This is a genomic window from Stenotrophomonas sp. YJH_SMC_14-1 (assembly GCF_059372275.1).
In genome coordinates, this window is the sequence record NZ_JCAFVK010000001.1 from 220,450 (window position 1) to 330,643 (window position 110,194).

Annotated in this window: 109 protein-coding genes (2 of these 109 running past the window's edge); 45 read left to right on the forward strand and 64 right to left on the reverse strand. The window is 67.0% G+C overall.

Annotated elements, in window-relative coordinates:
• The 5 genes in view from purN to purM are tightly spaced (at most 41 nt apart) and all read right to left on the reverse strand, a layout consistent with a single transcriptional unit that may run on beyond the window.
• On the reverse strand, positions 1-213 hold the 5' portion of the coding sequence (purN, locus tag AC5P9P_RS01175; protein ID WP_049403274.1) for a phosphoribosylglycinamide formyltransferase. Its footprint begins 447 nt before the window's first position; the window shows 213 of its 660 coding nt (coding positions 1-213); its start codon is at positions 211-213; its stop codon lies beyond the left edge, outside the window.
• Positions 210-872: a DUF2238 domain-containing protein gene (locus AC5P9P_RS01180; RefSeq protein WP_049403273.1), complete on the reverse strand. Its 663-nt coding sequence runs from the start codon at positions 870-872 to the stop codon at positions 210-212. Before AC5P9P_RS01180 ends, purN begins: the two co-directional genes overlap by 4 nt.
• Before the next feature lie 41 nt (positions 873-913).
• The gene (locus AC5P9P_RS01185; RefSeq protein WP_033835547.1) at positions 914-1,336 is read right to left on the reverse strand and encodes a hypothetical protein; all 423 of its coding nucleotides are present in this window, start codon (positions 1,334-1,336) and stop codon (positions 914-916) included.
• Positions 1,333-1,821: a hypothetical protein gene (locus tag AC5P9P_RS01190; RefSeq protein ID WP_005408404.1), complete on the reverse strand. Its 489-nt coding sequence runs from the start codon at positions 1,819-1,821 to the stop codon at positions 1,333-1,335. Before AC5P9P_RS01190 ends, AC5P9P_RS01185 begins: the two co-directional genes overlap by 4 nt.
• 23 nt (positions 1,822-1,844) lie before the next feature.
• Positions 1,845-2,903: a phosphoribosylformylglycinamidine cyclo-ligase gene (gene purM, locus AC5P9P_RS01195; protein WP_005412508.1), complete on the reverse strand. Its 1,059-nt coding sequence runs from the start codon at positions 2,901-2,903 to the stop codon at positions 1,845-1,847.
• A 99-nt stretch (positions 2,904-3,002) separates the two neighbouring features.
• Here purM and AC5P9P_RS01200 point away from each other — a divergent pair, with 99 nt between their 5' ends.
• From AC5P9P_RS01200 to hda, 3 genes are read left to right on the forward strand one after another with little or no spacing between them, the layout of a single operon-like run.
• The gene (locus tag AC5P9P_RS01200) at positions 3,003-4,142 is read left to right on the forward strand and encodes a DUF2066 domain-containing protein (protein WP_049403272.1); all 1,140 of its coding nucleotides are present in this window, start codon (positions 3,003-3,005) and stop codon (positions 4,140-4,142) included.
• Positions 4,139-5,308 (forward strand): AI-2E family transporter, encoded by a 1,170-nt coding sequence (locus AC5P9P_RS01205; protein ID WP_005408407.1) that lies wholly within the window; start codon positions 4,139-4,141, stop codon positions 5,306-5,308. Before AC5P9P_RS01200 ends, AC5P9P_RS01205 begins: the two co-directional genes overlap by 4 nt.
• Complete coding sequence (gene hda, locus AC5P9P_RS01210; RefSeq protein ID WP_005408408.1) at positions 5,308-6,015, forward strand: DnaA regulatory inactivator Hda; 708 nt, start codon at positions 5,308-5,310, stop codon at positions 6,013-6,015. The genes AC5P9P_RS01205 and hda overlap by 1 nt, the downstream gene beginning before the upstream one ends.
• A 529-nt stretch (positions 6,016-6,544) precedes the next feature.
• Here the strand turns inward: hda and murU are convergent.
• From murU to AC5P9P_RS01230, 4 genes are all read right to left on the reverse strand, one after another.
• Positions 6,545-7,255, reverse strand: coding sequence for an N-acetylmuramate alpha-1-phosphate uridylyltransferase MurU (gene murU, locus AC5P9P_RS01215; RefSeq protein WP_033835551.1), 711 nt, complete (start codon positions 7,253-7,255; stop codon positions 6,545-6,547).
• Complete coding sequence (locus AC5P9P_RS01220; protein ID WP_033835552.1) at positions 7,252-8,277, reverse strand: aminoglycoside phosphotransferase family protein; 1,026 nt, start codon at positions 8,275-8,277, stop codon at positions 7,252-7,254. The genes murU and AC5P9P_RS01220 overlap by 4 nt, the downstream gene beginning before the upstream one ends.
• Before the next feature lie 64 nt (positions 8,278-8,341).
• A complete protein-coding gene (locus AC5P9P_RS01225; protein WP_005408411.1) occupies positions 8,342-8,611 on the reverse strand; it encodes a GlsB/YeaQ/YmgE family stress response membrane protein in 270 nt (89 codons plus the stop codon).
• A 68-nt stretch (positions 8,612-8,679) separates the two neighbouring features.
• Positions 8,680-10,173, reverse strand: coding sequence for a M20 family metallopeptidase (locus AC5P9P_RS01230; RefSeq protein WP_033835553.1), 1,494 nt, complete (start codon positions 10,171-10,173; stop codon positions 8,680-8,682).
• 199 nt (positions 10,174-10,372) lie between these two features.
• On the opposite strand from AC5P9P_RS01230, the gene AC5P9P_RS01235 reads away from it, so the two are divergent.
• From AC5P9P_RS01235 to AC5P9P_RS01250, 4 genes are all read left to right on the forward strand, one after another.
• Positions 10,373-10,699 (forward strand): ComEA family DNA-binding protein, encoded by a 327-nt coding sequence (locus tag AC5P9P_RS01235; RefSeq protein ID WP_024958219.1) that lies wholly within the window; start codon positions 10,373-10,375, stop codon positions 10,697-10,699.
• A 352-nt stretch (positions 10,700-11,051) separates the two neighbouring features.
• Positions 11,052-12,137, forward strand: a complete 1,086-nt coding sequence (locus AC5P9P_RS01240; RefSeq protein ID WP_033835554.1) for a L,D-transpeptidase — start codon at positions 11,052-11,054, stop codon at positions 12,135-12,137.
• Between the two features lie 17 nt (positions 12,138-12,154).
• Positions 12,155-12,880 (forward strand): murein L,D-transpeptidase catalytic domain family protein, encoded by a 726-nt coding sequence (locus AC5P9P_RS01245; RefSeq protein WP_005408415.1) that lies wholly within the window; start codon positions 12,155-12,157, stop codon positions 12,878-12,880.
• A gap of 34 nt (positions 12,881-12,914) precedes the next feature.
• Positions 12,915-13,523, forward strand: a complete 609-nt coding sequence (locus AC5P9P_RS01250) for a HutD/Ves family protein (protein ID WP_005412516.1) — start codon at positions 12,915-12,917, stop codon at positions 13,521-13,523.
• Between the two features lie 147 nt (positions 13,524-13,670).
• Here the strand turns inward: AC5P9P_RS01250 and AC5P9P_RS01255 are convergent, their stop codons facing one another.
• The 13 genes from AC5P9P_RS01255 to AC5P9P_RS01315 form a co-directional block, all read right to left on the reverse strand.
• Entirely contained in the window at positions 13,671-15,275 is a 1,605-nt protein-coding gene (locus tag AC5P9P_RS01255) for a sulfite reductase subunit alpha (RefSeq protein WP_049403271.1), read from the reverse strand.
• Positions 15,272-16,243, reverse strand: coding sequence for an FAD:protein FMN transferase (locus AC5P9P_RS01260; RefSeq protein ID WP_111188185.1), 972 nt, complete (start codon positions 16,241-16,243; stop codon positions 15,272-15,274). The genes AC5P9P_RS01255 and AC5P9P_RS01260 overlap by 4 nt, the downstream gene beginning before the upstream one ends.
• Before the next feature lie 53 nt (positions 16,244-16,296).
• The gene (locus AC5P9P_RS01265) at positions 16,297-17,100 is read right to left on the reverse strand and encodes a DUF4198 domain-containing protein (protein ID WP_049403270.1); all 804 of its coding nucleotides are present in this window, start codon (positions 17,098-17,100) and stop codon (positions 16,297-16,299) included.
• 122 nt (positions 17,101-17,222) lie between these two features.
• Entirely contained in the window at positions 17,223-17,741 is a 519-nt protein-coding gene (locus tag AC5P9P_RS01270; RefSeq protein WP_005408420.1) for a DUF2271 domain-containing protein, read from the reverse strand.
• 26 nt (positions 17,742-17,767) lie between these two features.
• Positions 17,768-18,406 (reverse strand): PepSY-associated TM helix domain-containing protein, encoded by a 639-nt coding sequence (locus AC5P9P_RS01275; RefSeq protein ID WP_005408421.1) that lies wholly within the window; start codon positions 18,404-18,406, stop codon positions 17,768-17,770.
• Positions 18,407-18,604: 198 nt separating this feature from the next.
• Positions 18,605-21,025: a TonB-dependent receptor domain-containing protein gene (locus AC5P9P_RS01280; protein ID WP_164133323.1), complete on the reverse strand. Its 2,421-nt coding sequence runs from the start codon at positions 21,023-21,025 to the stop codon at positions 18,605-18,607.
• A gap of 146 nt (positions 21,026-21,171) precedes the next feature.
• Entirely contained in the window at positions 21,172-21,570 is a 399-nt protein-coding gene (locus AC5P9P_RS01285; RefSeq protein ID WP_049403268.1) for a hypothetical protein, read from the reverse strand.
• 164 nt (positions 21,571-21,734) lie between these two features.
• A complete protein-coding gene (locus AC5P9P_RS01290) occupies positions 21,735-22,412 on the reverse strand; it encodes a Fe2+-dependent dioxygenase (protein WP_049403267.1) in 678 nt (225 codons plus the stop codon).
• A gap of 10 nt (positions 22,413-22,422) precedes the next feature.
• A complete protein-coding gene (locus AC5P9P_RS01295; protein ID WP_227415301.1) occupies positions 22,423-23,142 on the reverse strand; it encodes a tetratricopeptide repeat protein in 720 nt (239 codons plus the stop codon).
• Between the two features lie 68 nt (positions 23,143-23,210).
• Entirely contained in the window at positions 23,211-25,517 is a 2,307-nt protein-coding gene (locus tag AC5P9P_RS01300; RefSeq protein ID WP_005408426.1) for a TonB-dependent receptor, read from the reverse strand.
• 152 nt (positions 25,518-25,669) lie between these two features.
• Entirely contained in the window at positions 25,670-26,074 is a 405-nt protein-coding gene (locus AC5P9P_RS01305; RefSeq protein ID WP_005408427.1) for a hypothetical protein, read from the reverse strand.
• Positions 26,075-26,275: 201 nt separating this feature from the next.
• Positions 26,276-26,608, reverse strand: coding sequence for a non-heme iron oxygenase ferredoxin subunit (locus AC5P9P_RS01310; RefSeq protein ID WP_005412525.1), 333 nt, complete (start codon positions 26,606-26,608; stop codon positions 26,276-26,278).
• The gene (locus tag AC5P9P_RS01315; protein ID WP_033835564.1) at positions 26,605-27,144 is read right to left on the reverse strand and encodes a GNAT family N-acetyltransferase; all 540 of its coding nucleotides are present in this window, start codon (positions 27,142-27,144) and stop codon (positions 26,605-26,607) included. Before AC5P9P_RS01315 ends, AC5P9P_RS01310 begins: the two co-directional genes overlap by 4 nt.
• A gap of 229 nt (positions 27,145-27,373) precedes the next feature.
• Here AC5P9P_RS01315 and AC5P9P_RS01320 point away from each other — a divergent pair, with 229 nt between their 5' ends.
• Positions 27,374-28,087, forward strand: coding sequence for a transposase (locus AC5P9P_RS01320; RefSeq protein WP_049456627.1), 714 nt, complete (start codon positions 27,374-27,376; stop codon positions 28,085-28,087).
• Here AC5P9P_RS01320 and AC5P9P_RS01325 read toward each other — a convergent pair.
• From AC5P9P_RS01325 to AC5P9P_RS01350, 6 genes are read right to left on the reverse strand one after another with little or no spacing between them, the layout of a single operon-like run.
• Positions 28,018-29,274 carry a cysteine desulfurase gene (locus AC5P9P_RS01325; protein ID WP_033835565.1) on the reverse strand — a complete coding sequence of 419 codons (1,257 nt, stop codon included), beginning with the start codon at positions 29,272-29,274 and terminating at the stop codon, positions 28,018-28,020. The two genes, AC5P9P_RS01320 and AC5P9P_RS01325, sit on opposite strands and share 70 nt — an antisense overlap.
• Complete coding sequence (gene sufD, locus AC5P9P_RS01330) at positions 29,271-30,533, reverse strand: Fe-S cluster assembly protein SufD (RefSeq protein WP_033835566.1); 1,263 nt, start codon at positions 30,531-30,533, stop codon at positions 29,271-29,273. The genes AC5P9P_RS01325 and sufD overlap by 4 nt, the downstream gene beginning before the upstream one ends.
• Positions 30,533-31,297 carry a Fe-S cluster assembly ATPase SufC gene (sufC, locus tag AC5P9P_RS01335; protein ID WP_033835567.1) on the reverse strand — a complete coding sequence of 255 codons (765 nt, stop codon included), beginning with the start codon at positions 31,295-31,297 and terminating at the stop codon, positions 30,533-30,535. Before sufC ends, sufD begins: the two co-directional genes overlap by 1 nt.
• A gap of 2 nt (positions 31,298-31,299) precedes the next feature.
• Complete coding sequence (locus tag AC5P9P_RS01340) at positions 31,300-31,704, reverse strand: hypothetical protein (RefSeq protein WP_049430440.1); 405 nt, start codon at positions 31,702-31,704, stop codon at positions 31,300-31,302.
• The gene (gene sufB / locus AC5P9P_RS01345; RefSeq protein ID WP_005408435.1) at positions 31,701-33,176 is read right to left on the reverse strand and encodes a Fe-S cluster assembly protein SufB; all 1,476 of its coding nucleotides are present in this window, start codon (positions 33,174-33,176) and stop codon (positions 31,701-31,703) included. The genes AC5P9P_RS01340 and sufB overlap by 4 nt, the downstream gene beginning before the upstream one ends.
• Before the next feature lie 17 nt (positions 33,177-33,193).
• Entirely contained in the window at positions 33,194-33,649 is a 456-nt protein-coding gene (locus AC5P9P_RS01350) for an SUF system Fe-S cluster assembly regulator (RefSeq protein ID WP_005408436.1), read from the reverse strand.
• A gap of 208 nt (positions 33,650-33,857) precedes the next feature.
• Between AC5P9P_RS01350 and AC5P9P_RS01355 the strand changes: the two genes are divergently transcribed.
• Together AC5P9P_RS01355 and AC5P9P_RS01360 are read left to right on the forward strand one after the other, a co-directional pair.
• The gene (locus AC5P9P_RS01355) at positions 33,858-34,325 is read left to right on the forward strand and encodes an SET domain-containing protein (RefSeq protein WP_012479369.1); all 468 of its coding nucleotides are present in this window, start codon (positions 33,858-33,860) and stop codon (positions 34,323-34,325) included.
• Positions 34,326-34,487: 162 nt separating this feature from the next.
• Positions 34,488-35,030 (forward strand): type 1 glutamine amidotransferase domain-containing protein, encoded by a 543-nt coding sequence (locus AC5P9P_RS01360; RefSeq protein ID WP_033835569.1) that lies wholly within the window; start codon positions 34,488-34,490, stop codon positions 35,028-35,030.
• 38 nt (positions 35,031-35,068) lie between these two features.
• On the opposite strand, the gene AC5P9P_RS01365 is transcribed toward AC5P9P_RS01360, so the two are convergent.
• The 4 genes from AC5P9P_RS01365 to AC5P9P_RS01380 form a co-directional block, all read right to left on the reverse strand.
• Positions 35,069-35,665 carry a YceB family lipoprotein gene (locus AC5P9P_RS01365; protein WP_495232568.1) on the reverse strand — a complete coding sequence of 199 codons (597 nt, stop codon included), beginning with the start codon at positions 35,663-35,665 and terminating at the stop codon, positions 35,069-35,071.
• A gap of 82 nt (positions 35,666-35,747) precedes the next feature.
• The gene (locus AC5P9P_RS01370) at positions 35,748-36,278 is read right to left on the reverse strand and encodes a hypothetical protein (RefSeq protein WP_049403260.1); all 531 of its coding nucleotides are present in this window, start codon (positions 36,276-36,278) and stop codon (positions 35,748-35,750) included.
• Between the two features lie 51 nt (positions 36,279-36,329).
• Entirely contained in the window at positions 36,330-36,638 is a 309-nt protein-coding gene (locus AC5P9P_RS01375; protein WP_005408441.1) for a DUF3861 family protein, read from the reverse strand.
• A 295-nt stretch (positions 36,639-36,933) separates the two neighbouring features.
• Entirely contained in the window at positions 36,934-37,332 is a 399-nt protein-coding gene (locus AC5P9P_RS01380; RefSeq protein WP_005408442.1) for an HU family DNA-binding protein, read from the reverse strand.
• Positions 37,333-37,704: 372 nt separating this feature from the next.
• Here AC5P9P_RS01380 and AC5P9P_RS01385 point away from each other — a divergent pair, with 372 nt between their 5' ends.
• The gene (locus AC5P9P_RS01385) at positions 37,705-38,136 is read left to right on the forward strand and encodes an OsmC family protein (protein WP_005408443.1); all 432 of its coding nucleotides are present in this window, start codon (positions 37,705-37,707) and stop codon (positions 38,134-38,136) included.
• Between the two features lie 158 nt (positions 38,137-38,294).
• Here AC5P9P_RS01385 and AC5P9P_RS01390 read toward each other — a convergent pair whose 3' ends face one another.
• On the reverse strand, positions 38,295-39,173 hold the full coding sequence (locus tag AC5P9P_RS01390; protein ID WP_174842162.1) for a PhzF family phenazine biosynthesis protein: 879 nt from the start codon (positions 39,171-39,173) through the stop codon (positions 38,295-38,297).
• Positions 39,174-39,304: 131 nt separating this feature from the next.
• Positions 39,305-40,177, reverse strand: a complete 873-nt coding sequence (locus AC5P9P_RS01395; protein ID WP_111188181.1) for a PhzF family phenazine biosynthesis protein — start codon at positions 40,175-40,177, stop codon at positions 39,305-39,307.
• Positions 40,178-40,252: 75 nt separating this feature from the next.
• Between AC5P9P_RS01395 and AC5P9P_RS01400 the strand changes: the two genes are divergently transcribed.
• From AC5P9P_RS01400 to murD, 3 genes are all read left to right on the forward strand, one after another.
• Positions 40,253-42,847, forward strand: coding sequence for a bifunctional aspartate kinase/diaminopimelate decarboxylase (locus tag AC5P9P_RS01400; protein WP_174842163.1), 2,595 nt, complete (start codon positions 40,253-40,255; stop codon positions 42,845-42,847).
• 76 nt (positions 42,848-42,923) lie between these two features.
• On the forward strand, positions 42,924-44,276 hold the full coding sequence (gene murL, locus AC5P9P_RS01405; protein WP_174842164.1) for a UDP-N-acetyl-alpha-D-muramoyl-L-alanyl-L-glutamate epimerase: 1,353 nt from the start codon (positions 42,924-42,926) through the stop codon (positions 44,274-44,276).
• Positions 44,257-45,666, forward strand: coding sequence for a UDP-N-acetylmuramoyl-L-alanine--D-glutamate ligase (gene murD / locus AC5P9P_RS01410; RefSeq protein WP_049403256.1), 1,410 nt, complete (start codon positions 44,257-44,259; stop codon positions 45,664-45,666). Before murL ends, murD begins: the two co-directional genes overlap by 20 nt.
• An 88-nt stretch (positions 45,667-45,754) precedes the next feature.
• Here the strand turns inward: murD and AC5P9P_RS01415 are convergent, their stop codons facing one another.
• Complete coding sequence (locus AC5P9P_RS01415; protein ID WP_049403255.1) at positions 45,755-46,342, reverse strand: SMI1/KNR4 family protein; 588 nt, start codon at positions 46,340-46,342, stop codon at positions 45,755-45,757.
• A gap of 137 nt (positions 46,343-46,479) precedes the next feature.
• Between AC5P9P_RS01415 and AC5P9P_RS01420 the strand changes: the two genes are divergently transcribed.
• The gene (locus AC5P9P_RS01420) at positions 46,480-46,899 is read left to right on the forward strand and encodes an SMI1/KNR4 family protein (protein ID WP_049403254.1); all 420 of its coding nucleotides are present in this window, start codon (positions 46,480-46,482) and stop codon (positions 46,897-46,899) included.
• Between the two features lie 113 nt (positions 46,900-47,012).
• Positions 47,013-47,804: a dienelactone hydrolase family protein gene (locus AC5P9P_RS01425; RefSeq protein ID WP_049403253.1), complete on the forward strand. Its 792-nt coding sequence runs from the start codon at positions 47,013-47,015 to the stop codon at positions 47,802-47,804.
• A gap of 258 nt (positions 47,805-48,062) precedes the next feature.
• Here AC5P9P_RS01425 and AC5P9P_RS01430 read toward each other — a convergent pair whose 3' ends face one another.
• Positions 48,063-49,061 carry a polyprenyl synthetase family protein gene (locus AC5P9P_RS01430; protein WP_005408451.1) on the reverse strand — a complete coding sequence of 333 codons (999 nt, stop codon included), beginning with the start codon at positions 49,059-49,061 and terminating at the stop codon, positions 48,063-48,065.
• A gap of 214 nt (positions 49,062-49,275) precedes the next feature.
• On the opposite strand from AC5P9P_RS01430, the gene AC5P9P_RS01435 reads away from it, so the two are divergent.
• Positions 49,276-50,889, forward strand: a complete 1,614-nt coding sequence (locus AC5P9P_RS01435) for an alpha-glucosidase family protein (RefSeq protein ID WP_049403252.1) — start codon at positions 49,276-49,278, stop codon at positions 50,887-50,889.
• 208 nt (positions 50,890-51,097) lie between these two features.
• Here AC5P9P_RS01435 and AC5P9P_RS01440 read toward each other — a convergent pair whose 3' ends face one another.
• Both AC5P9P_RS01440 and AC5P9P_RS01445 read right to left on the reverse strand, forming a co-directional pair.
• A complete protein-coding gene (locus AC5P9P_RS01440) occupies positions 51,098-53,866 on the reverse strand; it encodes a TonB-dependent receptor (protein WP_049403333.1) in 2,769 nt (922 codons plus the stop codon).
• Between the two features lie 216 nt (positions 53,867-54,082).
• The gene (locus AC5P9P_RS01445; protein WP_049403251.1) at positions 54,083-56,134 is read right to left on the reverse strand and encodes a glycoside hydrolase family 97 protein; all 2,052 of its coding nucleotides are present in this window, start codon (positions 56,132-56,134) and stop codon (positions 54,083-54,085) included.
• A 237-nt stretch (positions 56,135-56,371) separates the two neighbouring features.
• Between AC5P9P_RS01445 and AC5P9P_RS01450 the strand changes: the two genes are divergently transcribed.
• The 5 genes from AC5P9P_RS01450 (at position 56,372) to AC5P9P_RS01470 (ending at position 62,751) form a co-directional block, all read left to right on the forward strand.
• Positions 56,372-58,570 carry a glucosidase family protein gene (locus AC5P9P_RS01450; RefSeq protein ID WP_049403250.1) on the forward strand — a complete coding sequence of 733 codons (2,199 nt, stop codon included), beginning with the start codon at positions 56,372-56,374 and terminating at the stop codon, positions 58,568-58,570.
• Positions 58,567-60,054 (forward strand): MFS transporter, encoded by a 1,488-nt coding sequence (locus AC5P9P_RS01455; RefSeq protein ID WP_005412548.1) that lies wholly within the window; start codon positions 58,567-58,569, stop codon positions 60,052-60,054. The genes AC5P9P_RS01450 and AC5P9P_RS01455 overlap by 4 nt, the downstream gene beginning before the upstream one ends.
• Positions 60,054-61,769, forward strand: coding sequence for an alpha-amylase family glycosyl hydrolase (locus AC5P9P_RS01460; protein WP_495232569.1), 1,716 nt, complete (start codon positions 60,054-60,056; stop codon positions 61,767-61,769). The genes AC5P9P_RS01455 and AC5P9P_RS01460 overlap by 1 nt, the downstream gene beginning before the upstream one ends.
• A gap of 120 nt (positions 61,770-61,889) precedes the next feature.
• Positions 61,890-62,276: an SseB family protein gene (locus AC5P9P_RS01465; RefSeq protein WP_024956961.1), complete on the forward strand. Its 387-nt coding sequence runs from the start codon at positions 61,890-61,892 to the stop codon at positions 62,274-62,276.
• Positions 62,277-62,418: 142 nt separating this feature from the next.
• The gene (locus tag AC5P9P_RS01470; RefSeq protein ID WP_111174208.1) at positions 62,419-62,751 is read left to right on the forward strand and encodes a hypothetical protein; all 333 of its coding nucleotides are present in this window, start codon (positions 62,419-62,421) and stop codon (positions 62,749-62,751) included.
• On the opposite strand, the gene AC5P9P_RS01475 is transcribed toward AC5P9P_RS01470, so the two are convergent.
• From AC5P9P_RS01475 to AC5P9P_RS01490, 4 genes are all read right to left on the reverse strand, one after another.
• Positions 62,741-63,142 carry a hypothetical protein gene (locus AC5P9P_RS01475; protein WP_288469118.1) on the reverse strand — a complete coding sequence of 134 codons (402 nt, stop codon included), beginning with the start codon at positions 63,140-63,142 and terminating at the stop codon, positions 62,741-62,743. The two genes, AC5P9P_RS01470 and AC5P9P_RS01475, sit on opposite strands and share 11 nt — an antisense overlap.
• A gap of 146 nt (positions 63,143-63,288) precedes the next feature.
• Complete coding sequence (locus tag AC5P9P_RS01480) at positions 63,289-66,873, reverse strand: ABC transporter permease/M1 family aminopeptidase (RefSeq protein WP_495232570.1); 3,585 nt, start codon at positions 66,871-66,873, stop codon at positions 63,289-63,291.
• Positions 66,874-66,885: 12 nt separating this feature from the next.
• Positions 66,886-67,788: an ABC transporter ATP-binding protein gene (locus AC5P9P_RS01485; RefSeq protein ID WP_262236098.1), complete on the reverse strand. Its 903-nt coding sequence runs from the start codon at positions 67,786-67,788 to the stop codon at positions 66,886-66,888.
• Between the two features lie 131 nt (positions 67,789-67,919).
• The gene (locus AC5P9P_RS01490) at positions 67,920-68,951 is read right to left on the reverse strand and encodes a LacI family DNA-binding transcriptional regulator (RefSeq protein WP_024956968.1); all 1,032 of its coding nucleotides are present in this window, start codon (positions 68,949-68,951) and stop codon (positions 67,920-67,922) included.
• A 292-nt stretch (positions 68,952-69,243) separates the two neighbouring features.
• Here AC5P9P_RS01490 and AC5P9P_RS01495 point away from each other — a divergent pair, with 292 nt between their 5' ends.
• From AC5P9P_RS01495 to AC5P9P_RS01515, 5 genes are all read left to right on the forward strand, one after another.
• Complete coding sequence (locus AC5P9P_RS01495; protein ID WP_024956969.1) at positions 69,244-69,825, forward strand: single-stranded DNA-binding protein; 582 nt, start codon at positions 69,244-69,246, stop codon at positions 69,823-69,825.
• A 202-nt stretch (positions 69,826-70,027) separates the two neighbouring features.
• Entirely contained in the window at positions 70,028-70,933 is a 906-nt protein-coding gene (locus AC5P9P_RS01500; RefSeq protein ID WP_164133328.1) for a hydroxypyruvate isomerase family protein, read from the forward strand.
• Between the two features lie 27 nt (positions 70,934-70,960).
• Complete coding sequence (locus AC5P9P_RS01505) at positions 70,961-72,646, forward strand: GMC oxidoreductase (protein ID WP_111173079.1); 1,686 nt, start codon at positions 70,961-70,963, stop codon at positions 72,644-72,646.
• Complete coding sequence (locus AC5P9P_RS01510; RefSeq protein WP_094002095.1) at positions 72,646-73,221, forward strand: gluconate 2-dehydrogenase subunit 3 family protein; 576 nt, start codon at positions 72,646-72,648, stop codon at positions 73,219-73,221. Before AC5P9P_RS01505 ends, AC5P9P_RS01510 begins: the two co-directional genes overlap by 1 nt.
• Positions 73,221-73,979: a 3-keto-disaccharide hydrolase gene (locus tag AC5P9P_RS01515; protein ID WP_111203052.1), complete on the forward strand. Its 759-nt coding sequence runs from the start codon at positions 73,221-73,223 to the stop codon at positions 73,977-73,979. The genes AC5P9P_RS01510 and AC5P9P_RS01515 overlap by 1 nt, the downstream gene beginning before the upstream one ends.
• Before the next feature lie 30 nt (positions 73,980-74,009).
• Here the strand turns inward: AC5P9P_RS01515 and AC5P9P_RS01520 are convergent, their stop codons facing one another.
• Genes AC5P9P_RS01520 through AC5P9P_RS01540 form a run of 5 tightly spaced genes read right to left on the reverse strand, consistent with a single transcriptional unit; the run spans position 74,010 to position 78,648 of the window.
• Positions 74,010-74,312 (reverse strand): c-type cytochrome, encoded by a 303-nt coding sequence (locus AC5P9P_RS01520; protein WP_495232571.1) that lies wholly within the window; start codon positions 74,310-74,312, stop codon positions 74,010-74,012.
• Between the two features lie 18 nt (positions 74,313-74,330).
• Complete coding sequence (locus tag AC5P9P_RS01525) at positions 74,331-75,194, reverse strand: sugar phosphate isomerase/epimerase family protein (protein ID WP_495232572.1); 864 nt, start codon at positions 75,192-75,194, stop codon at positions 74,331-74,333.
• A 19-nt stretch (positions 75,195-75,213) separates the two neighbouring features.
• The gene (locus AC5P9P_RS01530; protein WP_495232573.1) at positions 75,214-76,338 is read right to left on the reverse strand and encodes a Gfo/Idh/MocA family protein; all 1,125 of its coding nucleotides are present in this window, start codon (positions 76,336-76,338) and stop codon (positions 75,214-75,216) included.
• Between the two features lie 12 nt (positions 76,339-76,350).
• On the reverse strand, positions 76,351-77,568 hold the full coding sequence (locus tag AC5P9P_RS01535) for a nucleoside permease (RefSeq protein WP_495232574.1): 1,218 nt from the start codon (positions 77,566-77,568) through the stop codon (positions 76,351-76,353).
• 27 nt (positions 77,569-77,595) lie between these two features.
• Entirely contained in the window at positions 77,596-78,648 is a 1,053-nt protein-coding gene (locus tag AC5P9P_RS01540) for a sugar phosphate isomerase/epimerase family protein (protein WP_149500789.1), read from the reverse strand.
• 95 nt (positions 78,649-78,743) lie between these two features.
• Between AC5P9P_RS01540 and AC5P9P_RS01545 the strand changes: the two genes are divergently transcribed.
• The 4 genes from AC5P9P_RS01545 (at position 78,744) to AC5P9P_RS01560 (ending at position 83,989) form a co-directional block, all read left to right on the forward strand.
• Positions 78,744-79,751, forward strand: a complete 1,008-nt coding sequence (locus tag AC5P9P_RS01545; RefSeq protein WP_043034159.1) for a LacI family DNA-binding transcriptional regulator — start codon at positions 78,744-78,746, stop codon at positions 79,749-79,751.
• Positions 79,752-79,898: 147 nt separating this feature from the next.
• A complete protein-coding gene (locus AC5P9P_RS01550; RefSeq protein WP_111108441.1) occupies positions 79,899-80,951 on the forward strand; it encodes a sensor domain-containing diguanylate cyclase in 1,053 nt (350 codons plus the stop codon).
• A 107-nt stretch (positions 80,952-81,058) separates the two neighbouring features.
• On the forward strand, positions 81,059-82,084 hold the full coding sequence (locus AC5P9P_RS01555) for an AI-2E family transporter (protein ID WP_111108440.1): 1,026 nt from the start codon (positions 81,059-81,061) through the stop codon (positions 82,082-82,084).
• 162 nt (positions 82,085-82,246) lie between these two features.
• A complete protein-coding gene (locus tag AC5P9P_RS01560) occupies positions 82,247-83,989 on the forward strand; it encodes a GGDEF domain-containing protein (RefSeq protein ID WP_495232575.1) in 1,743 nt (580 codons plus the stop codon).
• A gap of 9 nt (positions 83,990-83,998) precedes the next feature.
• On the opposite strand, the gene AC5P9P_RS01565 is transcribed toward AC5P9P_RS01560, so the two are convergent.
• Positions 83,999-84,505, reverse strand: coding sequence for a PaaI family thioesterase (locus AC5P9P_RS01565; protein WP_024956981.1), 507 nt, complete (start codon positions 84,503-84,505; stop codon positions 83,999-84,001).
• Between the two features lie 35 nt (positions 84,506-84,540).
• Positions 84,541-84,975 carry a hypothetical protein gene (locus AC5P9P_RS01570; protein ID WP_033833318.1) on the reverse strand — a complete coding sequence of 145 codons (435 nt, stop codon included), beginning with the start codon at positions 84,973-84,975 and terminating at the stop codon, positions 84,541-84,543.
• A 284-nt stretch (positions 84,976-85,259) separates the two neighbouring features.
• Between AC5P9P_RS01570 and AC5P9P_RS01575 the strand changes: the two genes are divergently transcribed.
• Entirely contained in the window at positions 85,260-85,691 is a 432-nt protein-coding gene (locus AC5P9P_RS01575; RefSeq protein ID WP_495232576.1) for a pyridoxamine 5'-phosphate oxidase family protein, read from the forward strand.
• 38 nt (positions 85,692-85,729) lie between these two features.
• Here AC5P9P_RS01575 and AC5P9P_RS01580 read toward each other — a convergent pair whose 3' ends face one another.
• On the reverse strand, positions 85,730-87,124 hold the full coding sequence (locus tag AC5P9P_RS01580; RefSeq protein WP_049403234.1) for a DUF2867 domain-containing protein: 1,395 nt from the start codon (positions 87,122-87,124) through the stop codon (positions 85,730-85,732).
• A 24-nt stretch (positions 87,125-87,148) separates the two neighbouring features.
• Positions 87,149-87,460 (reverse strand): ArsR/SmtB family transcription factor, encoded by a 312-nt coding sequence (locus AC5P9P_RS01585; RefSeq protein WP_005408491.1) that lies wholly within the window; start codon positions 87,458-87,460, stop codon positions 87,149-87,151.
• Positions 87,461-87,589: 129 nt separating this feature from the next.
• Here AC5P9P_RS01585 and AC5P9P_RS01590 point away from each other — a divergent pair, with 129 nt between their 5' ends.
• The 5 genes from AC5P9P_RS01590 to AC5P9P_RS01610 all read left to right on the forward strand — a co-directional run bounded on the left by AC5P9P_RS01590 (position 87,590) and on the right by AC5P9P_RS01610 (position 91,901).
• Positions 87,590-88,171, forward strand: coding sequence for an NMCC_0638 family (lipo)protein (locus tag AC5P9P_RS01590; RefSeq protein ID WP_005412577.1), 582 nt, complete (start codon positions 87,590-87,592; stop codon positions 88,169-88,171).
• A 185-nt stretch (positions 88,172-88,356) separates the two neighbouring features.
• Complete coding sequence (locus AC5P9P_RS01595) at positions 88,357-88,824, forward strand: DUF2975 domain-containing protein (RefSeq protein ID WP_005412578.1); 468 nt, start codon at positions 88,357-88,359, stop codon at positions 88,822-88,824.
• Positions 88,824-89,048, forward strand: coding sequence for a helix-turn-helix domain-containing protein (locus AC5P9P_RS01600; RefSeq protein WP_005408494.1), 225 nt, complete (start codon positions 88,824-88,826; stop codon positions 89,046-89,048). The genes AC5P9P_RS01595 and AC5P9P_RS01600 overlap by 1 nt, the downstream gene beginning before the upstream one ends.
• A gap of 43 nt (positions 89,049-89,091) precedes the next feature.
• Positions 89,092-90,630 (forward strand): TerC family protein, encoded by a 1,539-nt coding sequence (locus AC5P9P_RS01605; protein ID WP_024956986.1) that lies wholly within the window; start codon positions 89,092-89,094, stop codon positions 90,628-90,630.
• 134 nt (positions 90,631-90,764) lie between these two features.
• Positions 90,765-91,901 (forward strand): metallophosphoesterase, encoded by a 1,137-nt coding sequence (locus tag AC5P9P_RS01610; RefSeq protein ID WP_049403233.1) that lies wholly within the window; start codon positions 90,765-90,767, stop codon positions 91,899-91,901.
• A gap of 55 nt (positions 91,902-91,956) precedes the next feature.
• On the opposite strand, the gene AC5P9P_RS01615 is transcribed toward AC5P9P_RS01610, so the two are convergent.
• From AC5P9P_RS01615 to AC5P9P_RS01635, 5 genes are all read right to left on the reverse strand, one after another.
• Positions 91,957-92,595, reverse strand: coding sequence for a ferric reductase-like transmembrane domain-containing protein (locus AC5P9P_RS01615; RefSeq protein ID WP_043034153.1), 639 nt, complete (start codon positions 92,593-92,595; stop codon positions 91,957-91,959).
• 114 nt (positions 92,596-92,709) lie between these two features.
• On the reverse strand, positions 92,710-93,444 hold the full coding sequence (locus AC5P9P_RS01620) for an HvfC family RiPP maturation protein (protein WP_111108437.1): 735 nt from the start codon (positions 93,442-93,444) through the stop codon (positions 92,710-92,712).
• Positions 93,437-94,282: an HvfB family MNIO-type RiPP peptide maturase gene (locus AC5P9P_RS01625; RefSeq protein ID WP_111108436.1), complete on the reverse strand. Its 846-nt coding sequence runs from the start codon at positions 94,280-94,282 to the stop codon at positions 93,437-93,439. The genes AC5P9P_RS01620 and AC5P9P_RS01625 overlap by 8 nt, the downstream gene beginning before the upstream one ends.
• Positions 94,283-94,338: 56 nt before the next feature.
• Entirely contained in the window at positions 94,339-94,815 is a 477-nt protein-coding gene (locus AC5P9P_RS01630; RefSeq protein ID WP_033833324.1) for an HvfA family oxazolone/thioamide-modified RiPP metallophore, read from the reverse strand.
• 95 nt (positions 94,816-94,910) lie between these two features.
• Positions 94,911-95,555: an HvfX family Cu-binding RiPP maturation protein gene (locus AC5P9P_RS01635; protein ID WP_033833325.1), complete on the reverse strand. Its 645-nt coding sequence runs from the start codon at positions 95,553-95,555 to the stop codon at positions 94,911-94,913.
• 341 nt (positions 95,556-95,896) lie between these two features.
• Between AC5P9P_RS01635 and AC5P9P_RS01640 the strand changes: the two genes are divergently transcribed.
• The 6 genes from AC5P9P_RS01640 (at position 95,897) to AC5P9P_RS01665 (ending at position 101,825) form a co-directional block, all read left to right on the forward strand.
• The gene (locus tag AC5P9P_RS01640; RefSeq protein WP_049453220.1) at positions 95,897-96,691 is read left to right on the forward strand and encodes an alpha/beta fold hydrolase; all 795 of its coding nucleotides are present in this window, start codon (positions 95,897-95,899) and stop codon (positions 96,689-96,691) included.
• A gap of 3 nt (positions 96,692-96,694) precedes the next feature.
• Positions 96,695-97,240, forward strand: coding sequence for a redoxin family protein (locus AC5P9P_RS01645; protein ID WP_111108435.1), 546 nt, complete (start codon positions 96,695-96,697; stop codon positions 97,238-97,240).
• A gap of 57 nt (positions 97,241-97,297) precedes the next feature.
• On the forward strand, positions 97,298-98,038 hold the full coding sequence (locus AC5P9P_RS01650; RefSeq protein WP_111173083.1) for a response regulator: 741 nt from the start codon (positions 97,298-97,300) through the stop codon (positions 98,036-98,038).
• Complete coding sequence (locus AC5P9P_RS01655; protein WP_495232577.1) at positions 98,035-99,348, forward strand: sensor histidine kinase; 1,314 nt, start codon at positions 98,035-98,037, stop codon at positions 99,346-99,348. The genes AC5P9P_RS01650 and AC5P9P_RS01655 overlap by 4 nt, the downstream gene beginning before the upstream one ends.
• A 125-nt stretch (positions 99,349-99,473) precedes the next feature.
• Positions 99,474-100,487, forward strand: coding sequence for a hypothetical protein (locus AC5P9P_RS01660; RefSeq protein ID WP_495232578.1), 1,014 nt, complete (start codon positions 99,474-99,476; stop codon positions 100,485-100,487).
• Between the two features lie 78 nt (positions 100,488-100,565).
• Complete coding sequence (locus AC5P9P_RS01665; protein ID WP_049430381.1) at positions 100,566-101,825, forward strand: MFS transporter; 1,260 nt, start codon at positions 100,566-100,568, stop codon at positions 101,823-101,825.
• A gap of 4 nt (positions 101,826-101,829) precedes the next feature.
• Here AC5P9P_RS01665 and AC5P9P_RS01670 read toward each other — a convergent pair whose 3' ends face one another.
• Positions 101,830-102,777: a nucleoside hydrolase gene (locus AC5P9P_RS01670; protein ID WP_049430380.1), complete on the reverse strand. Its 948-nt coding sequence runs from the start codon at positions 102,775-102,777 to the stop codon at positions 101,830-101,832.
• A 201-nt stretch (positions 102,778-102,978) separates the two neighbouring features.
• Between AC5P9P_RS01670 and AC5P9P_RS01675 the strand changes: the two genes are divergently transcribed.
• Both AC5P9P_RS01675 and AC5P9P_RS01680 read left to right on the forward strand, forming a co-directional pair.
• A complete protein-coding gene (locus tag AC5P9P_RS01675; RefSeq protein WP_239519624.1) occupies positions 102,979-103,515 on the forward strand; it encodes an SMI1/KNR4 family protein in 537 nt (178 codons plus the stop codon).
• Positions 103,516-103,958: 443 nt separating this feature from the next.
• Entirely contained in the window at positions 103,959-104,291 is a 333-nt protein-coding gene (locus AC5P9P_RS01680) for a hypothetical protein (protein WP_049430377.1), read from the forward strand.
• A 71-nt stretch (positions 104,292-104,362) separates the two neighbouring features.
• Here AC5P9P_RS01680 and AC5P9P_RS01685 read toward each other — a convergent pair whose 3' ends face one another.
• The 7 genes from AC5P9P_RS01685 to AC5P9P_RS01715 all read right to left on the reverse strand — a co-directional run.
• A complete protein-coding gene (locus AC5P9P_RS01685) occupies positions 104,363-105,082 on the reverse strand; it encodes a GntR family transcriptional regulator (protein ID WP_024957000.1) in 720 nt (239 codons plus the stop codon).
• A 105-nt stretch (positions 105,083-105,187) separates the two neighbouring features.
• A complete protein-coding gene (locus AC5P9P_RS01690) occupies positions 105,188-106,555 on the reverse strand; it encodes an SLC13 family permease (protein ID WP_049430375.1) in 1,368 nt (455 codons plus the stop codon).
• Between the two features lie 104 nt (positions 106,556-106,659).
• Positions 106,660-107,580: a malonate decarboxylase subunit epsilon gene (mdcH, locus tag AC5P9P_RS01695; RefSeq protein WP_033833334.1), complete on the reverse strand. Its 921-nt coding sequence runs from the start codon at positions 107,578-107,580 to the stop codon at positions 106,660-106,662.
• Positions 107,577-108,392 (reverse strand): triphosphoribosyl-dephospho-CoA synthase MdcB, encoded by an 816-nt coding sequence (mdcB, locus tag AC5P9P_RS01700; RefSeq protein WP_080240948.1) that lies wholly within the window; start codon positions 108,390-108,392, stop codon positions 107,577-107,579. Before mdcB ends, mdcH begins: the two co-directional genes overlap by 4 nt.
• Before the next feature lie 35 nt (positions 108,393-108,427).
• Entirely contained in the window at positions 108,428-109,069 is a 642-nt protein-coding gene (gene mdcG / locus AC5P9P_RS01705) for a malonate decarboxylase holo-[acyl-carrier-protein] synthase (RefSeq protein WP_033833336.1), read from the reverse strand.
• Positions 109,062-109,766 (reverse strand): biotin-independent malonate decarboxylase subunit gamma, encoded by a 705-nt coding sequence (gene mdcE, locus AC5P9P_RS01710; RefSeq protein WP_111188057.1) that lies wholly within the window; start codon positions 109,764-109,766, stop codon positions 109,062-109,064. The genes mdcG and mdcE overlap by 8 nt, the downstream gene beginning before the upstream one ends.
• A gap of 2 nt (positions 109,767-109,768) precedes the next feature.
• A protein-coding gene (locus AC5P9P_RS01715; RefSeq protein ID WP_495232579.1) for a biotin-independent malonate decarboxylase subunit beta crosses the window boundary here: on the reverse strand, positions 109,769-110,194 show its end. Its footprint extends 483 nt past the window's final position; only the last 426 of its 909 coding nucleotides appear in the window; its start codon lies beyond the right edge, outside the window; the stop codon is at positions 109,769-109,771.

Genomic DNA, 110,194 nt, shown 5'->3' on the forward strand with positions numbered 1-110,194 from the left:
CTGCTCGTAGCTGGCGCGGTCGCTGAATTCCTTCGGTGCATGCGCCCAGCGCAGGCCGGCATCGACACGCAGCAGGGCCTCTGCGGCGGGGCGGTCGGAGAACACGCCGACCAACTCGGCCGACAGGCGGCCGCTGCCGATCGCGTCGAGGATGGCCTGCAGGTTGCTGCCGCGGCCCGAGGCGAGCACGGCGATGCGGGTTGGGGCGGTCATTGCAGGGAACTCCGGCGGATCAGAGGCCAGGTCAGCAGGCTGCCGACGGTCGCCATCAGCATGTCGGCATGCGCATCCCACATGTCACCCTGCTGGCCGTTGTAGGCTTCGGCGGCATCCGGCGACAGCGCCAGCGCGATGGCCCATTCGAACCATTCGTAGACCAGGCTGGCACACATCACTGTCATCACCGCCAGGGTGAAGGCCTGGCCCAGGCGCAGCGCCGGCCACGCATGACGGGCCAGCTGCAGCAGTGCGGGGGTGAAGCAGACGCCGAACAGGAAGTGGATGAGGCGGTCGAAATGGTTGCGCTGCCAGCCGAAGGCCGCATTCGGCGACCAGCCGGTCAGCATCTGCGCCCAGGCGTCGTAGGGCACGTTGGAATACAGCCAGCGCGCCGCCACGCAGTGCAGGGCGATGAAGCCGCAGATGGCGATGAAGGCGCCGTTGCCCAGCCAGCCGCCGCGGCGGTCGACCCACAGCAGCGCGGCCAGACCGACCACGGTCAGCGTGCTGTGCAGGGCCTGCTCGGTGGGCCACAGCGGGTGGATCCAGCTGATCGCGAACACCGCCAGTACGGCGGCGAAAGCCCACTTCTTCGGGCCCGGGAAGCGGCGGGTGGTGGGCGAAGCAGACGTCGGGAGGGCAGGCGCGGACATGGGAAATCGATCAGATGAGGACGGGGCGTCTGCCGGCAGGTTCAGGCACTGAGGTGATCACCGCGGTCGAACAGCGCAGCCATCTCCGGCTTGGACAGGAACACCCAGGCATAGGCGGCCAACGCCATGCCCAGTGGTCCAGCCAGCACGCCCAGCCACGCCGCGCGCTGGCACCAGGCCAGCCCGGTGCGATGTGACAGCTGGCGCGCGGTGTGCAGCTGCACGAACCCCAGCACGGCGGCCAGCACGGCGATGGACGCATAGACCGTGGTCAGCATCCAGACATCCTCCAACCCGCGCGACTGGGCCACCCAGCCGCTGAGGCCGAGGAACGCCACTGCGGCGACCCAGTGGAAACCGGCCAGGGCGTAGAACAGCACTCTCAGTGTCTGCAGATGGCTGGTCAGCTGCAGCTGTGCCAGGGTCTGATGCGGCAGCGGCGGCGGATTGCCGGAGGCGGTCATGCGGTCGCGGCGGGAAGGTCGAAGGCGGCCTTGACCTGCGGGCGCAGCAGGGTGATCAGGCTGAACACCCCCAGCACCGTGCCGACCGGCGTGAACAGGCAGGCCAGGCCAGCCGCGATCAGGCACAGCAGATGGCGACGGCGGCGGGACAGGCAGCGGCCGGCATAGGCCACGAACGCGCCCAGCGTGATGCCACCGAACACGACGACGCAGCCGAGAACGGTGAACACCCAGCCCATCAGGCGCTGTTCCTCCAGCGAGGAGGGCTCGCCGCCGGACTTCATCGGCAGGCTGCCGGTCAACGCGGCGATGCCGATCACGATGTGCAGGATGAAGATCAGCGAGAACAGCACGATGAGGCCACCGACCACGTAGTGTGCGATGGCCAGCATGCGCAGGTGGTCGGCATCCTGCGCGCTGAACGGCGGTACCGTCGCCAGCGGCGGCGGCACGGGGGCGGGCGACAAAGGGGGCGTTGCGTCCATGCGGGGCTCCTGGGTTGCCGGCGTCAGCCGATGTGGACGCGTTCGGCGCCTTCGGCGGTGACCACCTGGCCGATGGTCCAGTGCTCCAGGCCCTGCGCCTTGACTGCATCGGAAACGGCAGCCACCTGGTCCGCTGCGACGATCAGCACGAAGCCGATGCCGCAGTTGAAGGTGCGCCACATCTCGCTGTCGGCCACCGCGCCTTCCTTCTGCAGCCACTGGAACACCGGCGGCAGGGTCCATGACGACGCCTGGATGTCCAGGCCGAGGCCGTCGGGCACTACGCGGATGATGTTCTCGGTCAGGCCGCCGCCGGTGATGTGGGCCATGCCATGGATGGCCTCGCCGTGCGACTTCAGCAGCGACAGGATCGGCTTCACATAGAGGCGGGTCGGTGCCATCAGCGCATCGACCAGCTTCACGCCGCCTTCCAGCTCCAGATCGGCCGGGCGACCGGCGCGGTCGTAGATGCGGCGCACCAGCGAGTAGCCGTTGGAGTGCGGGCCGGAGGAGGCGATGCCGATCAGCACGTCGCCGGCGGCCACGCTGGCGCCGTCCTTCAGCTCGCTCTTCTCCACCGCGGCGACCGTGAAGCCGGCCAGGTCGTATTCGCCGGGGGCGTACATGTCGGGCATTTCAGCGGTTTCGCCGCCGATCAGCGCACAGCCGGCCTCGGTGCAGCCGTTGGCGATGCCGCCCACGACCGCTGCGGCGGTGTCGATGTCCAGCTTGCCGGTGGCGAAGTAGTCCAGGAAGAACAGCGGTTCGGCGCCCTGCACCAGCACGTCGTTCACGCACATGGCGACCAGGTCGATGCCGATCGTATCGTGGCGGTTCAGCTGGTGGGCCAGCTTCAGCTTGGTGCCCACGCCGTCGGTACCCGACACCAGCACCGGCTCGCGGTACTTGTTGGACAGGTCGAACAGGGCACCGAAGCCACCCAGGCCGCCCATCACTTCCGGGCGGAAGCTGCGCTTGACCAGGGGCTTGATCCGCTCGACCAGCGCATTGCCGGCGTCGATGTCGACCCCCGCGTCACGGTAGGTGAGGGGGGAGGGGGCGGAAGACGGGGTGTTGGTCACGGGCGTCGGCGCTGGCAGGGGTTGAACGGGCGATTTTAACAGGCCGCATTGGCGCAAAGGCCGTATTCGGGCAACAATTCCCCCGGATACGTCGAGCCAATGGATGTCCTGATGCGCCGCAGCCTGATTCTGACCCTGCTCCTTGCGCTGAGCCTGCCGGTGGCCACGATGGCCCAGAGCGGCCTTCGCACCGAGGGTGATGTCGCCACCGCCAGTGGCGCGTACGAGGCCGAAGTGCCCGTCAACAGCCAAGCCGAGGCCGATCGCAACGGCGCCCTGGCCCGCGCCCTGAGCGTGGTACTGGGCAAGCTGTCCGGCGACCGCAGCGTGATGTCCCGCCCCGGCGTGGTGCAGGCGCTGCGCAACGCCAAGGACTACGTGGCCAGCTACGACTACAAGCAGGACCAGAGCGTGGGCGCCAGTGGCGCCCCCAGCTTCCGTACCCTGCTGGTGGCCCGCTTCCGCGAGGATGATGTCGACTCGCTGGTGTCGGCGCTGGGCCTGCCGCTGTGGCCGCAGCCGCGACCGAAGCCGGTGCTGTGGCTGGCCGTCGACGATGGCAGTGGCCCGCGCCTGGTCAGCGTGCAGCAGGCCAACGCCGCCCGGCCGTTGCTGAACCGCGCCATCGAGCGCGGCTACAAACTGGGCCTGCCCAGTGGTGGCGCCGCCGAACAGGCGCTGGCGGGTGCGATCTGGCGCCAGGACAGTGCCGCCGTGGCCCGTGCCTCCTCGCGCTACTCGCCGCCGATGCAGCTGATCGGCAAGTTGTACCGCGCCAATGGCGGCTGGCAGGCGGACTGGGTGTTCGTCGACAACGGCCGTGAACTGAACAAGTGGACCAGCAAGGACGCCAACGCCATGCGCGCGATGGCGGCCGGTGCCGACGGCGCCGCCGATGCGCTGGTCAAACGCTATGCCAAGGCCGGCGCCGCCGTCGGTCAGGCCGGGACCTACCGTGTGGTGGTCACCGGCATCAACAGCGCCGACGACTACCTGCGTCTGGCCGCTGGCCTGCGCGAGGTGCCGGTGGTGCGCAATGTCACCCCCCTGCATGCCTCCGCTGGCCAGCTGGAGCTGAACCTGGAGATGACCACCGGCCTGGCCGGCTTCAACCGCATGCTGGGCGACAACGGCGTGCTGGTGCCGAGCGCTCCGCTGCCGGCCCTGCCCGCTCCGATCGACGACACCACCGGTACTCCGGTGGCCGCCCCGGTCAGCAACGAGTACCGCCTGCGATGACTCTGACCCCGGAAGCGGAAATCGCGCAGTTCCTGCGCCGCCTGAAATACATCCTGTTCGCCGGCCTGATCGGCTGGGTGGTGTGGCTGCTGGCGCCGATCCTGACCCCGTTCGTGCTGGCGCTGGCGCTGGCCTGGCTGGGTGACCCGCTGGTGGACCGCATCGAGGCCACCGGCCGCTCGCGCATGACCGGCGTAGTGCTGGTGTTTGCGGCGATGGTGCTGGTGATCGTGGCGCTGCTGCTGGTGCTGGTACCGATGATCGAGCGCCAGATCACCACCCTGATCGCGGTTGCCCCGCAAGCACAGGCGTGGCTGATGGAGAAGGGGATTCCCTGGTTCGAGCAGAAGACCGGCCTGGAAGTGATGCAGTGGCTGGACCCGGACCGCCTGATCGAATGGGTGCGCAGCCACTGGCAGCAGGCCGGCGGCTTCGCCACCACGTTCATGGGCTACGTCTCGCGCTCCGGCTTCGCGATGGTGACCTGGGTGGTCAACATCCTGTTGCTGCCGATCCTGGCGTTCTACTTCCTGCGTGATTGGGACAAGCTGGTCGAGCGCGTGGCGTCGGTGATTCCGCGCAACCACATTGGCACCATCAGCGCGTTGGCGCGTGAGTCCAACGAGGTGCTGGGCGCGTTCATCCGCGGCCAGTTCCTGGTGATGCTGGCACTGGGCGTGATCTATGCCGGCGGCCTGTCGCTGGTCGGCCTCAAGCTGGGCCTGCTGATCGGCCTGATTGCCGGTCTGATCAGTTTCATCCCGTACCTGGGCGCGACCACCGGCGTGCTGATGGCGGTGATCGCCGCGCTGGTGCAGGCACAGGGCTTCGACCTGAAGCTGCTGATCCTGGTCGGCGTGGTGTTCACCGTGGGCCAGCTGCTGGAGAGCTACGTACTGACCCCACGCATCGTCGGTGACAAGATCGGCCTGCACCCGGTGGCGGTGATCTTCGCGGTGATGGCCGGCGGCCAGCTGTTCGGCTTCCTCGGCATGCTGCTCGCGCTGCCGGTGGCGGCGGTGACCAACGTGCTGCTGCGCTACGCGCACCAGCGTTACCGCCAGAGCGAGCTGTACGTGGGCGAGAAGCCGGCAATCGTGCTTGACGGCGTGGTCGATGCGCCCCATATCATCGTTCCGAACGAAAAAGGCCCCGACCTGAAGTGATGGGTGTGCCGCAACTGCCGCTGGCCCTGCATTACCCGCGGGACCAGCGCCTGGAGACCTTCATCGGCGCGCCGGATGGCGCGCTGGCGCAGCTGCGCGCGATCGCGGTGGGTGCCAGCCACGATTGGGTCTACCTGGAAGGTGCGGCGGGCACGGGCAAGACCCACCAGGCGCTGGCGATGTGTTCCAGCGCCGAGCAGGCAGGGCGCCTGCCGACCTATGTGCCGCTGGCCAGTGCGGCCGGCCGCGTGCGTGCGGCGCTGGATGGGCTGGAGGCGCGTGAGCTGGTGGCGCTGGACGGCCTGGACGAGGTTGCCGGCAACCGCGACGACGAGATCGCGCTGTTCGATTTCCACAACCGCGCGCGCGCTGCAGGCGTGACCGTGCTGTACACGGCGCAGAAGGCCCCGGAAGCGCTGGGCCTGGTGCTGCCGGACCTGCGTTCACGGCTGGGCCAGTGCGTGCGCGTGCTGCTGCAGCCGCTGGATGAGGAGGGGCGGGCAGCGGTGCTGCGCGAACGCGCGCTGCGACGCGGCCTGGCGATCGACGAGGCATCCATCGAGTGGCTGCTGTCGCATACCGGGCGCGAACTGGGTGGGTTGATCACGCTGCTGGACTGGCTGGACCGCGAGTCGCTGGCGGCGAAGCGGCGGATCACCGTGCCGTTCCTGCGCCAGGTGCTGGAAGAAGGCCGGCCCCGCTACTGAGGGTGGGTTTGTTTGCAGGGCTGCGCCCTGCACCCGCCGAATCAACGTCAACGTCAAAAGCTGGCCATCTCCGTGGGATGGCGGGGTGGGTCCGGTTGCGGGGGACGCTGCAAGTACGTCCCTGTAAGCTCGGTCGCCGCATCCATGCGGCTCACGCCCCCGCAACCGGACCCACCCCGTCTTCGACAGTTGGCCGCGATCTGCCGGGACTGCGTACTGCACTGCTGACTGCTGACTGCTGTTGGTGGGTGTCGACCTTGGTCGACACGTGTCTTGCTTGTGGTGGGTGACGACCGTTGCTCGTCACCAGAGCAAGCGCAGCGAAGCGACCCGCTTTTGCTTTTCTTTCTTTCTTCCGTGGCTGGACGCCCACGGAAACTGTCAGAGGCTGGTCGGGTGGGCCATGCAGGGGCGTTGGCGCCATGGATGGCGCCATCGAGCTTACAGGGACGTACTTGCAGCGTCCCCTGCATGGCCCACCCGCCCGGCCAAGCACGGCTTTTGATCTGAGCGACCAGCCACGAGGGGCTCAGCCGTTCGCCGCCAACTCAGCATCCAGCGCACGCAGGCGATCCACGGTGCCGACATCGGTCCAGCGCCCGCGATGGTGCTGCCCGGTCATCAACCCCTGCGCCATGAAATGCTTCTGCAGCGGCACCACCGAGAACTTCGGCGGCAGCCGCTCGCTGCCCGGCGCCTCGCCGATCACCGTGCGCCAGTCGGCCACGATCGAAGGACGGTACACGCCGATGCCGGCATAGGTCAGGCAGGGGCCTTCGCGATCGTGGTGCAGCACCCCCTGCGTATCGAGGCGGTAGTCACCGTGCGGGTGCTGAACCGGATTGTCGACCAGCACCAGGTGCGCCTGGCCCCGCGGCTCGCGCGGCAGCGTGGCGAAATCGAAATCGGTCCAGATGTCGCCGTTCACCACCAGGAACGGGGCATCGCCCAGCACCGGCAGGGCGTTGAGGATGCCACCGCCGGTCTCCAGCGGGGTCGCTCCTTCGTACAGGAAATGCAGTTGCAGGCCCCATTGGCTGCCATCGCCCAGCGTCGCCGGGAACTGTTCGGCCAGCCATGCGGTGTTGACCACCACCTCGCGCACGCCGAGTGCGGCCAGGCGTTCCAGGTGCCAGACGATCAACGGCTTGCCAGCCACTTCCAGCAGCGGCTTGGGCGTGTGCAGGGTCAGCGGGCGCATGCGCTCGCCGAGGCCGGCGGCAAAGACCAGCGCCTTCATCGGGCCACGCGCATCGGTGCACCCAGCCCGGCCAGCGCCGGCTTGATGCGCTCGTCCAGCAGCTGCTGCAGCGGTGCCAGTTCCCGATAGCGCGGCAGCACTTCATCCAGATAGGTGATGAAGCGCGGTGCGTCGTCGAGGTAATGGCCCTTGTTGTCGCGGTAACGCAGCCGGCAGAACAGGCCCAGGATCTTCACGTGGCGCTGGATGCCCATCCAGTCGGCATCGCGCAGGAAGGTGGCGCGGTCGGGCACCGGCAGGCCGGCGTCGCGGGCACGCTCGTGGTACTGCGCCAGCCACTCGTCCACACGCTCCAGCGGCCAGCTAAGGAACGCGTCCTTGAACAGGCTCATCGCGTCGTAGGCGATCGGGCCGCGCACCAGGTCCTGGAAATCCAGCACTGCGGGACCATTTTCGACCGGCATCAGATTGCGCGGCATGTAATCGCGGTGGGTCATCAGCTGGGCCTGGCCCAGCGCGTTGTCCATCAAGCGGCGGTGTACCAGCTGCAGCCCTTCGATCTCGCCACAGTCCAGCTCCAGGTTCAGGTGGCGCTGCAGGAACCATTCGTCGAACAGGCCGGCATCGCGCTGCAGCAGCGCCTCGCCAAACTGGCCGAAGTCGGCCGGCACCGGGATCGCCTGCAGGCGCAGCAGCTGTTCGATCGAACGGCCGAACCATTCATCGGCGTTGCGCTCGTCGAGGATCCTGGCCAGGGTCGGGCCGCCGAGATCTTCCAGCAGCAGGAAGCCGGCATCCAGATCCTGCGCCAGCAGCATGGGCACGCGCAGGCCGTTGTCGTGCAGCAGGCCGCGCATGCGCAGCCACGGCCTCGGATCTTCCAGCCCCGGCGGGGCATCCATCACGATGTGGCTGCCGCGCGTGCTGGTGGTGCGCCAGTAGCTGCGCATGCCGGCATCGACCGAGGCGCGTTCGACCACCGCGCTGGCATCATCGAGCTGGGTACGGGCCCACTGCAGGCGCTGCGCGCTGCGCTGGGGATCGGAGGCGGGTTCGGTCATGCAGGCATATCCGGGCGCGCCGGGCGCGCCAACGTCGGGAACAGGAAGGGAAGGAGGGACGGGGTCAGCGACGGCCGCTGAACAGGCGCAGCACGGCCAGCACGGCCACCGCACCCACTACCGCACCGAGGAAACCGGCCGGCTCACCGGGGGCGTACCAGCCCATGTACTGGCCGAACCAGCCGGCCACCAGGGCGCCAAGGATGCCCAGCACGATGGTCAGCAGGCAGCCCATGCGGTTGTTGCCGGGCATGAAGAAACGCCCGAGCAGGCCGACGAAGAAGCCGACCAGGATGATGTAGAGCCAGCTGCTGCTGCCGAACAGACCATTCATGCGCGCGATTTCCACCAAGGGTGGACGCAGCCTAGCAAGGCCAGGCTGCGTCCGTCACGGGTGCCGGATCAGCAGCAGCCGTGGTCGCCGTGGCGGGTGCCGCTGTCGGCAGCCACCGGCGAACCGCTGGTCTCGCCGCGCAGGCTGGCTGCGTAGTGCTCGCTGATCACCTTGGACACGCAGGCGGTGACCTTCTTGCCCATGGGGATGTGCAGGAACTCGTTCGGGCCGTGCGCATTGGAGTGCGGGCCGAGCACGCCGGTGATCATGAACTGGGCACCGGGGAACTTCTCGCCCAGCATGCCCATGAACGGGATCGAGCCGCCTTCGCCCATGTACATCGCCGGCTTGCCGAAGAAGGTTTGACTGGCGTCGTCGATGGCCTGGGTCAGCCACGGCGCCATCGCCGGGGCGTTCCAGCCGGTGGAGGCCTTTTCCAGGTCCAGGCTGACCTGCGCGCCATTCGGCGGGTCGCGCAGCAGCGCTTCCTTCAGCAGCTCGCCGCAGGTCTTGCCATCGGCCGTCGGCGGCAGGCGCAGCGACAGCTTCACCGAGGTCTGCGGGCGCAGCACGTTGCCGGCCGATTCCAGCGGCGGCATGCCGCCGACGCCGGTGACCGACAGCGCCGGGCGCCAGGTGCGGTTGAGCACCAGCTCGGTGAGGTCCTCGTTCATCGGGCGCAGGCCGTCGACCATCGGGAACTTCTCGAAGATCTCGGTATCCACCACTTCGGCGGCGCGCTTGGCCTGTTCCAGGCGCTCGGCCGGGATCTCGACGTTCATGCCGTCGATCAGGATGCGGCCGGTCTCCTGGTCCTCGATGCGCGAGAGGATCTGGCGCAGCAGGCGGAAGCTGGACGGGATCACGCCGGAGGCATCGCCGGAATGCACGCCTTCGTTGAGCACCTTCACGGTGAAATTGCCGCCGGTCAGGCCGCGCAGCGAGGTGGTGCACCACAACTGGTCGTAGTTGGCGCAGCCCGAATCCAGGCAGACCACCAGCGACGGCTTGCCGATGCGGTCGGCGAGGTGGTCGACGTAGGCTGGCAGGTCGTAGCTGCCCGACTCTTCACAGGCTTCGATCAGCACCACGCAGCGCGCGTGCGGCAGGCCTTGGGCCTGCAACGCCAGCACGGCGGCCAGCGAGCCGAAGATGGCGTAGCCGTCATCGGCGCCGCCGCGGCCATACAGCTTGTCGCCGCGCAGGACAGGGGTCCACGGGCCGAGGTCGTCGTCCCAGCCGGTCATTTCCGGCTGCTTGTCCAGGTGGCCGTAGAGCAGGATGGTGTCGTCGCCGGTCTCGGCGCCGGTGGCCGGAATTTCCAGGAAGATCAGCGGGGTACGGCCTTCCAGGCGCACCACTTCAACCTTCAGGCCGGGCAGCTGCTGGGCCCTAGCCCAGTTCTCCATCAGCGTGACCGCCTGTTCCATGTAGCCGTTCTGCACCCAATTGGCGTCGAACATCGGCGACTTGTTGGGAATGCGGATGTAGTCGACCAACTGCGGGACAATCTCGCTGTCCCACTTGTCATTGACGAATTGGCCGAGCTTGGCGCTGTCCATCTGAAACTCCGGTTGCATGGGCTGATGCGGCCATTCTACGCCTGTGCCGTGAGTAGGGTTTTTCCTACATCACGTCGGGTATTTGGCTGGCTTACGGAAATCCGGGAAACCGATAGGCTGTGTGCATGTGGTGACGGACACTGTTCCTGCCGACGGGATTGCCGGTCGGGGCGGCCAGAATCACAAGGAGATACACGTTGTGCCTTGGTTTGTCGTGTTGAGGGCACTGGTGCTGGTCATGGGGATCGCTGGGGCGCATGCCGCCGAACCGATCGACATCAACCGCGCCGATGCCCAGGCGCTGCAGCAGGGATTGACGATGGTCGGAGCCGCCAAGGCCGAGGCGATCGTCGAGCACCGGCGCAGACACGGCCCGTTTCATCGCGTCGAGGACCTGACGCAGGTGAAGGGGATAGGGAAAGCAATCGTCGAACGGAATCGACAGCGGATCACCGTAGGCAACAGGTTGTTGCCGGCGGATCCGGTACCCGGATCGGTACCGGTGCGAACCGTACCGAGGCGCTGACAGCAGGAATCGTCGGAACCGGCAGGAAGCTGGTTCAGCGGTCACGGACAGGATGGCCGTGACCACCGACCGCCGCAGGACGCGGCACCAATCACCAGGATGGTGGCATCACAGACCTGTGGAAGGGGCTGAGATACAAACAGGACAGACGCGGCCGCGTGCAGGATGCAACGCTACCCCCACAGCGCAGGATGCGAGGGGGCGGCAGCAGGCCGACAAGGACGTAACGATTGCCCGGTACGACACATGGCTGTGTCGCCGGGCAGTTTCATTTCCGGCGTCTGGTTTTGCCGCGGCCACCACGGGCCGATGGTGTACGGTGGCCGCACCGCATGGAAAGGACCCCCGCTGGATGCTCCCGCACCGCCCCACCACCCTGATGCTCGCCCTTGCACTGGCCCTGCCGCTGCTGGCCCATGCCGCTGCGCCGACAGCGGCTGCCAAGCCCACGGCTGCCGCAGCCAGCAGCGCTGAAGTGCGCGGGCCGACCGACCTCAAGCCGGGCGAATACCTCTGGCATCCGGAAATCTCGCCGACCGGCCCGATCGTGCTGGTGGTCAGCCTCGATGAGCAGCGCGCCTACGTCTACCGCAACGGAATTGCCATCGGCCTGACCACGATCAGCTCGGGCAAGGCCGGGCACGAGACGCCAACCGGCGTGTTTACCATCCTGCAGAAGGACAAGGACCACAGGTCCAACCTCTACAACAGCGCGCCGATGCCGTACATGCAGCGGCTGACCTGGGACGGCATCGCCCTGCATGGCGGCAGCCTGCCCGGGCATCCCGCCTCGCACGGCTGCGTGCGCCTGCCGCAGGCCTTCGCGCAGAAGCTGTTCAGCGAAACCCAGCGTGGCGATACCGTGGTCGTGGCCGATGCCAAGAGCTCACCGATGACCCTGGCCTATCCGTCGGTGCTGGCGCCGGTGAACGCGCGCGGCCAGCCGCTGCCGGAGGCCGAGGGCGGAGCCCCGGCACAGGCCTGGTGGGACGACAGCGCGGCGCCGGCCGGGCAGGTCGGCATCCTGGTCAGCCTGCACGACCAGCGCCTGTACGTGCTGCGCGATGGCGTGATGATCGGCGAGTCGCCGCTGAAGGCTGACGCCCTGCCGGCGTTCCAGGGCACCACGCTGTTCGTGATGGGGCAGGGTTACAGCGACACCCCCAGCCCGCTGGACGTGAACCAGCGCCTGCACCAGTGGACGGCCTACCCGTTGCTGGGCCAGGACCGTGCCCAGGCCACGCCGGACCTGCTGGCCACGCCCTCGCTGCCGATGGCGCTGCCGCCCGATTTCGCCCGCCAGCTGTACCAGGTGCTGGTGCCGGGCACGACCCTGCTGGTGACTTCGCTGCCGGCGGTCCGCCCAAGCCCGGCTGAATCCGGAATGCAGCCGGTCTTGGAATCCGAGCCGCCAGGGTCCACCCTCAAGGGCAACTGAGTGCCCTCGTTGTGCCCATGACTGCATCCCGCCTGTGCCGGCTGGCCGCGTTCGGCCTGCTGGCGACCTCGGCCAGCGCCCCGGCGCTGGCACAGACGCCCGCCCTTGCCACCAGCGCCGATGATCTGGCTGCCCTGCTGTCGCGCAGTGCGCCCAAGGCCGACCGCCACGTGTTGCAGCTGGCGGCGCACGCCATGCGCTGTGCGCTGCAGCGGCCGGAACTGGGCATCAATGGTGATCGCCTCAGCGTGATCGACTATTCGCGCCCGTCCACCGAGCCGCGCCTGTGGGTGTTCGACCTGGCCCACCAGCGCCTGCTGTTCGAGGAGTGGGTGGCGCATGGCCGCAACAGTGGCGAGAACCGCACCGAGCACTTCTCCAACCGCGATGGCAGTTTCATGTCCAGTCTCGGCGCGTTCACCGCGCAGGAGACCTACATGGGTGGCAATGGATATTCGCTGCGCCTGGCCGGGCTGGAACCGGGCTTCAACGACCGCGCGCGTGACCGAGCCATCGTCATCCATGGTGCGCCATACGTGAACCCGGCTGCCGCGCAGCTGCAGGGGCGGCTGGGCCGCAGCCTGGGTTGCCCGGCGGTGCGCCTGTCGGTGGCCAGGCCGCTGATCGATGCGTTGCGTGGCGGCACGATGGTGTTTGCTTACTACCCCGACCAGGATTGGCTGAAGCACTCGCAGCTGCTGGCCGGCGGGTGCGGTGGCCAGGGCACGCTCGCCACGCGGTGATGCACGACGGCGTGCGGCATGATGCAATGCGCCGATGAACATCGACTCCCTGCTGCACACTCCGAGCCAGGTGATCTCCAGCCTGGACTACCGCCGCGAACGTTGGCGCAACGGCCTGGGCTGGACCCGCGAGATCCTGCGCCTGCCCGCGCAGGGCGATGACTGGGCGCTGCGCCTGTCGGTGGCCGAAATCGAACAGGATGCCGCGTTCTCTGCCTTCCCCGGCGTGGAGCGCGAACTGGTGTTGCTGCAGGGCAATGGCGTGCGCCTGCGCTTCGACGATGGACGCGTGGCGGAAGTGCTGCCGCCACACGGACGAGTGCGCTTTGCGGGTGAGGAGACACTGCACGGGGAACTGGTCGATGGCACCACCCACGACTTCAACCTGATGTGGAAGCGCGAGCTGCTGCAGGCCGAACTGCTGCACCGGCCGCTGGTGGGCGCGATGTTCTTCTTCTGCGAACCGGGCGTGGCCTGGGCGCTGCATCTGCTGGCCGGTCAGGCGGAGTTTGGTGCCGACAGCGGGCTGCCGGCGTTGCAGGCGGGCGATACCGCATGGTTGGCGGCCGGCGAACGTCAGCGGCACGCATTGCAGGGCGGTGGCGAGTTGCTGGCGATACGGGTCAGTGCAGCAGCGGGATGATTCCTGGGCGCCGGTGGGCGCCATCCACGCATGGCGTGGATCTACAGCTGTGCGGTTGTCACCATGCCTGGGCACGCCGTCATGGTGCGGCTGTGGTTGGGGTCAGAGCCCTTTCCTGCGGAAAGGGATCCGACCCCGATGGTTCGTTCAATACACATCGCGCCGGTAACGACCGGCCAGCAACAGCGCTTCCTTGCCCGCAGTACCCAACACCTGCTCGATCACCGCATCCACCGCCGGGGCCATGCCCTGCAGGCTGCCGCAGACCAGGATCGTCGTGCCTTCATCCACCCACTGCCGCAGCGTTGCCGCTTCGGCCAGCAGCCGGTCCTGCACATAGCGATGCGCGCCGCCATCTCGGCTGAACACTGCATCCAACCGCGCCAGCGTGCCGTCGGCCAGCATCGCCTGCAGTTCTTCACCGAAGTGGAAGTCGTGCGCGGCGGTACGCTCACCGAACAGCAGCCAGGTGCGGCGCGCGCCACTCCGGGCACGTTCGTGCAGATGCGCGCGCAGGCCGGCGATGCCGGTGCCGTTGCCGATCAGCAGCAGCGGCACATCGGCGGGCACGCCATGGAAATTGTCGTTGCGGCGCAGACGCAGCTGCACCGGTTCGTCGATGGCCGCGTGGTCGCACAGCCAGCCACTGCCGATGCCCGGTGTTCCATCGGCGCGCAGTTGGCGGCGCAGCAGCAGCTCCACCGCACCGTCGGCCATCACCGAGGCGATCGAGTACTCGCGATGCGGCAGCGGCTGCAGGGTCGCCAGCAATGCAGGCAGATCACCCGGGGGAACCAATGAGGGCAGGTGCGAGCGCGCGACGCGTGCCAGCAACGTCTGTCCGTCATCCAGCACGATGTCCGCGTCAAAGCGTTGTGTGTCCAGCCAGGCACGCACGGTGTGCGATGCGTGCTGTGGGCCGATCTCGGCGATGTCACCGGCCTGCCATTGCGCCTCTGCATCGGCTGGGGGCTGCAGGCGCAACCAATACACGGGACCGCCGGGGCTGCCCGGGTTCAGATGCTCGCGTTGCAGCAGCGTCCACGGCTGGTACTCGGCCGGACTCCAGTCGGGCAGTTCGCTGGCGTTACCGCCGAGTTGTCCCAGCAGCTGTTGCCAATGACGCAGCGCTGCCGGATCGGCGTTGTCGACTTCGATTGCATCGAACAGTGGATGCGCGCCGTGCTGGCGCAGCCATTGGTCGAGCTGGTGACCGAATCCGCAGAAGTGGCCATAGCTGCGGTCGCCCAGTGCGAGCACGCCGTAGTGCAGATGCTGCAGCGAGGGCGGCGTGGCCATCACCCCGCGCAGGAAAGGCAGCGCGTGGTCGGGCGCATCACCTTCGCCGGTGGTGCTGGCGATGAACAGCGCGCGCTGGCTGCCGGCCAGCAACGCGGCGTCGACCTCATGCAGTCCGCGCACGCGCGCTGGCACGCCGGCACCGCGCAGGGCCTCGGCGCTGCGTTCGGCCAGTTCGCGGGCAAAGCCGGTCTGGCTGGACCAGGCCAGCAGGATGGGCGCGGTGTCTCCGCTTGCGGCATCGTCGCGCGGGCGCCCACGCCACCACAGCGCAACGCAGGCCAGCGCATACAGCGCCGTGGCGAGTACCGCGATCTGAGACTGCCGCGCCGGTGGCGCGCCCTGCCCCCAGGCTTCACCGAGGTGCAGGCGCAGCAGCGCCCAGCCGATCAGCGCCAGCAGAAGCAGGACCAGCGCGTTGCCGAGCCACGCGCGCGACGGCCGGGTACTCATGGGCTCTGCTCGTCGAGCAGGCGCTGGAAGGCGCTGCTGAGGAATTCCTGCGGGCCGTCCGCTGCGCGTTGCAGGTAGCGCGCAGCCAGCCCTTCGCGTTCGGCCAGCGCCATGCCCTGTTCGCGGCCCAGCACGGTCAGTGCGGTGGCCCAGGCATCGGCGTGCATGGCGTCGTCGGCCACCACGGTGACTGCCGCGGCAACCTGGCGCACCGGTCTGCCCGAACGCGGGTCCAGGCTGTGACTGTAGGCCTCGCCATCGACCTGGTACTGGTGCCAGCGATCGCCGGAGGTGGCCACCGCCTTGCCCTCCAGCGCCAGCACCCGCAGCGGGGTATTGGTGTGCGCATCTTCTTCCGGCGCGGACTCCACCAGCACGCGCCACGGCTGGCCGTCCGGTTTGCGGCCGTAGCCGGCCAGTTCGCCGCCGACTTCGACCAGCGCGGCAGTGATGCCCTGTGTGCGCAGCCACGCAGCGACATGGTCGACGCCAAAGCCCTTGGCGATCGCGGAGAGATCCAGTTCCAGCCCACCCGGTTGCAGCAGCGCATCGTCCTGCCACTGCAGGCGCTGCCAACCGCAGCGATCGCGCGTGGCCTGCAGGGTAGCGTCGTCGGGCTGGCGGCGTTCACCGGCATGTGCACCGAAGCCCCACAGGGCAACCAGCGGACCGACGGTGGGATCGAAGGCGCCGCCACTGGTGGACGCGATCGCCTGTGCGCAGGCCACAACGTGGCGGGTCTCGGCCGGCAGCACGCACCATTGGCCCGCGTCGGCGCGGTTGTAGCGGCTCAGGTCCGAACCGGGCTCCCAGGTACTCATCTGCGCGACCACTTCGTCCAGCCGCGCCTGGATGCCGGCGTGCAGCGGGTGCAGGTCGCGCTGGCGCGGCGCGACCAGCGACACGCTCCAGGTGGTGCCCATGGTGGTGCCGCCGAGGCGGGCGATGTCGAGCAGGGAATCGGTCATGGTGATGCGTTGTGGGTGCGATGCCGGGCTGCCCGGCATCGCGGTCCACGTCATTACTGCGGCAGCACTTCCAGCGTGGCGACGTAGCTCAGGCGGCGCTTGGCGGCCTGCTTCACCGACGTCTTGTTGTCCTCGGTGCCGGTTTCCAGCCAGTACATGCCGGCTTCCGGCCAGGTCACCTTGATCTCGCCCTTGGCATCGCTGGTGACCTTCAGCTCGTCCTGTGCGTTGCGGTAGCGGGTGGCACCACGCACGATCTCGAATTCCAGGCCGGCCGCCGGCTTGCCATCGACCAGCACGCGGAAGGTGGCTTCCTCGCCGGCGAACAGATCGTTCGGGTGGCCGACGGCGACCAGCTCGATGCCACGGTTGGTCGGCTTCAGCGCGGTATCGTTCGGCGCGCCGTTGGTGACGAAGGTCTCCACGCGGCCGACCGACTGGCTCACTTCCAGCTTCTTCGCGTCCTTCGGCAGTTCGCCGAAGGTGGCAACGCTGCCGCGCCAGCGCTTGCGCTCGCCGTTCTGCTCGTAGGTGGCGAACAGGCCATCGTTGACCGACGCGATGCGGTAGGTGCCCGGCTGCTTCAGTTCGATGTCGAACACGCTGCGGTACTTGCCGGTCGACGCGTTCTGCGGCTGCACGCTGCTGCCGTCCGGTGCGGTGATCACCAGCGATTCCAGGCGCAGCGGCACGTGGTTGAAGTAGAACAGGTCGTTGGAGACCGCACCGTCGACAGTGATCCACGGCGCGTTGCCGGCGATCACGGTCTGCGAGGGCAGCAGCCAGGCCTTGTGGGCCAGGGCGGAGAAGGGAAGGGCAGCGGCCAGGGCGGCGGCGAGGACGAGCGTGCGCTTCATGCGGAAGACTCCAGTTGGAAGGGGTCGGATCCCTTTCCATCGGAAAGGGCTCTGACCCCGGGGGATACGGCGATGGGGTCAGAGCCCTTCCTGCGGAAGGGATCCGACCCCGGCTCAGGCAGTTATGGTTTGACGGCGAGGGTGACCTGGCCCAGTTCGGTGGCGCCCTGCGCCTTGCCGTTCTGCGCGGCGGTGGCCGGCCAGGTGAAGGGGATCTTCAGCAGTTCGCGGCCGCCGACTTCGCGCACCGCTTCCACTACCAGGGTGTAGTTGCCCGGGGCCAGCTGCTTCAGTGCCGGCTGCCTGTCATTGAACGACAGTGCGTGCTTGCCGGCCGGGCGGGTCGGACCGGTCACGCCGTCCACCGGCACCTGCAGGGTGCGGCCGCTCTTGCGCCACCACTGGCGCAGGTCGGGCAGCCACTTGGTGCCGTGGCCTTCGCTGTTGCTGGTCTGCTGGTACCAGACCGAGAGGTTGGCCGCGACCTTCTGGTCGGCGCCTTCCAGCCACACGGCCACATACGGGCGGTGGTATTCGGCCACGTTGAGCTTGGGCACTTCGACGTTGATGTCGAGGGTGGTGGCATAGGCCGGCGAGGTGGCCAGCAGGCCGCTGAGGGCGATGGTCAGGGTGACGCGCATGGGGCGGCTCCGGAAACGGGGAAAAGTCAGTGGATCAGCAACAGGGCGATCAGCAGCGGGATCATCAGGCCGAGGCCGACCAGCGGCCAGGTCATGCGCCGCTGCCGCGCATGCAGGTGCAGCAGGAACAGGCCGGTGATGCAGAACACCAGGCAGGCCACGGCGAACAGGTCCAGGAACCAGCCCCACGCCGGGCCCGCGTTGCGGCCCTTGTGCAGGTCGTTGAGGTAGGACACCGCGCCGCGCGAGGTCGATTCGTATTCCACCGCGCCGGTCTCGCGATCGATGCTCAGCCAGGCGTCGCCGCCGGGGCGGGGCAGCGACAGGTAGATCTCTTCGGGCGACCACTCGGCCGGTCGCCCGCCGATGGCGATGCCCAGCTGCGTGTCCAGCCACTGCCGGGCAGGGCGCGGAATCGGTGCGTTGCCGTCTTCGCGCGTGCCGAGCTGTCCAAGCAGCGCGGCCGGCAGTTCCAGATGCTGGTTCTGCACCTCGGGCTTGGCCTCGATCTTCGCGGCATGGTTGAGGGTCAGGCCGGTCACCGCGAACAGCAGCATGCCGATCAGGCACACCGCCGAGCTGATCCAGTGCCACTGGTGCAGCGTCCGCAGCCAGAAGCCACGGTTCTGTTGCTGCTGCACGGTGGAAGAGGCAGGACGGCTCACGGCACGGTTCGAGGCGGACGAGGACTGCCCATTACATCATTGATGAGAATAGCTCGCAATTGCGTATCGTTCTGTATCCCGGGAGCAGGCATTGCGGGTTGCCGGCCAGCGGCCGGCACTACCGATCGGAGATCCAGGCCATGCGTGGATGAAGCGGTGCCGACCAAGGTCGGCACCCACCGGGGAAGGGCACGGCGATCAGAACTTCGCGTTCAACGAAATCCAGTAGCTGCGGCGCTGGTCCTTGGTCGCGTAGTCATCCACGCAACTGAACTCGCTGGGATTGAGCAGCAGGCACGACTGCGAAACGAAGTCCTTGTCGAACAGGTTGTTGACCCGTGCATTGACCGTCAGCCACGGCGTAGCCTTCCAGCTGCCCCCCAGGTGGAAGATCGTGTAGTCCTCGTAATAGCGCACGTGGCGGGTGCCGGCACTGTCGATGAGGGTGTCGCGATAGCGGTCGTAGCGGCTTTCGCCGATCAGCGACAGGCTGATCGCTTCGTTGATCTGCCAGTTGAGGCTGGCGTTGGCCATGTGCTTTGCCGGCGTGGTGCCTGAGATCGGGCGTCCCTTGTCGGGGCCGCTGGTCTGCTCGCTCCTGGTCCAGGTGTAGTTGCCGCGCAGCTGCAGGGTTTCGAGCAGGTCGACATGACCGGCCAGTTCGGCGCCGCGGGTCTCGGCCTTGTCGATGTTCACGCTCTGGGTGAAGGTGCTGTAGCCCAGTGCTGCCCAGCCTGGGCCGATGTCCACGCAGTAGCCGCTGGCGGCGCGCGCCACTTCGCAGTTCGGGAACGTTCCGCCGCTGGCGATCTTGTCTTCGAACATGTTGAAGAAGCCGGTGACGTTGAAGCCCCAGCGCTGGCCTTCGTAGTAGGCGGCCAGCTCGTAGTTGGTGCTGGTTTCAGGCTTGAGGTTCGGGGAACCGACCAGCGGCAGCACGCCCTGGCCACCAAAGCCGGTGATGCCCGGGAACAACTGGTCCGGTCGCGGGGTCTTGTAGCCGGTGCTGACGCCACCCTTGAAGGTCCACGCATCGCTGGCGTTCCACACCAGGTAGCCACGCGGACTGACGTGGCTGCCGAACACGTTGTGGTCGTCGTAGCGCAGGCCGAAGGTAGCGGTGAGGGTATCGGTCAGCGCCCAGTTGTCCTCGGCGAACAGCGCCCACATGCGGTGCTTCTGCCTGGTGTTGCTGCGATAACCGGCGCCATCCATGCCGAACACGCCGTCGATCATGTCGGTGTCGTTGTACTGGCCGCCGACGGTCAGCTTGTGCGCGCCGAAGTCGAGGTCGAGCATCGTGTCGAGCACGTAGCCTTCCAGTTCCATGGTGCGCAGCGGACGCGGCAGGAACGCCTGCAGGCGCGCCATCTCGCTCGGGTTGAGCGCGGCCAGGGCATTGCCACGGCCGGCCGCGCAGTTGTTGGCGGCACCGGTGCGGCGGCAGACGTCATTCCACAGCGTCTGCAGGTTGGCGCGCTCGTCCAGGGTCAGCGGCAGCGAACGACCCAGGTTGCTGCTCTTGCTGTGGGTCAGTGAGGTCTGCCAGGTGCCGAAGCTGTAGCGGCCCTGGTGGGTCAGCGACAGCTGATCGCGCTCGTAGCGCTGGTAGGCGGTGTAGCCGACGCGCGGCTGCACCACGCGGCGGGTGACGGTGCCGCTGCCGTTCGGGTTGGGGATGACCGCATTGCCGACGCGCCACAGGCTGGCCAGGCTGTCCAGCGTGCCGGTCTGGCCTTCGCTGTTGTCGTACTTCTGCCGCGATACGTCGTAGTCCAGCCACAGTTCGTGGTCATCGTTGACCCGGAAGTCCAGGCGCACGCCGGTATTCCAGTTGGTGTTGGCCACCGACTTGCCACCGCCGCCGAAGCCGATGCTGCGCTCCCACAGGCTGCCGTCGGGCAGGGTCAGTGCGTCCCACTCCGGATTGGAGGCCTTGGCGTCGTAGTAGCTGCCGCGCACCGCCAGGCTGAGGCGGTCCTTCAGCAGCGGGCCGCTGAGATACAGGTCGGTGGTGCGCGCATCACCGAACTGGTCGTCCTGCTGCACGGTGAAGCCCTGGGTCACGGCGCCGTGCCAGCTGTCCTGGTTGCGTCGGGTGATGATGTTGATGACGCCACCCATCGCGTCCGAGCCGTACAGCGTGGACATCGGGCCGCGCACGACTTCGATGCGCTCGATCGCGTCCAGCGGCGGCAGGTAGGCGAACTGGCCGCCACCGAAATTGTTCGGGTACAGCTGGCCGACATTGCTCTGGCGGCGGCCGTCGATCAGCACCAGGGTGTATTCGGACGGCAGGCCGCGCATGGAGATGGTGGCGCGGCCGTTCTTGTCGGTGGCCTCCAGGCCGACGTCGATGCCCTCGACGTCGCGCAGCGCGTCGACCAGGTTGGTGTAGGGGCGCTTGCTGAGTTCTTCGCGGCTGACCACGCTGATGCTGGCCGGTGCATCGATCACCTTCTGCTCGAAGCCGGAGGCGGTGACCACCACCTTGTCCAGCGTCTGTGGCGCGCCGGAAGCGTCACCGTGGGCGAAGGCAGGGGCGGTCATGGCCGCCAGCACGGCGCTGGTCAGCAGGGTACGGGACAGGGACGAACGGACACGATGGCGCTGGGCCATGGCAGTAACCTCGAAGGATGCAGGGTGGTGCGATGCCAGGCGCGAACGGCGCGGCATGCACGGGGAGGCCCGGTCAGGGGCGGCAGGGATGAAGCAGGCAGCGGCGCGCGGGCGCGACCGCGCAGGCGGTCACGCGGGGCCGTGAATCAGGCGAGCGGCGGCGCCTGGCCGCGTTGCTGGCGGCGCCCGGGCGCATCGGCCCAGGGCGTATCCGGAGCGGCCAGCGGCCAGTCCGGGCGCACGCCGGGCATGGCCGGCGTGGCGGGTACGAGTTCAAGCTCGGTGCGCAGCCATTGGCTGGCCAGCAGCAACGGCGGGCGTGCCTTCTCGGCTGATTTCACCGGAGCGGCAGCACAGCGGCGCAGCTTGGCCGGTGCCTCTTCCTGCAAGGCTTCGCCGCCGCGCTCTTCCAGCGGCATCTGCACGGCCATTCCGGCCTGGCCGTGTGGCAGCAGCGGCAGGGTGCTCAGCAGCAGGGCCAGCATCGCCACCCACGCCAGCAGGCTGGCCAGCGCAGGACGCTGGCCGCGCATGGCGGTGCCCATCTTGCGATGGATGAGTGGACGAGGGCGAAGCGGGCGCAGCAAGCAGGGGTCCCCAGGGGTCTGCCGGCAGCGGCCGGCATCAACGGGGCGTGATTGTAATGAGAGCTGTTAGCTGTTGCAAATGAGAATGATTGCCAAAATGTCGCAGGCCAGCCCGACCGGGCTCAGACCTCGCTCCAGCGCCGCAGCAGGTTGTGGTACACGCCGGTCAGCTGCAGCACCGCCTCGGCGTCGCCGCCGGTCTGCCGCAGGCGCTCGATCGAGCCGTCCATTTCCCATAGCAGGCGGCGCTGCACATCGTCGCGGACCATGCTCTGCACCCAGAAGAACGAGGCCACGCGCGCGCCGGCGGTGACGGGGCGCACCCGGTGCAGGCTGCTGGACGGGTACACGATCAGGTCGCCGGCGGGCAGCTTCACTTCGTGCTCGCCGTAGGTGTCGCTGATGATCAGTTCGCCGCCCTCGTACTCGTCCGGCGCCGACAGGAACAGGGTGCAGGAAATGTCCGAACGCAGCTGTTCGCCGTTGGCCAGGTTCATCACCGCGCCATCAACATGGAAGCCATAGGTGCCGCCACCGCTGTAGCGGTTGAAGCGCGGCGGCAGGTATTTCAGCGGCAGCGCGGCGCTGAAGAACAGCGGGTGCCGGGCCAGCGCGACGAGGACGATCTCGCCCAGTTCGCGGCGCAGCGGTGAGGCCTCGGGCAGCTGCTGGTTGTGCTTGGCCTGCGCGCCCAGATGGCCGACGGTTTCGCGGCCATCGGTCCAGTCTGCGGCATCCAGTCGGCGGCGAAAGTCGGCCACCTGGTCGGCGCTGAGAATGTCGGGGATGTGCAGCAGCATGCGGGACTCCTCAGAGGGACGGCGGCGCGACCAGGGCGCGCACTTGTGGATGCGGCGACGCGGCCAGTTCGGGCACGATGTGCGCCATGAACGCCGGGCTGCCGTGGGCCAGTGCGAGCCGCAGCCAGTGCACGGCCTGCTCGACCTGTCCGGCCTGCAGCAGGATCGAGGCGTAGTTCGCCTGGCCGCGGAAATCGCCGGCTTCGGCCGCGCGCTGGTACCAGGCCAGGGCTGCCTGCGGATCGGGTGCGGTATCCAGCCCGTCTTCGAGGTGGCGGGCCAGCAGGTTCATCGATTTGGCATGGCCGAGGTGTGCGGCACGGGTGTACAGGGCCAGCGCCTGTGCGCGGTCCTGGGGCACGCCGCGGCCGGTGGCCAGCAGGTTGGCCAGGTTGTACAGGCCCCAGTCCAAGCCGGTGTCGGCCGCGCGCCGGTACCACACCGCGGCCAGCACCGGGTCGGGTGCGGTGCCCTGGCCCAGTTCGTGGCAGCGGCCCAGCATGTTCATCGCCATCGGCGCGCCGTTGTTGGCGGCGGTTTCGTACCAGAGCCGTGCCGCCGAGGCGTCCTGTGCGGTGCCTTTGCCTTCCATGTGCATCTGCGCGAGCAGCAGTTGTGCCTCGACCTGTCCGGCCTGCGCGGCGTCGCGCACGCGTGCGAAGGCAGCCTGCGGATCGTGCTGCAGCAGCGCGGCCAGAGCATCGCTGTCGATGGGGGTACGGGTTGCCATGGGGTGAGTATCGCCGGAAACAAAAACGGCGGCAGGAGAGCCTGCCGCCGTGGTGGAGCGCAGTTACATCAGAACTTCACGTTCAGTGCCAGGGTGGCCGAGCGACCCGGGGCGATGCTCGCGTAGTGCGAGGCATAGGCCTTGGTGAAGTAGGTCTTGTCGGTCAGGTTCTGCACGTTGAGCTGCAGGCTGATGTTGTCCTGGATCGCGTAGCTGGCCATCGCGTCGAAGCGGGTGTAGCTGGCAATCCACTTGGTGTTGGCGACGTCACCGTACTGCTTGTCCGAGTAGAACGCACCGGCGCCGATGGTCAGGCCGATCGGGAAGCGGTAGGTGGTCCACAGGTTGGCGCTGTGCTTGGCGGTGTTCGGGAACTCGTTGCCGTTGTTCGGCGACGGCACGTAGACGTTGGACGGGCAGGTGCGGCCCACCGGTGCGCCACAGACGAAACCGTTGTCCTTCAGTTCCGAGTCCAGGTAGGTGTAGCCGCCGTACAGGCTCCAGGCATCGGTCAGCTGTCCGGTGAAGCCCAGCTCGAAGCCGTTGATTTCCTTCTTGCCGGCGTTCTGGCTGGTGCCGTTGTCGATGGTCACACGTGCGTTGTTCATCACGGTGTGGAAGATCGCGGCAGTCAGGTTCAGGCGCTTGTCGAACAGGTCCCACTTGGTGCCCAGTTCGAGGTTCCTGGTGTCCTGCGGCTTGAGGTCGGCCACGGCGGCGCTCAGGCCGTCCGAACCGTCACCACCGTCCATGCCCGGCGGGGTCGAGGAGGTGCCCCAGGACAGGTAGATGCTGCCGTTGGCGGCCGGCTTGAACACCACGCCGGCCTGGTAGTTCAGGAAGTCGTTGCTGTTGCGCACGCGGGTCGGTGCCTTGCCGGCCACCGGAGTGGTCAGGGTGGTACGGAAGTCGTCGTAGCGAAGGCCGAGGTTGATCATCCACTGCTCATTGAGCTCGATGGTGTCGAACACGTAGGCCGAGGTGGTCTTGGTGCGCTGCTCGACGTCCAGTGCCTTGTCGCTGCGATAGACGATCTGACCGGCCGCCCATGGATCGTTCGGGTTCGGATTGTTGAAGTCGGTGCAGTTGTAGCCGGTGGCCGCGCCGGACACCTGGCAGCGAGTGCTGTTGGCGCTGTTTTCAAGGGGATTGGCGGTGCCCGGCGACATCAGGTAGCTGCCACGGGTCATCTTCTCGTCGCTGTACTCCACGCCCGCGCTGTAGCTGTGCTTGAGCGCGCCGGTCTGGAACGCACCGGTCAGGCCCAGCTGGTCGGCGAAGCTCTTGACGTCGACCGCACGGGTGTTGGTGCGACGCCACAAGGTGCCGTACAGGTTGGGGTTGCCCTTGCTGTCGTCCGGCTGGGTCCACAGGTAGTCGTTGCTGGTGTTGCCCAGGCGCGCGATGTTGCGCAGCTTGTGGCCACCGAAGTCGTAGCTGGCATCCAGGGTGCTGATGTCGGCGCGGGTGCGCTGGAAGTCACGGTCGACCAGACCGTAGTAGTTGTTGCGGTCCGGCACCATCGGGCGGCCATCACCATTCTTGGCCACGTTCGGGCCGCTGGAGAACGGATTGCTGTAGGGGAAGCCACCCGCATCGGGCAGGTCATCGCTCTGCATGTGGTAGTGGCTGGCGATCAGCTGCGCCGGGCCGTTCAGGCCGAACGCGATCGACGGCGCGATGCCCCAGCGGCTGACGTTGGCGGCGTCGCGGCCGGCGATGTCCGACTCGTGCTTCATCAGGTTCAGGCGGGCGGCGATGCCGTCGCCCAGCACGTAGTTGGCGTCCACGGTGCCGCGCGCGTAGCTGTCGGTGCCGATGCCCATGCTGGCGCTGGTCTCGTTCTTCAGCTTCGGCGTCTTGCTCACCAGGTTCAGGCTGCCACCACCGGAGTCACGGCCGCCGTAGGCCGAGCTCGGGCCCTTGACCACTTCCACCTGTTCCAGGTCGAAGATCTCGCGGGTCTGCGAGCCGACGTCGCGCAGGCCGTCGACGAACACGTTGCTCTGCGAATCGAAGCCACGGATGAAGGGGCGGTCACCGGTCGGGTTGCCGCCTTCGCCGGCACCGAAGGTGATGCCCGGCACCATGCGCAGCGCATCCTGCAGGTTGGTCGCACCGGTTTCGGCGATCAGCTTCTCCGACACGATCGACACCGACTTCGGGGTGTCCAGCAGCTCGGCGGTGAACTTCGGCGAGGACGGGTTGAACCAGCTGCCGCGCACCTGCACCTTGTCCAGCTCGGTGGCGTTGCGGGAACCGGCGTCGGCGCCGTCGGCAGCCTGCGCAGCCAGCGGAGCAAAGCCCGCGGCCAGGGTGGCGGTGGCGAGCAGGGAAACGCGCGGGGCGTGCTTGCGGGACGTGATGTGGGTCATGACTGTGGGTAGTGGCTTGGATCGGGAAAGGGCGAGCGCGAGCCGGCGCAGATGGGCATGCGGCGACAGGCGGGAAGTGGGTGCTGTAGAGCCGAGCCAGGCTCGGCTGGCGGGAAACGCAATCAGGCGCACGGCAACGGCCGCAGGGCGCCTCAGCTGGCGTGCGGTGCGGGCGGTGCGTGGCCGGGGTTCAACCGCAGCGCGGGATCATGCAACTGCCAGCGCAGGGCATCGGAGCGCCATAGCGGGATACGCGCGACCAGAGCGGCGCGTGCAGGGACCAGACCGGTGCAGGGCGAGGTGCCCTCGCCATCGAACGGAGGCTCCGGTGCTGGTGCGGCGTGCTGCGGGCATTCGTCGGCTGGCGGTTGCGGCAGCGGCATCGCCTGCAGCAGATCTTCAGCGTGTGCCTGCCAGCCGTGCGCGGCCGGATCGCCGCCACGCCCTTCGTGCAAGGCCGACCAGCCCAGCAGCAACGTCAGCAGCACGGCCACGAGCAGTGGCCACCCTTGGCGGGCGAGCTGGCACAGCGTGGCGGTGGGCGCGGGCGAAGCCATGGCGCAGGGGCGATGTCGTTACGAAGATGTTACGTAGAATAACATAAACGATAATGATTCGCATATGCGCAATCGGGTTGCCGATCTGGATGGCCTGGAAGGGCCTTGGAGGGCCCCCCAGTGCACTTCAGTGGATCCGCCCCATGGGTGCATGCTCTCCCGCGAGGCGCCCTCTGGGGGCTCTCCGGGCCGGGCGCCGCCTCAATCCCGGTCGTCGCGGGTCCAGACCGCGTCGTGCTCGCGCTTCACCGGGAACTTGGGCACAGGGCTGTAGGCCGGGGCGCACAGGGCGCGGCCATCGCGCACGTCGAAGCGCGCGCCGTGCAGCACGCACTCCACGCTGCCTTCGGTCGTGTTGAACTCGCCCGAGGACAGTTCGAACTCTTCATGAGTGCACTGGTCTTCCAGGGCGTACAGCTCACCGTCCAGGTTGAACACCACGATCGGCGTGCCGGTCACTTCGTCGAACACGCTCTTCATTTCACCCGGCAGCAGCTCGTTGCCGGCACAGACAAAGGTCCAGGCCTCGCTCACGCGGTGGCTCCGTTCAGCGGCTTTTCCAGGATCTCGAAGCGCAGGTCGTCGCGCTTCGGGATGCCGAAGCGTTCGTCGCCATACGGGAACGGCTTCTTGATGCCGGTACGGCTGTAGCCGCGGCGCTCGTAGAAGGCGATCAGCTCGTCGCGCACGTCGATGACGGTCATCTGCATCACCGGTACGTTCCATTCGCGCGCGGCGTGTGCTTCGGCGGCATCCATCAGCTGCTTGCCGACGCCGCCGCCCTGCTGGGCCGGATCGACCGAGAACATGCCGAAGTAGCCCTTGCCGTCGACATCGGCGACGTGGGCGCAGGCCACCAGCTGGTCCCCGCGCTCGGCCAGCAGGATGGTGGAGCGCGGGCGGTCGAGGTCGGCCTGGATGCCTTCGGCGTCGATGCGGGCGCCATCCAGCAGGTCGGCTTCGGTGGTCCAGCCAACGCGGCTGGCGTCGCCACGGTAGGCCGAGGTGACGAGGGCGATCAGGGCGGGGATGTCGGCCGGCGTGGCGGCGCGGAAGGTCAGGGTGCTCATGGCCCCATTCTAGGTGGGGCGTGGGCGGGCGCAAATGGGGGGAGGGGGCAGATCCCTTTCGCAACGCGGAGGAGCTCTGCCCCCGGCGTCTACTGACCCAACGGCAGGCCATGGACCGACTGGCACGGGCGCGGAATCGGCGGATGCTCGGGGTCGGATCCCTTTGCGCAGCGAAGGGCTCTGACCCCCTGTTACCAGGAGCAGGCCATGCCGAGGCCACGACGGGTCGATGCACCCGGATACCCGCAAACATGTCGTCCAGCGCGGCAACAATCGCCAGCCCGTGTTCTTCACCGATGGCGACCGCGCCGCCTGCCTTCGCCTGCTGTGTCATCACGCGCACCAGCAGCATTGCCGGGTTCACGCCTATGTGTTGATGGGCAACCACGTCCATCTTCTGGCAACGCCTGATGTCTGCGGCGGGCTGTCAACGATGATGCAGGCCGTGAGCCGGGCCTACGTACGTCGGGTGAATGATCGGCAGGGCCGCACCGGCACGTTATGGGAGGGGCGCTTCCACTCCACGGTGGTGGATTCGGATCGCTATCTGCTGGCCTGCCAGCGCTACATAGAGCTCAACCCGGTTCGGGCGGGGAAGGTGGCGCATCCCGGCGACTATCGTTGGTCCAGCTATCGCGCCAATGCGCGTGGCAGGCCCAATGCGCTGCTCGAGCCGCATTCGGCATTCGAGCTGATGGGTTCTGATGCGGATGAACGGCGCAGGCGCTATGTGGAGTTCATCGAGGCGGGCATTCCGGCGGGGGATCTGCTGGCGATCCGGCGGGCATTGCAGTCGCAACGGCGGCTGTCGGGAATGCTGGTGGGGTCAGATCCCTTTCGCGTCGCGAAAGGACCTGACCCCGGTGTGCCGGCTCAGCCCAGCAGCTTGCGCACCTTGGTCAGCGCGGTCATGAAGCGCTCGATCTCGGCGTGGGTGTTGTAGAACGCCAGCGAGGCACGGCAGGTTGCCGCGACGCCGAAGTACTGCAGCAGCGGGTGCGCGCAGTGCTGGCCTGACCGCACGGCCACGCCTTCCAGGTCGAGCAGGGTTGCCAGGTCGTGGGCATGTGCGCCGTCGATCAGGAACGAGACCACGGCGGCCTTCTCCGGTGCTTCGCCGATGATGCGCAGGCCATCGACGCGGCGCAGCTCTTCGGTGAAATGCGCCAGCAGTTCAGCCTCGCGTGCTTCCACGTTCTCCTGGCCAAGCTGCTGCAGGTAGTCGGCGGCCACGCCCAGGCCGATGAAGCCGGCGATGTTCGGGGTGCCGGCTTCGAACTTGTGCGGGGCATCGTTGAACACGGTGCCGTCGAAGCTGACTTCCTTGATCATCTCGCCGCCGCCAAGGAACGGCGGCATCGCATCCAGGTGCTCGCGGCGCGCCCACAGCGCACCGGTGCCGGTCGGACCACACATTTTGTGGCCGGTGATGGCGTAGAAGTCACAGCCGATCGCGGCCACGTCGACCTTGCGGTGCGGCACGGCCTGCGAGCCATCAACCACGGTGATGATGCCGCGCTTGCGCGCTTCACGGCAGATCTCGCGCACCGGGTTGACCGTGCCCAGCACGTTGGACACGTGGGTGACCGCCAGCAGCTTGACCTCCGGGGTCATTGCCGCGCGCAGCGCATCCAGATCGAGTGCGCCGTCAGGAGTGATCTCGGCCACGCGGATGGTGGCGCCGGTACGCTGTGCGACCAGCTGCCACGGCACGATGTTGGCGTGGTGTTCCATGCGCGTGATCAGGATCACGTCGCCGGCCTTCAATCGCGGCAGGGCCCACGAATACGCCACCAGGTTGATGGCGAAGGTAGTGCCGCTGCACAGCACCAGGTCGCTGGGGCGCACGTTGAGGAAGCGTGCCAGCGTGTTGCGCGCGCCTTCGTAGGCGTCGGTGGCTTCGCTGCCCAGTGCATGCACCGCGCGGCTGACGTTGGCGTTGTAACGCCGGTAGAACTCGTCCACCGCGCCGATCACCTGCACCGGCTTCTGGCCGGTGTTGGCATTGTCGAAATAGACCAGCGGCTTGCCGTGCACTTCACGCATCAGCAGCGGGAAGTCGAGGCGGACGCGATCCCAATCGAGCGCGCCGGTGCGTTCTTCGATCGGGCGCGGGGTAGACAGGTTCATGCCACACCCGCCTCGGCCAGGGCCTTGTCCAAACGGCGTGCCAGCTGCTCGCGCAGGGCTTCCGGCAGGATCTTCAGCGGCTCATGGCAGAACGCGGCGCTCAGCAGCGCCTGCGCCTGTGCCTGCGGCAGGCCGCGCGAGCGCAGGTAGAACAGCGCGTTGGCATCGAGCTGGCCGACAGTGGCACCATGCGCGGCCTTCACTTCATCGGCGTCGATGACCAGCGTCGGCTGGGTATCGATCTCGGCGTCGGCCGACAGCAGCAGGTTCTTGTTGGACAGGTTCGCATCGGTGCCGTCGGCGCCTTCGCGGATCTGAATGCCACCATGGAACACCACGCGGCTGCGGTTGGCGGCAACGCCACGCCACAGCAGCTCGCAACTCGTATCGCGTGCGATGTGGTCGATGCCCAGGCGGGTTTCGACGTGGCGGCGGCCATTGCCGAGCAGCACGCCGTTGGCGGTCAGCTGGGCATTGTCGCCTTCCAGGCGCACGTTCAGTTCATGGCGGCTGAGCGCGGCGCCCAGTTCCAGATCGACGCGGTGGTACTGCGCGTCGCGGGCCAGCACGGCGTCGGTGCGCAGGAAGCTGGTCTGGCGCGCGCTGCCGGCCTGCACGCGGGCGTGCTTGAGCACGCCATCGCGGGCGACATGGGCGTGCAGCACGGTGTTGTCCAGGTGGGCCGAATCGCCGACGCTGAGGCGGTGCTCGACCACGCCCAGGCTGGCGCCGGCACGCAGTTCGATCAGGTGGCGGTGGTGCCAGGCCAGGTCGGTATCGCCGGCGACGCTGGCGAACACCAGCTGCAGCGGCGCTTCGACCTGCACGCCTTCGTCCACGCGCAGCACCACGCCTTCATCGGCCAGCGCGGCATTCAGGCGGGCGAAGATCTCTTCGCTGCGCTCGTAGCGGCGGCCAAGGAAACGCACGGCGTCTTCGCCGGAGGCCAGTGCGGCCGACAGCGGCTGCAGCTGCACGCCGGCCGGCAGGCTCTGCACGTCGCTCAGCGCGGCATCCAGGCGGCCGTTGACGAACACCAGGCGCGGTGCCGGGATGTCGTCCAGCAGCGCGGCGTCCAGCGCCGGGCCCTGCAGTGGTGCAGCCGCGAACGCACGGCGTTCCAGCTGGCGCAGCGAGGTGTACTTCCAGGCTTCGTTGCGCGCGGCTGGCAGGCCGTCACGCAGGGCCGCGTCCAGCACTTCGCGGCGCGCGTCGCTGCCGCAGAAGGCCTGGGCCATGGAGTCGAGCAGGGCGCTCATCAGACCGCCGCCTCGCGCACCACGCGATCCTTGAGGAAATCGTAGCCGTGCGCTTCCAGTTCCAGCGCCAGTTCCGGGCCGCCACTCTTGACGATGCGGCCATCGGCCAGCACGTGCACCACGTCCGGCTTGATGTAGTCGAGCAGTCGCTGGTAGTGGGTGATGACCAGGAACGAGCGGTCGGCGCCGCGCAGCGCGTTGACGCCGTCGGCGACGCTCTTCAGCGCGTCGATGTCCAGGCCCGAATCGGTTTCGTCCAGGATCGCCAGCTTCGGCTCGAGCACGGCCAGCTGGAAGATCTCGTTGCGCTTCTTTTCGCCACCGGAGAAGCCTTCGTTGACGCCACGGTGCAGCAGCTCGTCCTTCAGGTGCAGCACGGCCAGCTTCTGGCGCACCAGCTTGAGGAACTGCATGGAGTCCAGTTCGTCCTCGCCACGCGCCTTGCGCTGCGCGTTCAGCGCGGCGCGCAGGAAGTAGGTGTTGTTCACACCCGGGATTTCCACCGGGTACTGGAACGCCAGGAACAGGCCGGCGGCGGCGCGCGCTTCCGGGTCCTGGTCGAGCAGGTCGCTGCCTTCGAACTGCACGCTGCCTTCGGTCACTTCATAGCCGTCGCGGCCTGCCAGGACATTGCCCAGGGTGGACTTGCCGGCGCCGTTCGGGCCCATGATGGCGTGCACCTGGCCGGGCTTAACATCCAGCGACAGGCCCTTGAGGATTTCCTTGTCGCCGATGCGGGCGTGGAGGTTTTCGATCTTCAGCATGGTCATGGCTTGGTAGGTTTCGGGGCTGCGGGGTCGATGCGGACGATCTGCACCGTGCCGTTGCCGGGCTGCCCAGGTTGAGCGGGGAGGGCGGAGAAAACCACGATGATCTCTTCACCGGGTTCTTGCAGGCAGGAGACTGCGAGGGAGGCCTGTCGGATGGATTCGGCAGCGGCGCGATCCAGCTCACGGTTGCCCGAGCTCAGGCGAGCCCGGATCGCGCCGAAGCTGCCGTCCTGCCGCGTTGTCAGCAGTATCGAGAATTCTTTCGGCGCGGAGATGACCGTGCTGGCGGGCAATTTGACCGGGGTGGCACCCACCAGTTCTTCGGGGGTGCAGGACGCGTTGGCCAGGGCCCAGGGCGAAAGGCCCAGCAGCAACAGTGCGGGCAAAGACGTACGCATCATCCGACGCTTCCTTCCAGCGAGACTTCCAGCAGCTTCTTGGCCTCCACCGCGAACTCCATCGGCAGTTCGCGGAACACCTGCTTGCAGAAGCCGTCGACGATCATCGACACCGCGTCTTCCTGGCTGATGCCACGGGCGCGGCAGTAGAACAGCTGGTCGTCGGAAATCTTCGAGGTGGTCGCCTCGTGTTCGACGGTGGCGCCCGGGTTCTTCACCTCGATGTAGGGGAAGGTGTGCGCGCCGCACTGCTTGCCGATCAGCAGCGAATCGCACTGGGTGTAGTTGCGCGCGCCATCGGCGTTGCGGTCCACCCGCACCAGGCCGCGGTAAGTGTTCTGGCCACGGCCGGCACTGATGCCCTTGCTGACGATCTTGCTCTTGGTGCGCTTGCCGACGTGGATCATCTTGGTGCCGGTGTCCGCCTGCTGGCGGTGATGGGTCAGCGCCACGGAGTGGAACTCACCGACCGAGTCGTCGCCGAGCAGCACGCAGGACGGGTACTTCCAGGTGATCGCCGAACCGGTTTCGACCTGGGTCCAGGTGACCTTGCTGCGCGCGCCACGGCATTCGGCACGCTTGGTGACGAAGTTGTAGATGCCGCCGACGCCGTTCTCGTCGCCCGGGTACCAGTTCTGCACGGTGGAATACTTGATCTCCGCGTCTTCCAGCGCGACCAGCTCGACCACCGCCGCGTGCAGCTGGTTCTCGTCGCGCATCGGCGCGGTGCAGCCTTCCAGGTAGGACACGTAGGCCTTGTCCTCGCACACGATCAGGGTGCGCTCGAACTGGCCGGTGTGGCCGGCATTGATGCGGAAGTAGGTGCTCAGTTCCATCGGGCAACGCACGCCCTTGGGAATGAACACGAAGCTGCCATCGGAGAACACCGCCGAATTGAGCGCGGCGAAGTAGTTGTCGCCTACCGGCACCACGGTGCCCAGGTACTGGCGGACCAGTTCCGGATGTTCCTTGATGGCCTCGGACATCGAGCAGAAGATGATGCCCTTCTCGGCCAGTTCCTTGCGGAACGTGGTACCGACGGACACCGAGTCGAACACCGCGTCCACCGCCACGCCTGCCAGCTTGGCACGCTCGTGCAGCGGCACGCCCAGCTTGTCGTAGGTGTCCAGCAGCTCCTTGGGCACGTCATCCAGCGAGGCGTACTTCGGGCCCTTCGGCGCGGAGTAGTAGCTGAGCGCCTGCAGGTCGATCGGCGCGATCTCCAGCTTGGCCCAGTCCGGCATCGGCATGGTCAGGAAGTGGCGGTAGGCGTCCAGGCGCCACTGCGTCATCCACTCCGGCTCGTCCTTCTTGGCCGACAGGGCACGGATGGTGTCCTCGTCCAGGCCCGGCGGCAGGGAGTCCGATTCGATCTCGGTGATGAAGCCGGCCGAATACTTGCGGCCGAGCTGCTCGTGGATCTCGCGGTTGGGGGTGTCGTCGTGGGCGACGTTTTCGATGGTTTCGGTGGCCATGGGGGGCTGCCTGTGGATCAGGAGACGACGTCGACAGCGATGGTGCGGCGCTGTTCGTCATCGGCAAGGGGAAGAGGGGGCAGGATCTGGGCGAGGGTGACATCGCGCAGGGCCTCGGAGACCACGTCGTTGATCAGCCGCCAGCTGCTGCGCGCGCCGCACTTGGGCGCCATGCCGCACTGGTGGTGGTCGTGGCTGCATTCGGTCAGGGCCAATGGCCCTTCCATCGCTTCGACCACTTCGAACAGCGAGATCTCGATGGCCGGGCGGGTCAGGCGGTAGCCGCCACGGACACCGCGCAGGCCTTCGACCAGGCCGGCCTGGGCCAGCGGCTTGAGCACCTTGCTGACGGTGGGCGGCTCCAGGCCGGTGAATTCGGCCAGTTCGGTGGCACTGAGCACCTCGCCCGGACGGGCGGCAAGCACGGTCAGCACCACGGTGGCGTAATCGGTGAGCTTGGTGACACGCAACATGGGAATGCGAGCGGTTCTTAAAGCGGACTGAAATTGTACGCTTTTATTCGCCGGCATCCAACCCGGGCATTCAGCCGGCGCTGGGACGGACCGGGACGACGCACCGGGGTCACCGCCGGGGCGCCATGCTGCGCCAACGGGGTGATTTTCGCAATCACCCGGAATGGGCGAGAATCCCGGTTCCATCCGCTGCAAACAGCCCGTGCCGATGCCGAAGAAGATCCAAGCCCGCAAGTCCGCCATCCATGGCAACGGCGTGTTCGCCGTGGCCCCGATCAAGCAGGGCGAGCGCGTGATCCAGTACAAGGGCCTGCTGCGCAGCCACGGCGACGTTGATGCCGATGACAGCGGCGACGTCGAAAGCGGCCATACCTTCCTGTTCACCCTCAACGATGACTGGGTGATCGATGCCAACTACAAGGGCAACGATGCGCGCTGGATCAACCACAGCTGCGATCCGAACTGCGAGGCGGTGATCGAGGAAGACGAGGACGGTGACAGCCGTGGCGACAAGGTGTTCATCGAGGCGCTGCGTGACATCAAGGCCGGCGAAGAGCTGACCTACAACTACGGCATCACCCTGGCCGAGCGTCACACCGCCAAGCTGAAGAAGATCTGGGAGTGCCGCTGCGGCTCGCCCAAGTGCACCGGCACCATGCTGCAGCCCAAGCGCTGACTGGTACCGGGTAGTGCCGACCGCTGGCCGGCAAGGCGCAATCCAGGTGCCGGCCAGCGGCCGGCACCACCCGGAGGCTCTCCACCTGCCGTGCACGGCAGGGTCACCGCCGTGCAAGGGCCGTTCTTCCATTCTGTCGGCACCCCCAACCGGAGTGCACCCATGGCAGAACGATTGAAGGGCAAGCAGATTGCCATCCTTGCCACCCACGGCTTTGAACAGTCCGAACTGACCGAACCCAAGCGTCTGCTGGAAGCCGAAGGCGCGCGCGTCAGCGTCGTGTCGCCTGCAAAGGAGGCGACGATCAAGGGCTGGAAAGAGAAGGACTGGGGCGACGCCGTTGCAGTGGATATTCCGCTGGATGAGGCCGATCCGGCCAGCTTCGATGCCCTGGTGCTGCCGGGAGGGGTCATCAATCCGGACACGCTGCGTACCGACGAGGCTGTACTCGGCTTCGTCCGCGCAGTAGACGAAGCCGGCAAGCCTGTGGCGGCGATCTGCCATGGCCCGTGGCTGCTGATCAACAGTGGCCTCGCCGATGGCCGCGAGCTGACGTCCTGGCCGTCCCTGCAGCAGGATCTGACCAATGCGGGGGCGAACTGGCGCGATGCCGAGGTCGTGGTCGACGGCAACGTGATCACCAGCCGCAAGCCGGACGACATCCCAGCCTTCAGTGAGGCGGTGGTCAAGGCACTCGCCGCCTGATGCGCTGCCGGTAGTGCCGGCCGCTGGCCGGCACTACCTTACTTGCCCAGCACGCCTGCCGGCACCAGGTTGCCCAGGTTCTGGTTGAAGGTGACCACCAGCTTGCCGTTCTTCACCTGTGCCGATTGCACCTGCAGCGCGCCAAGCACGCCGGCCACGGCCGGGTCCAGCTTGTAGATCGGCTCCCGCTGGGCGTAGTCGCTCAGCCAGGCGTTTAGCAGGCCACGGGTACGGGAGTCGAGACGACCGCCCTGGTTGGCCGGTGTGAAGTCATCCACGCTCGGCTGCTGCAGGTGGAACCCTTGGGTCTGCGCGTCGTAGCGCAGGCCGCTGCTGAGCTTCACCGTACCCAGTTTGGCCGGACTGCCACCGGCAGTGGCCAGTGCCACGTCCATGCCAAGGTTCAAGCGCTCGCCGGCCGGGAGGCTCAGCTGGGGGTGGCTCATGGTGAGGGCGATCAGTCCGCCCAACGCGTCCTGGGTGCGCGGGAAGCTGCCATCGAGATACTGCTGCACATCGCTGGCGCCGACCGACAGTTCGCGGCCGGAAATGGATGGGGCGGCCTGCGCGCCGATCGCGGCGGCGATCAGTACCGTGGAGGCGGCGAGGCGGGTCATCAGGGAACGCAGGCGCATGGCGGTGACCGCTGGACTGGGAAAGGATGGAGGAAAGAGTAGCCGGGGCGGCTGAATCGCGCGTGCATGCCGCTGCAACGGTTCAGTCCAGCGTTGGCCGCAGTTGCGCCGACTGGATCTGCCAGCCGCGGCCATCAGCACTGGGCTGCACGCGGTACCAGCCGCCGAAGCGGAAGGTGCCTTGGGTGGTGACCGCGCGCATCCGCACCGGCACCTCCAGCAGCTGGGGAGGGTGCTGGCCGTCGCGCGCCACCGGGCGCTCGCTGTCCAGCCGCAGCGTACGCACGCCCTGCAGCTGGCGTATGGCAGCGTCATCTGCGCGGTGCGGGTCGGCCGGTGGAATCGCCCATGCCGCGTCGCTGGCGCTGCGGTTGCGGTTGAGCAGCGCGATCACGTAGCGGTTGAGCATCACCGATGGTGGCTGGGCGTCGGCAGCGACCGCAGCGAACAGCGGATCGATCGCCGGTGTCTGCAGGGACGCCGCTTCGGTGCCGGCGATGCCCTGCGTTCCGGCGCTGGCGACAGCTGGCGCTGGCGCAACATCAGGCGCTGCCGCAGGCCTGGAGCAGCCGAGCAGCGCCAGGGGCGCGATCAGGAAAAGCGTCCTGCGCATGCCTCCTCCCCGAGGCGATGTGGGGGAGACAGTGTATCGGCTGCGCGGGAATCAGCGGGAGGAGGGCAACTGTTCCAGCGCATCCAGTGCCGGCAGCACCTGCCCGGCGATGGCGGCCAACGCATGTCCATCGGTCTCTGCGTGGCGCTGCACGATGTCGCGCAGCAGCTGGGTGGCGATCACCAGGGTCGCGCGTTCATCACCGCTGATGCCAGCGGTGCGTGGCGCCGCTTCCAGCAGGCGCATCAGGTCGCGGCTGGCGCGATGTTCCAGTTCGATGGTGCAGCGCCCGGTGCACTGCAACCCGTCCTTTTCGATGGGGGTCACCGAGATCCGGTAGCGGGTGGAGGGGCTGGCCATGAGGGGATGCTCGCCGTAGCTGTGGAGGATGTGCCCACCTTAGGCAAGGCCGTGCCCGGCGACGATGGCCGGGGCTGCACGCAGTGTTCCACCCGGTACGTTCCAGGGCCTGCCCAGGCCGCGCCTGGCTAATGGCGACGGGCTTGAACGGGGATTTTCCAGTATGCGGCAACGCTGTGTTGCGGATGCCCCGGGGCGGCGCATCCACGCGTGGCGTGGACCTGCTGCCGGGAACGTGCAAAAGAAAACGGGACGGCCAGAGCCGTCCCGTCGGAATCCGCGTTGGGGCGCGCGCTTACAGCGCGGCGTCCTTCAGCTTCTTCAGCGGACGCACCTTCAGCTTGGTGGTGGCCGGCTTGGCAGCGAACCACTGCTCTTCCTTGGTGAACGGGTTGATGCCCTTGCGCTTCGGCTTGGCCGGCACATTGACGGTGGTGATCTTCAGCAGGCCCGGCAGGGTGAAGGAGCCAGCGCCCTTCTTGTGCACCGAGGAGGCAACGGCGCTTTCCAGCGAGGCCAGCACAGCGCGGACGTCCTTGGCGACGACGCCGGAGGCTTCAGCGATGTGTGCAACCAGGCCGGACTTGGTCAGCACTTCCTTGATCGGCTTCGGAGCGGCCGGCTTGGCGGCTGCCTTCGTCGCGACTTTCTTCACTGCCTTCTTCGGGGCAGCCTTCTTAGCGGTCTTTGCCATGGTTTCCTGTTCCGTGAACGGTTGGTTGTTTGGTCGGCGCCGAACCCCGTCGGCAAGCGCAATGTAGGGCAACTCTTGGGCGCCGCCAATAGCCCGAAGCGCGGAAAGTGCATGTTTTTTCATATCCAGGCCGATTCAGTACATGGCGCGCCGTGGGGGAAGGGGGTGTGGCAACGCGCGCGACGGCCCACGCCCGCCCATCGGCGGAATGCGCGAAACCACTGAAAACAAGAGAAAAATGCGTTTCCTGCTGGTGAGAAAGTGTCCACGCGCCGGGTTCTGAAGGCGACCTGCGGCGTGCGGCGGAGCGACGCAGGGCTAACGCCTCCCGTGCGAGTGTGACCGTTCATCACCGTCACGCAGGAGCTGCACATGGGAATCTCGCGACACGCCACCGCGCACTGGGAAGGCGATCTGAAGTCGGGCAAGGGGCAATTGAGCACGCCGCAGAGCGGGCTGCTGGACAAGACACGCTACGGCTTCAACAGCCGTTTCGGCGACGAAAAGGGCACCAATCCGGAAGAGCTCATCGCTGCTGCGCACGCCGGTTGCTTCACCATGGCGCTGTCGGCCAAGCTCGGCGAAGCCGGCTTTACCCCGACCTCGCTGGATACCGAAGCCAAGGTAGATCTGTCATTGGAGGGCGGCCCGCAGCTGTCGCAGATCCGGCTGAAGGTGAAGGCAGTGGTGCCGGGTATCGACGCGACGCAGTTCCGTGCGATTGCCGATGACGCCAAGCAGAACTGCCCAGTGTCCAAGGCGCTGAGCGCGGTGCCGATCAGCCTGGAAGCCGAGCTGGGGTGAGGGTAGTGCCGGCCGCTGGCCGGCAACCGCATGATGTCGAGGTCCAGGTAACAGCCGGCCAGCGTTATGGCGGCCTTCCTGGCCGCCACCCTCCGGGCCGTCGCGTCCGACGTTGGCAGCGGCTCCTGCCGCTGCCTTCGGCTCCACCTCGATGGTGTTTACCAATCGATGGTGCCGCTGATCACCGTCTGCACCTGGCCGCCCGACCAGACCTCGCCGTCCTGGTCGACCAGCAGGGTCAGGCGCGCGTCATGGCCGACTTCGCGGCCCTGGCTGACTTCAAACGGCGTCCGTCCACGCGGCAGCGCGTCACGCAGGTCCAGCCACGCGGCCAGCACCGCATTGGCCGCACCCGAGGCGGCGTCCTCGAAGCGGCGTCCATTGCCGACGAAGGCACGTACGGCCAGGTCGAAACCCTCGCTGCCATCGCTGAAGGCATAGGCGAACACGCCCATGCTGTCGGTGGATTCAGCCAGTGCGGCCACTGCATCCCAGTCTGGCTGCAGCGCGCGCAATGCGGCCTCGTCGGCCACCTGCACCACCCACCAGCTGCGGCCACCCTGCATGCGTGCCGGCGGCAGTGTGCCCTGCGGCCAGCCCTTCAGCGCGGCCTGCAGGCGAGGATCGGTGGCCTCGGCAGTCTCGGCCAGCTGCGCGCGCGGGGTGCGGATGGCGATGCGCTGCTGCGTACCCTCACCGCTGACGCGCAGCGGCAGCGCGCCGGCAATGCCGTCCTGCACCAGCACGCCGTCGACCGCTGCGGCCAGGCCCGCCTGCAGCACCGCGTGCGCGGTACCGACGCTGGGATGGCCGGCGAACGGTACTTCCTTCTGCGGGCTGAACATGCGCAATCGATAGCTGGCGCCCGGCACCTGCGGCGGGAACACGAAGGTGGTTTCGGGCAGGCGCGTCCAGCGCGCGATGGCCTGCATGCTGGCGTCGTCCAGGCCCTCGGCATCGAGTACCACGGCCAGCGGATTGCCAGCGCCGGCGCGCGGGGAGAACACGTCCAGCTGCAGGAAACGGCGGGTGGTCATCAGGCGGCACTCCAGTAAACAGGCCGCATAGCGTAGCGCGGGGCACCAAAAAGGGGACGGAGGGAATTAAGTCGCTTTTGCCTCATGTGCCATAAGCGACTTATTTCCCTCCGTCCCCTTTTTCCCGTGAGCTACCAGCGGATGCTGCCGTCGATCACGCACTGCACCTGGCCGCCGATCCACACCGTGCCCTGCGCATCAACCTCGACCTGTACGCGACCATCGCGGCCGACTTCGCGGCCCTGGCTGGCGACGTAGCGGCCCTCGCGGCCGGGCAGGGCATCGCGCTGGCGCAGCCAGGCACCGATCAGCGCATTGGCGCTGCCGGTCACTGGATCCTCGGGCACGGCGGCTGCATCAGCCGGGCAGAAGGCGCGCACCACCCGGGTATGGTCGTCGCCGGCCTCGTCGGCGAACACGGCCACACCGGTCGCGTCGGTGGCGAGGCTCCAGTCGGCCAGCGTGGCCATGTCCGGCACAAGGTTGCGTACGGCGGCGGCATCGCGCAGCGGCAACAGCCACCAGCGTGCGCCGTTGTCCCACAGTTCGGGCACGTGCCCGCTGTCGGCCAGCGCCAGCAGCGCTTCGGGCGCTCCGTCGGCCGCTGTGTCCAGCCGCCGCGCCGGTGGGCTGGCCAGCTGGATCTGCAGTGCCTCGGCCGGGCCGCTCACCCGTACCGGCAGCAACCCCGCCGCGCATTGCTGCAGCAGGGCACGGTCGTGCGGGTGCGCCAGGCCGCAGGTCACCGCCGCCCAGGCGGCGCCGACGCTGGGGTGGCCGGCGAAGGCCAGCTCGCGGGTCGGGGTGAAGATGCGGATGTGGTAGTCGGCGCCCGGCGCGCTGGGGCGCAGGAAGAACACCGTCTCGGACAGGTTCAGCCAGGCGGCCAGGGCCTGCATCTGGCTGCTGGAGAGCCCGTCGGCGTCCAGGATGACGCCCAGCGGGTTGCCGGTGCCGGGGCGGGGGGCGAAGACATCGAGCTGCAGGTAACGGAGGACGGCCATCTACGGGGATATTGCGCTTAGAATCAAAGGTTCCGCCCCCGAGGGCGGCTTCCCCACATTCTACATAGCCAATCCATGTCAGCTTCCCCCCTTGTCGATCGTTGGATCGTACTGAAGTTCGGCGGCACCTCGGTGTCGCGTCGTCACCGCTGGGACACGATCGGGAAGCTGGCGAAAAAACGCGCGGAAGAGACCGGCTCGCGCGTGCTGGTGGTGGTGTCGGCGCTGTCCGGGGTCACCAACGAACTGACCGCGATCGCCGATGGCGCGCCCGACAGCCGGGACCGCGTGGCAGCGCTGGTCGAACGCCACGAGGCCTTCCTGGTTGAACTCGGCCTGGGCCGCGAGGTGCTGGCCGATCGCCTCGCCGCGCTGCAGGGCCTGCTCGACGACGCGCGTGCAGCCACCCGTCCGCTCGACTGGCAGGCCGAAGTGCTGGGCCAGGGCGAGCTGCTGTCCTCCACCCTGGGTGCGGCCTACCTGCGCGCGTTGGGCCTGGACATGGGCTGGATGGATGCCCGCCAGTGGCTGGACGCGATGCCACCGCAGCCGAACCAGAGCGACTGGTCGCAGCGCCTGTCGGTGAACTGCCAGTGGCGTGCCGACGCGGAATGGATGCAGCGCTTCCGTGCGCAGCCGACCCGCCTGCTGATCACCCAGGGCTTCATCTCGCGGCACGCCGATGGCGGTACCGCCATCCTCGGCCGCGGTGGCTCGGATACCTCGGCGGCGTACTTCGGTGCGCTGCTCGGTGCCAGCCGCGTGGAGATCTGGACCGATGTGCCGGGCATGTTCAGTGCCAATCCGAAGGATGTGCCGGACGCGCGCCTGCTGACCCGCCTGGACTATTACGAGGCGCAGGAAATCGCCACCACCGGCGCCAAGGTGCTGCACCCGCGCTCGATCAAGCCGTGCCGCGATGCCGGCGTACCGATGGCCATCCTCGATACCGAGCGCCCGGAACTGCCCGGCACCAGCATCGATGGCAGCGCCGCGCCGGTACCAGGGGTGAAGGCGATCAGCCGCCGCAACGGCATCGTGCTGGTGTCGATGGAAGGCATCGGCATGTGGCAGCAGGTCGGCTTCCTGGCCGATGTGTTCAACCTGTTCAAGAAGCATGGCCTGTCGGTGGACCTGATCGGTTCGGCCGAGACCAACGTCACCGTGTCGCTGGACCCGTCCGAGAACCTGGTCAACACCGATGTGCTGGCCGCGCTGTCGGCCGACCTGTCGCAGATCTGCAAGGTGAAGGTGATCGTGCCGTGCGCGGCGATCACCCTGGTTGGCCGTGGCATGCGTTCGCTGCTGCACAAGCTGTCGGATGTGTGGGCCACCTTCGGCCGCGAGCGCGTGCACATGATCTCGCAGTCGTCCAACGACCTGAACCTGACCTTCGTCATCGACGAGGCCGATGCTGACGGCCTGTTGCCGATCCTGCATGCCGAGCTGATCGACAGCGGCGCGATGCCGGTGGAAGAGACCGAAGTGTTCGGCCCGCGCTGGCGCGAGATTGCCGGCACCGTGCGCCCGCGTGGCACGCCGTGGTGGCGGGGCCAGCGTGCGCACCTGCTGCAGCTGGCCGATGCCGGTACGCCGCGCTACGTCTACCACCTGCCGACCGTGCGCGCCCGCGCCCGCGCGCTGGCCGCGATCAAGCCGATCGACCAGCGCTACTACGCGATCAAGGCCAACAGCCACCCCGCCATCCTGCAGCTGCTGGAAGCCGAAGGCTTCGGCCTGGAGTGCGTGTCGCATGGCGAACTGAAGCATGTGTTCCAGCACCTGCCGGAACTGTCGCCCAAGCGCGTGCTGTTCACTCCCAGCTTCTGCCCGCGCAGCGAGTACGAAGCCGCATTCGCGCTGGGCGTGACCGTGACGGTCGACAACGTCGAGGCACTGCAGCGCTGGCCGGACCTGTTCCGCAACCGCGAGCTGTGGCTGCGCGTCGACCTGGGCCGGGGCGAAGGCCATCATGCCAAGGTCCGTACCGGCGGCAAGGACTCCAAGTTCGGCCTGCCGATCGCCCGCGTCGACGAATTCGTGCGCGCGGCCACCGATCTGGGCAGCCGCGTAGTCGGCCTGCATGCGCACCTCGGCAGCGGTGTAGAGACCGCGCAGCACTGGCGCCTGATGTGCGATGAACTGGCCGGTTTCGCCCGCCGCATCGGCAGCGTGCAGACCATCGACATCGGCGGCGGCCTGCCGATTCCGTATTCCGCCGAGGACGAGCCGTTCGACCTGGATGCCTGGGCCGAGGGCCTGGCCGAGGTCAAGGCGCTGCATCCGGCGTTCCGCCTGGCGATCGAGCCGGGCCGCTACCTGGTAGCCGAATCCGGCGTGCTGCTGACCCACGCCACCCAGGTGGTGGAAAAGGACGGCGTGCGCCGCGTCGGCCTGGATGCCGGCATGAATGCATTGATGCGCCCGGCCCTGTACGACGCCTGGCACGACATCGAGAACCTCAGCCGCCAGGGTGGCTACGCTGAGGCCGCATTCGATGTGGTCGGCCCGATCTGCGAATCCAGCGATGTGTTCGGCAAGCGCCGCAAGCTGCCGGTGTCGACCGCGCCGGACGACGTGATGCTGATCGCCGATGCCGGCGCCTACGGCTATTCGATGGCCAACACCTACAACCAGCGGATGCTGCCGCGCGAAGACGTGATCGAGTGATCACCACCCGCGCCCTGCACCCGCCCACCGACACGCCCCGCGCAGCTGCGCGGGCCCGTGCCTGACCGGATACACCATGACTGCTTTCGACAAACACCAGGTTTCCCGCTTCCGCTTCGTCCGCTGCGAATTCGCTGCGGAGACCGGCGTGGCCAAGCTGGTCTACGCCTTCGATGACGGCCCGGAGATGGTGGAAACCATCACCGTGCCGGGCGCCCCGTTCGTGCTGGACGAGGCGCGCGCCGCCGCGGTGCAGCGTGCGCTGCAGCTGCTGCACTTGATTGCCGGTGTCAGCTACTACAAGGCAGGCGTGCCGGAGACGGTCAGCATCGACACTTATGCCATCGACGCCGATACCGCTGCGATGGTGGAGGCGGTCTACCTCAACGGCCTGGGCGAATTCGCCTACCGCAACGGCCTGAACCTGCGCGGGCGCTTCCGCCTGCCGGTGCAGGGCGAGGCGGTGCAGGCGCCGGTGCTGGGCCTGCAGGCGCACGCGCTGGTGGCCATCGGTGGCGGCAAGGATTCGCTGGTCAGCATCGAAGCGCTGCGCCGTGCCGGCGTGGACGAAACGGTGACCTGGATTGGTGGTTCGCAGCTGATCCGCGCCTGTGCCGAGCGTACCGGCCTGCCGACGCTGAACCTGGGCCGCGCGCTGGCGCCGGAACTGTTCGAGCTCAACCGCCAGGGCGCCTGGAACGGCCATATCCCGGTCACCGCGGTGAACTCGGCGATCATGGTGCTGGCCGCGTTGCTGCAGGGCGTGGACCAGGTGGTGTTCTCCAATGAGCGTTCGGCCAGCTACGGCAGCCAGATTCCGGGCACCGGCGAAGTGAACCACCAGTGGTCGAAGGGCTGGGCGTTCGAGCAGGCCTTCGGCAGCCATGTGCAGGCGCACGTGGCGGCGGACCTGCAGTACTACTCGCTGCTGCGCCCGATGTCCGAGCTGGCGGTGGCCCGCCAGTTCGCCAAGACTGATTTCTACGACGCGCACTTCTCCAGCTGCAACCGCAACTTCCACATCCTCGGCGAGCGCCCGGTGAACCGCTGGTGCGGCGTCTGCCCGAAGTGCCATTTCGTGTTCCTGGCGCTGGCCCCGTTCATGCCCAAGACGCGCCTGGTGCGCATCTTCGGCCGCAACCTGCTGGACGATGCCGAGCAGGCCGGTGGCTTCGATGCGCTGCTGGAATTCCAGGACCACAAGCCGTTCGAGTGCGTGGGCGAAGGCCGCGAATCGCGTGCGGCGATGGCGACCCTGGCGCAGCGCCCGGAGTGGAAGGAAGACGTGCTGGTGAAGCGCTTCTGCAACGAGATCCAGCCGCAGCTGGATGCCGCCGAACTGGAACTGGCACCGCTGCTGCAGCTGCAGGGCGAGCACCGGGTTCCGGCTGCGCTGTGGGAACGGGTGCGTGAAGATTTCGAAGCTTGAAGGAAAGCGCGTTGCGCTGTGGGGCTGGGGCCGTGAGGGCCGCGCCGCGTTTGCGGTACTGCGTGAGCGCCTGCCCACGCTGCCGCTGAGCCTTTTCTGCCCGGCGGCCGAAGTCGAGGCCGCACGCGTTGAAACACAGGGCGCCCTGGACGTGCGTGGCGAGCCTTCCGCTGAAGCGTTGGCCGCGTTTGACGTGGTGATCAAGTCTCCCGGCATCAGCCCCTACCAGCCAATCGCGCTGGCGGCGGAAGGGCAGGGCACCCGCTTCATTGGTGGCACCGCGCTGTGGTTCGCCGAACACGCGGCCGACGATGGCATCGTGCACGACACCGTGTGCGTGACCGGTACCAAGGGCAAGAGCACCACCACCGCGCTGGTCGCGCACCTGCTGCGTGCCGCCGGCCACCGTACCGGCCTGGTCGGCAACATCGGCCTGCCGCTGCTGGAAGTGCTGGACCCGCAGCCCGCGCCGGAGTACTGGGCGGTGGAACTGTCCAGCTACCAGACCGGCGAAGTGGCGCGCAGTGGCGCCCGCCCGCAGGTGGCGGTGGTGCTGAACCTGTTCCCGGAACACCTGGACTGGCACGGCAGCGAACAGCGTTACATCGAAGACAAGCTGCGGCTGGTGACTGAAGCCGCGCCGCGCATCGCTGTGCTCAACGCTGCCGATCCGCACCTGGCCGCGCTGTCGCTGCCCGACAGCGAAGTGGTCTGGTTCAACCAGCCGCAGGGCTGGCACATGCGCGGTGACATCGTGCATCGCGGTGAGCAGGCCGTGTTCGACACCCGCAACACCCCGCTGCCGGGCCGCCACAACCGCGGCAACCTGTGCGCGGTGCTGGCCGCGCTGGAAGCGCTGGGGCTTCATGCGGTGGCGCTGGCACCGGCGGTGCAGGATTTCCGTCCGTTGCCGAACCGCCTGCAGCGCATCGGCATGGCCGATGGCCTGACCTACATCAACGATTCGATCAGCACCACGCCGCACGCCAGCCTGGCCGCGCTGGAGTGCTTTGCCGGGCAGCGCATCGCGTTGCTGGTGGGCGGCCATGATCGTGGCCTGGACTGGACCGATTTCATGCAGCACATGGCGCACGATGTGCCGCCGGTGGAGATCGTGACCATGGGCAGCAACGGCCCACGCATCCACGCGATGCTGCAGCCGTTGGCCGATGCCGGTCGCTTCGGTCTGCACGCTGCAGGTGATCTGCCAGAGGCGATGGCGCTTGCACGCGCGGCGCTGGGTACGCAGGGTGGTGTGGTGCTGCTGTCGCCGGGGGCGCCGAGCTTTGGTGCCTACCGCGATTACGTGGCCCGTGGCCGCCATTTCGCCGAGCTGGCCGGGTTCGACCCGGACAGCATCAGCGCGATTCCGGGGTTGGGCATCGCCTGATCCACCTGCCCGGGGTCGGATCCCTTTCCGCAGGAAAGGGCTCTGACCCCAGCGGGATCCCGTACACCCATCCACGCGCGGCGTGGATCTACTGCTCCTGGTCGATGAACGCGTAATCGCGATCAATCATCTGTTGCAGGTACGCGTCGAAGCTGCGTGCGATCACCGCATAGCTGTCCGGATCGTGCAGGTAGCGCACCACCTGACCGACCGTGCCGCCCGGCGCCGGGTCGAAATCCAGGTACAGCATCGACGTGCCGCCGTTGTTCATGCAGTGCGAGAAGCACAGGCGGCGGTTCATCGGCAGATCGGCGTCGATGCCTTCACCCAGGATCTCCGGCTCGTCGTCCAGCCATTCCTCGTAGATGGAGCGGATGCTGTCGTCCCACTGCTGCTGGTCCTCGAAGATCTGCGCGACCGAGCGCAGGTAGTACGGGTAATCGCCCACATCTGAACCCAGCATCAGCACGCAGACCTCGCCGCCGGGGTACTCGCGGAAGTGGGTGCCATCCACGCGGGACAGCAGTTCCACCAGGCTGTCCGGCACCTGCGGCCACTGCACACGCAGGCGCTGCAGGTCTTCGGCGCTGGCGCCCTGGACATGTGCCCACTGCGGGGCATCCTCGGCAGGCAAACGCGGGATCAGGCCAGACAGAAAGCGGTCAACAAGGTTCATTCAGTTCGCAAGGTTGATGAGCAAAGGGCACAAGATTTCAATCAAAGCCGCGCCTTGCTGGTAGTGTAGTCCAGTGCGTTTTGTCCGGCGGGATCGCCGACAATCCGTAGAGTTTTCAGAATGTGAAGAGGCGAAGCATGAAACTCATAGGGCAGGAGCAACGGCTTACCCGTGAAGACCTCTGCGACTTCTCAAAAAGTACAGGTTTGAGGCTCTCCGATGAGTTCTCGGACTTTTACCTGATGAACAACGGCGGATATCCGGATATTCGTCCGGACGAGGCGAATCCACTTCTGCTGAATAGCTTTCTTTCGATCCGCTACGGTGATGCGACGATTGACGCTGTCTACCAATCGCTGGTGAGAGGCAACCCGGCGCTGGAGGGGTTGGTTCCCTTCGCTTACGACGATTGCGGGAATGTTTTCTTGTTGTCCGGAAAGCCCGGTATGCCTGAAGAGGTCTTTCTCTGGTTGCCGGGGGAGAAGGAGCAGGAGACCATTTTCAGCTCATTCGCTGAATTTCTTCATGCCCTCTACGAAGAGAAGGAGTGCCGCTGAAGCGGTGGCCTGTAACCTCAACCACACCTGCGTCACGCCGCCAATGCAGAATGCGACGCGGGAGGGGCGAATGCGGCTTAATCCCCTCCGTCCCCTTTTTCTGGAGCAGGCACATGAACCGTTGGCGATGCGGTGTGGTGATGGTGCTGGGGCTGGCGGCGATGCCGGCGTGGGCGGCGATGAAGACGCAGCCGGTGGAGTGGAAACACCAGGGCACGACCTTCAGCGGCGTGCTGGTCTATGACGACGGCGAGCATGACAAGCGCCCGGGCCTGGTGATGGTGCCGAACTGGAAGGGCGTGAACGAATCGGCCATCGAGAAGGCCAAGCAGCTGGCCGGCGACGATTACGTAGTGCTGGTCGCCGATGTGTACGGCAAGGGCGTGCGGCCGAAGACCGATGCCGAGGCCGGGCCAGTGGCCACCAAGCTGCGCAACGACCGGCCGTTGCTGCGTGCCCGCGCGCTGGAGGCGGTGAACGTGCTCAAGGCGCAGGCCGGCAAGGTGCCGCTGGATGCCAGCCGGATCGGCGCGGTGGGCTTCTGTTTTGGCGGCACCACGGTGCTGGAGCTGGCCCGGGCCGGTGCGCCGCTGGCCGGTGTGGTGAGCCTGCACGGTGGATTGGGCTCGCCGTTGCCGGCGCAGGCCGGTGGCAGCCATCCGTCGGTGCTGGTGCTCAATGGCGCCGACGACAAGAGCGTGACCGCCGAGGACATCGCCGGTTTCCAGAAGGAAATGAACGCGGCCAAGGTCGATTGGGAGTTCACCAACTACAGTGGTGCGGTGCACTGCTTTGCCGAGCGCGATGCCAACAGTCCGCCGGGGTGCCAGTACAACGAGCGGGCGGCCAAGCGCGCGTGGAAGGCGCTGGATGAGTTCTTCGAGGAGCGCTTCGAGAAACGTTGATTCGTGCAGCGGTAGTGCCGGCCGCTGGCCGGCAACCTCATGATGCTGCGGATGTCATCGGGAATGCCGGCCAGCGGCCGGCACTACCGATGCGTCAGTGCCGACCAACGGTCGGCACCCACCGATGCTTCAATGCCGGCCAGCGGCCGGCACTACCAGATGCGGTCAATGCGACCGTTTCAGTGCCGACCAACGGTCGGCACCCACCGGAATGCCGGTTTGGTAGGTGCCGACCGTTGGTCGGCACACCTCAACCCATCAATGCGAGCGCTGCACCGCGTAACGCGCCAGGCCACGCAGGGCCGCCACGGCATCGTTGTCGCCCAGGCCATCGAGCGCGCGCTCGGCGGCTTCGGCATATTCCTCCGCACGCGCGCGGCTGTACTCCAGGCCGCCAGTGGCGCGGATCGCGGCCAGTACTTCCGGCATCGCCGAAGCGTCGCCGTCCTGCACGATGGTGCGCAGGCGCTCGCGGGTGGCGTCGTCGGAGTGGGCCATCGCGTGGATCAGCGGCAGCGTGGCCTTGCCCTCGGCGAGGTCGTCGCCCAGGTTCTTGCCCAGTTCCTCGGCATTGGCCGAGTAGTCCAGCACGTCGTCGGCGATCTGGAACGCGTAGCCCAGGTGCATGCCGTAGTCGAACAGGGCCTGCTGGGTGGCTTCGTCCACGCCGCTGGCCAGCGCACCCAGGCGGGTGCCGGCGGCGAACAGCACCGCGGTCTTGCGCTCGATCACACGCAGGTAGGCGGCTTCGTCGGTGTCCGGGTTGTGCACGTGCAGCAGCTGCAGCACTTCACCCTCGGCGATGCGGTTGGTGGCGTCGGCCAGGATCTGCATCACCGGCATGCGCTCCAGCTCGACCATCAGCTGGAAGCTGCGCGAGTACAGGAAGTCGCCGACCAGCACGCTGGGCGCGTTGCCCCACAGCGCGTTGGCGGTGCTGCGGCCACGGCGCAGGCTGGATTCGTCCACCACGTCATCGTGCAGCAGGGTGGAGGTATGGATGAACTCGATGATCGCCGCCAGCTGGTGGTGCTCCGGACCGGCCTGGCCGACCGCGTGACCCGCCAGCATCACCAGCATCGGGCGCAGGCGCTTGCCGCCGGCGGAAATGATGTGGTCGGCGATCTGGTTGATCAGCACGACGTCCGAGGACAGCCGGCGCCGGATCAGGGCGTCGACGGCGGCCATGTCGGCCGCGGCAAGCGACTGGATCTGGGGCAGGCCCAGGGCGGGACGGGTGTCTTCGGTGATGGTCATGCGATCAGGCTTTCAGGCTCACCATCGATTATAGGCGCTGGCCGTGAATTCGGGCGCAAACCGGGCGGGCCGGCGTTCCCGGCCCCGCAAACGCTGCCGCCTGCGTGAATACGTATGCAGGTTGCGCCATGCCCGCGGGGCCGCCGCTAAGCTTGCCGGAACAGGATTTCGGCCCGCTTCTGGCGGGTCCCGCATGCCCGGAGGGGGGCTGTCGATGTCGCACTATCCATGGTGGCGCGGAGCCGTCATCTACCAGATCTACCCGCGCAGCTACCTCGATGCCAACGGTGATGGAGTAGGCGACCTGCCGGGCATCATCCAGCGCCTGGACCACATCGCCGCGCTGGGCGTGGACGCAATCTGGATCTCGCCGTTCTTCAAGTCCCCCATGGCCGACTTCGGCTACGACATCGCCGACTACCGCGACGTCGACCCGTTGTTCGGCAACCTGGATGACTTCGACCGCCTGTTGGCCAAGGCCCATGGCCTGGGCCTGAAGGTGATGATCGACCAGGTGCTGAGCCATACCTCGATCGAGCACGCCTGGTTCCGCGAGAGCCGCCAGGACCGCAGCAATCCGAAGGCCGACTGGTACGTCTGGGCCGACCCGCGCGAGGACGGCACCCCGCCCAACAACTGGCTGTCGCTGTTCGGTGGCGGCGCCTGGCAGTGGGAGCCGCGCCGTGAGCAGTACTACCTGCACAACTTTCTGGTCGACCAGCCGGACCTGAACTTCCATCACCCGGATGTGCAGCAGGCCACCCTGGACAATGTGCGGTTCTGGCTGGACCGCGGCGTGGACGGCTTCCGCCTGGATGCGATCAACTTCTGCTTCCACGACGCGCAGCTGCGCGATAACCCGCCCAAGCCGGCGGACAAGCGCGTGGGCCGCGGCTTCAGTCCGGACAACCCGTACGCCTACCAGTACCACTTCTACAACAACACCCAACCGGAGAACCTGCCATTCCTGGAGCAGCTGCGCGCGCTGCTGGATGAGTATCCGGGCGCGGTGAGCCTGGGCGAGATCTCGTCGGAAGACTCGCTGGCCACCACCGCCGAGTACACCCAGGACGGCCGCCTGCACATGGGCTACAGCTTCGAGCTGCTGGTGGACGACTACAGCGCGGCCTACATCCGCGACACGGTCTCCCGGCTGGAAGCGGCGATGACCGAAGGCTGGCCGTGCTGGGCGGTTTCGAATCACGATGTGGAACGCGCGGTCAGCCGCTGGGGCGGCTATCCGGCCGATCCGCGCCTGGCACGGATGCTGGTGGCGATGCTGTGCTCGCTGCGCGGCTCGGTGTGCCTGTACCAGGGCGAGGAGCTGGGCCTGGCCGAGGCCGAGGTGCCGTTCGAGGCGCTGCAGGACCCGTATGGCATCACCTTCTGGCCGAATTTCAAGGGCCGCGACGGTTGCCGTACCCCGCTGCCGTGGACCGACGCTCCGCTGGCTGGCTTTACCTCCGGCACGCCCTGGCTGCCGATCCCGGCCGAGCACCGGGCGGCGGCGGTGGGCGTGCAGGAGCGCGACCCGCACTCGGTCCTGGCGGCGTTCCGCGCGTTTCTGGCCTGGCGGCATACCCAGCCGGCCCTCCTGCACGGCAGCATCAGATTTCTTGAAAGCGCCGAGCCCGTGCTGCTGTTCGAGCGTATGCTTGCAGATGAAACCCTCCTGCTGGCCTTCAACCTGTCGGCCGAAGCGGTGAGCCATCCGCTGCCGCCGGGCAACTGGCAGCAGGTGGTGGTACCGGGCCCGGATGCGGGCACGGTGCAGGGCAATGAACTCCAGCTGCCGCCGCGCGCGGTGTATTGCGCCCGACGCAGCTGACCGTTTTCTCCGGTGGCGGTACTTGCGGGGACGGGGCCGAAGCGCCCCGTCCCTTTTTTATGGGTGGGCCTTGCGACCAACGGCCGGCATCCGCGCAAAGGAAAACCCGCTGCCTGCGCAGCGGGTTTCCGGTCCTGCTCCCTGTTTCTGTTGCCGGCCAGCGGCCGGCACTACCGGGTCCGGCTGCCGGGCAGGGCCCGGCGCTACCTCAGAACTTGTAGTTCACGCCCAGCATGTAAGTGCGGCCCCATTCGATGTACTCCAGCGGGCGGTCCTTGCTGCCGGCGTAGGTGCGGTACGGCTCGTTGGTCAGGTTGCTGCCCTGCAGCAGCAGGGTCAGGCCACGCAGGGCGCTGCTGTCGCTGAAGGTGTAGCTGACCTGCGCATCGGTCACGTTCTCGCCCACTACGTAACGCAGTGTGCGGTTGCCGTTGAAGTTGCCGATCTCACCGATGAAGTCCGAACGGCGGCGCTGGCTTACGCGTGCTTCAAAGCCACTGCGTTCGTAGTAGACGGTGAAGTTGTAGACGCGCTTGGACAGGCCCGGCAGGCTGATCGGGTCACTGCCCACGCTGGAGGCGCTCTCCGGATCCAGGATGGTGATGTCGCTCTTGTTGAAGGTCGCGCTGGCCTGCACGCCGAAGCCGCGCAGGCTGTCGGTCAGCATCTCCAGCGGGAACGACCCTGTCAGCTCCAGCCCCTTCAACGTGCCGCCCTTGCCGTTCTGCGGCGTGGAGAAGGTGCCGGTGGTCAGCACCGGTGCGGTCATGCCCGGCGGCGGCACGTAGTTGCCCAGCAGCGCGGTGAAGTCGTAGTTGTCCACCGACTGGGTATAGACGTAGCTCTTCAGGTCCTTGTAGAAGATCGCGGCAGCCACGTAGGCCTTCTCGCCGAAGTACTTCTCATAGGACAGGTCCAGCGCGGTGGCGCGCCACGGATCCAGCAGCGGATTGCCACCACTGCCACCCGGCCGGCCGGTGCCGGTATCCACGCCGAACTCCAGGCCGGCGCGCATCTGGTCCACGCGCGGGCGCGCGACCTGCTTGGCGGCGGCGAAGCGCAGCGTCTGCTGGTGCGGGAACATGAAGGCCAGGTTCAAGCTCGGCAGCCAATCCTTGTAGGTCTTGCCGGCAGAGAAGGGCTGGATGTTGCTGCCAGCCGGCTGCGAGCTGTCCCAGTAGCGAGAATCCGAGCTCTGGTCGGTGTGCTGCATCTGCACGCCGATGTTGCCGCGCACGCCCACTTCACCGATGTCGGTGTTGATGTTCAGGCGCGCCCAGGCGGTGGTGATCTTCTCTTCGACCGTCCACGACTTGGGGATCAGGTAGTCCAGGTTGTCGACCGGGTTGAAGGTCATGTAACGACCCACAGCGGCCGGTACGTTCCACGACGGGATGTAGCCGATGCCGGCGAAACCGAGGTTGACCGGGCGGTACTGCAGGTCCTGGGCGATGGTGGATTCGCCTTGGGCGCCGAGCAGGATGCTGCCTTCGGCCTGGGCCTTCTGCTTGCGACGGTCGGCGTAGTTCACGCCCACGTCCACATCCGAGAACCAGCTGGACATGGCTTCGGGAACCGGCAGCGTCGCCGCCAGCTTGGCGCCCTTCAAGCGGTCTTCCACCTCCGGCACCTTGCCGTAGCCGGAACCATAGATCGTGTTGGTCAGGAACAGGCTGTCCGGATTGGAGTAGTCACGCCCCGGCGTGATCTGCGAGAAGCTGTTGTTGTTCACCACCAGGCCGATCGTGTCGAACTGCGGGCGCGGCACCAGCTGCAGGTTGTTTTCCAGGTTGATCTCGCGGCGGGTCGCCTTGGAGTAGTTCAGGTCGGCGACCAGCTTCACGCCACCGACGTTGAATTCGTTGTTCCAGCCGAACGCATCGATCTTGTCCTTGCGCTTGTTGTACATGCCGCGCACCAGCGGATATGCATTGTTGATCGTGCCGCCGGTGAAGCTGCCATCGGCATTGCGGCCGACATTGCTGAACACAGGCAGGATCGCGTTGGGATCCTTGGTGTCCTCGCCATTGCCACTGAGGCTCAGCTCGAACTGGTTGGCGGTGTCAATCTGCTCGGCTTCGGTGTGGAACGCATCGAAGGTGCTGGTCCAGCTGTTGTTCGGCCGGAACTGGATCGTGGCCATCACGCCGTCGCGCTTGTTGTTGCCGGTACGGCGCAGTGCCTTGATGCCGTCGGTGAAGTAGGTGCCTGGCGCGATTCCGCGACGCTCGCCCTTGTCGGTGTGTTCGGTGGTCCACGGTTCGTACAGGCCGACCTGGTTCTCCTGGATCGGCATGTCGCTGTGCGCGTAGCCGATGGCAATGCCCAGGGTCTTGTCCAGGAACTGGTCGATGTAGCTGGCGCTGAAGCGGTTGCCGTACGGATCGACGTTGGCGGCGCGGCCCAGCGAACTCTTCTGGTAGCGGCCGCTGACCGCGATCACGCGCTCGCCGAAGCTGAGCGGGCGCGCGGTCTGCATGTCGATGGTGCCCGACAGGCCCTGGCCGACCAGCGCCGCGTCCGGGGTCTTGTAGACGGTCACGCCGTTGACCAACTCGGACGGGTACTGGTCGAACTCGACACCGCGGTTGTCGCCGGTGCTGACCACTTCACGGCCATTGAGCAGGGTGGTGGCGAAGTCCGGCGACAGGCCGCGCACGCTGATCACCTGCGCACGGCCGGCCACGCGCTGGGCGGCCAGGCCGGGCAGGCGCGAGATGGATTCGGCGATGCTGACGTCGGGCAGCTTGCCGATGTCTTCGGCGGAAATCGCCTCGACCACCGAGGTGGCGTCCTGTTTGACCGCGATCGCGCTCTCGATGCCGCGGCGGATACCGGTGACCTGCACCGTATCCAGGTTGGTGGCGGCGGTGCCGGCCGGCGTGGTGGTGCTCTGCGTGGACTGTGCCGACGCCAGCGTCGGCGCCAGCACAACGGCCAGCGCGAGACTCAGCGCACTGCGCTTGTGGTTCAACATTTTCCCCTCCCAGGCAATGTTGCAGATCGATTCGTGAACGTCCCGGCGGTGCCGTGAACGTGCGACGCGGTGGCCGCTGTCGTCGCCGCTATGGTAGGCAGCGCATTCTTCGCGGGAATCACCCTGCATACGTATTCAATGGCGTTTGCAGGGGTGTAATCGCTTTCAGATCCTGCTTGCGGTGGTGCCGGCCAGCGGCCGGCACTACCGGGGCATTCACAGCGGCGTGAAGCGAATGGCCTGCCCACCGCCCGGTGCCAGCACCAGCGTCAGTGCATCGGCGCTGGTCACCTCGCGGGTTTCGCGCGCGAACGCGAACGGATTGCTACGGAAATCGGCGCCTTCGCCATCGCGGTAGATCTCGGCGCGATAGCGCACGCCTGGCTCCAGGAAGCCCAGCGATACCGGCAGCACGCGGCCGTGTTCGTCGGTGATGCTGCCGAGGAACCAGTCGCGGCTGTTGCGGTCGCGGCGCACGATCGTCACGTAGTCGCCCACTTCGCCATCGAGCACGCGGCTCTGCTCCCAGTCCACCGCCACGTCCTCGATGAAGCGGAATGCCTCGCGGTGCTGCAGGTAGTGCTCGGGCAGGTCGGCGGCCATCTGGATCGGGCTGTACAGCACCACGTACAGCGCCAGCTGGCGGGCCAGCGTGCTGGGGATGGCCTGGCCGTGGCGGCCCTTCAGGCTGAGGATGCCGGGGGTGTAATCCATCGGCCCGGCCAGCATGCGGGTGAACACCAGGTTGACCTCGTGCTCCGGCGGGTTCGGCGGCTGGCCCCAGGCGTTGTACTCCATGCCGCGCGCGCCTTCGCGAGAGATCCAGTTGGGGTAGGTGCGGCGCAGGCCGGTGTCCTTGATCGGCTCATGCGGGTTCACCGACAGGTGCCGGCGCGCAGCCTCCTGCACCACCTTCAGGTGATGGCCGGCCATGAACTGCCCGTCGTGCCACTCGCGCCTCAGCGGGCCCCCCGTGGGATTGCGGCGGTCGACCTGGCCATCGTCGCAGACGTAGCCGGTCTTGAACTGGTCCACGCCCAAGCGTGCGTACAGGTCCAGCGCGGCGCCCAGCTGATCCTCGTAGTGCTCGATGGCGCAGCCGGTTTCATGGTGGCCGATCAGGTGCACACCCTTTTTCAGGCCATACGCCGACAGCGCCTCGATGTCGAAATCAGGCGTGGCCCGGGTGAAATCGAAGTCGTAGCCGTTGCCCACCCACATGCCGTCCCAGCCCGGATTCCAGCCCTCCACCAGCACGCCGCGGAAGCCATGCGCGGCGGCGAAGTCGATCACCTTCTTCGTCCTGGCGGTGGTGGCCGCGTGCTTCGGCCCCGTGGCCCAGCTCTCGTTGTCCAGGTGCATCGACCACCACACGCCCACGTACTTGGCCGGCTTCACCCAGCTCACGTCGCCCAGCGCATTGGGTTCGTTGAGGTTGAGGATCAGGTCCGATTCGACCAGGCCACCGGCGCGGTCCGCGATCTGCAGCGTGCGCCACGGCGTGGCGAAGGGCAGGGCACGACGCACCTTCCAGCCTTCGGCCGAGGGTGACAGCTGCGCGCGCAGGCGTTGCCCCTCGGTGCGCCGCAGCCACATGCCGGCGTAGTCCACCAGAGCGGCCTCGTGAATGGCCACATGCAGGCCATCGCGGCTGCGCACGGTCATCGGCGTATGCACCAGCGGCACCTCGCGCAGCGGCGTGCGCTGGTACAGATATTCGTAGTGGATCGGCTCGCCGGCGGGGATCCACCAAGCGGTGGATTCAGGCGCGATGGCGAATTCGGTCAGTTCGTCATCGATGATCGCCTCGTGCAGGTTCGGCTGTTCGGGGAACACATAGCGGAAGCCCAGGCCATCGTCGTAGGCGCGGAACACCACATCCAGCCGACGCTTGCTGCCGGTGGTTTCGGCCAGCTGCACGGTCAGCTCGTTGAAGTGGTTGCGGGTGAGCCGGCGCTCGCCCCACGGCTGCTCCCAGCTGTCGTCGACGCTGCGCCGCTGCTGGCCAAGCAGGGCGAAATCGCGGTCCAGGCGGCCGTCGCGCAGGGCGAAGCCGAGCTTCGAATCCTCCACTACGGGGTCGCCGAAACGCTCGACGCGGTAGCGGGCGGTGCCGCCGTCCAGCACGAGGCTGACCTTGATTACCTTGCCCGGTGACTCGACGCTGGCCACCTGTGGCGCGGCCTGTGCCAGCGTGGCCACGCCCAACAGGGCCAGGCCGAACATGTGCGCGAACAGCGCGCGTACAACCGTGTGTGGCATCGGCATTTCCCCTCCCAAGGCGCCGTTGGCAGACCCGGACCATAAGCCAGCGCAGCAGGTGCGCTACCGCGTGGCGCCATGAATACGTATGCAGCTGGACGCAGCCGACAGCCCCGCGTCTACCATGGGGCCAAGGCACCTTGAGGGAGGGGCCGTGCCCGCCCGCCGGCAACGACGGTGCGGACCTACAACGCGTGCAGAGAGGGAGGGAGGCCGACGGGCGCAAGCCGGTCCGCCGCTTCGATGCTGAAGATCATTTGCCTGACCGCTGCCCTGGGGGCAGCGCTGGGGACGACCGCGCAGGCGGCCGACCTGCAATTCGACGGCCGCCATGCGCGCGCCGAAGCCGCTGCCAACGGCAGCTTCGTGCTGCATGCGCCGAAGGGCGATGTGCGTATCGCGCCGATGCCGATGCGCAGCCAGACCGGCAGCGTGATGTTCGATGCCCTGTTCGCGCTGGCCCAGCAGGAGATGGACCAGGACCGCGTGGACGCGATTCGCGATCCCGCGTTCGACGAAGGCCGACCGGTGCCGTGCGAGTGCTTCCAGACCGGCGCGCGCTGGCCCTATGTGTGGACGCGCGATGTCAGCTTTGCCGCCGATCTGGCGCTCGCACGCCTGGACCCGAAGCGCACCCGGCAGTCGCTGCAGTTCAAACTGTCGGCGGCGCGCGACGGGCACACGCCCGGCCTGTTTGTGGCGCAGGACACCGGTTCCGGTGGCAGCTGGCCGATCAGCAGCGATCGCGTGGTGTGGTTCCTGGCGGCACGTCATCTGCTGGAGGATCGCGCGTTTGCCGACCAGGTCTGGCAGGCGCTGCAGGGCACGCTGGCGCAGGACCGCGCGATGGTGTTCGACGCGCAGATGGGCCTGTACCGTGGCGAGACTTCGTTCCTGGACTGGCGCGAGCAGACCTATCCGGACTGGACCCGCGAGGACGTGCGCTTTATCGGTGATTCCTATGCACTGTCCACCAACGTGCTGCACTATCAGGCACTGCGCCTGGCCGAACGCCTGGCCGGGCAGCACGGCGATGCCCGCGCGGCCGATTACAAGGCCTGGGCCGACGCATTGGCGCAGCAGATCGATGCGCGCTTCTGGCGCGAGGATATCGGCCAGTACATGAGCTACATCGGCGAAGCGGCGCACCCGGTGCCGTACGCCAAGTTCGATCTGCTAGGCCTCTCGCTGGGCATCCTTGCCGAGGTGCTGCCGCCCGAGCGCGCGCGGCGTGCGCTGGCGGCGTATCCGATGGGGCCAGCCGGCAGCCCGGTGGTCTGGCCGCAGGAAGCACAACAGCCGATCTATCACAACCGGGCGATCTGGCCGTTCGTCAGTGCCTACTCGCTGCGTGCGGCGCGGCAGCTGGACGATGCGCCGCGCATCGCCGCCGAGATCCGTTCGCTGATGCGGGGCGCCGCGCTGGCCGGTTCCAACATGGAGAACTACGAGCTGGTGAGCCAGGCCGTGCATGTCGAGGAAGGCGCGCTGAGCGGCCCGGTGGTCAACTCCGAACGCCAGCTGTGGTCGGTGGCCGGGTATCTGTCGATGGTGGTCGAAGGCGTGTTCGGCGTGCAGGACGATGGCCGCGTGCAGCCCAAGCTGCCGGCCGCGCTAGTGCCGGAACTGTTCGGCACGCAGCGCAGCATCAGCCTGGAAGTCACTGGCAAGCGCTATGTGCTGGAGCGTCCGCAGAGCGTGGGCGATGGCTTGCTGGTGGCGGGCAGGACCACCACGCGCGGCACGACCACCACGGTGCAGCTGGTGACTGCCCCGGCAGCAACAGGCTTCGCTGCCACGACTGCGGATGCCAACGCGCGTGCGCCCGCAACACCGGCGGCACCGCAGGCCCTGCGCAGGGGCACGGGTTGGAACGTTCCGGTGCAAGCCGGGCAGGTTCTGTGGAAGGACGGCAGGGCCGTCGTCGCCAGCAATGGCCAGGTGCAGATCAGCGACGATGGGCTGCAGCATTGCCTCAGCCTGACCCGACGCGAAGGCGCGTTGGAATCGCTGCACAGCCCAATGGTCTGCGTCGGTCCGCAGCAGGTGCTGAAGGGTGCGCAGCGCTGGCCGTTCACCTCGGCCAAGGCCGGGCAGGTCCGCCTGCGCCTGCAATATCGAAACCCGAACGGACCGATCAACACCGGCGTCACGGCTGCGGTCAAGCAGCTGGTGCTGCAGTGCCCGGGCCAGCCGTTGCAGCGGCATACGGTCACGCTGCCGCACAGCGTGGCCGTGCAGGACTCGACCTCGGCAACATTCACGGTGCCAAAGGGGCAATGCACGGTCGCGCTTGAAGAGGGCTTCAACATGAGCGCGCTTGAACATTTCGCGCACTACACCGGGGGCAAGGGCGGCCGCGAAGGCGTGCTCAACCAGGCCCAGGTGCAGGCGCTGACGGTGGCGCCGGCGCCGGTGGCGATGGAAGAGGGTGCACGATGAATCGTCCCGCCAAACCGCAGCTGTCGTTCTGGCAGATCTGGAACATGTGTTTCGGCTTCCTCGGCATCCAGTTCGGGTTCGCCCTGCAGAACGCCAACGCCAGCCGCATCTTCGAGACGCTGGGTGCGGACATCGACGCGGTACCCGGGCTGTGGATTGCCGCGCCGCTGACCGGCCTGCTGGTGCAACCGGTGATCGGTTACCTGTCCGACCGCACCTGGACCCGCTGGGGTCGCCGTCGTCCATACTTCATGATCGGTGCGGTGTTGACCACGCTGGCGCTGCTGGTGATGCCGAACTCGCCGACGCTGTGGATCGCGGCCGGCACGCTGTGGGTGCTGGATGCCTCGATCAACGTATCGATGGAGCCGTTCCGTGCCTTTGTCGGCGACCAGCTGGCGCCACGCCAGCGTCCGGCCGGCTACGCGATGCAGAGCTTCTTCATCGGCGTGGGCGCCATCGTCGCCAGCTTCCTGCCATTCATCCTGGCCCACTTCGGCGTTGCCAACACCGCGTCCGCCGGGGAAGTGCCCGACACTGTGCGCTATGCGTTCTACTTCGGCGCGGTGGTGCTGCTCGCGGCGATCACCTGGACGGTGGTCAGCACCCGCGAATATTCACCGGCGGAGCTGGCCGGGTTCGATGATGCCGAGCCGCCGGAACATCACGCGGCGGCCGCGATCAACGGCCCGGCTTCATGGACGCGGGTGACCCTGTGGCTTGGGTTGGGTGTGTTGTTGGCGCTGCTGATCACCTGGCGGCAAGGCGACAGGATGCTGTACGTTCTGGCAGGCCTGTGCGCCGGCTACGGCTTGCTGCTGGCGGCCGCGCGCGCGCTGCCGGCTACGCATATGCTGGCAGCCATCGTCGGCGACCTGCGCGCAATGCCGGTCACCATGCGCCGCCTGGCGTGGGTGCAGTTCTTCTCGTGGTTCGCGCTGTTCGCCATGTGGATCTACACCACCGCTGCGGTGGCCGGTACCCACTTCGGTTCGACCGATCCACAGTCGGCCGCCTACAACGAAGGTGCCAACTGGGTGGGCGTGCTGTTTGGCGCCTACAACGGCTTCGCTGCGCTGGCGGCGGTGCTGATTCCGCCGATGGTGCGTGCGATCGGCCTGCGCTGGAGCCACCTGGTCAACCTGTGGCTGGGCGGCGCCGGCCTGGTCTCGCTGATGTTCATCCGCGACCCGCACTGGCTGCTGCTGTCGATGGTGGGTGTGGGCTTTGCCTGGGCCTCGATCCTGTCGTTGCCGTATGCACTGCTGTCCGACAGCGTGCCGGCGTCGAAGATGGGTGTGTACATGGGCATCTTCAATTTCTTCATCGTGATTCCGCAGCTGGTGGCGGCCAGTGCGCTTGGCTTTGCCCTGCGCGCATGGCTGGGTGGCCAGCCGATGCATGTGCTGGTGCTGGGCGGCTGCAGCCTGTTCCTGGCCGGCCTGTGCGTGCTGCGGGTTCCGTCCCGTCCGGAGGTGGTGTGATGCGTGGTGTCCTGGCTGTTGCTGTTTCCCTTGCCCTGTTCGCCGGCCAGGCCGCGGCCGCGCCGCGCCCGGACTACGTCGGCACCACCGAGCCGTTCGCCAGCGATGCGGTGTATTTCGTGGTCACCGACCGCTTCGTCAACGGTGATCCGTCCAACGACCATCGCGATCAGGGCGGCACGCATCGCACCTTCGATATTCCGGTGCCGTGCCCGGACAAGGTGGACGGCAACATCGGCTACCTCGGCGGCGACTTCCGCGGCGTGCTCGACAACGCGCAGTACATCCGCAACCTCGGCTTCGGTGCGGTGTGGATCACGCCCATCGTCGACAACCCGGACGAGGCCTTTACCGGCAGCAAGCCGATCAGCTGCACCAGCACGCTGACCGACCGTGGCAAGACCGGCTACCACGGCTACTGGGGCATCAACTTCTACAAACTTGATGAGCACCTGCCCAGCAAAGACCTGGATTTCGCCGGGTTGACCAAGGGCCTGCACGGTGCTGGCTTGAAGGTGGTGCTGGACATCGTGGGCAACCACGGTTCGCCGGCCTGGACCATGCCGACACGGCAGCCGCAGTTCGGGCAGATCTTCGACAAGGACGGAAAACTGATCGCCGACCACCAGAACCTGCCGCCGCAGAAACTGGATCCGAAGCACAACCCGCTGCACGCGTTCTATAACAACATCGGTCCGGTCGACAGCAAGGACGGCTCGATCTTCGACGGCAACCTGGCCGAGCTGTCGGACTTCAACCAGGACAATCCGGCGGTGATGGACTACCTGGTCGGCGCCTACCTGCAGTGGACCGCGCAGGGCGTGGACGCGCTGCGCATCGACACCATCGGCTGGCTGCCGCACCCGTGGTGGCATGCCTTCGTGAAGCGCATCCGCGCCGAGCATCCGGGCATGTTCATGTTCGGCGAAGCGTTCGACTACGATGCCGCGCGCATCGCCGAGCATACTTGGCCCGCCAACGCGAACGTGAGCGTGCTGGATTTCCCGTTACGCGGCGCACTGGAGCAGACCTTCGGCACCGCCGCCAAGGGCTTTGAGACACTGACCGAGCCGCTGCACCTGAGCGGCGGACCGTACGCCAACCCGTACGAGCTGATGAGCTTCTACGACAACCACGACATGCCGCGCCTGCAGGCCAGCGACGATGGCTTCATCGATGCGCACAACTGGCTGTTCACCGCGCGCGGCATTCCGGTGGTCTATTACGGTTCGGAGACGGGCTTCATGCGTGGCCGTGCCGAGCATGCCGGCAATCGTGCGTACTTCGGCCAGCCGCGTGTGGATGCGGCGCCGAAGAGCCCGATCTTCGCGCCGCTGCAGCGTATCGCCAGGCTGCGCGAAGCCACCCCGGCGCTGCAGCGCGGCCTGCAGGTGAACGAGCGCCTGCAGGGCGATGAGGCAGTGTTCTTCCGCGTGCTGCAGCATGGCGAGGTGGCGCAGACCGCGCTGGTGCTGCTGAACAAGGGCGACAGGGCAAAGAGCTTCACTGTGTCGCGTTACGTCCAGGCGGGCCGCTGGCGCGATGCGCTGGACGGCGGTTCGTTGCAGGTGAACGGTCTGCTGAAGGCCGACGTGCCCGCGCACGGCGTGAAGGTCTATGTGCTGGACGCTGCCGTGCAGCAGCCGGCGCTGCAGGCCGAGCTGGACAAGGCGATGGCCGACCAGAAGGCGCGGGACCAGCGTCTGGGGCGGTAGTGCCGGCCGCTGGCCGGCAGCCCCGGATTCCGGGTACCTGCAGGTGCGGCCAGTGGCCGGCACTACCGGGTTTGGCCGCATCCGGCACAATAGGCACCCCTCACGCCCCGCCGTATCGCCATGACCGACCTCGCCCCGCAGACCCCGATCGAAACCCTGCTGAAGGCGGCGATGGACGGGGCGGTGCCGATCCGCGCCTTCATGGAGGCCTTCGTCGCTTCCGAGGTAGTGCTGCTGACCGGCAGCCTGGTCACCCCGGACGGCAGCGGCTTCGACCCGCTGCTGTTCGACAAGCAGGGCACCCTGCATGTGGCGGTGTTCACCGAGCCGTCGCGGGTGGGCGTCTACAGCCAGCAGGCCGAACACCAGATCCGCTGGCTGATGCTGGACGTGCTGCGCCGCGTGCCGGGTGGCTACGGCGTGGTGATCAACCCGGGTACTTCGCTGGGCTTTGAGATCTCGCCCAGCGGCGTTGGCGAGATCCTGAAGGACTTCGCCCAGGGTTGATTGTCATGTAGAGCCTAGCCCATGCTCGGCTGCCGTTCGCGCAATGCCGGATCGGTCGAGCACGGCTCGATACTACAGAGAGCTTCTCTTCGGGCACCGTACGTGATCCCCTTTGGACAACATCGGCATCGAGGCTCTCTCCATGGAATTCAGCGAATCACCCGCCGACGCACCGGCACGATCACGCCATTCCCGCTCGGCCCTGATCTTCCTGATCGCGGCGATCGCTGCCGCGCTGGTGTCCATGCCCCTGCTGCGCGCGGTGGGCATGGTGCTATGGCCGGTGTTCGTCATTGCCTGGCTGATCAACCTGGGCGCGGCCTGGCATCTGGCCCAGTGGGCGCGCCAGCAGCGCCGTTCGGCATGGGCGTTCGGGTTGCCGGCGGCGCTCGGTACCGTCGCCTCGATCGTGGTCTTCGTGCTGCTGGCGTTGCTGGGGCCGAAGGCCAGGCCTCAGCCGGAAATCACCGGCTGAGTGCTTCGTTCCACTCGTTCCACAGGACACCGTCCACGGCGGTGAGCAGTGTCTGCTGGACCTCGATCAGCGTGTTCATCTCATCCAAAACCGCCTCCAGGTCGGTGATTGAGATCTCGAATCTGGCCGTGCACTGGCTCATGGCATGTACGTGTTCATTGCCATGCGCTAGCTCGATGGCTTCCTGGAGGACATGGGGCGCGTCGTTGAGAGAGAGCCGCAGGCGAACGTCTTCATCGCCCGTAATGAGAACACTGTTCCCACCCAGCTCCAATTCGAGCTCAAGACCACAGTCGGCCAATACCTCGGCTGCCCAGTTCAGTGATGCGGAGATTCCGTGTGCGGCGAAGTAGATATGGCTGGATGTCATCGCGGCCTCTCGAAGGTTCACGGAGAGTATCGCTTGCCTTGAAATGGAATCTGGTGGTGTCCCTGCATCTATGGCCAATCAGGACTTTAAATGACGCAATTGGGCGTGGCATGTCGTTTCTGTCTGCAGCAGTGATGCCAGCCATTTGACTGGCACCACCGCATACCTCACATCGTTACCTTGCGCCGGTTGTCATCGCTCACCCGGTCGATCAGCTTGTTGTAGGGATCGAAGCCTGCTTCGTCCGGCTTTTCATCCACCGTCACTGTGATCTTCGGATCGGCGCTGGTGATGTGGTGGCGCTGCAGGTACAGCACCTTCTGGTCGCGCTCCTTGCCCGACGGCCCATTGGCGAACACGCCGACCTCGACCCAGTCATCCATCTTTCCGTCGCTCTCCTTCCCCTTGCCGTCGGCGTACTGCTTGGCGGCGTGCAGGTCCAGGGTCACGTCGTAGCGGCCGTCATCGCGCTTGCGGGCGCTGGCGGCCATCACGCGGTTGTCGTAGAAGCTGATCTTCTCGAACAGGTCGGTGACCAGCTGCTGGCGGTCGGCCGGGGTCTCGGTGCGGATGTAGTCCAGCAGCTCGCGTGAGGTGGTGTACGGCGGTTGCTGGTACCCCTTGTCCTGCAGGAAGCGCTTCAATGCGCGGTTAAGCGCCTGCTCGCCGATCTCCTCGCGCAGCCGGTAGAACACCAGCGAACCCTTCTGGTAGTGGATGTACTGCTGGTTCTCCACACGTTCCAGCGGCTGTTCCTCGATGGCCTCGCCGCCGCGGCCGGACAGGTAGCCGTCCAGTTCGCGCTTGAGGAACTGGCGCATATGCTGGCGGCCGTACTCCTGCTCCATCACCATCAGCGCAGAGTACTGCGACAACGATTCGGACAGCACCGTCGCGCCCTGCACGTTGGCACCGATCACCTGGTGCGCCCACCACTGGTGTGCGATCTCGTGCGCGGTTACGTAGAACACGTAGTCCACCTTGTCCGGGTCACGCAGGTCGGCGATGAAACCGATGGCCTCGGAGTAGGGGATGGTGTTGGCGAACGACTGCGCGAAGCGCGCATAGCCCGGGAACTCGATGATGCGCACCTGGCGATGCTGGTACGGGGTGAAGTTCGCCTCGTAGTAGGCCAGCGATTTCTGCACCGCTTCGATCATCCGGTCCACGTTGTAGCCGTGCGCCGGATCGAAGTAGACCTCCACCGGGATGTTCTTGTACTTCGCCCTGCGCACCTCCCAGCGTGCCGACAGGTAGGCGTAGAAGTTCAGCATTGGCCGGTCCATGACGTAGCTGAAGCAGCGTCGGCCATTTACCGTGGTCTCCTTCAGAAGGTAGCCCGGCGCCAACGCCACCTGGTCCGGTGCCGTGCAGACCGTGGTGCGGAAGTCGAGCCAGTCAGCATCGTTGGCTATGTACGTGTTGGCACGCGCGGCTTCGTCTTCCAGCTTGGGCATGCGCCGCGGCTCACCCAGGTCGCGCTTGCGCCGCTCGTTGCGGTCGGTGATCTCCGCGCCCTCGTTGTAGCCGAACGACGGCAGTACGCGGCTGTTGAAGAACGTGCCGTTGCCCACGATGTTGCTCGGTGCCTGGCCGGCGGTGATGCCATTGGGTTTCTGCACCACCCGGAAATGGACACGTCGGCTTTCGCCCGGTTGCAGCGGTTTCTGCAGGCGGTAAATGCGGTAGCCGAGATCGGCGTCATGCATCGATAGTGTCTGCCCACCCAGGTCGACCGCGACCAGCTGCTTGTCATCGCCCATCGAGACGTGCACGTCCTGGATCGGCGTGGCGTGGGTATTGCGCACCGTCCAGTTTGCATCGATCACCATCGACTGCGATTCGGGGAACAGGTCCACGCGGTTGTCCACCGCCACGATGCGGGGCTGCGGCAGGTTGCGGTACTTCGACAGCTCGCGCTCGTAGCGGGCCTGCAGGTCCAGCTGTTGATCCGGGGAAAGGAACTCGTTGCGGATGTTGGTGCTCCAGTACAGCCAGCCGCCCACGGCGACAAAGGCCAGGGCGGCCACTGCGGCGAAGGCACCGGTCGGGCCGCGCAGGCGACGGCCGGCCAGGGCCAGGCGCTGGCGCAGGCTCTGGCTGACACCTCGTACCCAGAAGGCCGACGCCAGGCACATCAAGGTCAGCAGGAACAGCGCCCAGTAGCCCTGGAACGCCAGTTGCCCGGTCAGGAAGTGGCCGTAGCCGTTCATGTCCGAATAGGGCGCGTTGGGCCAGCTGCCGAAGTTGTACAGGTTCTGCGTGTAGTCGAGCAGGCCGAGCACGCCCTGGCCGATCATCACCACGATCAGCAGCGCATAACCGACGAACTTGTTGTTGGTGAGCACCTGCAGCACCAGCGCCAGGCCCCCCATCAGGATGTAGACCACCGAATCCAGCGCCAGGCTGCGCAGGTACAGCAACGGCTCCAGATGCGTGTAGCCCTTGGCCAGCTGTACGCCCATTGCCGCCAGCGCGCCGGCCGCCTGGAAGCAGACGATTACCGCCAGCAGTGCGGTGAATTTGGCCAGCAGCGGCACCCAGTTCGGCACCGGCATGGCATCGGTCACTTCATTGATGCGCGCACTGCGTTCCTTCCAGACCAGCTCACCGGCGAAGAACAGCACGATGATCACCAGCAGCCAGCTGAAGGCACCCTGCAGGCCCATGATCATCTGCGAGGTGACCGGCCAGATCGAGGTGCCGTACAGGGTCTGCCGGAACAGCGCGCTGGGCAGGAAGTTGGCCAGGCCCAGCACCAGCAGCACGATGAACGGCACGCTGCGCAGCACGCCGCGTGTATCGAAGCGGACCTGGCGCAGGAACTGCTGCCACGCCGTGCTGGCAGTGAACGCCGGTATCACGCGCGGCAGTGTCGCGCGGGTGGGGCGGACCACGCTGGCATCGCCAGCCGGTTGCGCGTGCCTGCGGCCCCAGCGCCGACGGCCACTGCCGCTGCGTTCGGTGCGGAACAGCGCGAAGGTGGCGGCGAACAGTACGGCAGCCACGCCCAACCACAGGGCGCGGTTGGCCAGCAGGTAACCGGCCAGCTCGGGAATCCCGTTGTTGCGCTCGGCGGTGGACCAGTAGCGGATCGTGCGGCCCAGTGCGCGCATGCCCAGCGGTTCGCTCAGCACCGCGATCCACGTATTGTCGATGTCGCGCAGCAGGGCCGCGCTGGCGCCGTACAGGACGAGGTAGGCCACCAGGCCGATGTAGACCCACAGGATCGAGCGGGTCAGCGCTGCCAGCAGCGACAGCAGTGCCGTGGTGAACAACAGGTTCGGAATGACGATGACCGCGAACGTCCAGGCATAGCCCTGCCAGCTGATCGGGCCCATGCGCTCGGGATCGACCCATGGCATGAACGGCGCCAGCCACAGGCCGAACGCGATCAGGATGTAGACCAGCAGCCCGGCCGCCAGGGCGGCAGCGATGCGCCCGGCCAGGTAATCGCGGCGCTTCACCGGGCTGGCGAAGATCAGTTCGGCAGTGCCGAGTTCGAAGTCACGCAACAGCGCGTTGCTGACGAACAGCGCGGTGACCAGCATGCCGAGCAGGGTGAAGATGCCCAGCATCTGCGCGATCACGGTGGGCGCGTTGCTGTGCACGTTGCCGGCGCCGCCACCGATCTGCACGGCGTCGCTGGAGGCGGCGGCGAAGGCAAGCAGGGCGAACAGCCCGGCCAGCAGCCACAGCAGCGGGGAACGCAGCTGCTCGCGTAGTTCGAAGCGGAAGAAATTGAAGATCATGGCGTGCTCCGCTCAGGCTGCCGCGCGGGCACGGGCCTGCAGGCGCAGGCGCTGGAAGTACACATCCTCGAGGTCGGGAGCCACGGCCGCGAAGCCGTCGCCAGGGTCGTTGGCGCTGTGCACGTGGATCACCGGGCGGCCACCGACCAGGCGGGTGGACAGCACCACGTAGCGTGCCTCGTGGTCGGCCAGTTCCGAAGGATCGACCTGCTTGCGCCAGACCTGCTGCTGCAGGGCGTCGATGGCATCGGCCGGGCGCCCGGTCAGCAGCACCTGGCCTTTGTTCATGATCGCCATCGTCGGGCACAGATCGGTCACGTCCTCGACGATGTGGGTGGAGAGGATTACCGCCACGTTCTCGCCGATCGCCGCCAACAGGTTGAGGAAGCGGTTGCGTTCTTCCGGGTCGAGGCCGGCGGTGGGTTCATCGACGATCACCAGCCGCGGGTCACCCAGCAGCGCCTGGGCAATGCCGAAGCGCTGGCGCATGCCGCCGGAGTAGGTGCCCAGCTTGCGCTTGCGCGCGTCCCACAGGTTCACCTGCTGCAGCAGCCCATCGACCACCTCGCGGCGCTGCGCGCGCTGGGTCAGGCCCTTGAGCACGGCGAAATGCTCCAGCAGGTCCAGCGCGCTGACTTTCGGGTACACGCCGAAATCCTGCGGCAGGTAGCCGAGCCGGCGGCGCACCGCGTCCTTGTCGCGCAGCACGTCGATCGGCGCCTCGCCTGGAATGGTGAGGGTGGCCGTGCCGCTGTCGGCTTCCTGCAGGGTGGACAGCGTGCGCATCAGCGACGACTTGCCGGCGCCGTTCGGCCCGAGCAGGCCGAACATGCCGCGCGGGATGTCCAGGCTGACGTTGTTGAGGGCATGCACGCCATTGGCGTACGTCTTAGACAGCGAATCGATCTTCAGCATGCGACGTACACCTTTCCATGGACGATGTCTGCGCGTTATCCGCGCATCGGCTTCCGTGCGCATCCGCCGTTGGTCATGGGGGGAGAATTCCGCCGTCGCACGTTGGGGCGTGGCGGGAGGTCTGGTGGCGCTTACCGGCGCAGCGACGATTCCCGCACCACCAGCTTCACCGGGATGCTCTGGCTCTCCACCGGTTGCCGGCCGATCAGCGCCAGCAGGCGCTCCACCAGCAGCTGGCCGGCCTGCTTGGTGTCCTGCTGGACCGTGGTCAGCGCCGGGGATACCGAGGCCGCCAGCGGGATGTCGTCGAAGCCGGTCACCGCCACGTCCTGCGGCACCCGCAGGCCAGCCTCGCGCAGGGCGCGCATCGCACCGATGGCGATCAGGTCGCTGGCGGCGCAGATCGCATCGATCGGTTCGCCGCGCGCCAGCAGCGCCTGGCAGGCCTCCTGGCCGGAAGCCTCGGTGGTGATCGCATCGTGCTGCAACGCCGGTTCGGCGGCCAGGCCGTGGTCCTGCAGGGCCGCGACATGGCCGCGGTAGCGCTCCTGGAATTCGGGGTAATGGCTGGAGGCATGGCCGAGGAAGGCGATGCGGCGGCAGCCCTGCTGCAACAGGTGGGTGGTGATGTCATGCCCGCCCTGGAAGTTGTCGCTGCCGATCGACACGCCCGGCTGGCCGGGCAGGGCGGCGCCCCAGCGCACGAAGTGCGTGCCCTGTTCGACCAGCCGCTGCAGGCGATCGCGCGATTCGTGATAGTCGCCGTAGCCGAGCAGGATGATACCGTCGGCCTTGTTGCTGTCCTCGTAATCGGCCTGCCAGTCGGTGGACAGCTGCTGGAACGAGACCAGCAGGTCCTGCCCGTGCAGCGCGCAGGCACGGGTGATCGAGCCCAGCATCGAGTGGAAGAACGGGTTGATCAGCGAATCGTCGTTGGTCGGGTCCTCGAAGAACAGCAGGGCCAGGGTGCCGGCGTTGCGCAGGCGCAGGCTGGAGGCGTTCTTGTCGACCTTGTAGTTCAGCTCGCGGGCGATGCGCAGGATGCGCTCGCGGGTCTCGGCGTTGACCATCGGGCTGCCACGCAGGGCCCGCGACACGGTCGGCTGGGAGACCCCGGCCAGGTGGGCGATGTCCAGGGAGGTGGCTTTGCCTTTGATCGTCATGGGAACGCGGGAGGGGGCAGGGGGAGGAGCCTGGGCATGATGCCATGGGCAGACGCCAATGCCCCTCCGGATGTCCACCGAAGCGAGGGTAAGTCATTGCCGGACAAGGAAATCAGTTCAATCCTCCTGCGCGGCCGGGGTCTTCTGACCGGGCGGATGGCGGCGGCAATGCTAAGATGCATCGTTCTCGCATTCCCCCAAATTTCAACAGGGGCGGCCTCGCCTACTGCACCCCCGCCCGGGGCTGTGCTATCACTGGCGGTCTGCCCCTGGACAACGGACGAAGGTACCTATGGCGCGCGGCATCAACAAAGTCATCCTGGTCGGCAATCTCGGCAACGACCCGGACGTGAAGTACACCCAGGGCGGCATGGCGATCACCCGCATCAGCCTGGCCACCACCAGCGTCCGCAAGGACAAGGATGGCAACCAGCAGGAGCGCACCGAATGGCACCGCGTGGTGTTCTTCGGCAAGCTCGGCGAGATCGCCGGCGAGTACCTGCGCAAGGGCAGCTCGGTCTACGTCGAAGGCAGCCTGCGCTACGACAAGTACACCGGCCAGGACGGCGTGGAGAAGTACTCCACCGACATCATTGCCGATGAAATGCAGATGCTGGGCGGCCGCGGTGAAGGCGGTGGCGGCGGCGGTGGTGGCAACTACGGCGGCGATCGTCCGCAGCGCCAGCAGGCGCCGCGCCAGGAGTATGGCGGCGGTGGTGGCGGTGGCGGCCAGCGTGGTGGCCAGGGCGGCGGCTATGGCAACCAGGGCGGCAACCAGGGCGGCGGTTACGGCAACCAGGGTGGCAACCAGCGTCCGCAGCCGCAGCAGGCGCCGCCCATGGATGACTTCGCTGACGACGATATTCCGTTCTGATCGAACGCTCGTTCGCAGCAGAAAAGAAAGCCCCGCTCATGCGGGGCTTTTCTTTTTGCGCGATGCCATCTGCGTTGTGCCTCGCACCATCAGTTTTTCGTGCACCGCGACTTGCAAACAGACAATTTCCTCCCCTATGGTGCAATCGATTGCATTGCTATGAATCGTTGCGTTTGATACCGGTTGGGAGGCCGGAAGGTGGATGTCCATCCATTCGATCAGACCGGCTCCTTCGAGGGGGCTCACGCGGCGCGATGCGCTGCGCATCGCAGTTGCCGGCAGCATTGGCCTGGGGGCCGCGACAACCGCGGGCGCATTGCCCGCATTCGCCGCCATGGCGCCACTCAAGGGCAACCTGAAGCATTCCGTCGCACGCTGGACCTTCCCGCAGCTGTCCGTTGCCCAGCTCTGCACGACGGTGAAGGACATTGGCTTTGCCGCGATCGACCTGGTCGGCCCGGAAGACTGGCCCACGCTGAAGGCGAATGGCGTGTACAGCTCGATGTGCAACGGCGCAGAACTGGGCCTGACCAAGGGCTTTGCCGGCCGTGAGTTCCACGACCAGCTGGTGGAACGCTACACGCGGCACATCGATCTGGTCGCCGATGCCGGCTATCGAAACCTCATCTGCTTTTCCGGCAACCGCAACGGTATGGACCCGCAGGACGGCATGGCCAATGCCGAGGCCGGGCTCAAGCGCATCCTCGGGCATGCCGAGAAGCGCGGCGTGGTGCTGGTGATGGAGCTGCTCAACTCCAAGGTCGATCATCGCGACTACCTGTGCGACCACTCCGCGTGGGGTGTGGAGCTGTGCCAGCGGCTCGGCTCGGACAATTTCGGCCTGCTCTACGACATCTACCACATGCAGATCATGGAGGGCGACATCATCGCCACCATCGGCAAGCATCACGCCTGCTTCAAGCACTACCACACCGCAGGCGTGCCCGGCCGGAACGAGATCGGAGACCAGCAGGAGCTCCACTATCCAGCCATCTGTCGCGCGATCCGCGACACCGGTTTCAAGGGGTATCTGGCGCAGGAGTTCACGCCTGCAGCGCCCGATCCCGTTGCCTCATTGCGCGAGGCGATCCGCCTCTGCGACGTCTGAAACGATATCCACCCAGGTGAGAAACCCATGGCAGATAATCACTACGACGCCATTGTTGTTGGCTCGGGAATCAGTGGCGGTTGGGCGGCGAAGGAGCTGACCGAGAAGGGCCTGAAGGTCCTGATGCTGGAACGCGGGCGCAACATCGAGCACGTCAAGGACTACGTCAACGCGATGAAGGAGGCGTGGGATTTCCCGCACCGCAACCGGCCAACGCAGGCAATGAAGGCCGAGTTCCCGGTGCTGATGCGCGACTACGGCCTGGCCGAGAACCTGGAAGGGATGTGGGCCAACGAACAGGAATCGCCCTACATCGAGACCAAGCGCTTCGACTGGTTCCGTGGCTACCACGTCGGTGGTCGTTCCTTGATGTGGGGGCGGCAGAGCTATCGCTTCTCCGATCTGGATTTCGAGGCCAACCTCAAGGACGGCATCGCCACCGACTGGCCGATCCGCTACGCCGATATCGCGCCATGGTACGACCATGTAGAGAGGTTCGCCGGCATCGCCGGCACGCGCGAAGGACTGGACGTGCTGCCAGACGGCGAGTTCCTGCCGCCGATTCCCTTGAACATCGTCGAGAAGGATGTGGCCGCGCGCATCAAGAAGGCCTTCGGCGGAACGCGCCATATGATCCACTCGCGCACTGCCAACATCACCCAGCCGATGCCCGAGCAGGGGCGCGTCAACTGCCAGTACCGCAACAAGTGCATCCTGGGTTGTCCCTTCGGTGCCTACTTCTCGACCCAGGCGGCGACGCTGCCGGCGGCGATGAAGACCGGGAACCTGACCTTGCGGCCGTTCTCGATCGTCAAGGAAGTGCTCTACGACAAGGATCGCAAGCGCGCGCGTGGCGTGGAGGTGATCGACGCCGAAACCGGCCAGACCTACCAGTACACGGCCAAGGTCATTTTCCTCAATGCATCGTCGTTCAACTCGACGTGGCTGCTGATGAATTCGGCCACCGACGTCTGGGACGGCGGGCTGGGCTCTTCGTCCGGCGAGTTGGGGCACAACGTGATGGACCATCATTTCGGTGCGGGCGCCTCGGGCCGGGTCGAGGGTTACGAAGACAAGTACTACTTCGGCCGCCGTCCCTGCGGCTTCTACATTCCGCGGTTCCGCAACGTCGCGGCCGACAAGCGCGGCTACCTGCGCGGGTTCGGCTACCAGGGCGGTGCCAGCCGCACCGGATGGTCGCGCGAGATCGCCGAGCTCAACATCGGTGCCGATCTGAAGGAGGCACTGACCGTGCCGGGTGACTGGCGCATCGGCATGACCGGGTTCGGTGAAATGCTGCCGCACCACGACAACACGATCCGCCTGGACCACGACCGCAAGGACAAATGGGGACTGCCGGTGCTGGCGATGGACGTGTCCATGCGCGCCAATGAACTGGCGATGCGCAAGGACATGGCCGCGGATGCCGCCGAGATGCTGGAGGCGGCCGGCGTCAAGGACGTGAAGATGCACGACAACGACTATGCCCCGGGCAAGGGCATCCACGAGATGGGGACCGCACGCATGGGACGTGATCGGAAAAGCTCGGTATTGAATGCGCACAACCAGGTCTGGGATGCCCCCAATGTCTATGTGACCGACGGTGCCTGCATGACCTCCAGCGCCTGCGTGAATCCCTCGCTGACCTATATGGCGCTGACCGCGCGCGCGGCCGACCATGCGGTACGCGAACTGAAAGCGGGGAACCTCTGATGGATCGCCGCGAACTGTTGAAGATGATCGTTGCCGCAACCGGTGCGGCCATGGTTGGCCTGCCTGCGCTGGTGCATGGCAAGGTGCCGGCTGCCGGGGCGATGCCCGCGTTCTCCGATGCCGACATCGGCATGCTGGACGAGATCGCCGAAACCATCCTGCCGCGGACAAGGACGCCCGGGGCCAAGGACGCGGGTGCCGGTGCGTTCATGGCGACGTTCGTCAGCGACTGCTACACCGCCCGGCAGCAGGCGACGTTCCGCGCCGGCCTGGCCGACATCGACACGCGCGCCGGTGGCCGTTTCGTATCGCTCACGCCGGAAGCCCGCACCGGGTTGCTGCGAAGGCTGGACGCCGAAGCCAAGGCACGCAATGCCGACGTGACCGAGACCGGCACTCCCGAGGAAGGCGAGGCCATGCCGCATTACTTCACGATGATCAAGCAGCTGGCCATCTTCGGCTTCTTCACTTCAAAGGTCGGGGCGACCGGTGTGCTGCAGTACGTCGCCGTGCCGGGCCGCTACGACGGTGACCTGGCCTATGTCCCCGGTACGCCCGCGTGGGGGACCAGCTGATGGACACCACCCTGATGCTCCGCCCTGCGTTGATCACGGCCGGCCTGCTGGCCGCTGCATCTGCATTCGCTCAGGACGGCGCCGACGCTGCGCGTGACCCGAAGAAGACCGAAGTGTGGACGCCCGTGCCCGCAGTCGTGGCCACGCCGCCAGGCAAGGCCCCCTCCGATGCCATCGTGCTGTTCGATGGCAAGGATGTCTCGGCGTGGGAGGCAGAGCAGGGCGGGCGCGTGCCCTGGACGGTTGCCGATGGCGCCATGACCGTCGTTCCGGGCAGCAAGGGCATCCGCACCCGGCAACGCTTCTGCGATGTCCAGCTGCATGTCGAATGGCGTAGCCCCACCGAGACGAAGGGCTTCGACGGCCAGAACCGGGGCAACAGCGGCATCTTCCTGCAGGAACTGTATGAGCTGCAGGTGCTCGACAGTTACAACAACCCGACGTATGCCAACGGCCAGGCGGGTTCGATCTACAAGCAGGCCATGCCACGGGTGAACGCCTCGCGCGCACCGGGCCAGTGGCAGGTCTACGACATCATCTGGAAGGCACCGCGCTTCTCGCAGGGCGGCGGCCTGACGTCGCCCGCGCGCATCACCGTGCTGCACAACGGCGTACTCGTGCAGGACGACACCGTGCTGGCAGGCAGGACCGAGTACATCGGTGCGCCTTCGTACGCACCCCATGCGTGCGCGCCGCTCTATCTGCAGGAGCATGACTCCAGGGTCAGCTACCGCAACATCTGGGTGCGCGAACTGTAGCGGTACGCAGCCGGCGTGGTCGCCGGCCGCCTACTTCGCCAGATAGCTGGCGAGGTCGTCGATCTCCTGCTGCGACAGCTGGGCAAAGGGCGGCATCAGTCCTCCGCCCTTCCTGATCTTGTCCTTGACCTGGGCGGGCTGAAGCCGCTTGCCGACGTCGGTAAGCGCTGGGAAGGTCGGCGGTACGCCGGCGCGTTCAACACCGTGGCAGGCAGTGCAGTGCTGGGCATAGAGTTTCGCGCCGGCGGCAGGATCGTCCTTGGCCCGGGCTGCCGTTGAAGTGCTCATGCCGCCCAGGGCCAGGGCCAGGGCCAGGGCCAGGATCATCTTCATGTGGGGCTCCTTGATGCGTCAGCGCCGTGCACGGGTGGGCACGTTGGCGGGCAGGTGTTCACGCAGGTAGTCCGCGCCGGTCTGGATGACCTTGGCCGGGTCGCGTGGCTGGTCGTGTTCGACGATGTACCACTGCACCTTGGCCGCCGCAGCGGCGGGCAGGATCGCGTTCCAGTCCAGCACGCCCTGGCCCACCGCGGCGAATCCGCCTTCATCCTGGGCCTGGCCCTTCGGCGCATTGTCCTTGGCGTGCACCGCAAACACGCGTCCACGGAATTTTCCCAGCATCACCGCCGGGTCCAGGCCCGCGCGTGCAACCCAGGCCAGGTCCAGCTCGGTCTGCAGGTCGGGCCCGGCCGCTGCGAACAGCAGCTCCAGCCCGGTCTGACCGTCGAAGTCGGCCAGCTCGAAATCGTGGTTGTGATAGGCCAGGCGCATGCCCTTGCCGCGCACCTGCTTGGCGATGCGGCCCAGCTCCTTGCCCAATGCGGTCCAGCCCGCGGCATCGGTTGGGCGGTCCTTCTGGTCCAGGTAAGGCACCACCAGCGTGCTGTTGCCGATCGACCGGTTGAACGTCACCACACCATCCAGGTTGCCCCGCAGCTCGGCCAGTGGCACGTGCGACGAAACCGCCTTGATCGAATACCGGTCCAGCAGCTGCTTGAGTCCGGTGGCGCTGGTGTTCTGCGTACCGACCGTTTCCACCGCACGGACGCCCGCGTCGTGGACGATCTTCAACTGCTGATCGAGCGAGCCTGCATTGCGCAGGGTGTACATCTGCACCGCGATCGGCTTCTGCGTGGTGGCGGCTTCGCTCGCGAAGGCGGGCAGGGCAGCGAGCAGCAGGACGAGACTTGCACTTCTACGGAAAAGAGCTTTCATCAACAGATCCTCCCGGAATTCAACCGATGGTGGTCCAGGCACGTGACCTGGCTGATGCAATGACGCGATCGACGATCCGTGCCGAGCGCAGGCCGTCTTCGAAGGTGGGCAGGCCCTGCGGCCGCCCGCCTTCAATGGCGCGATAGGTGTCGGCCACAAACGCCTCGAAACACTGGGCGTAGCCCTGTGCATGCCCGGCCGGCAGCACGGAAAGGCGGCGTTGTTCGGCGCTGCCGGCACCGGGGCCGCGCATGAAGGTTTCCTCGCGCTGGTCGGGCAGGCCGATCCAGAGTCGTTCGGCATCCTCCTGGTTGAAGGCCACGCTGGCCTTGGCGCCATCGATCTCGAACCAGAGGCGGTTGTGGCGTCCGGCCGAGACCTGGCTGACCGTCAATGACGCCAGCGTGCCGGCGCCGGTCCTGAACATCGCTGCGGCCACGTCTTCGCTGGTGACAGCCTGCATCGCCCTGGCGGCCGTTGGCGTGCTGAAGCTCTGCCCGCTGACGGCGCCACGCTCGGCGATCACCGTGGAGAACGCCGCGTTCACTTCGGCGAAGCCCTCGCCACTGACCCATTCGACCAGGTCGCACCAGTGCGAACCGATGTCGGCGAACACGCGCGACGTGCCTCCCAGCGCGGGGTCCACGCGCCAGTTGTTGCTGGCCGGATCCAGCAGCCAGTCCTGCAGGTAGCTGCCGTGGATCAGGTGCAACGGCCCCAGATCGCCCCGGGCGATGCGTGCGCGCGCCTCCCGGACCACTGGGTGGTAGCGGTAGACGAAGGGCACCGTGGCAACCAATCCGGTCGATGCGGCCAGCGCCGCCAGCGCCTGTGCATCGTCCAGCGTCGTCGCCAGCGGTTTCTCGCAGATCACGTGCTTGCCGGCTTCCAGCGCAGCCTGTGCCATGGCGCGGTGCAGATGGTTGGGCGTGCACACGTGCACGACCTGTACCTGCGGATCGGCGATCACCTCCTCGATATCCCGGTAGGCGCGCGGGACATTCCAGGACTGCGCGGCCTCATGCGCGCGCTGCGCTGACGAGGCGGCTACGCCGCGCACCTCGGCACCGGCCAGCAGTGCCGCACGACGATGCACTGCACCGATCATGCCAGCGCCGACGATGGCGATTCCAAGCTTGGGCATCGACGGGGATCCTCAGGGTGTGGAGGGCGCGGCCGTGGCCGCCGGCCGGTCGCGGAACAGCAGCAGGAAGGCGATCAACACCACCAGTGCAACGCCGGCCGGGAACAGCCAGATCTGCTGCCAGTCGGGGCCGGCCTCGGTGGTGAAGTGCTCCACCACCGCGCCGGACAGGAAGGTGCCGATCAACATGCCCACGCCGTAGGTAGCCAGGGTGATGAAGCCTTGCGCGCTGCTGCGCGCGGCGGGGCCGGCATGCGCATCGGTGTAGATCTGGCCGGTGACGAAGAAGAAGTCGTAGCAGATGCCGTGCAGCACGATGCCGATCACCAGCAGCGAGAAGCCGCTGCCCGCATCGCCGAAGGCGAACATGGCGTAGCGCACCACCCAGGCGGCCATGCCGACCGCCAGCATGGTCTTCACCCCCAGCCGCACGAACAGGAACGGCATGGCCAGCATCAGCAGCACTTCGGAGACCTGGCCCAGCGACTGCAGGCCTGCTGCGCCGCGCACGCCCAGGTCGTTGAGATACGGATTGGTGAAGTTGTAGTAGAACGACAGCGGGATGCAGATGGCGATGGAAGCCAGGAAAAACACCAGATAGGCACGCGATTTCAGCAGACGCAACGAATCCAGCCCCAGGATCCGCCCCAGCCCGGCATCGCGCTGCTGCGCCAGCGGTGGCGTGTGCGGCAGGGTGAATGCATACAGGCCCAGCACCAATGATGCCAGCGCGGCCATGCGGAAGGTGAGTTCAAGCCGATGGGCCTGCTCCCAGCCCAGCCAGCCGATCAGCACGCCTGCGACGATCCAGCCGATGCTGCCGGCCACGCGTACCAGCGGGAACTGTTTCTCGGGCGACTGCATGTGCCGCATCGCCACGCTGTTGGCCAGTGCCAATGTTGGCATGAACAGCAGCATGTAGCCCATCACGCAGGCCGAGAACACACTGAAGCTGGTGGCGGTGGACGCCAGCCACATCAGCACCGCGCCGGCCAGGTGCAGCACCGCGAGGATGCGCTGCGCCGCGAAGTAGCGGTCTGCGATCAGCCCGACCAGGAACGGCGCCACGATGGCGCCGATGGACTGGCTGAGGAAGGCGGAGGCCACCTGGCTGGCGCTGGCCTGCAGCGGGCCCTGCACCAGGTAGGTTCCGAGGGTGACGAACCACGCCCCCCAGATGAAGAACTGCAGAAACATCATCGCGCCCAGGCGCGACATGGCGTGCGTCATGGCTTGCCCTCCCGGGGCGGTCTTGGCTCAGATTCCCAGCATGCGGTGCAGTGATGCGGCGTCCGTGCCACTGTCGGCAAAGTCGTCGAAGGCGTGTTCGGTCACGCGGATGATGTGGTCGCGGATGAAGGCGGCACCCTCGCGTGCGCCGTCCTCGGGGTGCTTCAGGCAGCATTCCCATTCCAGTACCGCCCAGCCGGGGAAGTCGTACTGGGCGAACTTCGAGAAGATCGCCTTGAAGTCGATCTGGCCATCACCGAGCGAACGGAAGCGGCCCGGACGCTCGATCCAGTCCTGGTAGCCGCCATACACGCCGCTGCTTGCGCTGGGGCGATACTCCGCGTCCTTGACGTGGAAGATGCCGATGCGCGCGTGGTAGCGGTCGATGAAACCCAGGTAGTCCATCTGCTGCAGCAGCAGGTGGCTGGGGTCGTACAGGATCTTGGCGCGGGGGTGATGATCCACCACATCGAGGAAGCGTTCGAAGGTCGCGCCATCGTGCAGGTCCTCACCTGGGTGGATCTCGAAGCAGAGATCCACGCCGCAGGCATCGAAGGCATCGAGGATCGGGCGCCAGCGGCGGCCGAGTTCGGCGAAGGCTTCTTCCACCAGTCCCGGTGGGCGCTGCGGCCAGGGATAGAAATAGGGCCAGGCCAATGCGCCGGAGAACGTGGCATGCGCGGTCAGCCCCAGCCGCTGGCTGGCTTTGGCGGCCAACAGAAGCTGCTCCACCGCCCAGGCCTGGCGGGCGGCGGGATCGCCACGCTTGTCCGCGGGTGCGAATCCGTCGAACAAGCTGTCGTAGGCCGGATGGACCGCGACCAGCTGCCCCTGCAGATGGGTGGACAGCTCGGTGATCTGCACGCCATGACCGGCCAGCATGCCGGCGAGGTCGTCGCAGTACGCCTGGCTGCGCGCGGCCTCGGCCAGATCGAACAGGTGGGGCGCCGTGGTGGGGACTTGTACGCCAGAATAGCCCAGACCCGCGGCCCATCCGGCCAGCGTGTCCAGCCGATCAAAAGGAGCCGTGTCGCCGATGAACTGCGCCAGGAACAGCGCTGGACCCTTGAGCGTCTTCAACGTGATTCGCCCTCGATGCAATCGATTGCATTATCCTAGCAGGGGCTTACGCAAGACCTGTTGTGCAGTGCACAGCGGGCGGGAGAACTAACGCCATGGCCACCATCTACGACATCGCAAAGCACGTCGGCGTCTCCGCCGGCACCGTGTCGCGTGCACTATCGCGGCCGGACAAAGTACTGCCGGCCACGCGCACGCGCATCGAGCAGGCCGCCGCGGCGTTGGGCTACGTGCCCAACACGGTCGCCCGCACGCTCAAGACCCAGCGCAGCGGCAAGATCCTGGTCACGGTGCCGGATATCGCCAACCCGTTCTTCGCGCAGATCCTGCAGGGCGCGGAAGACGCCGCGCAGGCTGTCGGCTATGCGGTGCTGCTGGGCGATACGCAGGACCAACCCGACCGCGAGGAGCGCTACGCGCAGATGCTCCGGCGCAACGAGGCCGACGGCATGATCGTGCTTGGCCATCGCCTGCCACCGACGGCGCGCGAGATTGTCCAGCAGAGGGGGGCTGCCGCGCCGGTGGTCAACGGCTGCGAGTTCGATCCCGCGCTGGGCCTGCCCAGTGTTCACATCGACAATGCCGCCGCCGCACGCGCCGTCATGGAGCACTTGTACGCACTGGGCCATGAACGGATCGCCGTGGTCGGTGGGCCGCCGGACAATCCCCTGCACCAGCAGCGCCTGGAAGGGGTACGGGCGGCCGGCAAGGCGCGTGGCCGCCTGCGCCAGCTGAGCATCGTGCCCGGGGATTTTTCAGTGGAATCCGGCCATGCGGCTGCCATGGCGCTGCTGGACGGCACGTCCGCACCAACGGCGATCTTCTGCTTCAGCGACCAGATGGCGCTGGGCACCCTGGCGGCCTGCCGGGAGCTGGGCATCCGCGTGCCGGAAGACCTGTCCATCGTCGGCTTTGATGATCTGGCGTCTTCCCGCTACCTCACGCCGCCGCTGACGACCATCCGGCAGCCGATGCGGGAAATCGGCGCGCGCGCGGTCAACCTGCTGCTCGCCATCATCGAACAGGTGGATGTTCCGCTTCAACAGACGCTGGATTTCAGCCTGATGGTGCGGGGATCGACGGCTGCGCCCCGACGCAGGTGACCACGGGGTGGGGCCGCGGGAGGGTGGCAGCCGGCCCGCGCGATATCGTGCAACCTTGATCCCGAATTGACGCAAAGCTGTCAGACTCATCGCAGGCAGCCCGGCAAGGGCCGTAGCAGCAGGTGCGATCGCGCAAGGGGGGCGGCAATGCCATTTTTCACCGATTCGGCGGAAGGCGCGGTCGAAGGCATTGGCGCGGCACGTCGCATCGGCTGGATGCGTTTCGTCGGCAATGGACTGGGAGCGATTCCCATCGCCTCGATCATGCTTGAACGCCAGGATGGCGGGCTGGCGTGGGTCCTGCTGCTGCTCAACGCGCTGGCGTGGCCGGCACTGGCATTGCTGCTGACCCAGCGCTCCCGCCAGCCGGCGGTCGTCCAGTTCCGTTGCATGGTGGCCGACTCCTTCTTCGGCGGTGGCTGGATCGCCTTCATGGCGTTGAGCGCGGTGCCCAGCGCACTGTTCGCCGCGCTGCTGGTGGCCGACAAGATCGCTGCCGGTGGCGTGCGCCTGGCGATGCGCGCCACGCTGGCCCTGCTGCTGGGCTTCGCACTCACCTGGTGGTTGCTCGGCTTCCCTTACCAGCCGGTCACCTCGCAGCGCACGATCGTGCTGAGTGTCCCGTTCCTGTTCGTGTATGGCATCGGCCTCAGCATTCTCAGCTGGCAGCTGGCGCGCCGGGTCAAATCGCAGAACCGTCAGCTGCAGCGGCTCAGCCGGATGGACCCGCTGGTCGAGCTGGCCAACCGTGGCTTCCTGATCCTGCGTGCGCAGCAGGCGCTGGACCGGGCCCAGGGCCAGGGCGGCTTTGCCTGCCTGCTGATGCTCGATGTGGATGATTTCAAGCGCATCAATGACTCGCATGGCCACCGCGCCGGTGACGAGGTGCTGCGGCATATCGCGGCGACATTGCGCACCTTTGCCCGGCCCGGTGATACGCCCGCGCGGCTGGGGGGCGATGAGTTCGTGGTGCTGCTGCGCGACTGCGCGCCCATCGATGCGATGCACGTGGCCGAGCGGGTGCGCCTGCACCTGCGGGAGGCCGCGCGGCAGGCCACGCCGGGCGTGGAGTTCAGCGTGAGTATCGGCATTGCCGCGACGCCGCGTGGCGGTAGTGTCGAGGACTGGTTGGCACTGGCCGACCGCGCGCTCTACCACGCCAAGCGGCAGGGCAAGAACACAGCCAGCTACGGCGAGTGAGTGCGGCACGGCTGCCGCCGAACGAGGCCGAAACGCCCGTTCATCCTGCACGCGGAATCGGCACGCCAATCCTCTACCATGGGCCACCCCGCCCGGACGCGCCGCCCATGCAAGACGCCCTCGTTGCCCAGCCCAAGCCCCCCGTTGCGAGAATCGCGGCCTGGCTGATGATGCTGTTGGGCATGTGGCTGGCGCTGAAGCTCGGCCTGGTGGTGACGCTGCTGTCGGGCCTGCTGGTGTTCCAGCTGACCCATGTGCTGGCGTCCACCGTGGAAGGCAAGCTGCCGCCGGGGCGGGCGCGGGCGATCGCGGTGATCGTGCTGTCGGCGATCATCATCAGCGCGCTGGTGCTGGCCGGCATCGGCGTGGCCTCGTTCTTCCGCAACGAGACCGGTGGGCCGGACGCGCTGCTGGCACGGCTGATGGATATCCTCAATTCGTCGCGCCACCAGGTTCCAGCGCTGCTGCAGCCGTATATCCCCGAGGACATGCCGGCGCTGCGTGCGGCGCTGAATGACTGGGCCGCCGAGCACCAGCGCCAGCTGGGCGTGGCCGGTACCTCGGTGGTGCAGGTGGGTGTACGCGTACTGATCGGCATGGTGCTGGGCGCGATGATTGCGCTGTACGACGAACTGCCGCTGCCGACGATGGGGCCGCTGGCGCAGGAGCTGATCGGGCGCACCAGCCGCCTGGCCACCGCGTTTCGCCAGGTGGTGTTCGCGCAGGTGAAGATCTCCCTGCTCAACACCCTTTTCACCGCCATCTTCCTGCTGGGCGTGCTGCCGTTGTTCGGCGTGCACCTGCCCCTTTCCAAGACGCTGGTGCTGATCACCTTCGTCGCCGGCCTGCTGCCGGTGGTGGGCAACATCATCTCCAACACCATCATCAGCATCGTCGCGTTGTCGGTCTCGTTCTATGTGGCCGTGGCCGCGCTGTTGTACCTGATCGTGATCCACAAGCTGGAGTACTTCCTCAATGCGCGCATCGTCGGTGGCGAGATCCAGGCGCGTGCCTGGGAGCTGCTGCTGGCCATGCTGGTGATGGAGGCGGCCTTCGGCCTGCCGGGCCTGGTCGCCGCGCCGGTGTTCTATGCCTACGTGAAGCGCGAACTGGTCGACCAGCGCTGGATCTGACGCGGCTGGGCATGACGTAGTTGTCCCGGTTCGAATGCCCGCACGGCCTTGTCGGTGCGTTCGCGGTCGGCAGGGTATACCCACCGCCACGGTTGGCCCGCGAGTGGCTTGGCGCCTTTGTAGCCGGCCGTTACAGTGTTCGGCACTACAGGGGAAATGTGCATGGCCCGCAAGGCGTCGCCCATCGGATTGCGGACCTGGGTCTGGATCCTGGCTGGGCTGTTCGTAGTCTGTACGCTGCCGCTGATGGCCATCGCACTGGTGCAGGGCACGCTGCGCTTCACGGCCGCCGAGGACAACCTGGCCAGCCTGCGCCAGCTGCGGCAGACCTTCGACCTGGCCAACCTGGTGTCGGCCGAACGCGGCCCCGCCAACAGCCTGCTGGGGGCCGACCCGGCCGATGCGGCCGAGCAGGCACCGCTGGCCGCGCAGCTGGCGGCCGCGCGCAAGCGGGTCGACGCTGCCCTGCTGCAGCTGGACACCGTGTTCAAGGCTGATCCGGGAGTGGTCGACGAGCATGGGCTGCTGGCCGACGCGCAACGTCGCCTGCAATCGGCGCGGGCTGCGGTCGACCGGGTCTTGGCGCAACCCCATGACGCACGCCGCGTGGAGGAGGTGGAGCGTGCGATCAGTGGCATGTTCGCCGTGGTCGATCGCCTGCACCTGCTGACCTCGGCACAGATCAACGTGCTGGTCAGCGCCGACCGTGAAGCAGCGATTCCGGCGATGCAGGGCCAGGTGCTGATCGATCTTCGCGAGCATGGTGGCCGCCTGGCCTCGAATGTGATGGCGCCGGTGGCGGTGCCAGGGGCATGGCGGGAGGAACAGGTACGCGCTGCACTGCAGACCGAGGGTCGCCTGTTGGAGCTGTGGCGGTTGGCGGGCAGCCACGAGTCGGTGTTCCGCAGTGACCCGGAATTGTCATGGCACTGGGACATGGCGCGTCGGCAGTTCTTCGGCGAATCGCTGCCGATGATCGAGCAGTTGATCGAAGATGGCCGCCGAGGCCTGCCGCCGCCATGGACCGCCGCCGAATTCACCACGCGCTACGTGCCGACCCTGCAGTCGCTTGAGGCGCTGCGTGATGGCTACCTGAGCGTGTCCATCGCCCGCTTTGAACGCACCCGCAATCGCGAGGCCATGCGCCTGGCCGTGCTGCTGGCGACCGCGCTGGGCACACTGGTGGTGCTGGGCGTGGCATTGCGCATTGCCCACCGGCAGATCCTGCAGCCGTTGCTGCAGGCGCAGGCGCAGGTGATCCAGCTTGCCTCGGATGCACCCGGTCCGGAGCAGCATGTCACCCACCCGCTGGCCGAGATGCAGCGCTTGTTCGACGCCATCGAAGTACTGCGTGAGAAATCGCGCGAGCGCTCGGCACTGACCAGCGAGCTGCGCCAGCTCGCTGGCACCGACGAGCTGACCGGATTGTTGAACCGGCGCGCGCTGGATGAGGTGGTGCAGCGGAGACACGCGGGGGGCGATGCAAGCGCCGTGGTGATCCTGCTGGACGTGGATCGCTTCAAGGCGATCAACGATGGCCATGGTCATGATGCCGGCGACGAAGTGCTGGTGCGGGTGGCGCAGTTGTTGCGGCATCAGCTGCGCCGCAGCGACAGCATCGCCCGTTATGGCGGCGAGGAATTCCTGGTGCTGCTGGCCGACGGTGATCTGGCCGGTGGCCGCCAGCTGGCCGAGTCATTGCGATTGGCCCTGCAGCAGATGGACATCGCGCTGGCCGGCGGCACCGTGCTGCGGGTGACCGCCAGTTTCGGCGTGGCCGAGGGCGGCACCGACGCGCTGGGCTGGCGCACCCTGCTGCGTGCCGCCGATGCGGCCATGTACCGGGCCAAGGCGCAGGGGCGTGATCGGGTACGGGTGGCGGGTGGCGGTCGCATCATGCGCTGAGGGCACGCCTCAGCCGATGCGTGCATGCACCCGCCGCAGCGTCCGCGCGATCATCCGGCGCGCGATGGGACGTGGTACCGATAAGCCACGCCAGCGCAGCGCACCCACCCGGAAGGTGGCGGTGGCGGTGGCCAGTACGTTGCCTGCCGGGTCAGTCAGCCAGCCACGCGTGAAGGCGATGCTCCCCTTGCTGTGCTCGACTTCGCCCCAACCGATGATGCGCCCTGGTCGTGCCGGACTGACGAAACTGGTCTTGGATTCCACCGTGACCGCGATGCGGTTGGCGGGCAGAGTGGCGTAGATCGCCGGCCCCATGCAGTCATCCAGCATCGCCGACAGGAAGCCTCCCTGCACGTTGCCCATCGGGTTGGTCAGCATCGGCCCGGCGTCGAACTCGACATGGATGCGGCGCAGTGCGTCGTCGTAGTCGACGAATCGCCAGCCGAGCAGGGTGCCCGCCTGGGAGGGCGGCAGATCACCGTTGACCACGCTGTAGAAGATCGATTCGGGATTCATGGGAGCCTCGATGGAGGGAGAGGAGGGAGCACGCATCAGGACAGTGCCAACAGGGCCAGCACGAATCCGATGACCGACAGCAGCACCACCGCGGCGCCGGCGGGCACCGGTGTACGCGCACCGGTGCGTCGCCGCACGCCGGAAGCGACCAGTACCGGCGGTACGGTGGCGAACAGGCAGAACAACTGGAAGGCCAGCAGTTGCGGCAGCGCGAAGTGTCCGCCGAAGAAGATCAACCAGGCCAGCATCACGCCAGCGCCGGCCAGTGCGATCCAACCGGCGCCGACCACGCGGATGAGTGCCATCAGCAGCAACTGCATGCGCGGTTCGACCTCCTTCCATGGCAGGCCCACGGCCTGGCCGTGGTAGGGCATGAAGTCGGAGCGTTTCAGGTAGGCCGCAGCAAACAGCGAGACAATGAAGAACGTCAACAGGTAGCAGCCGAACGCGAGCCAGGCGAACAGGTCCATGTGGGGGCCATGCGGTTGCGGAGGGGAGCCCCGGTGATGCCGGCGGCCATGCCGGATGCATCGCGAGGTTGCGCGATTCTCGGGCAATGCCCTGTTAGAGGCGTGTCGCGGCGTGGAGGACCGTTCCTCCATCCGCCTTTAACGCGGGTGTGGTGGTGAGGAATGCGTCACACACGTGCCATGCGCCCTATCGCGTTTTCTGTGAAGAGGTCGCAACTGCCCATCCACGCTTCGGTCACCGCTCTGCGCAGACGCTGGGACTCCATCCGACGAGGGACGACGACATGACCCAGCTCACCCTGCCTGAACTGTCCAGGAAAATGGCCGGCATCGATTTCACGATGCTGCAGACCCACGCCGGCGGAGAGATTGCCGGTCGTCCGATGAGCAACAACGGCGACGTGGACTATGACGGTGACAGCTGGTTCTTCACCACCGAAGACACCGACATGGTGCGCGAGATTGAAGCTGACCCCGCCGTCGCGCTGGGTTTTTCCGGCAGCAAGTCGCTGCTGGGCAAGCCACCGTTGTTCGTGCACGTGCAGGGAAGGGCAGCGCTGGTGCGCGACCGGGCCACGATGAGCCAGCACTGGGTGAAGGAGCTGGAGCGATGGTTCGAACAGGGCGTGGATACACCGGGACTGGTGCTGATTCACGTGCGCGCCAGCCGCATCCACTACTGGGATGGCGAGGACGAGGGCGAAATCGTTATCTGAGCGGAACCGTGCAGGGCCCGGCGCATCGTGTTCCAGGGTCAGCAGTTCGCAGGGTGTGCTGCCGGATCCCCAACATTGGCCAGCTCCGGTGCCAAGGCGTGTTCCACCGCACGCCGCAGCAGTGCCGGCGCGACATAGTGCCGGTGCCCGGCGTCGATCAGTGCCATGTACATGCCGCCGAACGCATTGAAGGTCTGCACGCGAGAGCCCAGGCTGATCTCGACATGTCCATCGCTACGCCGCTGCACGCGCACGCTGCTGCGGAAACGCAGGTGCCGATCGTCGGCGCCGAGCAGGACTTCGGCGTCGTTGTCCTGCGTATCGATGTGCGAATCCAGCACCGGAAATCGACCAGCGAACAACCGGCTGCGATCGGTGGACAGCAGTGACGACACCGGGCATCCCAGCGGCGACGTGCGCAACCGCAACGGCGCCACCAGTCGGTTTCGCAGCGCCATCAGATGGCCTACGCCGCTGGGCGGATTGCGCAGGAAGCCGTCCAGTACATCGGCCAGCAGTGCCGACGCGGAGCGGTGGACCACCTGCGAGGGTTCCAGGCACAGGGTGGTCAGGTCCTGGTAGTGGCTGTGCGGCAGCGCTGTGGGCAGCAGGCCATCGGTGGCGGCGGGCCGCGAACGGATGGGATAGGCCGGTGTGGCACGTTCGACGAACCCGTGCAGCGGCCGCATGGGGATGCGGCGCAGCTGGCCGAGCAGGGCACGGGTACGCGCGCAGAGGTGTGCGCACAGGCTGGGAGGCGCCGCCTGCAGCGACAGTTGCAACAGCGGTGCCGCCGCAAGCGAAGTGCCCGAAGGCCAGTGCGATTCCGGAAGCACCTCGGTCAGGCTGGGGATATCGGCGGCATTGCGTTGCACCTGTGCACGCGCCTGCTCGCTCATCGCGCCGGCCAGTTCATTGCTGTGGCAGGACAACGCGAACAGCGCGGGATGTGCAGGATGGTTCGACGCGAACTGGTGCCAGGTGCCGCCGCCGAAGCGCACGGTAAACAGGCAGTCCGGTGGGATGCGGATGCGCCGAAGCGTGCGCGCGAAGGCACCGGGATCTGCTGCCAGCTGCGTGTCGGAGGCGGTGGCGAAACGCAGCTCGGCTCCCGCGCTGCCGGCGATGGCGGTGAACATGCGCGGGCCTGCATGGCGATGAAACGGGTGGCCACCGGCACCGACGGTGAAGCTGTACAGCGAGGAGGCATCCCCGTGCTGCAGGTGCATTCCACCCAGTCGCGCCGAAGGTTCATCCAACGCATCGATGAACGCCGGGTGGTGGCGCTGACGCTGGCCGGCGTCACTCACCAGCGCGTCACCGGCACCGATGCCGAGCTGCGCGATCAGGGTGACTTCGGTCGGACTGCCGCCGTTCTGTGCCGGAAGCTGCACTGCTGGAAACGAACGGCGATCGCGGGTCGAACCAGGCATCGTCATGCTCCTTGGCGGGGCGGATCAGCGGGCGGGGGCCTTGCGACGGGCGCGGGCTTCACGCTTGAGCGGGCCGCCGACCGGGCAGACTTCGGCCGCCCACGAGAACAACGTGTTGGCCAAACGGTCGGGTACCTGCCTGAAGTACACGAACTGGCCGCGTTTCTCGCGTTCGATCAGTCCGGCTTCCTCCAGGATGCGCAGGTGGCTGGACAACGCCGGCTTGCTGAAGTCGAAGCGCTCGGCCAGCTCGCCCGCGCTGAGTTCGCCGGCACTGAGATAGGCCAGGATCTGCCGGCGGGCGGTGGAGGCAAGGGCTTCGAAGATGCGGTCCATGGCGAGCTAATTAACTAATTCGTTAACTGATACTCCTCCCGCCGGTGGCGGCTGTCAAGCCATGACCCATTGCGCGGCACGCCCGGGCTTTGCCATCCTCCCTGCTGTTTTCCGTAGCGTGGAATCCCGATGCGTCCTGCGTTCTGGCTGGCTTTGGCCCTGCTGCCCACCCTGGCGGCGGCGCAACCCGCGCGCACGCCCAAGGCCAAAGCTCCGGCGCAGGATCCCTTCAGCGAGTTGTTCGATACCGCCTGCATGCAGCACATCGGGGCCCCGGCGCGGTTGCAGTCGCTGATGGAATCGAATGGGCTGTCGCCGCTGCAGCCCGCCGAAGCCGCCACGCTGTTGCAGGGGCAATCGGGTGTGGCCTGGATGGTGCCCCTGGCCAGTGGCCGTTATGCGGTGAGCTGGGCTGACGATGGCACGTGCACGGTCTACGCCGAGAAGGCCGACGCGGCGGTCGTGCAGAAGGGATTCGCCCGGTTGGTGCAGGCCGCGCCGATGCCGTTGCAGGTGCGCTCGCTGCCGGGACGTGGGCCGCTGTCGGCCGATCAGGTGGCCATCCAGTACGGCTGGGCCACCCCGGGGCAGGGCAAGCTGCAGGTGCGCTTCCGCCTGGTCACGCGGCAGGCCGCCGATGCCGGCGTGCAGGCGATGGCCTCTGCGACGCCGGGTGAGGCAATGCTGGAGCGGGGCGCGCCCGGGCCCTGACAGGAGCCACGCCTGCGGTTCAGCCTTTCACGCAGCGTGTGATATATCGTTTATCGATAAATCCATCCCGGGGGCGGCGCGTCCACCCCAACACCGGAGGCCGCTTGACCGCTCGTCCCGCCCGCGCCAGACCCGCGCGAGGCCTGTTTGCCCTGGCCCAGGCCGCCGTACAGGCCGTCCGGGCGATGTGCTGGCTGGGCATCCTGGCCGCACTGCTGGCGGTGCCGCTGGTCGCCCACGACCGCCGCTGGCTGCTCGACAGCGTGCATGACGCCGAGGCCGCTGCCGCGCACGGCAATGATCTGTTCCTGCACTTCTGCCTGGGCCTGGGCGCGATCATCGCGCTGCTGGTGCTGTGCCTGCTGTTCCTGCGCCATCTGCTGAGGCTGCTGAAGTCGGCGGCGCGCGAGCGGCCGTTCACCCACGCCAATGCACGGCGCCTGCAGCGCATGGCCTGGCTGATGCTGGCAATGGAACTGCTGTCGATCCTGATCGGTGCCTATTCGGCCTGGATGGGCCCGGATTTCACCTGGATGGAGGTCGGCGGTGGCATGTCGATCACTGGCCTGGTGGCCGTGCTGATGCTGTTCGTGTTGGCGCGCGTCTTCGCCGTGGGCGCAGCGATGCGCGACGACCTCGACGGTGTCATCTGATGGCGATCGTCATCACCCTGGACCGCATGCTGCAGGAACGCGGCATGACCCTGTCCGAGCTGGCCGGGCGCATCGACATCACCCTGGCCAATCTGTCGATCCTGAAGACCGGCAAGGCGCGCGCCATCCGCTTTTCCACCCTTGATGCGATCTGCCGCGAGCTGCAGTGCACGCCCGGCGACCTGCTCGGGCACGACCCGGCGCAGGCACAGGACGCTGACTGAGCGGTCGCTCTTTTCCCTTACCTACTGACGAAACGGACCTGAAATGGAATGGTTGGCTGACCCCTCGATCTGGATGGGCCTTGCAACCCTGGTCGTGCTGGAGATCGTTCTCGGCATCGACAACCTGGTGTTCATCGCGATCCTTGCCGACAAGCTACCGCCGCACCAGCGTGACCGCGCGCGGGTAATCGGCCTGGCGCTCGCCTTGCTGATGCGGCTGGTGCTGCTGGCGGCGTTGGCGTGGATCATGAAACTGACCGAGCCGCTGCTGACGCTGTTCGACCACAGCTTCTCCGGGCGTGACCTGATCCTGTTGGGCGGTGGCCTGTTCCTGCTGTTCAAGGGCACCATGGAGCTGCACGAACGGCTGGAAGGCCGCGAACACCACGAGGATGGCAAGAAGGTCTACGCCAGCTTCGCAATGGTGGTGGCACAGATCGTGGTGCTCGACGCGGTGTTCTCGCTGGACTCGGTGATCACCGCGGTGGGCATGGTCGACAACCTGGGCGTGATGTATGCCGCCGTGACCATCGCGATGGCGCTGATGCTGTTGGCCAGCAAGCCGCTGACGCGCTTTGTCAACAAGCATCCCACGGTGGTGGTGCTGTGCCTGGGCTTCCTGCTGATGATCGGTTTCAGCCTGGTGGCCGAGGGCCTGGGCTACAAGATTCCGAAGGGTTACCTGTACGCGGCGATTGCCTTCTCGATCCTGGTCGAGGCGTTCAACCAGTGGGTGCGTTTCAACCGTGAGCGCAACGAACGCCGCCAGCCGTTCCGCCAGCGCACCGCCGACGCCGTGCTGCGCATGCTGGGCGCGCGCCCGGCCAATGGCCACGACGACGAAAGCGCGGACGAACACGTCGATGCCGAAGAGCGCCTGCAGCCGGCGGAGCACGAGATGATCCGCAGCGTGCTGGGGCTGGCCGATCGCCCGGTGTCGAGCGTGATGACGGTGCGTGCCGACGTGCAGTGGATCGACCTGGCCCGTGGGCAGGAGGATGTGGTGGCACGCCTGGTGGCGTCGCCGCACACCCGCCTGCTGGTGGGTGATGGCGACCTGGACAGCCTGCGTGGCGTGGTCCAGAGCCGCGACCTGCTGGCTGACCTGCTGCAGGGCAGGCCGCTGCAGCTGGAAGGCAACCTGCGCGAGCCGCAGTACGTGCTGTCCAGTGCCAGCGCATTGCAGGCGCTGGAACTGATCCGCCAGCACCCGGTGCCGTTGGCGGTGGCGGTGGACGAGTACGGCAGCGTGGAAGGCCTGGTGACCGCCAACGACCTGCTGGCGGCCATTGCCGGTGACCTGGTCGATACCCAGGACGAGCGCTATGGCGTGGTCGCGCAGGGCGAGGACCAATGGGAGGCCGACGGTGCCCTGACCCTGGACGACCTGCAGCGGCTGGCCGGCGTATCGCTGCCGCGCAGTGCCGACTACATGACCATCTCCGGCCTGGTGCTGGAGCGTCTGGGGCGCCTGCCGGACATCGGTGACGCGGTGGAGATTGCGGATGTTCGCATCACCGTACTGGCGATGGAGAAGCGTCGCATCGCCCGCCTGCGGGTGGAGCGCCTGGGGCATCCGTAGCGTCGAGCCATGCGCGATCGAGGTTCTGTAGCGTCGAGCCATGCTCGACGGCTTCCTGAGCAGCCGAGCATGGGCCCGGCTCTACACAACACGACCCGCAGCCGTCACCATGGCGGGCCCGCTTTCTGTCATGGATGGTTGCAGTGCTGAGTACGATCGGTTTGTTGATGGGCCTGTATGTGGCCTGGCGCCTGTTCTGGCCACTGCGCATGCCCATCTGGATGAAGGTCGTGCTGTCGTTGCTGCTGGTGGGCGTGGCCGTGCAGCTGCGCATCGTCGCCACCTTCTGGGGCACGATGGCCTCGCCGGAGATCCCGAAGCTGGCCATCGCCGTTCTGGCCACCGGCTCCACGGCGGTACTGCTGCTGGCCTTGATGATGCTGGTGCTGGATGCCGGCCTGCTGCTTTCGCGCCTACTGCGTTGGCCGCGCATCGTATCGGTCCTGCGCGCCTCGAAGCTGCGGCCGTTGGCCGGCCTGCTGGCGCTGCTTGTGAGTGGCTATGGCATCAGCCAGGGCATGGCCGTGCCCCAGCCTCGGCAGATCGACGTGGCGATCAAGGATCTGCCTGCTGCGTTCGACGGCTATCGCGTGCTGCAGCTGACCGACATCCATGCCAGCCGCCTGCTGACGGGCGACTGGGTGCGCAGGGTTGTGGACGAGAGCAACGCACTGACGCCGGACCTGATCGTGATCACCGGCGACCTGATCGACGGTAGCGTCGAGGCGCGTCGCGAGGACGCACGCCCGTTGGCTGACCTGCATGCACCGGACGGCGTCGTCGCCATCACCGGCAACCACGAGTACTACGCGCAGTACCAAGAGTGGATGCAGGCGTTCCGGGCGCTGCACATGCAGGTGCTGGAGAACAGCCACCTGCAGGTGCGGCGCGGCGATGCGGCGCTGACCATCGCCGGCGTCACCGATCCGGTGGCGGCACGCTATGGCCTGCCGCTGCCGGATCTGGAAACCGCGCTGGCCGGTGCCGATCCCTCTGCACCGGTGATCCTGCTCGATCACCGCCCTCGCAATGCGCGCGAGGCGGCCGCGCGCGGCGTGAAGCTGCAGCTCTCTGGGCATACCCACGGCGGGCAGATCATCGGCATGGACCAGCTGGTGAAGCGAGCCAATGGCGGTTTTGTGTCCGGCCGCTACGACGTGGATGGGATGACGCTTTACGTGGGTAACGGTGCGGGCCTCTGGGCCGGTTTCCCGGCGCGCATCGGCGTGCCGTCGGAGATCACCCTGATCACGCTGCGCCGCGCGCCTTGACCTGAAGTGGGGTCATATCCCATTTTCGCAGGTAAAGGTATCTGGCCCCAGCCCCTCAGGCCGCCCGCAGCGGCGGCCGCACATGCGCACTTCGGCGCAGCGCCTGCGCCCGCTTGGCAATCCAGCGCACCACGAAGGCGGTGAACAGCAGCGCCGACGGCACCGCATACCAGAAGTTGCCCGGAACGCGCTTGAAGTACGAGTAGGTAAACACCGCCGCGATGATCCACATGCCGGTGACGTGCAGGCGACGCCAGGCGGTGGGTCCCATGCGCCGGGCGAGCCCCCGGTGCGAGGTGATGGCCAGCGCCAGGATGGCAATGTAGCCCACCGTGCCCGGGAGGTTGGCCAGCGCGGATCGTGCTGGCCAGAACGCCGGGTTGAGGACGCCGAAACTGGTGATCGCGACTGCATGCAACAGGTGCGAGAACGCGAAGGACAGGCCGATGATGCGCCGTTCCCGCAGCAGGAAGCGGGTGAACGGGCCGGGCAGAAGGCTGGCGAACGACGATGCCGTGAACGCTGCCAGGAACAGCAGGAACGATGTGCGCGCAGTGACCCGGATCGCGGCTCGGCTGCCTTCGGCTGCATCGGGATACAGGGCGAAGGCCGCCAGCGCGAAGGCGATCAGGACCACCGCTACGGCCACGAACAGGCGCCAGCCATGCAGGAAGGACGTGTTGGAAGGAGCCATGATGAGACCTCGAAGTAGGGGACGGTAGTGCCGGCCGCTGGCCGGTCAAGGAAGGGGTAGTGCCGGCCGTTGGCCGGCCAAGGAACGGGTAGTGCCGGCCGCTGGCCGGCAACCTCAGAAAGCAGGCAATGCAACCAGCACGCCCGCCGCGCACAGCTCGCCCAGAACAGGCACGCAGGCCATGCGCAATGCGTCCGCTGCCACGCCATGTGTTTCGGACAGCAGCTGCAGTGCTTCATCCACCGACGCGCTGTCGTCACCGAACACCGACAGCAGCGCGTAGGCCAGCGGTGACAGTTCCTCGGTCTGCAGGCTGAAATCGGCGAGGCGCTGGATCACCAGCAGCGTGGGAGCCGTGCTCAACACCGGCTCCAGCGCCCCGTCCTCATGTACTGGCCACTGGTAGCCAAGCACCCGCACCAACGGCGAAATCGCCAGCACATCATTGCCTACGGGAGCGCGCTGCAGCGGCCGCCCGCCGTCACGCGCTTCAATGTGCAGCGACTGCTGCGTGCTCTCGTAGTGCGCCAGTTCCGCTGCCCAGCCCGGCAGCGCCAGCGTGTCCTGCACCGCCAGCCAGGCCGCGAACTCGCCCGCGATCTGCGGGAACAACGGCGTGCGGCAGGCGTGCCTCGCGTAGTAGTGCTCGACGGTGTTGCGCCAGCAGGCATCGCCCAGCTGCGACTTCAGCCGCGGCAGGCTGCCCGCCAGCAGGCTGTCCAGACTGTCAATGCACAGGCGGCGGTAGACCGCCATCCGCCGCGCCTCGATGCCATCGGGTGCGGTCTTTGCAGGGTCGCGCACACGATCGGCCCAGCGCCGTTGCAGGGTCGCCAGCGACTCAGCCATGGGTCACCTCGGGCCAACGTGCCTCGGCCTGCGCCTGGCGGATCTGCCCGACCTCGGCCAGCAATTCGGCAAGCGGGGGGAAATTGAAGTCGCGTTCGAGCAGCGTGGGGCGCACGCCCACCCGCGCATAGGCCTCGCGCAACAGTGCCCAGACCACGCCTTTCACCGGCGCACCGTGGGTATCGATCTTGAAGCCATCGTCTTCATCGAAGTGGCCTGCTACGTGCAGCGAGGCGATACGGTGGGCCGGCACGCGGGCCAGGAATTCGAAGGCGTCGTAACCGTTGTTGCAGGCGTTGACGAAGACGTTGTTGACGTCCAGCAGCAGGTCGCAGTCGGCTTCGGCGAGCACGGCGTTGATGAAGTCGATCTCGCTCATGTCCGCGCCGGCAACGGCGTAGTAGGAGATGTTCTCTACTGCGATGCGTCGGCCCAGCATGTCCTGCACCTGGGCGATGCGACCAGCGACATGGTGAACGGCCTCGGCGGTGAACGGCAGCGGCAGCAGGTCGTAGACATGGCCGCCGGCGGCGCAGTAGCTCAGGTGTTCGCTGTACAGCTGCACCTGGTGCAGGTCGAGGAAGGCACGGGTCTGTGCCAGCAGTGTGCGGTCCAGCGGATCAGGACCACCCAGCGACAGCGACAGGCCATGGCAGGTCAAGGAGTGGCGCTCGCTGAGTTGGCGCAGCGCAGCGCCGTGTGCACCGCCGATGCCGATCCAGTTGTCGGGAGAGACTTCGAGAAAGTCGATGGCTCCGGCCGGCATGGCCAGCAGTTCGTCGATCAGGCCGCGGCGCAGGCCAAGACCGGCGGCATGGGTGGGCAGGGGCAGGGACATGGTGGATGCTCCAGAGAGAGGGCGCCGCCTTGAAGGCAGCGCCGGGTGAACGTCGATCAATCGGCAACGCGGGAGAACAGGCCCTTCGGCATCGGCTTGCCGTTGGCGGTGTAGACGCTGCGCAGGTAGTCGTGCGCTTCCTGCTCGCTGATGTAACCGTCGTGGTCGGTGTCGATGCGGTCGAACTCGGCGGCGCGCTTGGCGGCCACAGCGTTGAACTCGGCACGCGAGACCTTGCCATCGTGGTCGCGGTCAGTGCGGGCAAACGAGGCGTCGCCGCACTTGCCTTCGCCACACTGGCCCTCGGCCACCTTGGCCTTGCCGGCGGGCTTGCCGGTGGTGGCCTTGTTGGCCCCGCACTTGCCTTCGCCGCACTTGCCTTCGGCGGCGGCGCTCATGGCCACCGCGCTGATCGCCAGCGGTTGGATCGCTGCGGCCTGGCCGGCCAGCAGCAGGCCACCGGCCAGGGCGATGCCGATGGCACCAATGCGCGGCAGGCGGGAGGAGGGGGTGTTCCTGGTCGAGATGGACATGGTGATGACTCCTTGGGAAAGCACGCGGGGCGTGCGGGATGGACGCCGCCGAGGAGGCGACGGAAAGCGAAAGGCGCGGGAACAGGGGAATCAGCTCAGGCGGCGTGGCGACGGCGCAGCAGATAGCCCAGCAGCAGCACGCCGCCGAGCAGGGCACCGCCGAAGCCGATGCCGGGCAGCAGCGCCGCAACCGGCAGCAGCAGGGCGATCAGGCTGACGCCCCAGCCCAGGCCGTCATTGCCGACAGCGGCATGCTGTGAGCCGGCCAACAGCCGGTCCACGCTGAGCGCGCCACCGCCGTTGAGGATCAGCGGCAGCAACATGGCCAGGAACAGCAGCGGCAGCTTGAAGTTGCCGTAGCCCTGGTCGGTGATCGCATAGCCCTGCCAGAGTTCACCCAGGCCGTTCCATTGGTCGGGCCAGTGCACGGCGGCGATGGCAACGATGGTGAGGACCCAGAAGACGTAGGCCACCGAGCGCGTGGCCAGGCCGAGCAGCAGCATCACCGCGCCCACCAGTTCCAGCCAGGTCGCCAGCTGCCAGTTCAGCGAGGCGGGCAGGGCGGAGAACGGGAACGGGAAGCGGCCTTCCAGGTCGGCGAACCAGTTCTGGCCGCCCAGCTTCTCGCGGCCGGATTCAAAGAACTCCCAGGCCAGCAGGGTGCGCAGCGCCAATGGCGAGAGCCAGCGGCCGACGGCGTCCAGGCGGGGGGTATACATGGAAGAGGCGGTGCTGATCATGGTGGTGTCCTGCGGGCCAGTGGTCGATGGAGGCCATTCCAGGCGGCGCAGGTATCGGCAACGTGTGCCGTTGCCCGGGATTTTGTCAGCGACTGTGGCCGCGGCCGGGTTTCGTACAGTCAGATACAAAGACGATGCGTTGACGCACATCGGGGCGTTGCGCGCCCGCGTGCGGGGAGCGATATCCACCCGGTAGCGCCCGGCCAGGACCGGCGCCCGAATGTATCCCACTGTAGAAACCCGCCTGCGCCCTACAGTCCGGTACCACTCCGCGCCGCGGAGAAACAGCGGTGATACACCGGCAGGCGGAAATGGCCACTCCCAACACCGGAGTGCCACCCATGATCCGTACCTCGTTGCTTGCCGCTGCTCTCGCCCTTGCCGGCGCAGCCGCCCCCGCCTTCGCTAGCCAGGCCGATACCGCTGCACCGCCCACCGTCATCCTGGTGCACGGCGCCTTCGCCGATGGCTCCAGCTGGAGCAAGGTCATCAGTACCCTGCATGACTGGAAGCTGCCGGCGGTGGCCGTACAGAATCCGCTCACCTCGTTGGCCGACGATGTCGCCGCCACCCGCCGCGCGATTGCCGCCGCGCCTGGCAAGGTGGTGCTGGTCGGCCACAGCTGGGGTGGCACGGTCATCACCGAAGCGGGCAATGACCCGAAGGTGCAGGCGCTGGTGTACGTGGCGGCTTTCGCACCGGATGCAGGGCAGTCTTCGGCGCAACAGGGCGAAGGTTTCCCGGTCGGTCCGGGTCTGACCCGACTGCGGGAAAGGGATGGGTACCTGACCTTGCCGGCTGATGCCATCGCCCAGGACTTCGCGCCGGACGTGATGAAAAAATCGGCCGCACTGCTGTACAGCACGCAGGTCCCGTTGAAGGCCAGCGCGCTGGGCGAGGTGGTGAACGTTGCGGCGTGGCGCAGCAAGCCGAGCTGGTACGTGCTCAGCCGCGATGACCGCATGCTGTCGCCGCAGCTGCAGGCCGCGACCGCACGTCGCATCGGTGCACAGCTGCAATCGATCGGCAGCAGCCATGTGTCGCTGCTTTCGCATCCGGCGCAGGTGGCCGACAGCATCCTGGAAGCGGCGGGGGTGAAGCCGGCGGAACTGCCACTGGCCGAGCAGGGGGGCTGAGCGATGGCCGCACTGCGTGCGTACGTGCTGCCGTTGCTGATGGGCGTGCTGGGTGGGGCTGCGCTGTTGATGGCCTGGCCCAGTCCGGAGGCCGATGCGCAGCCGGCACAGGCCGTTCCCGCCGCCGGGTTCGACGGTGGCGGACCCTGGCACAACAGCCCACCGCTCACACTGGAGCAGTTGCGGGGGCAGGTGGTGCTGGTCGAGTTCTGGACCTACACCTGCAGCAACTGCCTCAACGTGGCGCCGCATGTCCACCAGTGGCATGCACGCTACGCGTCGCAGGGCCTGAGGGTGATCGGCGTGCATACGCCGGAGTTCGCCTATGAAGGGCTGCCCGGCAACGTGCGCAAGGCCATCGCACGGTTGGACATCACCTGGCCGGTGGTGCAGGACAACCAGTACCGGATCTGGAACGCCTGGCGCAACCGCTTCTGGCCCGCGCTGTACCTGCTCGACCGTCAGGGGCGGGTGGTCTACCGCCATTACGGCGATGGCGACTACGCACGTACCGAAAGCGAGATCCAGCGCCTGCTGGCCAACGCCTGAGCCGCGCTACCATGGCCGCGCAGCGCGGCCCTGACCTCCGTCTTCATCGAGAACGCAATGAACCACGTACCGCATATCCTGGTCGTCGACGATGACAGCGAGATCCGCCAGATGCTGGCCGATTACCTGCAGCGCAACGGCCTGCGCGTGAGCCAGGCCGACGGTGGCCGGGCCATGCGCGCGCTGATGGATACCCATGCCGTGGACCTGGTGGTGCTGGACGTGATGATGCCGGGCGAGGACGGCCTGAGCCTGTGCCGCAACCTGCGCGCCGGCAAGCATCGTGCGGTGCCGGTGGTGCTGCTGACCGCCCGCGACGACGAGACCGACCGCATCATCGGCCTGGAAATGGGCGCTGATGACTATGTGACCAAGCCCTTCTCTTCGCGCGAACTGCTGGCACGCATCAATGCGGTGATCCGCCGCACGCAGATGCTGCCGCCGAATCTGCAGGTGAGCGAAGCAGGTCGCCAGCTGGCCTTCGGCGAGTGGCGCCTGGACACCACCGCACGCCATCTGCTGGATGTGCAGGACACCGCGCATCCGCTCAGTGGCGCCGAGTTCCGCCTGTTGCGCGTGTTCCTCGATCACGCCAATCGGGTGCTCAGCCGTGACCAGCTGCTCAGCCTCACCCAGGGCCGCGATGCCGAACTGTTCGACCGCTCGATCGATCTGCTGGTCAGCCGCGTGCGGCAGCGCCTGGGTGACGACGCACGCGAGCCGACCTACATCAAGACCGTGCGCAGCGAAGGCTATGTGTTCAGCGTGCCGGTGCAGTTGCTGGGGCCGGACGAATGAACACTACCGCACACCGCCCACGCTGGCCGCGCACGCTGTCGGCGCGGCTGCTGCTGGTGCTGCTGGGTGGATTGGCGCTGGCCCACGCACTGTCTTTCGGCCTGCTGTTCTTCGAACGCTACCAGTCCACCCGCAGCATGATGCTGCGCAACCTCGATGAAGACGTGGCCGTGAGTGTCGCGCTGCTGGAGCACCTGCCCGCAGGCCAGCGCGCGGCCTGGGTGCCGCGGCTGGAGCGGCGCACCTACCGTTACCTGCTGCGCCCGGCTGCGGCCGGGCCGGGACTGCAGACCGATCGTGCACGCCAGGTCACCGCGATCATCGACGACAGCCTGCAGCGCCGCTATCCGTTGCAGGCGCGCCAGGTGGCTCGCCTGCCGGAGCGGTTCGAGGTGGAACTGCGCCTGCACGACGGCACTCCCTTGACCATCGAGGTCACCCCGTCGGGCCTGCCGCTGGCGCGCTGGCTGCCCGCCGTGTTGCTGGTGCAGCTGGCGCTGCTGCTGGTGTGCGCGTGGCTGGCGGTGCGCCTGGCCATGCGCCCGCTGCAGCAGCTGTCGCATGCGGTGGAGCATCTGCAGCCGGGCAAGGACGGGCCCGAACTGCCTGAAGATGGCCCGGCGGAAGTGGGCGGCGCGGCGGCCGCGCTCAACGCACTGCAGGCACGCATTCGTGGCCATGTCACTGAGCGTCTGCAGATCCTGGCCGCGATCTCGCATGACCTGCAGACCCCCATCACGCGCATGAAGCTTCGGGTGGAGACCCTGCCTGAAGACAGCACCCAGCAGCGGTTGCTGGACGACCTCGACCACCTGGGTCAACTGGTGCGTGAGGGCGTGGCCTATGCGCGCAGCAGCCACGTCGCCAGTGGCGCACCGGTGTCGATGGACCTGGGCGCGTTCCTGGCCAGTGTGGTCGGCGATTACGAGGACATGGGCAAGCCGGTCAGCGGTGGTGCGCCCGCTGGACTGGTCGTGCAGACCTGGCCGCAGCCGCTGCGCCGGGTGGTCGGCAATCTGGTCGACAACGCATTGCGTTACGCCGGTGCCGCCGAGGTCGAGGCGGGCCGTGATGACGCCGGCAGAGTGTGGATCAGCATTTCCGACCGTGGCCCTGGCATTCCCGAGGACCAGCTGCAGGCAGTGCTGGCGCCGTTCCATCGGCTGGAAAGCTCGCGCAACCGCGATACCGGCGGCACTGGCCTGGGCCTGGCCATCGCGGTGCAGCTGGCACAGTCGCTGGGCGGCTCGCTGAGGTTGCACAACCGCGAGGGCGGCGGCCTGCGGGCGGAACTGCAGCTGCCGGGGTAACGGGCGGGGTCGGATCCCTTTGCGGGAGCGAAGGGCTCTGACCCCGATGTGGGATCTGCGGCGTTCCTGCACGGCTTCGGGATCGGCGATCATCTGCAGGGAGTGTCGAAACCAGGAAACACGCAATGCAGGGAACGCAGCATTCAATCCGGCGCCCGCGCCACGCCGCGCTGCTGGTCGGTCTACTCGCGCTGGCGGCATGCCAGCGCACACCGGATGCGCCGACCGGGGCACCCGCAGCGGGCGCACCGCTTGCCGCCCCGGCCACCGCAACAGACCTCTCTCCGCTGCTCGATGCCCTGCCGACCTGCGCGCTGGACGGCTGGTACATCGATCAGCAGACCGGGCGCCCGGCCCATCCCTGGTTGGCGACGAACGCACCGAAGCCCTGCAAGGAAGACGGGGAGAACGAGACCGCCACGTTCTGCGTGCAGGGGCAATGGAAGGGGCTGCCGGTGGAGGAAGTGATCCTGCCGACGATGACGTTCGTTTCGTTCCGTGGGGCCAGGATCGGCCTGCCGCTGGAGAAGGCACGTCCCATCGTCCGCCAGCGTTTCGGGCAGGACTTCCCGGGTGGTGCGGCCTACGAGGAAGGGCGCGAGCCGAAGCTGCTGGCCGACCCGGAGGATGCGCAGCGTTCGTGGCTGCTGTGCAGCATCCCTGAACCGGGAGACGACCTGGGCAGCCAGGCAGGCGTCAGCTACTCGGGCATGAACCTGCCCTACGACCACGACGGTTGCAGCTACCGCTACAGCCCGGTCGACTTCTGCGATGCGCGGCACCGCGGAGCCATCGAAGATGCCCTCCAGCATCAGAAACCCAATTTCAACAAGCACTACCTGCTGGTGCAGGTCGATGATCGACCCGAGTACTTCCAGCGCACGCTGGTGCTGGTCGATACCCGCACGGGCAGGGCGACGCCACTGCCGTTCGATGCCTTCACCGGCCCGGCGGGGAAGGGCGGAGAGGCCACCGGCTACGGGACACTGGAAACGGGCGTGGACCAGCCGCAGTTCTGCCTTGATGGCGCGCTGCTGGTCTACCGCGTGTTCGAGCAGGGGCGCTTCTGCTTCGGCTCTGACGGCGAGCGTTTCACCGGTCATGAAACCCAGTACATGCAGGCGACGGATAGCCGATGACCCGTATTTCACCCCGGTCATGACATCCTGCTCCGAACCTGCGCAACCGGGATCGAGGCTGTTGAAGGCGAACACGCAATGACGTTGGCGCGGCAGCGCTCGATGTGGGTGGCGGGCCTGTCCACGGTGGTGGAGTGGTACGACTTCACCCTGTACCTGTACTTCGCCACGGTGTTGTCGCGGGTGTTCTTCGGCGGCGGCGAACAGGCGCTGCTGGCCACCCTGGCCGGCTTTGCGGTGTCCTACCTGATGCGCCCGCTGGGCGCGCTGTGCTTCGGCCACCTGGGCGACCGACTCGGCCGGCGCTGGATGCTGCTGGCATCGATGGCGTTGATGGCAGCGGCGATGCTGGCCACTGCACTGCTGCCGACAGCGGCCATGGCCGGAACGACGGCGGGTGTGCTGCTGCTGGTACTGCGCTGCGTGATGGCGTTTTCGGTGGGCGGCGAATACACCGGGGTGGTGGCGTACCTGCTGGAAAGCGCACCGGCGCAGCGACGTGGCCTGGTGACCTCGCTGGCGTCCGCAGCCAGCGAGGTGGGTGCGCTGCTGGCGGTGGCGATCTCTGCGGTTACCGTGGCGCTGCTCGCGCCCGCGCAGCTGGACAGCTGGGGCTGGCGTATTCCGTTCTTCGTTGGCGCGGCGCTGGCACTGGTGATCCTGGTCGCGCGCTCGGGCATGCACGAGTCGCCGGAGTTCGAGCGGCAGCGCCGCGAGGGCAGCATTCCCGCGACGCCGCTGAAGCATGTGCTGCGCAACCATCCGCTGGCGGTGGCGCGCACGTTCGCGATCTCGGCGCTGGGCTCGATTACTTACTACGTCGGCATCACCTATGTGCCCGCATTCCTGCATGCGCGGGGCCACGATGAGGGCGATGCGCTGTGGCTGTCGACGATTGCGGCCGTGGCGGTGATCGCGATCACGCCCCTGTGCGGCGCATTGTCCGACCGTGTCGGACGACGGCCGGTGCTGTTGGGCCTGACCGTGCTGGCAGCGCTGCTGCCGCTGTCCTTGTTCGCGTGGATGGCGCAGGCGACGCCGCTGGGCATCGCGCTGGCCGCGGTGTTGCTGGCCTGCGTGGCCGGTGGCGTGAGCGCGGTGGCGGCCCCGGCCACGGCCGAGCAGTTTCCCGGCGAAGGGCGGGTGAGTGGGCTGGCACTGGGCGTGACCATGGCCACGGCCTTCTTCGGCGGGGCAACGCCCTGGCTGGCGCAATGGTGGGTGGAACGCAGCGGCTGGGCGGCGGCGCCGGGCGCGATGATCGCGCTGGTGGCGGTGCTGGTGCTGCCGGTGCTGTGGACCCTGCCCGAGACGGTCCCGGGCAGGGCCAAGCGCTAGCGGGTCAGACCTTCAGGGTCTGCTCGATGTCGGCCAGCACGGCGGCCGCATCGACGCCGATGGCAATCGACTGCACCACGTGGCCGTCCCACACGCTGGGGCCGAACGCCAGGCCTTCCGGCTTGGGAATGGTCATACCGCGGGCGACGCCGTCGGTGGCCACGCGCACGCTGGCGCGCTCGAACTGGAACAGCTCCGGACGGGTCAGCGCGATGCAGGCGCAGCAGTCGTGCACGACCATGCCCTTGTGGCCGGCCTGCAGGTAGAAGTCCACGTAATCCTGCGACAGCGCACGCACCAGTTCGGCATCGGCACCACCGATCGCAGCCAGCTTGTCCAGGCCGTCACGGTCCATTTCCACGCGGGTGGTCACGTCCAGGCCGATGGCGGTGACCGGCCAGCTGGCGGTGAACACCACGTCGGCCGCTTCGGCGTCGCCCCAGATGTTGGCCTCGGCGGCCGGGGTGATGTTGCCGTTGACGTGGAAGGCGCCGCCCATGATCACTACGCCGCGCACCAGGCCGGCGATGTCCGGCGCCTGCTGCAGGGCAAGGGCCAGGTTGGTCATGCGGCCGACCGCGACCAGGGTCACCTCGCCCGGATGGGCGCGGACCAGGTCGATGATCAGCTGGTGGGCGGGGCGCGCGTCGGCGGCCACGTCCAGTTCGGCCGGCACCGCGTGGTTGCCCAGGCCGTTGTGGCCATGGATGTGAACCGGCCAGGCTTCCGGGGTGGCTTCCGGCTGCAGCGGGCCGCCGGCACCGCGTGCGACCGGGGCGGCAAAGCCCCAGGCCTGCTTCAGGTACAGCGCATTGTGCGTGGTCGACTCCACCGAGGCATTGCCGAAGGTGGTGGTGACGCCGATCAGGTCGATCTGGGCGTGCTTGTGCAGGTACAGCAGGGCCAGGGCGTCGTCGACGCCCGGGTCGGTATCGAAAATGACTTTCAGCATGTTGTTGTTCTTCTTCTTCCGTGTGGTGCGGGGGGCGCCGGCGGCCCGGAAGCAGGCCGGCGCGCCCTACATTGTCCCATCTTCATGACAGGCAGAGCGAACCGGGGCGCCGGTGGGGGCATATCATCGCCTTCAAGGTAGGGTATCGACTCGAACCGTTTGAGAGCTGTCCTGCCAGACTCCGAACCATCTTCATCGATGATGAGCCAGTGCCACTTTGCATTGCCGACACCTACTATGCAGAGAACGGCAGCACTTCCGTATTTGAAGAGCGCACCTGGCTCATTGGCTGGAGGTGACTCCTTGGTGGAAACAATTGCAGAGAATTTCAGGAAGATAGCGATGAAATATCAACTAACAGAAGGGCAGCTCAATGGCCCAGCTCAACTTTCGGCCATTGATAGCCTGCCAGAAGGATTGAGAACGGCACTCCCTAAGAGCTACCTTGAATTCCTTAAGACTCACGACGGCGGCGAAGGATTCATTGGCGATAACTACATCATTTTTTGGAGGGCAGAAGAGCTGGTTGATTTCAATCGTGAATATGAAGTCGAGACGGATGCGCCCGGTGTATTTTTGTTCGGCTCCAGCGGGGGAGGAGAAGCATATGGATTCGACATGTGGGATGTCGCTATGCCGGTAGTAATGATTCCTTTTATAGGCATGGATCGTCAATACGCCATCTTGGTAGCGGCCGACCTTCCAGATTTATTCGTGCAATTGGCAGAGCGAGAATGATTGGCCTGGATAAGCACGAACGCCCTAAAGGCATGGAGCTGTTCGAGCTTAGACCCGTTATCGTTGGTGGTGATCCGGTCAGCCCTGAGAATAAAGCCTGGTTGACGAGAGAGCAGCATTTTGAGGCTGTGCGCTACTGGAATAGGATTGTCAGAAGTCTGCGTGATGGGCCGAAGTAGCTGGAGATAGAAAGGTGTAGAGGGAGTAGGTCGGGAGCGGCCAGCTGCTATATCAGACATCTTGAATTGCTAAGCGAACCGGAGGATGTCCGGCTCGTGCAAGATGCTTTGTAGAATTCCTGCAGGTCTGACTAAAATGCCTGGTCAACATTTATCGATAGCCCCGCAGAATATTTATTCGAACGGAAATTCGATGAAAAAAGCCGCGCTGCAACCAATGGATCAGTCGCGGTGGGTATGCCCCCCTGCTCAAGGAGCTGCGCCATGCTGGTGGTAACCCTGGTCCTGGTCGCCCTGGTATTGGGCTTGAACCTCGTCGCCACCTTCGTGGTGCTGGGGCGCGAAGAGGTGTCGGCAGGCGGCCGGACGGTGCAGTTGCTGCTGGTCTGGCTACTGCCGCTGGTCGGCGCCATCCTGTGCATGGCGGTGGCCACGGCCGATGGCTCGGGCAGCCGGGGGGATGGCGGCGGAAGCCATGACACCTCCGTTGGCTATTCCAGTGACAACCACAGCCATCACAGCTACAGCAGCTCCGACTGCGGTAGCGGCGACAGCGGTGGGGGTGGTGACGGTGGCAGCTGCGGTGGTGGCGATTGACGAGATGTTCCAGGATGCCGGCCAAGGTCACGTCCTGGTAGTGCCGGCCGCTGGCCGGCAACCTCATCCGCTCAACCGCCGCCTTCGGTCGGCAACGGCGCCGGCACGTTCAACAGCCCACCTGCCGCCACATAGGCGGCCAGTGCCTGGCCCTGGCTGAGCAGATGGCGCTCCATGGTGCGTTCGGCAGCCTGCGCGTCGCGGCGGCGGAAGCACTCCATCAATTCGCGGTGTTCGGCCAGCGACTGCGCGGTGCGGCCCGGGGTCAGCAACTGGCGGCCGCGATGCATCTTCAGGATGCGGTGCAGGTCGTGGGTGATGCGGATCAGCCACGGGTTGCCGGCGTAGTGCTGCACGGTTTCGTGGATCAGGTAGTTGTTGCGGTAGTACTCGGCGATGTTGCCCTCGGCCGCCGCGGTTTCCATCGCCGCATGCAGGTCTTCCAGCTGCTGCACGCCGGCATCGTCGATGTGCCTGACCGCTTCGTGCGCACAGCGGCCTTCCAGCATGGCCATCACCGGGAACAGTTGGTTGAGGTCTTCCAGCGTCAACCGGGTGACCCGGCAGCCACGACCGGCATCGATCTGCACCAGGCCTTCGGCAGCCAGCAGCTTCAGCGCCTCGCGCAGCGGCGTACGGCTGATGCCCAGTTCTTCGCACAGTGCGGGCTCGTCGATCCACTCACCCGGCGGCAGCCGGTAGTCGTAGATGCGCTCGCGCACGTGTTCGGCCACCTCTTCGTACAGAGGTGCGCGCTTCTTCGGTGACCGCGGGGCAGGGGCAATGGCCATGGAGGAAGTGTACCGCCAGGTAGTGCCGGCCGCTGGGCGGCAACCCATGATCGCTGGATGGCTTCATGGGATTGCCGGCCAGCGGCCGGCACTACCGTTGGGTGGTTACATCCAGCCCGGTACTACGAATACCAGCCAGGCCAGCAGCGGCCCCAGGGCCACCACCAGGCCGCTGTAGACCAGGAAACGGCGGAACAGGGTTTCGCGCTCTTCCTTCGCGGCCGAAGCCACCACCAGCGCGCCATTGGTTGAGAACGGGCTGACATCGACGATGGTGGACGACACCGCCAGCGCACAGATCACGCCGGCCGCACTGAGGTGGCCCTGCATCAGGAACGGTACCGCCAGCGGAATCGTGGCGCCCAGCACCGCAGCCGACGAGGCGAATGCGGAGACAATGCCGCCGACGTAGCAGACCAGCAGCGCGCCGAGCAGCGGAATGCCGATGTCGGACACGCCATTGCCGATGAAGTCCACCGCGCCGGCATGCTCCAGCACGCCGATGTAGGTCACCACACCGCAGATCAGCAGCACGGTGGACCAGCTGATGCCATCCACCGCGCCCTTCTGGCTTTGTGGCGACAGCAGTGCCAGCGCGACAGCCACGGTGATCGAGACCAGGCCGACGTTGAGGTTGTAGATCAGCGCGGCCACGCCCAGGCCGAGCAGGCCGATCAGGGTGAACAACCGCTCGCGGGTCAGGCCCACCGCATCCAGTGCCGCCGGATCATTGCTGAGCGTGCCGCCGCCAGCTGCGACCAGCGCGCCATGGCCTTCGATGGCGAATTGCCGCGACGATGCCTGCGGGCCACCGGCCATTGCCATCTCGGCATTGCCGATCGTTCTGGCCGCGGTGATCGAGCCACGCCGCAGCAGGGCGATGCCGCCGAACGCGAAGAAGCAGATCGTCGCCATCATGAAGTTGAAGCCCAGGCTGGTCAGGAATACCGCCATCTCTGTCACTTCCAGCCCGGCTTTCTGCACAACGCCGTTGGTGATGCTGCCGTACACGCTGATCGGCGAGAAGCCACCGGCCTGCGCGCCATGGATGACCAGCAGGCCCATCATCAGTGGATTGATGTTGTACTGCTTGGCAAAGCGCAGCGCGACCGGACCGATGATGGCCACCGCTGCCGGGCCGAGCGCGCCGAAGGCGGTCAGCACCGCGGTGATCACGAACATCACCCACGGAATGGCCACGATATGGCCGCGCACGGCTTTTACTGCCCAGTGCACCAGCAGGTCGATGGTGCCGTTCTTCTGCGCGATGGCGAACAGATAGGTGATGCCGACCAGGGTCAGGAACAGATCGCCGGGAAAGCCAGCCAGGACCTCCTTGCCGCCCATGTCGACCCACAGCCCGCCGACGATGAAGGCCAGCGCGAAAGCGACGGCACCCATGTTGATTGGCATCGCGGTGGCGACGATGAACATGATCACCAGACCGATGATCGTTGCGATTTGTGGACTCATGCGCCCTCCCAGACACGTGACTCACGTATAGCGCGGATGGAGACCCGCCATCCCGGGGTAAGGCGACGTACGGCCTGTTGCGTGATACGTACTGCTCGAACCCGTTACTGCAGCCGCTCCAGCGCGCTGCGGACCCAGGCCGCGGCGCCTTCAAGGCTCTGAAACTCTTCCACAGCGCGCACCTCGCAGCACGGGTAGGCCGGCGCGACCATGCGCGCCAGCGCGTTGCCCGGGCCCAGCTGCAGGAACACGCGCGTGCCGCGCTCGAAGGCCTGGCGCATCACCTGCGCCCATTCGATGGTCTGCGTCAGTTGCAACGACAGCGTGCTGACTGCCGTTGCGCGGTCCCGCACCGGTCGCGCATCGATGCCGGCCAGCAGCGGCAGGCGTGGGGCCTGCAGTGGCGATGCATCGAGTGCGGCAGCGAACGGTGCGACCGCCGCCGCCAGCAATGGTGTGTGTGCGGGCACGCGCACCGGCAGCACACGGATGTCCGCGCCCTGCGCCCGCGCTGCATCGGCCAGCCGCTGCAACGAGGCGTGCGTGCCGCCCACGATGAAATGGTCCTGCCCGTTGGCGATGGCCACGTAGGTGCCCTGCGCATCACACAGCGACTGCAGGCTGCGGCGGTCCAGCCCGAGCACTGCCTGCAGGCCTGCATCGGCAGGGCTGGCGCTGTCCATCAACTGCGCACGTTGCACAGCCAGCGCCAGGCAGGTGGTGGCATCGAAGCTGCCGGCGATGGCGTGCGCGGCGAGCTCGCCGATGCTGTAGCCGGCCACCAGCACCGGTGCAGGCACCGCTTCGCGAAGGCCCTGCCAATGCGCGAGGCTGGCTGCACACAGCAAGGGCTGCGCCAGAGCATTGTCGAAGCGCGATTCGTCAGCAGCTGCCGCGAACACGTCGCGTCCAAGCACTGCGCTGGCGGTCTCCAGTACGTCGCGCACGGCGGGCAGATCGCGCACGCGGCCGAACATCGCCGCATGCTGCGCACCTTGGCCGGGGCAGAGCAGGGCAAGGCTCATGCGACCTCCTGCTGCAGCAGGAACCAGGCACAGGCCAGCAGGTCGGCACTGCCGCCGGGGCTCAGCCGGCGTGCGACGAATCCATTACCGATGCTGTGCAGGCGTGCCTGCCAGCCGGGTACGAAGGCGCCGCCGGCATCGAGGAAGCCTCGCGCCTGTTGCTGGGCCCAGCGCAGGCCGTTGGCGCCGCCACGGTGCAGCAGGTTGAGGTCATCCACGCACGCGATCAGCTGCACCAGGGTCTGGCACATCGCGGCCTCGCGTGACAGGTCGCTGGCCAGCGCGTGGCGCAGGGTAGGCAGTGCCACCTCGCGCAGCAGCGGGTAGCCGGCGGCCGCTTGTTCGCGCACACCCTGCACGCCGTGCCGTGCGCGCGCGCGCTGGCCAGGGCTGTTCGCATCCAGCGGTGCGCCGGCGAGCTCGGCAGCCCAGCGGCGCACTTCCTGGCAGACCTGCTCGGCTGCGATGGCACCGCCCGCGCGGCCCCGACAGGCAGCGGAAGCCGCCACCAGCAGGCCAAGGCTGAAGACCGCGCCGCGATGGGTATTGATGCCGGCGGTCGCGCGCAGCATCGATATCTCCGCAGCGATGCCGTGCCGGCGCAACGTCTGGAACGGCGCCGCGCTGACACCGGCGTCGGCCACGGCGACGAAGTAGTGGCGCAGCGCGAACAGGCTGCGCAGGAACGTGCCGGCGTCCATGTCGTGGTGGCTGCCGCTGTCGAAGGGGGTGACCAACCCTGGCTTGGGTGCAAGGGCGAGTTCGGCGTGCAGGCTGGCGATGGCGAGGCGCCCCAGACGCGCGCTGTCCACGGCAGCTGGCCTGACCGCCGGTTGCACGAGGGCGTTCACGCGCTCACCCCGGTGGAGGCGAACAACGCATCACGTAGTTCCAGTGCGGCACCATCGAGGCGCTTGACCAGTACCTCGCGGCTGCGCCCGGCGTATTCGCGCCAGTTCACCGCGCCACCATCCACCAGGCACAATTCGCCATCGACCCGCCGGCCGTGTTCGGTCTCCCATGCCTGCAGCCGTGCGACCAGGGCATCGGCCTGTGCGGCGGTGTCGATCCGCCACAGCAGATCGATGTCCGAGCGCGCGTGCACATAGTGCAGGCCCGTGAGGTGCTGCCATGCGAAGGCACCGAATACACGCGCTGCGGCGATGTCCTGCAATGCCTGCAGCGGGCGCTGCCAGTCCTGCACAAGGTCGCCTTCCAGCACCGCCTGAAGTGTCGGTGGCGCCGCGGTGCGCAGCACATCGTGTGCCGGCACGCGCAGGGCCAGGCGCAGTTTGCCCTCGGCGGGTGGCAGCGGCACGCCGAGGCGCAGGCGGGGATCGGCATCGTCGGCGGCTCGCCGGGCGACGATGGCGGGCAACCCCTGCGCAAACCAGTCGCCCAGGCGCGGCTCATGCGCGGCGATGTCCGCCTGCCAGCGGGCGTGCGCTGGCAACCAGACCAGCGTATGGCGTGGCAGCCGCTCAGGCATCGCCCTGGCTCACGGCTGCAGCCACGCGTGCGGCCAGCATGCGACCGCCACGTTCGGCACCCTGCACGGCGCGGCGGTCGCCATCGGTGGGCGTGCGCAGCGCCTGCAGCAGGTGTGCGGCCAGCTCGCCGCTCCAGATCGAATCCACCGCGCCCATCGCCACGTAGTTTTCCACGCCCGGTGCGAACACCGGCGAGCTCTGGCTGAGCGCCTGCAGCTTCTCCAGCGGTTGCTTGGTCACCCGCGCCATTGCGCGCAGGTCCATCACCCGCACCTGTGCATCGGGCAGGGCGTGGATGTGGTCGGCCATCAGGCCGAATGAGAGGAAGCCACCACTGACGGATTCGCCGTAAACCAGGGTGATCAGGCGCGCACCACGGCGGCGTGCCAGATCGAGCGTCTGCGCGAGATGCGCAAAGTAACCATTGATGCCCAACAGTTCGTCGCGCCGCGCCAGGCGCTGGCCGGCGGTATCCACCAGCATCACGATCGGTCGCTGAGGATGCGCGCAGGTGCTGTCCAGTACCGTCCCGGCCAGTGCCAAGGCGTGGTCCACGCCGACTTCAAGTTTGTCGGCGGTACCGATGACGGTCACCTTGCCATCCTCGGTGGCAGCGCTGCCGGTCAGCACCGAATCGTTCACCGCAATGGCATGCCCATGCGGGAACAGGGCATCGAGCAGGGTCTGCAGCGGCATGCTCATGGCAGGCTCCGGTCGGCGGTGGCGATGAGGAACTCATCGGTGTCGAGCAGCGGTAGTCGCTCGGGGGCTGCGATGCCTTGGCGGGCCCAGATCTCCAGGCCATCGCGGCAATCGCCCCAGACCTGCACGCGCGCCTTCAATGCCGCGTGGCGGGCCTGCAGCGCGGCCAATGCAGTATCCGGATCGGTGCTGCTGGTATCAGGCTGCAGCGCGTTGCTGGCCGCCTGCGCGAAGGCCTCGATGGCATCGGGCACCAGCACCTGTGCCTGGTCGATCAGGTAGCGGTGCTTGCCTCCCGTTACGCGCCAGACCAGCGCGCGATCGCGGGAATCGAACTCTTCCACGCCGCGCACGGTCTCGATCACTTCCGGGCCGGACAGCGACAGGCGACCCTCTTCGGACATGATGACCGTAGTGCAGCA

What these genes read in the sequence shown, in the direction of transcription:
- AC5P9P_RS01485 (WP_262236098.1), bottom strand. Translation starts at nt 67,788, where the DNA reads ATGCTGAAGATCGATTCGCTGTCTAAGACGTACGCCAATGGCGTGCAT.
- AC5P9P_RS01430 (WP_005408451.1), bottom strand. Translation starts at nt 49,061, where the DNA reads ATGACCATCACCGAAGACACCCGTCCCGCCCTGGGCCTGCCCCAGATC.
- AC5P9P_RS01645 (WP_111108435.1), top strand. Translation starts at nt 96,695, where the DNA reads ATGGCCGCACTGCGTGCGTACGTGCTGCCGTTGCTGATGGGCGTGCTG.
- AC5P9P_RS01440 (WP_049403333.1), bottom strand. Translation starts at nt 53,866, where the DNA reads ATGTTGAACCACAAGCGCAGTGCGCTGAGTCTCGCGCTGGCCGTTGTG.
- AC5P9P_RS01590 (WP_005412577.1), top strand. Translation starts at nt 87,590, where the DNA reads ATGCGTCCTGCGTTCTGGCTGGCTTTGGCCCTGCTGCCCACCCTGGCG.
- mdcE (WP_111188057.1), bottom strand. Translation starts at nt 109,766, where the DNA reads ATGCCGCTGCAGACCCTGCTCGATGCCCTGTTCCCGCATGGGCATGCC.
- AC5P9P_RS01295 (WP_227415301.1), bottom strand. Translation starts at nt 23,142, where the DNA reads ATGGCAACCCGTACCCCCATCGACAGCGATGCTCTGGCCGCGCTGCTG.
- AC5P9P_RS01285 (WP_049403268.1), bottom strand. Translation starts at nt 21,570, where the DNA reads ATGGGCACCGCCATGCGCGGCCAGCGTCCTGCGCTGGCCAGCCTGCTG.
- AC5P9P_RS01525 (WP_495232572.1), bottom strand. Translation starts at nt 75,194, where the DNA reads ATGAAAGCTCTTTTCCGTAGAAGTGCAAGTCTCGTCCTGCTGCTCGCT.
- AC5P9P_RS01615 (WP_043034153.1), bottom strand. Translation starts at nt 92,595, where the DNA reads ATGGCTCCTTCCAACACGTCCTTCCTGCATGGCTGGCGCCTGTTCGTG.
- AC5P9P_RS01580 (WP_049403234.1), bottom strand. Translation starts at nt 87,124, where the DNA reads ATGCCTGGTTCGACCCGCGATCGCCGTTCGTTTCCAGCAGTGCAGCTT.
- AC5P9P_RS01325 (WP_033835565.1), bottom strand. Translation starts at nt 29,274, where the DNA reads ATGAACCTGTCTACCCCGCGCCCGATCGAAGAACGCACCGGCGCGCTC.
- AC5P9P_RS01675 (WP_239519624.1), top strand. Translation starts at nt 102,979, where the DNA reads ATGAGCCAGTGCCACTTTGCATTGCCGACACCTACTATGCAGAGAACG.
- AC5P9P_RS01270 (WP_005408420.1), bottom strand. Translation starts at nt 17,741, where the DNA reads ATGCGCGTCACCCTGACCATCGCCCTCAGCGGCCTGCTGGCCACCTCG.
- AC5P9P_RS01655 (WP_495232577.1), top strand. Translation starts at nt 98,035, where the DNA reads ATGAACACTACCGCACACCGCCCACGCTGGCCGCGCACGCTGTCGGCG.
- AC5P9P_RS01510 (WP_094002095.1), top strand. Translation starts at nt 72,646, where the DNA reads ATGGATCGCCGCGAACTGTTGAAGATGATCGTTGCCGCAACCGGTGCG.
- AC5P9P_RS01595 (WP_005412578.1), top strand. Translation starts at nt 88,357, where the DNA reads ATGTGCTGGCTGGGCATCCTGGCCGCACTGCTGGCGGTGCCGCTGGTC.
- AC5P9P_RS01575 (WP_495232576.1), top strand. Translation starts at nt 85,260, where the DNA reads ATGACCCAGCTCACCCTGCCTGAACTGTCCAGGAAAATGGCCGGCATC.
- AC5P9P_RS01620 (WP_111108437.1), bottom strand. Translation starts at nt 93,444, where the DNA reads ATGGCTGAGTCGCTGGCGACCCTGCAACGGCGCTGGGCCGATCGTGTG.
- AC5P9P_RS01500 (WP_164133328.1), top strand. Translation starts at nt 70,028, where the DNA reads ATGTCCATCCATTCGATCAGACCGGCTCCTTCGAGGGGGCTCACGCGG.
- AC5P9P_RS01530 (WP_495232573.1), bottom strand. Translation starts at nt 76,338, where the DNA reads ATGCCCAAGCTTGGAATCGCCATCGTCGGCGCTGGCATGATCGGTGCA.
- AC5P9P_RS01180 (WP_049403273.1), bottom strand. Translation starts at nt 872, where the DNA reads ATGTCCGCGCCTGCCCTCCCGACGTCTGCTTCGCCCACCACCCGCCGC.
- AC5P9P_RS01585 (WP_005408491.1), bottom strand. Translation starts at nt 87,460, where the DNA reads ATGGACCGCATCTTCGAAGCCCTTGCCTCCACCGCCCGCCGGCAGATC.
- AC5P9P_RS01515 (WP_111203052.1), top strand. Translation starts at nt 73,221, where the DNA reads ATGGACACCACCCTGATGCTCCGCCCTGCGTTGATCACGGCCGGCCTG.
- AC5P9P_RS01375 (WP_005408441.1), bottom strand. Translation starts at nt 36,638, where the DNA reads ATGGCCAGCCCCTCCACCCGCTACCGGATCTCGGTGACCCCCATCGAA.
- AC5P9P_RS01245 (WP_005408415.1), top strand. Translation starts at nt 12,155, where the DNA reads ATGACTGCATCCCGCCTGTGCCGGCTGGCCGCGTTCGGCCTGCTGGCG.
- AC5P9P_RS01300 (WP_005408426.1), bottom strand. Translation starts at nt 25,517, where the DNA reads ATGACCCACATCACGTCCCGCAAGCACGCCCCGCGCGTTTCCCTGCTC.
- AC5P9P_RS01660 (WP_495232578.1), top strand. Translation starts at nt 99,474, where the DNA reads ATGCAGGGAACGCAGCATTCAATCCGGCGCCCGCGCCACGCCGCGCTG.
- AC5P9P_RS01225 (WP_005408411.1), bottom strand. Translation starts at nt 8,611, where the DNA reads ATGAATGGTCTGTTCGGCAGCAGCAGCTGGCTCTACATCATCCTGGTC.
- AC5P9P_RS01250 (WP_005412516.1), top strand. Translation starts at nt 12,915, where the DNA reads ATGAACATCGACTCCCTGCTGCACACTCCGAGCCAGGTGATCTCCAGC.
- AC5P9P_RS01650 (WP_111173083.1), top strand. Translation starts at nt 97,298, where the DNA reads ATGAACCACGTACCGCATATCCTGGTCGTCGACGATGACAGCGAGATC.
- AC5P9P_RS01320 (WP_049456627.1), top strand. Translation starts at nt 27,374, where the DNA reads ATGCACCCGGATACCCGCAAACATGTCGTCCAGCGCGGCAACAATCGC.
- AC5P9P_RS01185 (WP_033835547.1), bottom strand. Translation starts at nt 1,336, where the DNA reads ATGACCGCCTCCGGCAATCCGCCGCCGCTGCCGCATCAGACCCTGGCA.
- AC5P9P_RS01260 (WP_111188185.1), bottom strand. Translation starts at nt 16,243, where the DNA reads ATGACCGATTCCCTGCTCGACATCGCCCGCCTCGGCGGCACCACCATG.
- AC5P9P_RS01425 (WP_049403253.1), top strand. Translation starts at nt 47,013, where the DNA reads ATGAACCGTTGGCGATGCGGTGTGGTGATGGTGCTGGGGCTGGCGGCG.
- hda (WP_005408408.1), top strand. Translation starts at nt 5,308, where the DNA reads ATGGGTGTGCCGCAACTGCCGCTGGCCCTGCATTACCCGCGGGACCAG.
- AC5P9P_RS01415 (WP_049403255.1), bottom strand. Translation starts at nt 46,342, where the DNA reads ATGAACCTTGTTGACCGCTTTCTGTCTGGCCTGATCCCGCGTTTGCCT.
- AC5P9P_RS01370 (WP_049403260.1), bottom strand. Translation starts at nt 36,278, where the DNA reads ATGCGCAGGACGCTTTTCCTGATCGCGCCCCTGGCGCTGCTCGGCTGC.
- AC5P9P_RS01200 (WP_049403272.1), top strand. Translation starts at nt 3,003, where the DNA reads ATGGATGTCCTGATGCGCCGCAGCCTGATTCTGACCCTGCTCCTTGCG.
- AC5P9P_RS01545 (WP_043034159.1), top strand. Translation starts at nt 78,744, where the DNA reads ATGGCCACCATCTACGACATCGCAAAGCACGTCGGCGTCTCCGCCGGC.
- AC5P9P_RS01555 (WP_111108440.1), top strand. Translation starts at nt 81,059, where the DNA reads ATGCAAGACGCCCTCGTTGCCCAGCCCAAGCCCCCCGTTGCGAGAATC.
- AC5P9P_RS01570 (WP_033833318.1), bottom strand. Translation starts at nt 84,975, where the DNA reads ATGGACCTGTTCGCCTGGCTCGCGTTCGGCTGCTACCTGTTGACGTTC.
- sufB (WP_005408435.1), bottom strand. Translation starts at nt 33,176, where the DNA reads ATGGCCACCGAAACCATCGAAAACGTCGCCCACGACGACACCCCCAAC.
- AC5P9P_RS01560 (WP_495232575.1), top strand. Translation starts at nt 82,247, where the DNA reads ATGGCCCGCAAGGCGTCGCCCATCGGATTGCGGACCTGGGTCTGGATC.
- AC5P9P_RS01465 (WP_024956961.1), top strand. Translation starts at nt 61,890, where the DNA reads ATGACCGACCTCGCCCCGCAGACCCCGATCGAAACCCTGCTGAAGGCG.
- AC5P9P_RS01265 (WP_049403270.1), bottom strand. Translation starts at nt 17,100, where the DNA reads ATGAAGCGCACGCTCGTCCTCGCCGCCGCCCTGGCCGCTGCCCTTCCC.
- AC5P9P_RS01385 (WP_005408443.1), top strand. Translation starts at nt 37,705, where the DNA reads ATGGGAATCTCGCGACACGCCACCGCGCACTGGGAAGGCGATCTGAAG.
- AC5P9P_RS01400 (WP_174842163.1), top strand. Translation starts at nt 40,253, where the DNA reads ATGTCAGCTTCCCCCCTTGTCGATCGTTGGATCGTACTGAAGTTCGGC.
- AC5P9P_RS01355 (WP_012479369.1), top strand. Translation starts at nt 33,858, where the DNA reads ATGCCGAAGAAGATCCAAGCCCGCAAGTCCGCCATCCATGGCAACGGC.
- AC5P9P_RS01280 (WP_164133323.1), bottom strand. Translation starts at nt 21,025, where the DNA reads ATGGCCCAGCGCCATCGTGTCCGTTCGTCCCTGTCCCGTACCCTGCTG.
- AC5P9P_RS01455 (WP_005412548.1), top strand. Translation starts at nt 58,567, where the DNA reads ATGAATCGTCCCGCCAAACCGCAGCTGTCGTTCTGGCAGATCTGGAAC.
- AC5P9P_RS01380 (WP_005408442.1), bottom strand. Translation starts at nt 37,332, where the DNA reads ATGGCAAAGACCGCTAAGAAGGCTGCCCCGAAGAAGGCAGTGAAGAAA.
- sufD (WP_033835566.1), bottom strand. Translation starts at nt 30,533, where the DNA reads ATGAGCGCCCTGCTCGACTCCATGGCCCAGGCCTTCTGCGGCAGCGAC.
- sufC (WP_033835567.1), bottom strand. Translation starts at nt 31,297, where the DNA reads ATGCTGAAGATCGAAAACCTCCACGCCCGCATCGGCGACAAGGAAATC.
- AC5P9P_RS01535 (WP_495232574.1), bottom strand. Translation starts at nt 77,568, where the DNA reads ATGACGCACGCCATGTCGCGCCTGGGCGCGATGATGTTTCTGCAGTTC.
- AC5P9P_RS01340 (WP_049430440.1), bottom strand. Translation starts at nt 31,704, where the DNA reads ATGATGCGTACGTCTTTGCCCGCACTGTTGCTGCTGGGCCTTTCGCCC.
- murL (WP_174842164.1), top strand. Translation starts at nt 42,924, where the DNA reads ATGACTGCTTTCGACAAACACCAGGTTTCCCGCTTCCGCTTCGTCCGC.
- AC5P9P_RS01470 (WP_111174208.1), top strand. Translation starts at nt 62,419, where the DNA reads ATGGAATTCAGCGAATCACCCGCCGACGCACCGGCACGATCACGCCAT.
- AC5P9P_RS01240 (WP_033835554.1), top strand. Translation starts at nt 11,052, where the DNA reads ATGCTCCCGCACCGCCCCACCACCCTGATGCTCGCCCTTGCACTGGCC.
- AC5P9P_RS01640 (WP_049453220.1), top strand. Translation starts at nt 95,897, where the DNA reads ATGATCCGTACCTCGTTGCTTGCCGCTGCTCTCGCCCTTGCCGGCGCA.
- AC5P9P_RS01600 (WP_005408494.1), top strand. Translation starts at nt 88,824, where the DNA reads ATGGCGATCGTCATCACCCTGGACCGCATGCTGCAGGAACGCGGCATG.
- AC5P9P_RS01670 (WP_049430380.1), bottom strand. Translation starts at nt 102,777, where the DNA reads ATGCTGAAAGTCATTTTCGATACCGACCCGGGCGTCGACGACGCCCTG.
- AC5P9P_RS01505 (WP_111173079.1), top strand. Translation starts at nt 70,961, where the DNA reads ATGGCAGATAATCACTACGACGCCATTGTTGTTGGCTCGGGAATCAGT.
- AC5P9P_RS01495 (WP_024956969.1), top strand. Translation starts at nt 69,244, where the DNA reads ATGGCGCGCGGCATCAACAAAGTCATCCTGGTCGGCAATCTCGGCAAC.
- AC5P9P_RS01490 (WP_024956968.1), bottom strand. Translation starts at nt 68,951, where the DNA reads ATGACGATCAAAGGCAAAGCCACCTCCCTGGACATCGCCCACCTGGCC.
- AC5P9P_RS01360 (WP_033835569.1), top strand. Translation starts at nt 34,488, where the DNA reads ATGGCAGAACGATTGAAGGGCAAGCAGATTGCCATCCTTGCCACCCAC.
- AC5P9P_RS01305 (WP_005408427.1), bottom strand. Translation starts at nt 26,074, where the DNA reads ATGGCTTCGCCCGCGCCCACCGCCACGCTGTGCCAGCTCGCCCGCCAA.
- mdcH (WP_033833334.1), bottom strand. Translation starts at nt 107,580, where the DNA reads ATGAGCCTTGCCCTGCTCTGCCCCGGCCAAGGTGCGCAGCATGCGGCG.
- AC5P9P_RS01420 (WP_049403254.1), top strand. Translation starts at nt 46,480, where the DNA reads ATGAAACTCATAGGGCAGGAGCAACGGCTTACCCGTGAAGACCTCTGC.
- AC5P9P_RS01290 (WP_049403267.1), bottom strand. Translation starts at nt 22,412, where the DNA reads ATGCTGCTGCACATCCCCGACATTCTCAGCGCCGACCAGGTGGCCGAC.
- AC5P9P_RS01390 (WP_174842162.1), bottom strand. Translation starts at nt 39,173, where the DNA reads ATGACCACCCGCCGTTTCCTGCAGCTGGACGTGTTCTCCCCGCGCGCC.
- AC5P9P_RS01445 (WP_049403251.1), bottom strand. Translation starts at nt 56,134, where the DNA reads ATGCCGATGCCACACACGGTTGTACGCGCGCTGTTCGCGCACATGTTC.
- AC5P9P_RS01315 (WP_033835564.1), bottom strand. Translation starts at nt 27,144, where the DNA reads ATGAGCACCCTGACCTTCCGCGCCGCCACGCCGGCCGACATCCCCGCC.
- AC5P9P_RS01605 (WP_024956986.1), top strand. Translation starts at nt 89,092, where the DNA reads ATGGAATGGTTGGCTGACCCCTCGATCTGGATGGGCCTTGCAACCCTG.
- AC5P9P_RS01625 (WP_111108436.1), bottom strand. Translation starts at nt 94,282, where the DNA reads ATGTCCCTGCCCCTGCCCACCCATGCCGCCGGTCTTGGCCTGCGCCGC.
- AC5P9P_RS01395 (WP_111188181.1), bottom strand. Translation starts at nt 40,177, where the DNA reads ATGGCCGTCCTCCGTTACCTGCAGCTCGATGTCTTCGCCCCCCGCCCC.
- AC5P9P_RS01665 (WP_049430381.1), top strand. Translation starts at nt 100,566, where the DNA reads ATGACGTTGGCGCGGCAGCGCTCGATGTGGGTGGCGGGCCTGTCCACG.
- AC5P9P_RS01460 (WP_495232569.1), top strand. Translation starts at nt 60,054, where the DNA reads ATGCGTGGTGTCCTGGCTGTTGCTGTTTCCCTTGCCCTGTTCGCCGGC.
- AC5P9P_RS01520 (WP_495232571.1), bottom strand. Translation starts at nt 74,312, where the DNA reads ATGAAGATGATCCTGGCCCTGGCCCTGGCCCTGGCCCTGGGCGGCATG.
- AC5P9P_RS01205 (WP_005408407.1), top strand. Translation starts at nt 4,139, where the DNA reads ATGACTCTGACCCCGGAAGCGGAAATCGCGCAGTTCCTGCGCCGCCTG.
- AC5P9P_RS01435 (WP_049403252.1), top strand. Translation starts at nt 49,276, where the DNA reads ATGTCGCACTATCCATGGTGGCGCGGAGCCGTCATCTACCAGATCTAC.
- AC5P9P_RS01610 (WP_049403233.1), top strand. Translation starts at nt 90,765, where the DNA reads ATGGTTGCAGTGCTGAGTACGATCGGTTTGTTGATGGGCCTGTATGTG.
- AC5P9P_RS01190 (WP_005408404.1), bottom strand. Translation starts at nt 1,821, where the DNA reads ATGGACGCAACGCCCCCTTTGTCGCCCGCCCCCGTGCCGCCGCCGCTG.
- AC5P9P_RS01230 (WP_033835553.1), bottom strand. Translation starts at nt 10,173, where the DNA reads ATGGACAGCGCCAAGCTCGGCCAATTCGTCAATGACAAGTGGGACAGC.
- AC5P9P_RS01635 (WP_033833325.1), bottom strand. Translation starts at nt 95,555, where the DNA reads ATGATCAGCACCGCCTCTTCCATGTATACCCCCCGCCTGGACGCCGTC.
- mdcG (WP_033833336.1), bottom strand. Translation starts at nt 109,069, where the DNA reads ATGCCTGAGCGGCTGCCACGCCATACGCTGGTCTGGTTGCCAGCGCAC.
- AC5P9P_RS01680 (WP_049430377.1), top strand. Translation starts at nt 103,959, where the DNA reads ATGCTGGTGGTAACCCTGGTCCTGGTCGCCCTGGTATTGGGCTTGAAC.
- murU (WP_033835551.1), bottom strand. Translation starts at nt 7,255, where the DNA reads ATGAAGGCGCTGGTCTTTGCCGCCGGCCTCGGCGAGCGCATGCGCCCG.
- AC5P9P_RS01350 (WP_005408436.1), bottom strand. Translation starts at nt 33,649, where the DNA reads ATGTTGCGTGTCACCAAGCTCACCGATTACGCCACCGTGGTGCTGACC.
- AC5P9P_RS01220 (WP_033835552.1), bottom strand. Translation starts at nt 8,277, where the DNA reads ATGACCGAACCCGCCTCCGATCCCCAGCGCAGCGCGCAGCGCCTGCAG.
- AC5P9P_RS01550 (WP_111108441.1), top strand. Translation starts at nt 79,899, where the DNA reads ATGCCATTTTTCACCGATTCGGCGGAAGGCGCGGTCGAAGGCATTGGC.
- AC5P9P_RS01255 (WP_049403271.1), bottom strand. Translation starts at nt 15,275, where the DNA reads ATGAGTACCCGGCCGTCGCGCGCGTGGCTCGGCAACGCGCTGGTCCTG.
- AC5P9P_RS01690 (WP_049430375.1), bottom strand. Translation starts at nt 106,555, where the DNA reads ATGAGTCCACAAATCGCAACGATCATCGGTCTGGTGATCATGTTCATC.
- AC5P9P_RS01365 (WP_495232568.1), bottom strand. Translation starts at nt 35,665, where the DNA reads ATGCGCCTGCGTTCCCTGATGACCCGCCTCGCCGCCTCCACGGTACTG.
- AC5P9P_RS01685 (WP_024957000.1), bottom strand. Translation starts at nt 105,082, where the DNA reads ATGGCCATTGCCCCTGCCCCGCGGTCACCGAAGAAGCGCGCACCTCTG.
- AC5P9P_RS01565 (WP_024956981.1), bottom strand. Translation starts at nt 84,505, where the DNA reads ATGAATCCCGAATCGATCTTCTACAGCGTGGTCAACGGTGATCTGCCG.
- AC5P9P_RS01480 (WP_495232570.1), bottom strand. Translation starts at nt 66,873, where the DNA reads ATGATCTTCAATTTCTTCCGCTTCGAACTACGCGAGCAGCTGCGTTCC.
- AC5P9P_RS01630 (WP_033833324.1), bottom strand. Translation starts at nt 94,815, where the DNA reads ATGTCCATCTCGACCAGGAACACCCCCTCCTCCCGCCTGCCGCGCATT.
- AC5P9P_RS01450 (WP_049403250.1), top strand. Translation starts at nt 56,372, where the DNA reads ATGCTGAAGATCATTTGCCTGACCGCTGCCCTGGGGGCAGCGCTGGGG.